This window comes from Pseudomonas sp. 22490 (assembly GCF_052044465.1).
In the GTDB taxonomy this organism is placed as follows: Bacteria; Pseudomonadota; Gammaproteobacteria; order Pseudomonadales; family Pseudomonadaceae; genus Pseudomonas; species Pseudomonas aeruginosa.
Window position 1 is genome coordinate 55,681 of record NZ_JBQENS010000002.1, and the last position, 107,542, is coordinate 163,222.

Genomic DNA, 107,542 nt, shown 5'->3' on the forward strand with positions numbered 1-107,542 from the left:
GGCGGCAGCGGGATGCCGGCCCAGGTCGCCTTCTTCCAGTAACGGTTCAGCGCGGCATGCACGCGCGGCTCCGGCCAACTGACGAAGGCGTCCTTGTACAGGCAGGTGACATCGTAGGTGACCGGGCCGTGCAGGGCGTCCTGGAAGTCGAGGACGCCCGGGTTGGGCTCGCTGAGCATCAGATTGCGCGGCATATAGTCCCGATGGACGAACACCCGCGGTTGCTCCAGCGCGCTGCGTACCAGCAGGTCGCAGATCCGTTTCCAGCGGGCCAGCGTCTCGCCCTCCAGCTCCACGCCGAGGTGGCGGGCCAGGTACCAGTCGGGGAACAGCTGCAGCTCGCGGCGCAGCACCGCTTCGTCGTAGGCAGGCAGGACACCGGCGACATCGACCTTCTGGAAGGCGATCAGCGCATCCAGGGCCGGTTCGAACAGCTCGTCGGCATTCCCGGGATGAAGCACGTCGAGGTAGGTCTGCCGGCCCAGGTCACTGAGCAGCAGGAAACCGTTCTCCAGATCCTGGGCGAGAATCCTCGGCACATGCACGCCGGCTCCGGCGAGCAGTCCGGCGACCTTGACGAACGGTCGGCAGTCTTCCTGGGGCGGCGGCGCGTCCATCACCACCAGGCTGCGGTCCCCTCCCTGCCAGCGGAAATAACGACGGAAGCTGGCGTCGCTACTGGCCGGGATCAGTTCGGCGGGGGGCACTTCCCCCCAACCTTCGGCAACGAACAACTCGGGCAAACAAGAGTCCAACCAGCGATTCAGCTGCTGGAAACGGGCATCATCAGACATTTACGGGGTTCTCCACGGCCCTAGCCGTTGCGCAGGTCATGCTTTATTATCCAGCATCTTGTGCGACACGCGTAGCGTGTCTCCGGCTCCAAGCTGTAGGGTCAGCTTGGGGGATTTCCGAGAGGAAATCGCACGCTTGGGTATCCATCCCCAGGAACCAAAACCCGCCCAGAAGTCCATTGCCTTCAAGGACTTGCCGCAGCGGCGGTGGCAACCCCAAGGTCGCCTAGCACTCGGAAGCGCGACTGCGAACCAGCTCTTTTCGGTTCTGGAGTGCATGCCCAATGGAGGGTGTTATGAATGAGATGAGCCAAGATACCTTCGGCATAATCATGCTCACCGGCTTGCTCCTCGTTTGTTTAGGGATGGCAGCCTGGGCGGATTGGCCGAGGATCAAAAGCCACCTCAAACGACCGCCTTCCAAGCACTAACCCCGGCCCTTGTGGCCTAACCCTTGCGGGAGAGAATCCCCGCTGGGGTTCCTCCTGCCTCAAAACAGGAGGAAATCTTCCCCGAGAGCACGCTGCACCCGCAGTACCTGCTCACATCAAACTGGAGACATGGGCGAAAGCTCTGTCTGTCATTGTCCAACCACACTCACCAGAGTGCGGGAGCGGACCCGTTGTGCGACCAACGGTAGCCTACGACGACGTGCATCGCTGGTAACGGCGTTGTGCGAAGCTCGTCCGACAACGTAGCCCCCTATCCAGGGTGCAGTCCTTCCGCGAGGCAGACTGCGGATACTCGGAGCAGTACCGGGTTGAGGCGCCAGGCTGGCTGGTATGGGCAACACATGTGAATCGCTGATAAACACCGTAAGGATAGCCATGCCAAAACTGCTGTCAGGCATGAACCAAAAGGTATGTGGTCGGTTATCTCCGTGGGATGTGGGGATACGTCGCCTTCAAGACCACCGGTGAAAAGGCGAGTCCTAACCCAGTCGTGTGACAGATAGGGAACGTGGTAAGCCCGTATCGCCGCCCTCCGGGCAGGGGAGCCGCAAGGCGAACTGTTGGCGGTGCGGGTATGGGATCGCAGAGAAAGCGAATGCCGGGTTGTAATGATCCGGATAGGGGTTGAAACATCACCCCACGGGAAACCGGGCAGACTTCTGCGTGGTCTTCCGTCGCAACAGCTCTGACAGAGACCGTCTCAATCAACCCAGGGCCAGCTTCCATCGGCCCTTAACAAACCTACCCTGGCGGGTGCCCCCACCCCGTCAGGGGCGGCGTGCACCTTCCGCTCGGGTAGTTCACTTGAGAGGAAAGCAGCATGAAAGAGCTCAGCCAACAGGCCGGGCCTGCGCTTTCCGGCGCTCCACAGCAATGGCACGACGTCGATTGGAGTCGTGTCCAGCGGAACGTCCGGGGAATGCAGGTGCGGATTGCGAAGGCTTGCCGGGAAGGCAAATGGCGCAGGGTGAAAGCCTTGCAACGGATGCTGACCCGCTCGAAGTCGGCCAGATACTTGGCCGTACGGAGAGTCACGGAAAATCAGGGGAGCCGCACGACGGGAGTCGATAAGCAACTCTGGGATACACCCAACGCGAAATGGGAAGCGGTTGGTCAGTTGAAGACGCGGGGATACAAGGCGCGGCCTCTACGGCGCGTCTTTATCCCGAAGTCGGATGGCCGGGAACGCCCTTTGGGTATCCCGACCATGACGGATAGAGCCATGCAGGCGCTATATCTGCTGGCGCTGTCTCCTGTCGCAGAAACCCGGGGCGATCCGAATAGCTACGGCTTCAGGATCGAACGCTCCACGGCGGACGCGATGGCGCAGTTGTTCGTATGCCTATCCAAACGAGCTTCCGCTCAATGGGTGCTGGACGCGGACATCGAAGGGTTCTTCGACAACATCAACCATGATTGGCTGATAAGGAATGTCCCCACGGATACACGAGTACTCCGGCAATGGTTAAAGGCCGGTGTTGTACACCGAGGGCAGTTGCACGCAACGGATGCAGGTACGCCACAAGGGGGGATCATCTCCCCAACCTTGGCAAATCTGGCGCTGGATGGGCTGGAATCACTCCTCAAGCAACATTTGGGGGTGACGAGGGCGAAGAGGCTGAAGATCAACGTGGTGCGTTACGCGGATGATTTCGTGATCACTGGCGCCTCCCCGGAGGTACTGGAAAACGAGGTCAAACCCTGGGTGGAGCAGTTCCTGGCGGTACGCGGGCTGCGGCTTTCTCCCAAGAAAACCCGCATCGTCCACATCGACGAAGGCTTCGACTTCCTTGGATGGAACTTCCGAAAGTACGACGGAACGTTGCTGATCAAACCGAGCAAGAAGAACGTCAAGGCGTTCTACGGCAAGATCAGGGAAGTGATCGACACCCACAAGACGAGTAAGCAAGAGGATTTGATCCGACTGCTGAATCCGATCCTGCGGGGGTGGGCACTTTACCATCAGCCAGTGGTGGCCAAACAGGCGTACAGCCGGATGGATAACAGGGCGTTTATTAAGCTCTGGCGCTGGGCAAAAAGGCGGCATCCAAACAAGTCCCTGGACTGGATACGGAAGAAGTATTTCCGACCGCAAGGGGAACGAGGATGGGTGTTCGCCACCACGGTTCTGGAAGCGAACGGATCAAAACGGGAGGTCGAGTTGTACCAACTTGCAGGTACACCGATCGAGCGGCACAAAAAGGTAAGTGGGGAATACAACCCCTACGACCCCCTCATGGAGGCAGCAGGCGAAAAACTGCGGATGGAACGGATGCTGAACAAGCTGAAGTACCGGAAGCAAATCGCCAGTCTATTCACCAGCCAAAATGGGTTATGCGCGCTCTGCAAACAGCCGATATCCAGGGAAACCGGGTGGCACGACCACCACATTATCTACCGTTCACAAGGCGGTGGAGACTCCCTGGAGAACCGGGTACTATTGCACCCCATTTGTCACCAACAGCTCCACGCACGTGGTCTGCACGTGAGCAAACTGGCCCCCTTGGGGGTTTTGGATAGGCCTGAGCCGTAAGCGCTGAAAGGTGCACGTACGGTTCTTAGGGGGGGATCAGCCAGTAATGGCTGGTTCCCACCCGACTTTCAGCCCATCGAGAGGCGTGCGGCCCACCGGGCCGATGGCGCGCAGGAAGCCCGGATTAACAAGATGGCAGTGAAATCCCTCGTGTTTCGAAGAAAGTTTCCCCTGCTGGTCACCGGCAGCCTGCTGGCTCTGCAGCCGGTCGCAGCATTGACTGTACAGGCCGCCGATCAGTTCGACTGCAAGGTATCGGCCACCGGCGGCTGGGATTGCTCCCCGCTGCAGAACGCCAATGCCAACCTGCCACCGCGCCCGGCGCATACCGCGACCTCGGTCAGCACCGCCGCGGCGGGCACCAGTGTATCCGGCAGCGGAGGCGAAACCGTCGAGGCAGAGCCGACCCAGCGCCTGGTCACCGAGTCCGGCGGTCGCGCGCTGAAGTCCCGCAGTGCGGACTACTCGCACCTCGACTGGATTCCTCGGGAAAAACTGACCGCCGCCCAGTTGGCGGAAATCGGCCCCTATTGCGGCGGCTCCTACATCGAGCCGGTGCGTCCGGGCATGGATGACGGCGCGCCCAGCGACGAGAGCCCGACCTACGTATCCGCCAAGGCTTCGCGCTACGAGCAGGAAAAACAGATCGCCACCCTCGCCGGTGACGTGGTCCTGCGCCAGGGCAGCATGCAGGTGGAAGGCGACGAGGCCAACCTGCACCAGCTGGAAAACCGCGGCGAACTGGTCGGCAACGTCAAGCTGCGCGACAAGGGCATGCTGGTGGTCGGCGACCACGCCCAGGTCCAGCTGGACAACGGCGAGGCCCAGGTCGACAACGCCGAGTACGTGATCCACAAGGCCCATGCCCGCGGCAGCGCGCTCTACGCCAAGCGCAGCGAGAACGCCATCATCATGCTCAAGGATGGCACCTACACCCGCTGCGAACCGAGCAGCAACGCCTGGACCCTGAAGGGCAACAACGTCAAGCTGAACCCGGCCACCGGCTTCGGCACCGCGACCAACGCGACCCTCCGGGTCAAAGATTTCCCGGTGTTCTACACCCCGTACATCTATTTCCCGATCGACGACCGCCGCCAGTCCGGCTTCCTGCCGCCGAGCTTCAGCAGCACCAGCGACACCGGCTTCACCCTGGTCACCCCGTACTACTTCAACCTGGCGCCGAACTACGACGCCACGCTGTACCCGCGCTACATGGCCAAGCGCGGCATGATGCTGGAAGGCGAGTTCCGCTACCTGACCCACAGCAGCGAAGGCACCGTCAACGCCGCCTACCTGAACGACAAGGACGATCACCGCGAGAACTTCCCGGACTACAGCAAGGACCGCTGGCTCTACGGCCTCAAGAACACCACCGGCCTCGATTCGCGCTGGCTGGCCGAGGTCGACTACACACGGATCAGCGATCCCTATTACTTCCAGGATCTGGATACTGACCTGGGTGTAGGCAGTACTACTTACGTCAACCAACGGGGCACTCTGACCTATCGCGGGGACACCTTTACTGGCCGCTTGAATGCGCAGGCGTACCAGTTGGCGACCACCACCGATGTAACGCCTTACGAGCGTCTGCCACAGATCACTTTCGATGGTTTCTTGCCTTACGAACCTGGCGGTGTGAAGTTCAACTACAGCACCGAGTTCGTCCGCTTCGACCGGGATTTGGACGATAATATTTACCTGAACGACGACGGCAGCGAGTGGGGCCGTCGCCCGGACGCCTATCTACAAGGCCTGGCACGCTCCACCGGCGACCGTGTACATCTCGAACCCGGCATGAGCCTACCGATGACCCGCAGTTGGGGTTACCTGACGCCGACCTTGAAGTACCTGTACACCAAATATGATTTGGATCTGGACAGCCAGGGCAAGCGCACTCTCACGACCTATGACGAGACCTTCGATAGCAGCCAAGATCGTTCATTGCCTCTGGTTAAGGTCGATAGCGGGCTGTACTTTGATCGCGACACCACCTTAGCCGGTACGCAATTCCGACAAACCCTGGAGCCAAGGGCGATGTATCTCTACGTTCCATACAAGGATCAGGAGAACATCCCGGTATTCGACACCAGTGAACCTTCGTTCAGCTACGACTCCCTATGGAGGGAAAACCGCTTCTCCGGTCGTGACCGTATCGGTGATGCCAATCAACTCTCTCTTGGTGTAACCACCCGTTTCATCGAATCCAATGGATTCGAACGTGCAAGTTTGAGTGCAGGGCAAATTTATTACTTCCGCGACCGTCGTGTTCAGCTTCCAGGTCTATCTGAAAAAGATCTGGCGCTCATGAGAAGCAAAAATCCCAATCTGGACCTGAAAGACCCGGATACAGATAGCTGGCGCTCTCCTTATGCCTTGATGGGCCAATATCGCTTCAATCGCGACTGGAGAGTCAGTTCCGACTTTAACTGGAACCCCAACACGAGCCGCACCGAGTCTGGCAGTGCGATGTTCCATTACCAGCCGGAAGACAATCCGAACAAGGTGGTCAACGCAGGCTATCGCTACCGCGAGGACTCCCGCCGCTTCAACAGCTCTACGGGCCGCTTCGAGTATGGCCGCGAGAACGACATCATCAAGCAGCATGATTTCTCCGTCATCTGGCCGCTGGTGCCGCAATGGTCCGTGCTCGCCCGCTGGCAGTACGACTACAACAAGAACCGGACCCTAGAGGCCTTCGGTGGCTTCGAATACGACAGCTGCTGCTGGAAGCTGCGTCTGATCAACCGCTACTGGCTGGACGTGGATGACGATGCCTTCCTCAACCAAAATGAAAAAGCCGACCGCGGCATCTTCCTGCAGATCGTCCTGAAGGGCCTCGGCGGCATCGTAGGCAACAAGACGGAAATGTTCCTCGACAAAGGCATCCAAGGTTATCGTCAACGTGAAGATCAAGCTATGTAACCGGCTGCGCCCCCTTGCATTGGGCGCAGCACTCCTTTGCTCCTTCGCGCATGCCGAAGTGGTACCACTGGACCGGGTCGTCGCCATCGTCGACAACGATGTGATCATGCAGAGCCAGCTCGACCAGCGCCTGCGTGAAGTGCACCAGACGCTGCTCAAGCGCGGCGCGCCGCTGCCGCCCGAGCACGTGCTGACCCAGCAGGTGCTGGAACGCCTGATCATCGAGAACATCCAGCAGCAGATCGGCGACCGCTCCGGCATCCGTATCTCCGACGAGGAGCTGAACCAGGCGATGGGCACCATCGCCCAGCGCAACGGCATGAGCCTGGAGCAGTTCCAGGCCGCCCTCACCCGCGACGGCCTGTCCTACGCCGACGCCCGCGAGCAAGTCCGTCGCGAGATGGTGATCAGCCGTGTGCGTCAGCGCCGGGTCGCCGAGCGCATCCAGGTCAGCGAGCAGGAGGTGAAGAACTTCCTTGCCTCGGACATGGGCAAGATCCAGCTTTCCGAAGAGTACCGCCTGGCCAATATCCTGATCCCGGTGCCGGAAGCCGCGTCCTCGGACGTGATCCAGGCCGCCGCAAGGCAGGCCCAGGAGCTCTACCAGCAGCTCAAGCAGGGCGCCGACTTCGGCCAACTGGCGATTTCCCGCTCGGCCGGCGACAACGCCCTGGAAGGCGGCGAGATCGGCTGGCGCAAGGCTGCCCAGTTGCCGCAGCCGTTCGACAGCATGATCGGCTCCCTGGCCGTCGGCGACGTCACCGAGCCTGTCCGCACCCCCGGCGGCTTCATCATCCTCAAGCTGGAAGAGAAGCGCGGCGGCAGCAAGATGGTCCGTGACGAGGTGCATGTCCGCCATATCCTGCTCAAGCCCAGCGAAATCCGCAGCGAAGCGGAGACCGAGAAGCTGGCGCAGAAGCTGTACGAGCGCATCCAGTCCGGGGAAGACTTCGGCGAACTGGCGAAGAGCTTCTCCGAAGATCCGGGTTCCGCCCTCAACGGCGGCGACCTGAACTGGATCGATCCGGAAGCCCTGGTGCCCGAGTTCCGTCAGGTGATGAACGATACCCCGCAGGGCGAGCTGTCCAAACCGTTCCGCTCGCAGTTCGGCTGGCACATCCTGCAGGTCCTCGGCCGTCGCGCCACCGACAGCAGCGAGAAGTTCCGCGAGCAGCAGGCGGTAAGCGTACTGCGCAACCGCAAGTATGACGAGGAACTGCAAGCCTGGCTGCGGCAGATCCGCGACGAGGCCTACGTGGAAATCAAGCAGTGAGCCTGCGCTTCGCGCTCACTCCCGGCGAGCCGGCAGGTATCGGACCCGATCTGTGCCTGCTGCTCACCCGCTCCGCCCAGCCCCACCCCCTGATCGCCATCGCCAGCCGCACGCTCCTGCAAGAGCGCGCCGGCCAACTGGGCCTGGCGATCGACCTCAAGGACGTTTCCCCGGCCGCCTGGCCAGAGCGACCGGCCAAGGCCGGCCAACTGTACATATGGGATACGCCCCTGGCCGCCCCGGTCCGGCCCGGGCAATTGGACCGAGCCAACGCCGCCTACGTCCTGGAAACCCTGACCCGCGCCGGCCAGGGCTGCCTCGACGGGCACTTCGCCGGGATGATCACCGCACCGGTGCACAAGGGCGTGATCAACGAAGCCGGCATCCCCTTTTCCGGCCATACCGAATTCCTCGCCGACCTCACCCACACCGCCCAGGTGGTGATGATGCTGGCCACTCGCGGCCTGCGCGTGGCCCTGGCGACCACCCACCTGCCGCTGCGCGAGGTCGCCGACGCCATTAGCGACGAGCGCCTGTCCCGGGTCGCGCGCATCCTCCACGCCGACCTGCGCGACAAGTTCGGCATCGCCCATCCGCGCATCCTGGTCTGCGGACTCAACCCGCACGCCGGCGAAGGCGGTCACCTGGGCCGGGAAGAGATCGAGGTGATCGAACCCTGCCTCGAGCGCCTGCGTGGCGAAGGCCTCGACCTGATCGGCCCGCTGCCGGCCGACACCCTGTTCACTCCCAAGCACCTGGAGCATTGCGACGCAGTGCTGGCGATGTACCACGACCAGGGTCTCCCCGTGCTCAAGTACAAGGGCTTCGGTGCCGCCGTGAACGTGACCCTCGGCCTGCCGATCATCCGCACCTCTGTCGACCACGGTACCGCGCTCGACCTGGCCGGAAGCGGCCGCATCGATAGCGGCAGCCTGCAGGTCGCCCTGGAAACCGCCTACCAGATGGCGGCCAGCCGCTGCTGACGGCGGTCGGCCATCGTTTAGCCCTGCCGGCCCGACGCTTCGCTGTTAAAATGGCGCCCTTTCGCATCCGCGCCTCCCGCCTTGGCCTGGGGCCCGCAGCCTGGAACCGTTTCCAATGTCCGAGCTTTACCAACACCGCGCGCGCAAGCGCTTCGGCCAGAACTTCCTGCACGATGCCGGGGTGATTCACCGCATCCTCCGTGCCATCCATGCCCGCGAGGGTCAGCGCCTGCTGGAGATCGGCCCGGGCCAGGGCGCCCTGACCGAGGGACTGCTGGGCAGCGGCGCACGCCTGGACGTGATCGAGCTCGACCAGGACCTGATCCCCCTGTTGAAGCTGAAATTCGGCCTCGAGTCGCGCTTCAGCCTGCACCAGGGCGACGCCCTCAAGTTCGATTTCGCCTCGCTGGTGGAGAGCGGCGAGAAGCTGCGAGTGGTCGGCAACCTGCCCTACAACATCTCCACGCCACTGATCTTCCATCTGCTGGAGTACGCGCCGGTGATCGAGGACATGCACTTCATGCTGCAAAAGGAAGTGGTGGAGCGCCTGGCGGCCACGCCGGGCGGCGGAGACTGGGGCCGGCTCTCGATCATGGTCCAGTATCACTGTCGGGTGGAGCACCTGTTCAACGTCGGCCCCGGCGCGTTCAACCCGCCGCCCAAGGTCGACTCGGCCATCGTCCGTCTCACCCCCTTCGCCGAGCCGCCCCATCCGGCACGCGATCCGAAACTGCTCGAGCGGGTGGTCCGCGAGGCCTTCAACCAGCGCCGCAAGACCCTGCGCAACACCCTCAAGCCTCTCCTGAGCGTCGAGGACATCGAGGCCGCAGAGGTCGATCCGACCCTCCGTCCCGAACAACTCGACCTGGCCGCATTCGTCCGCCTGGCCAACCGGCTGGCCGAGCTGCCAGGCAATCGTTAGTCTGATGAGACACTCGTCAGGAATCAGGCAAGCCGTATGAGCGATACCCAGCACCAGGTCAACGTCAGGGTCGACACCCGCTACCTTCCGGAACAGTCCGCCCCGGAGCAGAACCGTTTCGCCTTCGCCTACACGGTGACCATCGAGAACCAGGGCGAGGTTCCGGCCCAACTGCTGTCGCGCCACTGGATCATCACCGACGGCGACGGCCGTACCCAGGAAGTTCGCGGCGCCGGCGTGGTCGGCGAGCAACCGCTGATCGCCCCCGGCGCGCAACACACCTACACCAGCGGCACGGTGCTGGCGACCCGGGTCGGCAGCATGCGCGGCAGCTACCAGATGCTCGGCAGCGACGGAATCGCCTTCGACGCCGCGATCCCGGTGTTTCGCCTGGCCGTACCGGGAGCGCTGCACTGATGGCGGTCTACGCGGTAGGCGACCTGCAGGGTTGCCTGGATCCCCTGAAATGCCTGCTGGAGCGCGTCGCCTTCGACCCGGCCAAGGACCGCCTGTGGCTGGTCGGCGACCTGGTCAACCGCGGCCCGCAGTCCCTGGAGACGCTGCGCTTCCTCTATGCCATGCGCGAGTCGGTGGTCAGCGTCCTGGGCAACCACGACCTGCACCTGCTGGCGGTGGCGCACAAGTCCGAGCGCCTGAAGAAGTCCGACACGCTGCGGGAAATCCTCGAGGCGCCGGACCGCGAGCCACTGCTCGACTGGCTGCGTCGCCTGCCGCTGCTGCACTACGACGAACAACGCAAGGTCGCCCTGGTGCATGCCGGCATCCCCCCGCAGTGGAGCCTGGAAAAAGCCCGCCTGCGCGCAGCCGAGGTGGAGCAAGCATTGCGCGACGACCAGCGCCTGCCGCTGTTCCTCGACGGCATGTACGGCAACGAGCCGGCCAAGTGGGACAAGAAGCTGCATGGCATCGACCGCCTGAGGGTGATCACCAACTACTTCACCCGCATGCGTTTCTGCACCGAAGATGGCAAGCTCGACCTGAAGAGCAAGGAAGGCCTCGACACCGCGCCGCCCGGCTACGCCCCCTGGTTCAGCTTCCCTTCGCGCAAGACCCGCGGTGAGAAGATCATCTTCGGCCACTGGGCGGCCCTCGAAGGCCACTGCGACGAGCCCGGCCTGTTCGCCCTGGACACCGGCTGCGTCTGGGGCGCGCGGATGACCCTGTTGAACGTCGACAGCGGCGAACGCCTGAGCTGCGATTGCGCCGAACAGCGCGCGTCGGCCAGACCCGCCGCCACGCCCGCATGAATCCCCGGCGTCCGGTGGACGCCCTGTACACAGGTACCCCGACATGAGCGACACCTTCCAGCGCATCGCCCCCGAACAGGCCCGCCAGCTCCGCGAAAACGGCGCCCAGGTGGTCGACATCCGCGACCCGCAGAGCTTCGCTGTCGGCCACATCAGCGGCTCGCGGCACATCGACAACCACTCGGTGGCGGACTTCATCGCCGCCGCCGACCTCGACGCTCCGCTGGTGGTGGTCTGCTACCACGGTAACTCCAGCCAGAGCGCCGCCGCCTATTTCATCCAGCAGGGCTTCAGCGACGTCTACAGCCTCGACGGCGGCTTCGAGCTATGGCGCAGCGTCTATCCCGCGGATACCAGCAGCGGCGAAGCGGAGTAGGCCGCGCCGCTACCCCGCCAAAAAAACTGTAACTTCTCTCGCCTTTCTTCCTTTACTCCGTCCAGAACGAACTATTCTTTTCCTCAGGCCATCCAAAACAGGGGAGAGCCGGCACACCGGCTTCCGGGCCATCGGCTGTGACCGTTAGGAGCGCTGGCGGAAAGGGAAGCACCGTGCAGCGACGGAGTCTGGGGGATTCTCGCCGGCCTGGCTGGCGGCCCCCCCGCACCCGCACGACCGATCCCGCGCCGGCTCACTGCATCGAGCGAGGAGACGTCATGAGCATTTTCAGTCACTTCCAGGAACGCTTCGAAGCGACCCGCCAAGAGGAATATTCCCTCCAGGAATATCTCGACCTCTGCAAGCAAGACAAGACAGCCTATGCCTCCGCCGCCGAGCGCCTGCTGATGGCGATCGGCGAGCCGGAATTGCTGGACACCTCGGTGGACTCCAGGCTGTCGCGGATCTTCTCCAACAAGGTGATTCGCCGCTACCCGGCGTTCGCCGACTTCCACGGCATGGAGGAATGCATCGACCAGATCGTCGCGTTCTTCCGCCACGCGGCCCAGGGCCTGGAGGAGAAGAAGCAGATCCTTTACCTGCTCGGCCCGGTCGGCGGCGGTAAATCCTCCCTGGCGGAAAAACTCAAGCAACTGATGGAGAAGGTGCCCTTCTACGCGATCAAGGGCTCGCCGGTCTTCGAGTCGCCGCTGGGCTTGTTCAACCCCGACGAAGACGGCGCCATCCTCGAGGAGGACTACGGCATCCCGAGGCGCTACCTGCGCTCGATCATGTCGCCCTGGGCAACCAAGCGCCTCAACGAGTTCGGCGGCGACATCAGCCAGTTCCGCGTGGTCAAGCTGTACCCCTCGATCCTCAACCAGATCGCCATCGCCAAGACCGAGCCCGGCGACGAGAACAACCAGGACATATCCGCGCTGGTCGGCAAGGTCGACATCCGCAAGCTGGAGGAATACCCGCAGAACGACGCGGACGCCTACAGCTATTCGGGCGCCCTCTGCCGGGCCAACCAGGGCCTGATGGAATTCGTCGAGATGTTCAAGGCCCCGATCAAGGTCCTGCACCCGCTGCTGACCGCGACCCAGGAAGGCAACTACAACAGCACCGAAGGCCTCGGTGCCCTGCCCTACAGCGGCATCATTCTGGCTCACTCCAACGAGTCGGAATGGCACAGCTTCCGCAACAACAAGAACAACGAGGCCTTCATCGACCGCATCTACATCGTCAAGGTGCCGTACTGCCTGCGCGTGGCGGACGAGATCAAGATCTACGACAAGTTGCTGGTCAACAGCTCGCTGGCGCATGCCCACTGCGCGCCAGACACCCTGAAGATGCTCTCGCAGTTCTCCGTGCTGTCGAGGCTGAAAGAGCCGGAAAACTCGAATATCTACTCAAAGATGCGGGTATATGACGGCGAAAACCTGAAAGATACCGATCCCAAGGCCAAGTCGATCCAGGAATACCGCGACTCGGCCGGGGTCGACGAAGGCATGGCCGGGCTTTCCACCCGCTTCGCCTTCAAGATCCTCTCCAAGGTATTCAACTTCGACCCGCACGAGGTAGCGGCCAACCCGGTGCACCTGCTCTACGTCCTCGAACAGCAGATCGAGCAGGAACAGTTCCAGCCGGAAACCCGCGAGCGCTACCTGCGCTTCATCAAGGAATACCTGGCGCCGCGCTACGTCGAGTTCATCGGCAAGGAAATCCAGACCGCCTACCTGGAGTCCTACAGCGAATACGGTCAGAACATCTTCGACCGCTATGTGCTGTACGCCGACTTCTGGATCCAGGACCAGGAATACCGCGACCCGGAAACCGGCGAGATCCTCAACCGCGCCGCCCTCAACGAGGAACTGGAGAAGATCGAGAAACCCGCCGGCATCAGCAACCCGAAGGACTTCCGCAACGAGATCGTCAACTTCGTACTGCGCGCCCGCGCCGGCAACAACGGCAAGAACCCGAGCTGGCTGTCCTACGAGAAGCTGCGCGTAGTGATCGAGAAGAAGATGTTCTCCAACACCGAGGACCTGCTTCCGGTCATCAGCTTCAACGCCAAGGCCAGCAAGGAGGACCAGCAGAAGCACAACGACTTCGTCAAACGCATGGTCGAGCGCGGCTACACCGAGAAGCAGGTCCGCCTGCTGTCGGAATGGTACCTGCGGGTTCGCAAGTCGCAGTAGTCTGCCATCGGTACGGTCGCTGCGACCGTACCGGTCGCCGTCGCATTCGGACCTCGGCGCCTCCGCTCCGGCGGGGCGCCACAGGCCCTGAGGAGCATTCATGAGCTACGTCATCGACCGGCGTCTGAACGGCAAGAACAAGAGCACGGTGAACCGCCAGCGCTTCCTGAGGCGCTACCGTGAACACATCAAGAAGGCCGTCGAGGAGGCCGTCAGCCGGCGTTCCATTACCGACATGGAGCACGGCGAGCAGATCAGCATTCCCGGGCGCGATATCGACGAACCGGTGCTGCACCATGGCCGCGGCGGGCGGCAGACCGTCGTCCACCCCGGCAACAAGGAATTCACCGCCGGCGAGCACATCGCCCGCCCATCCGGCGGCGGGGGCGGCCGCGGCGGCGGCAAGGCCAGCAACAGCGGCGAAGGCATGGACGACTTCGTCTTCCAGATCACCCAGGAGGAATTCCTCGACTTCATGTTCGAGGACCTGGAGCTGCCCAACCTGGTCAAGCGCCACATCACCGGCACCGACACCTTCAAGACCGTCCGCGCCGGCATCAGCAACGACGGCAACCCGTCGCGCATCAACATCGTCCGCACCCTGCGCTCGGCCCATGCGCGGCGCATCGCGCTGTCCGGCGGCAGCCGGGCCAAGCTGCGCGCGGCGCTGAAGGAACTGGAGCGGATCAAGCGCGAAGAGCCGGACAACCTCGGCGATATCCAGGAACTCGAGCTGGAAATCGCCAAGCTCCGCGCGCGCATCGACCGGGTGCCGTTCCTCGATACCTTCGATCTCAAGTACAACCTGCTGGTCAAGCAGCCCAACCCCACCTCCAAGGCGGTGATGTTCTGCCTGATGGACGTCTCCGGCTCGATGACCCAGGCGACCAAGGACATCGCCAAGCGCTTCTTCATCCTGCTCTACCTGTTCCTCAAGCGGAACTACGAGAAGATCGAAGTGGTGTTCATCCGCCACCACACCAGCGCCCGCGAGGTCGACGAGGAGGAGTTCTTCTACTCCCGCGAGACCGGCGGCACCATCGTCTCCAGCGCGCTGAAGATGATGCAGGAGATCATGGCCGAGCGTTATCCGACCCATGAGTGGAACATCTACGCCGCCCAGGCCTCGGACGGCGACAACTGGAACGACGACTCGCCAGTGTGCCGGGACATCCTCCTCAAGCAGATCATGCCGTTCGTCCAGTACTACACCTACGTCGAGATCACCCCGCGCGAACACCAGGCCCTGTGGTTCGAGTACGAGCGCGTGCGCGAAGCCTTCGAAGACAGCTTCGCCCAGCAGCAGATCGTCTCGGCATCGGACATCTACCCGGTGTTCCGCGAGCTATTCCAGAGGAGGCTCGTCGCATGAGCAAGCGCCAGCCCATCGCCACCGGCTCGGAATGGACCTTCGAGCTGATCCAGCAGTACGACCGGGAAATCAGCAGGATCGCCGAACGCTATGCCCTGGATACCTATCCGAACCAGATCGAGGTGATCACCGCCGAGCAGATGATGGACGCCTACGCCTCGGTGGGCATGCCGATCGGCTATAACCACTGGTCCTACGGCAAGCACTTCCTCAGTACGGAAAAGAACTACAAGCGTGGCCAGATGGGCCTGGCCTACGAGATCGTGATCAACTCCGACCCCTGCATCGCCTACCTGATGGAGGAAAACACCCAGTGCATGCAGGCGCTGGTGATCGCCCACGCCTGCTACGGGCACAACAGTTTCTTCAAGGGCAACTACCTGTTCCGCACCTGGACCGATGCCAGTTCGATCATCGATTACCTGGTGTTCGCCAAGCAGTACATCATGCAGTGCGAGGAGCGCTACGGGATCGACGCGGTGGAAGACCTGCTCGACTCCTGCCACGCCCTGATGAACTACGGTGTCGACCGCTACAAGCGGCCCTACCCGATTTCCGCGGAAGAGGAGCGGCAGCGGCAGAAGGAGCGCGAGGAACTGATCCAGCGCCAGGTCAACGACCTCTGGCGGACCATCCCGCGCGTCGGCGGCAAGGACAAGGAACAATCCATGGCGCGCTATCCGAGCGAGCCGCAGGAGAACATCCTCTACTTCATCGAGAAGAACGCGCCGCTGCTGGAGCCCTGGCAGCGCGAGGTGATCCGCATCGTGCGCAAGATCGCCCAGTATTTCTACCCGCAACGCCAGACCCAGGTGATGAACGAAGGCTGGGCGACCTTCTGGCACTACACGCTGCTCAACGACCTCTACGACGAAGGCCTGGTCAACGACGGCTTCATGATGGAGTTCCTGCAATACCACACCAGCGTGGTCTACCAGCCGTCCTTCGACAGCCCCTACTACAGCGGCATCAACCCCTACGCCCTGGGCTTCGCCATGTACCGCGACATCCGCCGCATCTGCGAGGAACCTACCGACGAGGACCGCCGCTGGTTCCCGGATATCGCCGGCAGCGACTGGCTGGCCACGCTGAAGTTCGCCATGAAGAGCTTCAAGGACGAAAGCTTCATCCTGCAGTTCCTCTCGCCCAAGGTGATTCGCGACCTGAAGCTGTTCAGCATTCTCGACGACGACCAGAAGGACGACCTGCTGGTCGCGGCGATCCACGACGAAGCCGGCTACCGCACCATCCGCGAGACCCTGGCGGCGCAGTACAACCTCGGCAACCGCGAGCCGAACATCCAGATCTGGAACGTCGACCGTCGCGGCGACCGCTCGCTGACCCTGCGCCACCAGCAGTTCGACCGCCAGCCGCTGAGCGATTCCACCGCCGACGTGCTCAAGCACCTGCATCGCTTGTGGGGCTTCGATATCCACCTGGAGACCCTACAGGGCGACCAGCTCGTGCAGACCCACCACATGCCGCCCAAGGGCGCCAGCGAGGGCGAGGAAGGCTACCCGCGTTTGGACCTGATCATCCCGCCCATTTGATCGGTTGACGTCCGCCCCGACCGCCGGCCAGCATGCCGGCACGGTCGGGCCGCCCACAGCAGAACAAGAAGCCGGCCGTCCACGGGAGCCGCCATGCGCCTGTTCGCCATCGTCCTGCTCTGCCTCGTCCTGGCCACCTGCGCCAGCCACATCCCCAGCGCCCGGGTGACCCATCCGGCCAGCGCCGGACTGCCCGGCCTGCAAGGTTTCCAGTTGATGCCGCCGGAACAGGCGGTCGACGCCCTGCCCTACCGCAACCGCTATCCGCTGATAAACGCAGAGCTGCGCCAGGGACTGGCGACCCACGGCTACCACGAGAGCGCTACCCCGCAATTCCGCGTCTACTACTGGCTGGCGCTACGCGACGCACCGCTGGAATTCCGCCCCGACCTTCCGCCCACCTCCGGCATGGGGCCTTATCTGGCGATCCACAGCCTGCGCGACGAAACCGGGACATTGCGCGTGCGCCTGGTCGACCTGGAGGAGCGCGTTCTCTGGGAAGGTATGGTAAGCACCGGCCTCAGCCCCGCCAGGGCCAATCCGGAACAGCTCGAACTGGCGGTCGGCGCCCTGCTCCGGCTGCTTCCACGCGCCCGCTAGGACACCCTGGGGTAGACTTCCGCCTATCACGCGGAGGATTCCCATGCAGATTTACAAGGTCGGCGGCGCCGTGCGCGATCGCCTTCTCGGCCGTCCGGTCACCGATATCGACTGGGTGGTGGTCGGTGCCAGCAGCGACGAGATGCTCGCCCGCGGCTACCGCCCGGTGGGCGCCGACTTCCCGGTCTTCCTTCATCCGCAGAGCGGCGAGGAATACGCCCTGGCGCGCACCGAGCGAAAGAGCGGGCGCGGCTACGGCGGCTTCACCTTCCATGCCAGCCCCGAGGTGACCCTGGAGGAAGACCTGACTCGCCGTGACCTGACCATCAACGCCATGGCCGAGGACGAACAGGGCCGGGTAATAGACCCCTACGGCGGCCAGGCCGACCTCGAGGCGCGCCTGCTGCGTCACGTTTCCCCGGCGTTCGCCGAGGATCCCCTGCGGGTCCTGCGCGTAGCGCGCTTCGCCGCCCGCTACGCCGGCCTGGGCTTCCGGGTCGCCGCCGAAACCCTCGCCCTGATGCGCCAACTGGCGGAATCCGGCGAGTTGCAGGCGCTGACCCCGGAGCGCAGTTGGAAGGAAATTTCCCGAGCCCTGATGGAACCCAACCCCGAGGTCTTCATCCAGGTCCTGCACGACTGCGGCGCCCTGGCCGAACTGATCCCGGAAGTCGAGGCGCTATTCGGCGTACCGCAGCCGGCGGCCCACCATCCGGAAATCGATACCGGCGTCCATGTCCTGTCGGTATTGCAGCAATGCGCCCGCCACCGGCAGCCGCTCAGCGTACGCTGGGCCTGCCTGCTGCACGACCTGGGCAAGGGACTCACCAGCGAAGCGGACTGGCCCCGCCATATCGCCCACGAGGCCCGCGGCGTGCCGTTGATCGATGCGGTGAACCAGCGCTTCAGGGTGCCGCGCGACTGCCAGGAACTGGCGCGCCTGGTGGGCGAGTACCACACCCACGCCCATCGGGCGCTGGAGCTGCGCCCGAATACACTGCTGGAGCTGTTGCAGAGCTTCGACGTGTATCGCCGCCCGCAGCGTTTCGAGGAGTTCGTCGCCGCCAGCGAGATGGACGCGCGCGGCCGCCTCGGCCTGGAACAGCGGGACTATCCGCAGGCCGCCTACCTGCTCGGCGCGGCGCAGGCAGCGCGGGCAGTCAGCGTGAAGCCGCTGGTGGAAAAGGGCTTGAAGGGCGCGGAACTGGGCGAGGCGCTGAAGCGTGCGCGCCTCGCCGCACTCAAGGCCTACAAGGAAGAACGCGGAAAGGCCTGAAGCAGCGCTTCGGGAGTCAACGCCTGGCCACGCCATTCGAATGGCGCCGGCCAGAGCTTCTGCTGGATCCTCGTCTCGCGCCAGAGATCGCCCAGCGGCTGGCGGGCGACCGGATGCTCCAGGTTCGGCGCCAGCTCGGACAAGGGCCAGAGCACGAAAGCGTTCTTCAGCACTTCGGCGCGCGGCAGCACCAGGCCATCGAAATCGCCCACCAGGTCGCCGTAGAACAGCACGTCGATATCCAGCGGCAGCCCCTTGCGCTCTGGCGCATAGCGGCCATTGTCGGCCTCGATGTGCTTGAGTCGCAGGCTCAGTTCGGCCAGCGGCAGATCGGTGCGGGCAGACACCACCAGGTTGAAGAACGGCCCGCTCTTGATACCCACCGGCTCGCTCTCGAATACCGGCGAACAACGCAGGTCATGAAGGAAAGCGGCCAGCGCATCGAGGCCGGCATGCAGATGGCGCTCACGCTCGACATTGCTGCCGAGGCCGAGGTAGACCGGGATCAGCGACATCCGCGTTCGATCTCCACGCCAACGCCACGGGCCGCCGGCACCGCGCCGGGCTTGGTCACGCGGATGCGCAGCCAGGGAATGCCGCGCTCGCCCATCAGTACCTCGGCGAGGCGCTCGGCGAAGGTTTCCACCAACTGGAAATGCGATTCCCGGGCGAACTCCTGCACCCGCTCGGACAACGCGGCATAGTCCAGCGCCAGGGCGAGATCGTCGCCCGCGGCGGCCGGACGGTTGTCCCAGCCCAGGGTCAGGTCCAGGCGCAGGCACTGACGGATGCCGCGCTCCCAGTCGTACACGCCGATGACGGTATCGACCTCCAAGCCTTCGATAAAAACTCTGTCCACTTCGCTACCCGCTCCAAGGGATGCCACGACAAGCGTGCGCCGCCCCGTTAGAATCGAGGACATCCTCGTCCTCGGTGGAATCCATGGTCTGGCTACTGGCGATCCTCGCCTACCTGCTCGGTTCCCTCTCCTTCGCCGTCCTGCTCAGCCGCTGGTTCGGCACCCAGGACCCGCGCGCCAGCGGTTCCGGCAACCCCGGCGCGACCAACATGCTGCGCGTCGCCGGGAAGAAACTCGCCATCCTGACCCTGCTCGGCGACGTCGGCAAAGGCCTGCTGCCGGTGCTGGTCGCCCGCTGGCTGGGGCTCGGCGTGATGGAGGAGGCCTGGGTCGGCATCGCCGCCGTGATCGGCCACCTGTACCCGCTGTACTTCAACTTCCGCGGCGGCAAGGGTGTCGCCACCGCCGCGGGCATGCTCCTCGGCCTCTATCCGCCGGCCGTACTGCTGGCCGCGACGGCCTGGCTGCTGACCTTCAAGCTGTCGCGCACCAGCTCGCTCGCCTCGCTGGTGGCCACCCCGCTGACCCTGCCGTTGCTGGCCTGGCAGCAGCCCGGAGCGCTGCTGCCGATGACCGTGCTGACCGGCCTGATCGTCTGGCGGCACCGCGCCAACTTACGCGATCTGTTCGCCGGCCGCGAACGGCATTTCTAATCCATAAAAGGAAAAAACTTCATGCAGTCTGGCCCAGCTGCGTCATCGACACCTGCCTGACTGCGACCTGGCGGCCACTCAGACCGCCGGCAGCGACTCCATCGGCCAGCGCGGCTGGACGCTGATCGCCGGGCCGTCATGCTGGCCGGCGAGCAGGCGCTGGCAGCCGGCGTAGGCGATCATCGCGCCATTGTCGGTGCAGAAGCGCGGGCGGGCGTAGAACACCTGCCCCTTCATTTCGCCGAGCATCTTTTCCAGGCCGCTGCGCAGCGCCTGGTTGGCGCTGACGCCGCCGGCGATCACCAGGTTCTTCAGGCCGGTCTGCTTCAAGGCGCGACGGCACTTGATCAGCAGGGTCTCGACCACCGCGGTCTGGAACGCCAGGGCGATGTCGCAGCGGGTCTGCTCGCTGTCGTCGCCGGCCTCGACGCAACGCTGCCAGGTGTTCAGGGTAAAGGTCTTGAGCCCGCTGAAGCTGAAGTCCAGGCCGGGGCGATCGGTCATCGGCCGCGGGAACACGAAGCGGCCAGGAGTGCCGAGCTCCGCCAGGCGGGCGATTTCCGGACCGCCGGGATAGCCCAGGCCGATCAGCTTGGCGGTCTTGTCGAAGGCTTCGCCGGCGGCATCGTCCACCGATTCGCCAAGCAACTGGTAGCGACCGATGCCGTCCACCCGCACCAACTGGGTGTGACCGCCGGAAACCAGCAAGGCGACGAACGGGAACTGCGGTGGCTGCTCTTCCAGCATCGGCGCCAGCAGGTGCCCTTCCATGTGGTGCACGCCGACCGCCGGCACGCCCCAGGCGAAGGCCATCGCCTGGGCACAGGAAGCCCCCACCAGCAGGGCGCCGACCAGGCCGGGGCCGGCGGTATAGGCGATCGCGTCGATATCCGCCGGCGTGCAGCCGGACTCGTCGAGCACCTGGCGGATCAGCGGCAGCATGCGCTTGACGTGGTCGCGCGAGGCCAGCTCGGGCACGACGCCGCCGTAGACGCGATGGAGGTCGATCTGACTGAACAGCGCGTCGGCCAGCAGGCCGCGTTCGCTGTCGTAAAGGGCGACGCCGGTTTCGTCGCAGGACGTTTCTAGTCCCAGCACGCGCATGGGCTTGAGCCTTAGAGCTTGGCAAATACGAAGCCGCGCATGATAATCGGCGGCTTTGCGCCAGACCAGTGTTTTTCGATCGGAGGCTTTGCATTCCTCCGGCCGAACCGTTAATATCCGCAACCCTTGAAAACCGACGTATCCGCGCCACCTTGCCGGAGTACGTTCAACCCCCGGTAATCAGTGAAGGTACGACCTGGATGCCAGCCGTCAAAGTAAAAGAGAACGAACCCTTCGACGTAGCCCTGCGTCGTTTCAAGCGCTCCTGCGAAAAAGCAGGTGTACTGGCTGAAGTTCGCAGCCGCGAGTTCTACGAGAAGCCCACTGCCGAGCGCAAGCGCAAGGCCGCTGCCGCAGTGAAGCGCCACGCGAAGAAAGTACAGCGCGAACAGCGCCGTCGCGAGCGCCTGTACTGATCCACTCGACGCCCACGCGTCAGTGATCGTGCCTCAGCCCGGCCCCGGCCGGGCTTTCGGCTTTCCGCCATGAGCGAAATCAAATCCCGCCTCCTCGACGCCGTCAAGGTCGCCATGCGCGCCCAGGACAAGCCGCGGCTGACCACGTTGCGCCTGGCCCTCGCGGACATCAAGCGCGTCGAAGTCGACGAACGCATCGAGGTGGATGACGCCCGAGCCCTGCTGATCCTCGACCGGATGATCAAGCAGCGCCGCGACGCCCAGCGCCAGTTCAGCGACGCCGGCCGCCAGGACCTCGCCGAGGTCGAGGCTGCCGAGATCCTCGTGCTCCAGGACTTCATGCCCAAGCCCCTGGACGACCATGATATCGACGCCCTGATCGAGCGCAGCATCGTCGACAGCGGCGCCCAGGGTCCGCAGGACATGGGCAAGGCGATGAACCTGCTGCGACCGCAGGTCCAGGGTCGCGTCGACATGGCACAGGTCAGCCAGCGCCTGAAGGCGCGCCTCTCCTCCTGAAACACCGCGCCGGCCTGATCGGCCCGGCGATAATTGCTATGCTGCCGCTCTGCGCCCACGCGCCGTCGTTTTCGAGAACACCATGGCCGGCCTGATACCGCAAAGCTTCATCGATGACCTGCTGAACCGCACCGACATCGTCGAGGTGGTGAGTTCACGCATCCAGCTGAAGAAAACCGGCAAGAACTACAGCGCCTGCTGCCCGTTCCACAAGGAAAAGACTCCCTCGTTCACCGTCAGCCCGGACAAGCAGTTCTACTACTGCTTCGGCTGCGGCGCCGGCGGCAACGCGCTCGGCTTCGTCATGGACCACGACCAGCTGGAGTTCCCCCAGGCGGTCGAGGAACTGGCCAAGCGTGCTGGCATGGACGTGCCGCGCGAGGAACGCGGCGGACGCGGGCACACGCCGCGCCAGCCGACCGACTCGCCGCTCTACCCGCTACTCAGCGCCGCCGCCGAGTTCTACAAGCAGGCGCTGAAAAGCCACCCGGCGCGCAAGGCCGCGGTGAACTACCTGAAGGGCCGCGGCCTGACCGGCGAGATCGCCCGCGACTTCGGCCTCGGCTTCGCCCCGCCCGGCTGGGACAACCTGCTCAAGCACCTGGGTGGCGACAACCTGCAACTCAAGGCCATGCTCGACGCCGGCCTGCTGGTGGAGAACAGCGACACCGGCAAGCGCTACGACCGCTTCCGCGATCGCGTGATGTTCCCGATCCGCGACAGCCGCGGGCGGATCATCGCCTTCGGCGGCCGGGTGCTCGGCGACGACAAGCCGAAGTACCTGAACTCCCCGGAGACTCCGGTCTTCCACAAGGGCCAGGAACTCTACGGACTCTACGAGGCCCGGCAGAAGAATCGCGACCTCGACGAGATCATGGTGGTCGAGGGCTACATGGATGTCATCGCCCTGGCCCAGCAAGGCATCCGCAACGCGGTGGCGACCCTCGGCACGGCGACCAGCGAGGAACACATCAAGCGCCTGTTCCGCCTGGTACCGAGCATCCTGTTCTGTTTCGACGGCGACCAGGCCGGGCGCAAGGCGGCCTGGCGCGCCCTGGAGTCGGTGCTGCCGAACCTGCAGGACGGCAAGCGCGTGCGCTTCCTGTTCCTCCCCGAGGGCGAGGACCCGGACAGCCTGGTACGCGCCGAGGGCGAGGATGCCTTCCGCGCACGCATCACCCAGCAGGCCCAGCCGCTGGCGGAGTACTTCTTCCAGCAACTGATGCTGGAGGCCGACCCCGCCACCCTGGAAGGCAAGGCCCACCTGGCGACCCTCGCCGCGCCGCTGCTGGAGAAGATTCCCGGGAACAACCTGCGCCTGCTGATGCGACAACGTCTGTCGGAAATCACCGGCCTGTCCGGCGAAAACATCGGACAACTGGCGCACCACAGCCCGCCGCCGTCGTCCATGGACCACGGAGCGAGCGGCGCCTTGGACGGCGACGACTATTTCGCCGCCAGCGCCTACTACGAGAACGAGCCCTCCCATGCGCCGTTCGACGCTGCGCCAGGCTATGGCGAGGCGCAACCGCGCAAGAGCTGGAACAAGGACAAGAAGCCCTGGGACGGCAAGAAGTGGGATGGCAAGAAGAAGTGGGACAAAGGCGGCCGCGGCGACTTCAAGACGCCGCAACGAACGCCGGTCAGCGTGGAGTCCACCACCCTCAACGCCCTGCGCACCTTGCTGCATCATCCGCAGTTGGCCTTGAAGGTCGACGATGCGGGCACCCTCGCCAGGGAGCAGGATACCTACGCCCAGTTGCTGGTGTCCCTGCTGGAAGCCCTGCAGAAGAACCCGCGGCAGAGCTCGATGCAACTCATCGCGCGCTGGCACGGCACACCCCAGGGCCGCCTGCTGCAGGCCCTGGGCGAGAAGGAGTGGCTGATCGTCCAGGAGAACCTTGAAAAGCAGTTCTTCGACACCATTACTAAACTCTCCGAGAGCCAGCGTTTCGGCGAGCGGGAGGAGCGTTTACGCAGCGTCATGCAGAAGAGCTACAGTGAACTGACCGATGAAGAGAAAGCCTTGCTCAGAGAGCACTACAGTGTTGCCGCTTCATCGCCTTCCCAGAGCTGAACTGGCGCCTCAGCCCAGGCATCAGGTATAATCCTCTGCTTATTTTTTGCCCGCCAAGACCTTCAGTGGATAGGGTGTTATGTCCGGAAAAGCGCAACAGCAATCTCGTCTGAAAGAGTTGATCGCCCGAGGCCGTGAGCAGGGATACCTGACTTACGCGGAGGTCAACGACCACCTGCCGGAGGATATTTCCGATCCGGAACAGGTGGAAGACATCATCCGCATGATCAACGACATGGGGATCAACGTATTCGAGACAGCCCCGGATGCGGATGCCCTGTTGCTGGCCGAGGCGGATACCGACGAAGCCGCAGCGGAAGAAGCCGCAGCGGCCCTGGCCGCGGTGGAAAGCGACATCGGTCGCACCACCGACCCGGTGCGCATGTACATGCGTGAAATGGGTACCGTGGAACTGCTGACCCGCGAAGGCGAGATCGAAATCGCCAAGCGCATCGAGGAAGGCATCCGCGAAGTGATGAGCGCCATCGCCCAGTTCCCGGGCACGGTGGACAGCATCCTGGCCGACTACAATCGCATCGTCGCCGAAGGCGGTCGCCTCTCCGACGTCCTCAGCGGCTATATCGATCCCGATGACGGCAGCCTGCCCGCCGAAGAGGTGGAGCCGGTCAACCTGAAGGACGATTCCGCCGACTCGAAAGAGAAGGACGACGAGGAAGAAGAAAGCGACGACAGCAGCGACAGCGACGACGAAGGCGACGGCGGTCCGGATCCGGAAGAAGCCCGCCTGCGTTTCACCGCGGTCTCCGAGCAGCTCGACAAGGCCAAGAAGGCCCTGAAGAAGCACGGTCGCGGCAGCAAGCAGGCCACCGCCGAACTCACCGGCCTGGCCGAGCTGTTCATGCCGATCAAGCTGGTGCCCAAGCAGTTCGACGCCCTGGTCGCCCGCGTGCGCTCCGCCCTGGAAGGCGTGCGCGCCCAGGAACGCGCCATCATGCAGCTCTGCGTGCGTGACGCGCGCATGCCGCGTGCCGACTTCCTGCGCCTGTTCCCGAACCACGAGACCGACGAGAAGTGGGTCGACAGCGTCCTGAAGAGCAAGCCGAAGTACGCCGAGGCCATCGAGCGCCTGCGCGACGACATCCTGCGCAACCAGCAGAAGCTGGCGGCCCTGGAAAGCGAGGTCGAGCTGACCGTCGCCGAGATCAAGGAAATCAACCGCGCGATGTCGATCGGCGAAGCCAAGGCTCGCCGGGCGAAGAAGGAAATGGTCGAGGCCAACCTGCGCCTGGTGATTTCCATCGCCAAGAAGTACACCAACCGCGGCCTGCAATTCCTCGACCTGATCCAGGAAGGCAACATCGGCCTGATGAAGGCGGTGGACAAGTTCGAATACCGTCGCGGCTACAAGTTCTCCACCTACGCCACCTGGTGGATTCGCCAGGCGATCACCCGTTCGATCGCCGACCAGGCACGCACCATCCGCATCCCGGTGCACATGATCGAGACGATCAACAAGCTCAACCGCATCTCCCGCCAGATGCTCCAGGAAATGGGTCGCGAGCCCACCCCGGAAGAGCTTGGCGAGCGCATGGACATGCCTGAGGACAAGATCCGCAAGGTACTGAAGATCGCCAAAGAGCCGATCTCCATGGAAACCCCGATCGGTGACGACGAAGATTCGCACCTGGGCGATTTCATCGAGGACTCCACCATGCAGTCGCCGATCGAGATGGCGACCAGCGAGAGCCTCAAGGAATCCACCCGCGAAGTCCTCGCCGGCCTCACTGCCCGGGAAGCCAAGGTGCTGCGCATGCGCTTCGGCATCGACATGAACACCGACCACACCCTCGAGGAAGTCGGCAAGCAGTTCGATGTGACCCGCGAGCGGATCCGCCAGATCGAAGCCAAGGCGCTGCGCAAGCTGCGCCATCCGTCGCGAAGCGAGCACCTGCGCTCCTTCCTCGACGAGTGACGAACGAACCCCCGGCCTGAAAAACCGGGGGTTTTTCTTTGCCGCTTGCCCCGCCGCCCGGCGTCTACACTTCCGCTTATATTCCCGTCCACCGCGAGACCGCCTCATGCAGCGTCTGCAGGCCGTGCTTCTCCTGTGTCTGGCCTGCTGCTGGCCGGGGCTGGCCGGCGCCCTCACGCTCACGCCCGAGGAACGGGCCTGGCTGGCCGAGCACCCGAGCATCCGCCTGGGCATGGACACCTCCTGGCCGCCATTCGAATACCGCGACGAACAGGGCCGCTACCAGGGACTCGCCGCCGGCTACATCGGCCTGCTACAGGAACGCCTAAGCGTCAGCCTGACGCCTGTCGAACCGAAGACCTGGACGCAGGTCCTGGAGCAGGCCAAGGACGGTCGGCTGGACCTGCTGCCCGGCATCATGGCTACCCCGGAGCGCCAGGAGTACCTGAGCTTCACCCGGCCCTACCTGGATTTCCCGATCATCATCCTGGCACGCAAGAACGGCCCGATGCCGAAGCGCATCGACGAGCTCTACGGGCTCAAGGTCGCGGTGGTCGACCACTATGCTCCTCACGAACTGCTGATCGCCCAGCATCCCGACCTCACCCTGCTGCCGCTGCCTTCGGTAGCGGCAGCCCTGCAGGCGCTGGCCACCGGCCAGGCCGACGCCTTCGTCGGCGACTTCGCCTCCAGCGTATGGAACCTCCGCCAGCTCAAGCTCAACGGCCTGGAGATCAGCGGCGAGACGCCATACCGCTACCAACTGGCGATGGCCGTGCCGCGCGGACAACAGATCCTCGCCGGGATCGTCGACAAGGTCCTCGCCGACCTCAGCGCCGAGGAGATCGAGCGACTCCAGGCCCCCTGGGTCGGCGGCCTGCTCGACCGACGTCCGGCCTGGCGCGAGATGGCGACCTACGGTCTTCCCATCGTCCTGCTGATCCTGGTCTCGGTCGCCATACTGCTGGCCATGAACCGCCGCCTGCGCCGCGAGGTGAGTCGCCGGCGGCAATTGGAGCGCGAACTGCGCGACAGCGAACAGCACTACCGGGGACTGGTGGAAAGCCTGAATGCCATCGCCTGGGAAATGCGCCTCGAGGAGAACCGCTTCACCTACGTCTCGCCCCACGCCGAACGCCTGCTCGGCTATCCCCTCGGCGAATGGCTGCAGCCGGGCTTCTGGCAGCGGACCCTGCACCCCATGGACGCCGAGTACGCCATCCACTACTGCATGAGCGAAAGCCAGGCCGGACGCGACCACAGCTTCGACTACCGGATGCTCGCCGCCGACGGCCGGGTAGTCTGGATTCGCGATCTGGTCACCCCGATCACGCAAGGCCGGGACCTGCTCCTGCGCGGTCTGATGATCGACATCACCGAGGCCAAGCTCACCGAGCAGGCCATGCGCCTGTCCGAACAGAAGTTCGCTTCGGTGTTCCACCACTGCCCGGACATGGTGGTACTGGCCAACGGCGCCGACGGCCGCTTCCTCGCGGTGAACAGCACCTTCGAGCAGCAGATCGGCATCGCCGCCGACGACGCCATCGGCAAGACCGCCACCAAGCTGGGCATCTGGGCACTCCCCGGCCTGGGCCCGCAGGTCCTGGAAAAGCTCGGCCACGGCAACCTGACCAACCTCGAGGTGCCCCTGCGGCGCCGCAATGGCAGTACCTTCAGCGCGCTGCTCAGCGCCCAGCACGTGGCCCTCGACCAGACCCCGGCGCTGGTGGTGGTGATCCGCGACATCACCCACCTGGTGGAGACCCAGGAACTGCTGCGGATCTCCGAGGAGAAGTTCGCCAACGCCTTCCATGCCTACCCCGACGGTCTGCTGATCAGCCGCCTCGAAGACGGCACGCTGATCGACGTGAACGAAGGCTTCACCCGTCTCACCGGCTACCGCCGCGACGAGGTCATCTCCCGCTCCACGCTCGAACTCGGCCTGTGGGTCGACACCGAGGACCGCAAGCGCCTGATCTCGCTGGTACGCCACCACACCCTGACCCAGGGCTTCACCGCCCCTGTACGGGACCGCAACGGTGGCATCCGCCAGTGCGAGATGTCCGCCCACCGGATCAGCATCGATGGCGAGGACTGCGTGCTGACCATCGCCCGCGATATCACCGAGCGCCAGCTCATGCAGGAGAAGCTGCAGCAGGCCGCCACCGTCTTCGAAAGCACCGCCGAAGGCGTGATGATCACCGATACCCGCCAACGCATCACCGCGGTCAACCGCGCCTTCAGCGAGATCACCGGCTACAGCGAGCAGGAGGCGCTGGGACGCTCGCCCAGCCTGCTCTCCTCCGGACAACACGACTCCAGCTTCTACCTCGCCATGTGGAACCAGCTGGAGCGCGACGGGCACTGGCAGGGCGAGATCTGGAACCGACGCAAGACCGGCGAGCTGTACCCCGAATGGCTGACCATCAGCGCGGTACACAATCCGCAGGGCGAGATCACCCACTTCGTCGGCGTCTTCGCCGATATCTCCACCCTCAAGTACGCCCAGGCCCGGCTCGACTACCAGGCCCACCACGATCCGCTCACTGGCCTGCCCAATCGCCTGCTGTTCGAGAGCCGGCTCAATCACGCCCTCGACGAGGCCCGCGAAGAGAGTCGTCCCGGCGCCGTGCTGTTCATCGACCTGGACCGCTTCAAGCACATCAACGACAGCCTCGGCCATCCCATCGGCGACCTGCTGCTCAAGGCCATCGCCGAACGCCTGCGCGACCAGTTGCGCGACGTCGATACCGTGGCCCGCCTGGGGGGCGACGAATTCATCATCCTGCTCCCCGGCCTGCACCAGGAAAGCGACGCCGAGCACGTCGCGCGCAAGCTGCTGAATGCCTTCACCGCGCCGTTCCAGGCCGACGGTCATGAATTCTTCGTCAGCGCCAGCGTCGGCATCGCCCTGTTCCCCAAGGACGGCGACGACGCCCCGACCCTGGTGAAGAACGCCGACGCCGCCATGTACCGCGCCAAGTCGCGGGGCCGCAGCCGCATCGAGTACTACACCCGCGAACTGACCTACCTGGCCACCGAGCGCATGGCGCTGGAAACCGAACTGCGCCGCGCCCTCGAGCGCGACGAGTTGCAGCTCTACTACCAACCCAAGCTGAGCCTGGAGAGCGGCTTGCTGGTCGGCGCCGAGGCGCTGGTGCGCTGGTACCATCCGCTGTTCGGGGAGATTTCCCCGGAGCGCTTCATCCCCCTCGCCGAGGATTGCGGCCTGATCCTGCCCCTCGGCGACTGGGTGCTGGAACACGCCTGCCAGCAGATGGGCGAATGGCAAAAGCTGCACGCGCCGTTCGGCCCGCTGTCGGTCAACCTCGCCGGCGCCCAGCTCGGCCAGCCGCAACTGATCGAACGCCTCGAGCAATTGCTGGAGCAGTCCGGCCTGGAACCGTCGCGGCTGCAACTGGAAATCACCGAGAGCTTCATCATGAACCAGACCGAGGAGGCCCTCGCCGTCCTCCACGGGCTCAAGCGTCTCGGCGTACAGCTGGCGATCGACGACTTCGGCACCGGCTACTCCTCGCTCAGCTACCTCAAGCGCCTGCCGCTGGACATCCTGAAGATCGACAAGTCGTTCATCCGCGGCCTTCCCGACGATCCCCACGATGCCGCCATCACCCGCGCCATCATCGCCCTCGGCCGCAGCATGCAGCTCACGGTGATCGCCGAAGGCGTGGAAACCGAAGGTCAGCAGAGCTTCCTCACCCACGAAGGCTGCGAGCAGATCCAGGGCTTCGTCCTCAGTCCGCCGCTGCCCGCCGAGCTGTTCGCCAGCAAATTCCTCAAACCGCGCCAGCCGATTGGCGCTCCCCGAGAAGCGCCGGTATAATCCGCCGACCTTCTGGGGGCCTATAGCTCAGTCGGTTAGAGCAGAGGACTCATAATCCTTTGGTCCACGGTTCGAGTCCGTGTGGGCCCACCACCTTCAAAGCCGCGCACTGCGCGGCTTTTCTCTTTCCGGATATCTGCATTTGGTATTTCACAGAATACCAACGTCCACAAATCGTCCACAGCCTCACTCTAATTCGCCTCGCGCCCACGATGCCCATGCGGTAAAACCAAGGCTGCCAATACCGGCGAAAACGATATGGAGCAATCATGACTGAGGAAAATCAGAAACCAAGCTGGCACCCCGGGATGGTCGAAAGCCTAGCGGATCCAGTTTTTCACCGCATGGAGTGGAACGGTCGCACCACCGATTGGTTTCTCCAAGACCAAGTTAAGCTGGCCAACTCCCTCAACTTATCTATCAGCATTACGCTGTTCACCGCAGGAGGGATGATCACCGGGTATCTGATCGGTGCTGAGGAATATTTCAGGTTGTACGCCGAATCGTTCTCATCGGCCTTCACAGAAGAAGTGCGCGAAAACATCCGGGCAGGGATTGAAGCCAGAGGCAATACCCCCCCAACTCAAAACGAGAATGAGATAGAGCCTTCGCCACAGTTCCTGCACCTAAAGGGTGCCAAACTGTGTACTCCAGGCGGGCAAATCCCATCCGACCCAGGATTTCTCTGGAGAGGTACCATCGCCTCTATTTCAGGATTTGCACTAGGCTCGCTGTCCAGCTAATGACTGCAAACCCAGTGGCACAGCTGCTACTGGGTTTCGAGCGCCGGCGATATATGCAGACCGCGAATCGTCCACATCAGCGAACTCGGGTAAGGTATTTCCTTGTGACCCAGCCCTCAATCACATACCCGTCACGCTCGAACGATACTTCCAGCCAGTCACGATCATCACGACTCACAACGGCAACAACCAGCCCTTTGGGTAACTGAGTGATGATTTCTGACCTCATACCTGGCGCTGACCGAAGATTCACATTTTCTCGACTCACGATACGAACGTGCGACGCAGGCGCTCCACAGAGCCTCGTTCTGACGAATTTTCGAGTATCGGCAAGTGTGTCGCTGGGTGAAAGACGACTGTTGATATCGCATATCCCTTCCCGAAGATCATTCCAATGAATCCCCCCCTGGATCAGCGCATTGATCATCAAGATCAACACCCAAAGAATGAGGTTTGTGGGTAGAGCAGACCAAGGAGAAGGGCGCTGTACCTGGCCACCACGCGCCTCACCTACCAGAGCGGGAAGTGCCCCCGATGCCCACCCGCTTTGCACCTCGGGTGGCTCTTGGGGTAACCCGATATCGACACCTCGTCCTTGCAGTTCAGTCAGGATCGAACCAATGACACCGCCGGGCATTTCGGGTGTAGAGCGTGGAATATCCTGAAAAGCACGCGTGCCATCCAAATACTCCAGAGCAATAGAGCGCGTGCTGCCGCCGAGCAAAGATGAAAGCCCATCACTTTCAGCTTCATGAAGCATCCTACGGGCCTGTGCCACAAGGGAATCAGTCGCATCAATGTCGATGCCCCTGGCTGTTTCCCTTTCCTTGATCGCCTCTAGGAAGTCCTCCCATCGGAGCTTTGTGGACTTGGTTATGTAGTATTTCAGGGTTTTCTGCATGTCGAACGCTGGCCAGCGAGCCATTGCTAGATCAAATATCGCTCGGCTCTCTGCGCTCCATTTTTCCAAGCCACCTATGTCATCCACAACCACCCCCTGTGTGTGCCTACTGATGCCTAAGTTTTGCCAGCGGATTTAGATTAACCACATCAGCCAGGTGCCCCGGGCTGAAATGGGCGTACTTCTGCGTCATCGCCAGGGTGGTGTGCCCCAGTACGCGCTGCAGGGTCAGGATGTCGCCGCCGTTCATCATGTAGTGGCTAGCGAAGGTGTGGCGTAGAACGTGGGTTAGCTGGCCATCCGGAAGATCCAGCCCGATCTGTTCCACCACTTTGCGGAAAAAATTGTAGCCAGGCCGAAACGGCAGGGCGGCCTGCAGCGCTTCCTGCAGATCCTTGGTGATCGGCACGGATCTGTTTTTGCTGCTTTTCGTCTTGCTGTAGTGGATCAACCCACTGCGCACCTGGCGCGGCTGCAGTGCTTCCGCTTCGCCCCAGCGGGCACCAGTGGCCAGGCACACCTGGGCAATCAGCCCAGCATCGGATTCAGTGGCCGCCAGGGCCGTCAGCAGCGTGTCTATCTGGTCGCCCGACAGGTAAGCCATTTCGGCTTCGTCGAACTTCAACGCCCGCACCTTCTCCAGCGGGTTTTCCCCCGACCATTCGCCCAAGCGCTCTAGCTCATTGAACACCGCACGCAGGTAGGCCAGTTCGTGGTTCAGCATGTTGGCGCTGATCGGCTTCGGCTTATCGTCCGCTTTGCTGAGCCCGCGCCCGGGCTTCGCCCTGGTGTGCTTCCCCTCGGCCCGCTCTGCGCGGTAGGTGGCAAAGTGGTTTGCGGTGAACTTGAACACCTTCGGGTCGCCCATGCGCTTGGCCATGGCCAGCAGCAGCGCCAGACGTTGCTCGCCCGTTTTGAGGTTTTGCCCGTGCAGGGTGTACCAGCGCTCGATTAGCTCAGACAGCCGGCGCTCGTCCAGCTTGGGTTTCTTCTCGAACTCACCTTTTGCACCATCACCCATGGTGCGGTTGAGGAACACCTGGGCTTCGTTTTTGGTGCGGAACTTTCGGCGGATCCGTGGCCCGCTTCGACCTTCTGGCCTGCAGTCGACCAGCCATTTTCCGTCTGGCTGCTTTTCAATCGACACGGGATTACACCGGGCTGATCTGCCCGGCCTCCGGGGCGGTCTGGTCGGCCATCAGCCACAGGGTGTACTTGGTGAAAGTCGGGTGACTGGCGACCTTGGCCAGAGCCAGGCCACTGATATCAACCCGGCGGGCCAGCTCGTAGTTTTTCAGCGTGTCGAGGCTGAGCCCCACCAGCTCGGCCATCTGCGGCTGAGTCAGCTTTTCCCGATTGCGCATCAGGCGCAGCTTTTCGCCCAGTTTCATTGGCCGATCACCGGACTGATCTGGCCGCACTCCGGGGCCACTTCATCGGTGACCAGCCACAGCGCGTACTTCTTGAAGCGCGGGTGCATGGTGACTTTCAGCAGTTCAATGGAGCTGACCGACTTGCTGCGCGCGTATTCGTAGGCCTTCCACGTTTCCATTTTTACGCCGGTGATTTCGCAAATTTCTGCCTGCGTCAGGCGCTCTGTCAGGCGCACTTCCTTGAGCTTTTGTCCGAGTTCCATCTTGCCCCCTTGACTTTGTGTATGTTCATACATAGCCTGTGTATGTCGATACACATTAACGGCATATATACACACGGAGCTTAGCAAATGCAGATCACGATAGACACGCCCTACACCACAGTGCGCGAGCTTTCCCGCCGCTCCGGGCAGTCAGAACGCACCATCCGGAACGAGATCGAGAAAGGCCGGATCCTGATTCGTGAAAAGACCGAAGGCAGCAAGGAAGCCGTGCTGGTGAACATGATTCACCTGGCGATTGAGGCAGCAGAGCAGGCCGAGCGCGTCCGCGCCGAGCAGGGCAGCCGCAAGTCCGGCACGCGCTAAGGGGGCCGGCACATGCAATTCGAGGATATCTATCGTCTGGAAGTGGTCGCGGCCCTTGAGCACGACCACCAGCTGGACTTCAAGGACATTGGCGACAAGTACCTGCAGAAAGGGGTTTGCCCTGGCTGTGGTGAACGCACGCTGTACATCGCCCGCAAGCAGCCCTACCAGCTCAAGTGCAACCGGCTGAACGAATGCCAGTTCGAGGAAAAAACCCGCGAGCGCTACAGCTACCTGTTCGAGAACCTGAGCGAGCGTTTCCCGCGCACCGAGCTGAACCCCAACGCCACCGCCGACGCCTACCTGCAGCGCAACCGTGGCTTTGATATCAGCAAGCTGGCGGGCTGGTATGAGCAGGCCAAGCGCAGGGTAAAGCCCGGCGACTACATGGCCGACACCGTGCGCTTTCCGCTGTGCGACGGGTACTGGGAACGCATCATTGACGCCAAGGCCGTGGCCGATAATAGCGGCGACAAAGCCGGCATCAAGTTCGGCATGAGCTACAAGGGCAACGGCTGGACGCCGCCGGGCCAGACCATCGAAAAGAACGACCGGGTGTACATCGTGGAAGGCATCTTCCACGCCATTGCCCTGCACCTGGCCGGCTACAAGGTGATTGCCAGCATCAGCTGCAACAACTTCCCGTGGGCTCTGATCGAGGCCAACAAGGGCAAGCTGGTCACCTGGGTGATTGCCCTGGACGACGACAAGGCCGGGCGGTCGGTGATCCCGAAATACCTGACCATGATCCGCAGCATGAAGGAAATCGGCTGGGTGGCACTGGCCGGTGAACGCGACTGGGACGACGTGTACCGCGACGGCCAGCTGAACGACGAATTCATGGAAGAAGCCTGCTATCAGGGCCGCCTGTTCAGCGCCACCAGCGCGATGAAAAAGGCTTACCTGCTGTACACCAAAAAGCCCCGTGGCTTCTTTCTGGTGGAGTTCGGCAGCCGCTTGTTCTCCGCCCGCGTCAACCTGACCGAGCTGCAGAAGGATCTGGACGGTGACGACGTGGAAGGCCACCAGCCCGAGTTTGCCAAGCACACCACCATCACCCAGGTGGCCAACTGTGTGCCGAAGTTTGAGTACATCGAGAAGGACGCAACCACCAGCGAGCAGCGCTACTTCTTCCAGTTCAACTTCCCCAACGTCCGGCAAACCTGCAAGGAACCCCTGACACCAAGCGCCATCACCGACCCCCGCGGCTTCGCCAAGGCGATGTTCGAGCGCACCCCCGGCGGCATGTTTGAAGGCGGCGAGCGCGTGCTGACCATGCTGAAAAGTGAATGGTTCAAGGACGTGCGCACCGTTCGCACGCTGCCCTTTGTCGGCTATGACGATGTGAGCGGGGCCTACTGCTACCCCGGGTTCGGCTTCCACAAGGGCAACGAAGTGCTGGTGAACGACCACGGCTTTCTTGACGTGGGGGCCGACGGCTTGAAGACCTCAACCCGCAGCTACCCCGTGGTGCGCGGCAAGGACTTCGACCCCAGCTGGTTTGCCGACTTCCTGGCGGTGTTCTCGTTGAACGGCCTGGCCATGCTGGCCTGGTGGACGGGCACCCTGTTTGCCGAACAGATCCGCGCCAAGCATGCCAGCTGGCCCTTTATGGAACTGACCGGCGTGGCCGGATCCGGCAAGTCCACCCTGCTGCGTTTCCTGTGGCGCTTGGTCGGCCGCAAGGACGAGGAAGGCATTAAGCCCAGCGGCAGCGGTGCGAGCGCCATCGGCCTGCTGCGTGCCCTGGCCGGCGTCAGCAACCTTCCGGTGGTGCTGCTGGAGTCCGACAAGGAAACCATCGACGCCCACGGGCGGATCCTGACCGTGCAGTACAACTGGGACGAAATCAAACCCTTGTTCGACTACAAGGCCAAGCTGCGGGTGATGGGCGTCAAGAGCGCCAACAGCGACACCGAATCGCTGATTTTCCGGGGTGCGGTGTGCATTTCGCAGAACACCAGCGTGGACGGTTCTGAGGCCATCCTGACCCGCATCACCTACCTGCACATGACCCTGGAACACCACAGCGCGGATCTGAAACCCCTGGCCGACCGCCTGAAAGCCATGGAGGTGGAAGACCTGGCCGGCTACCTGCGCGCGGTGCTGAACCGTGAAAAGGAGTGGCTGCAGCACTACTTCGAGGCCTTCCGGACGTATGAGCAACGCTTTCAGGCCCTGGGTGGCGTCACCCACAGCCGCATCGTGCTGTGCCACGCCCAGGTGATGGCCGCCGCCAAGGCTACCCAGGCGCTGTTCCCTGGTTGGACTGACCGCAAGCTGGAAGAACTGGCCAGGCACATGGAAAGCCGCGCCCTGGAGCGTCAGCAGCGCTGCAGCGCCGAGCATCCGACCGCCGCCCAGTTCTGGCAGATCTACCACTACCTGAACGAACAGGTGGTGACGATCACCGACGCCGACGGCACCCGCGAAGAGATCCGCGAAACGCTGAACCACAGCACGGATCGAGACGTGATTGCCATCAACCTCAACCACTTCCAGCAGGTGTGCAAACAGGCAGGGCAGGAAGTGATCCCCAACGTGCTGCTGCAGCGCGCCCTGCGCCAGAGCCGCACCCACCCCTTTATCGAAAGTAGGAAGGCCCACTCGAAGATTGAGCGCCGGAGCATCAACTGCTGGCTGTTTAAGAGGAAAGCCTGAGCAGTGGAATTCGTGGGGGTTCACCGGGGCCTGTGTGGGTTTCAAGCGGTAAGGCTCTGTTTCTGTGTAATCCCTTCATCTGTCTGGAATATCTGGAAGGTTTATAGGTAACCCAATGAATACAAGCACTTACAGCTGCTCAGCAACTCTTATGCCACTGGAAGGCGTTGGAAGGTTTTTCCTTCCACCACCTTCCACCGACCTTCCACTTTTTGCTTTTTCGGCTGAATCCGCTGAAAGCCGCGCAGCACTAGGCGTCCAGAGCTTCCGCGCGGTGCCGACCTTCCACCACCTTCCACCCCAGGTGGAAGGCCGTGAAAAAAACCTGAGCCAGCAACCGCGCGGGCTCCAGCACATCACGACTACCGACCTTCCACTTATTCCAGACATGCAGGGGGACTTCCCGCCGCATTCCTTTTTTCGGGGGTGGCCATGGCCGAACTGAACCCCGACGACGAGCACCGCCGCGAGTGTCTGGCGCGCCACATGCTCCGCAACTGGACGTTCGACGAGATCCGCGACTGGCTGAAAAAGCCCAAGAGAACCGAGGCCTACCGCGAAGACATGCGGGCCAGGCTGAACCGACTGAAACAGGAGAACCGCAAGCGATGAACCACGAACTGAGCAACCTGATGGAAATCGAGAAACCCCGCACCGCACCGCAGTGCTGCCCGCTCGACGCCAGCAACCTGCGCCCCGCCATCGACTTTCCGCACTGGTGGCAGCGTGCTGCCGTACTGGTCGGCCTGCCGGCCTCCGCCGGCCTGGAGTCCGTGAGCGTGGTTGGCGCGGGCCTGCCGCTGCTGCTGAAACGGCTGTTCAGCCTTGACGATCTGTCGCGCCGCGCCCTGCTGGTGACCATGGCCTGCCTGGTCAATCCGGACAGCGCCGCCTGGCTTTGCCGCGAAACGGGCTTTCACTTCGGACAGCTGGCCGCCGGCCAGCTCGACGACGAGGTGTTCCAAGTGCTGGTCGGCCTGCTGGCCACCTTCCCCACCATCAAGAGCGAATGAGCCATGAACAAGAGCATCAGTGAACAGATCCGCGAGGCCAAGGCCTACCAGCAGCAACGCCAGGCCCTGATCACCACCGGCCTGCAGGCGCTGAATCGCCTGATCACCGTGGCGGTGCGCCCCACCGGCCAGGGCCGTGTGATCGGCCGCTTCCTGCTGGGCCTGTACAACGGGCCGGAATACCCCTTTGACCTGACCGAGCTGCGCGGCCTTGACCTGGCCAAGTTCGAGGACTGCCTGCGGGTGCTGATGATGGATTACAGCCCAGAGGTGGAGATTCACGAACGGGTGCCGAACGGCTTCGCCATCTGGGCCGAGCTGGTGGCCATGTGGGCACCGAAGGGGGCGCGGGCGTGATCGTCTACTTCTGCGCGAACGGCATCAGCTCCGAGATGGGGCTGCCGTCTATCTATCTGGAGAACGCCAGGGCCGAGGATCTGGCCGAGCTGGCCGCCGGCATGTTCTGGCGAGAGCGCCAGGGCGAAGCCCCGTCGCTGGTGACGCTGATCCACCTGCAGGACGTGGACGGCAAAGACCTGGGGATTTTCGAGGTTCGGCGCGATATGCGCCCGATATTCACCGCCACGGCACTGCCGGCGGCGTGAAGGAACGGCGTCGAGGAACGGCAATTCCCCGACGCCAACCACCACTTAGGAGATACGTGAATGCAAGCACAAACCCTTAGCAGCAGCGCGGTGAAGGCTACCACAACCGCCTTTATCGGCCGTGCCCTGATTGGCTACCAGCTGCAGCGCAGCCCCGCTGCGCGGATCCGCCTGGAGACTGCCGCCGACCTGGCACGCCACCTGGGCCAGTTGAGCGACGGCGACGCAGCAGTGATAGCCGAGCAGCTGGCAAAGCCTTGCCGCGACCAATCCACCCCCGTCAATGAGGTTTCCCATGGCTAACCGCTTTCTCCGTGGCTGCGGCGAGGATCTGAAACGCCTAGTCAGCTTCGCCCAGTCGGCTGGCTGGGCCGTGCAGCAGACCCGAAAATTGCACCTGAAATTCACCAAGCCAGGCCGCCAGCCGGTATTCACCAGTGGCACACCCAGCGACCGCCGCGCCTGGCTCAACGCCAAGTCGCAGCTGAGCCAGGCCGACAAGCTGGCAGGGGGTGCAGTGTGCTGATGCTGAACGGCCACGACGTGAGGGTGTGCGAGGCGCGGCTGCGCCAGGTACGTGCCCAACTGGCGGTGCCGTCGACCTTCGACATGGTGGAGGCCACCCAGGTGGTGGAGCTGTACACCAGCTTCGGGGTGGTGCAGGTGCCGCTGCCTGCCGGGGAGTTCATCGTGGGGATGGAGGATCCAGCCGGGGTGCGCCGCTTTGGGGTGGTGCGTTTCGAGGGGATTCCAGACGACGAAGGCTGGCACGTCGACTAGGTTTAGCGGCTAAATTTCGGGGCGCAAATGCGCCCCTTTTTTATTGCCGCAATTCAGATACTAAACCCAACATTAGGGTTTAATTGACACGATATTAAAACACTATATCGAATATATTCCTGATCACTTAATCAGGCTTCACGTCCCTACAACCCTTGCAAACCTTGAATTGTCCTTTTGTTCCTTTGTACTTATGTACTTAATAGAATAACTACGTACTTAGGTATTTTACCGTTCGTCATTTCGCTATTTCGTTAATTAGCGATTCAGATAAATTGACAACCCAACTTAGGAATTCAGGAAAACCCTAGAAGCCCCACCAAGCAAGGGCTGAAACCCTAAGTCAGGAAATGAAAACCTTTTATTCCCTCACATCTGGAACGAAACGCGAAAGATTAAAAAAGTGCTTGACCACACAAATTTTTAATAAGTACAGTTCGCCCCGGTCAAATCTGCCCAGCATGGAGTAAGCGGCAATGGACGAACAAAAAAACAGCGTTATAAACCCACGTGATGAAGTCGAGGAAGTGGCCCAAGTTATAAGTTTTCTTGGGCGCGTGATCGGCGCTGTTGCACTGGATGATTATGAGCGGGTGGGGGCGCAGGTGGTGGCCGAGTGGTCGGCCGAGCGGCTGCGGAATTGCTCCGCAGCGATGAGTCAGGCGGGCAGCGCGCCCAGTTGATCGAACAGCTGGCGCTGTTGTGCCGGCGGGAGTTGGCGGAGGCGGTCGAACAGCAACTGGTCGATGGCCCCCGCAGCAGGCCGAAGGGCATGCGAGTAGGTCAGATTCATCACGAAGGTGTGCCCACACTTGGGGTCAAGGCACTGGCAGTACAGCCGAGCAAATTCCACCGACAGTTCGTCGCGTGACCCGATCCTGGCTTTCCCCTGACATTCCTTGCAGTAGATCCGCAACGTTTCTCCCTCCCCCGAAGGTGTTCGTTCGGACACTATTCTGCCACAACATCTAGTGGCTAACTGCATCAGCGAACCCAACTCGTCGATCTTGGCGCAGCACGGCATTGACCTGTAGGAACAGCTGGCAGATCGGCCGAATCTCGTTGTTGGTGTACACCCTGTCGATCTTTTCGATATCGCCAAAGCCCCCGGCATTCTCCGGCATGATCCCGGCCAGGGCGGGATTCATGCGCCAGGCCGCGATCACGTCCGCCCGGGTGATGTTCTTCACCCGCTCGAATTCGTCTTTGGTGGCCACGTCGCCCACGGGGATGATCTGAATGGCTTTCTCGCCGCCGTTGGGGATGTTGACGAACATCGAGCGGAAATTGCCCACCCCTTTGCTCGCGCTGATCTGCGCTTTCAGGTCTTCCTCGTCGTCTTCGGATAGATCGGGATCGTTGGTGTAGAAGATGAACCCAGCGTGCGCGCCGTTGTTGTAGTAGCGACGGCGGAACAGGGTGGCGGACTCATTCAGCAGCAGCGAATGCAGGCCGCCCAGGTAGTCGGGCACGCCGTACACGTCCTGTTCCACGTCGTAGTCCATGACGTGTTCCACCTCGTCTTCGGCAAAGTGCAGTTCCTGCCCGTTGGGCAGCAGCATCACGAAGCCGCCACCCACTTTGCGCCGCATGTTGATTGCCGGCAGGTGCCGCAGCTCAAGCACCTGGCCGATGATGTTGCGCAGGCGCTGAAAGTACGCCTCACCGAACACCATAAAGTCGAGCGCTGCACGGCCCATGGTCTGCGCGCTGCAGCCGGCCGAGGGGATGAAGTCACGCAGCAGCAAGTTGCGCTTGAAGCGCGGAATGGTGCCGTGGTGTGCGTTGGCGCGCAGTAGCCTGGCCAGCCCGGTGCGCGACACCGGGGGCGTGTAAATGCGCCCGTCGTCGCTGGCGAACACGCCCAGGTACTCGCCCATGTTGCTGGCCAGTACCGATTCCGGAGCCCCGAACGTGAAGGCCCGCACGTGCTTGGATGGTTGCGCCTGATGTTGCTGCGTTTGCTCTGCCATGGCTGCCCTGTTCGAGTGTCGAGTAGCGGCTGCGACGCCGCTTGTTGGTGTTTAGGGGTTCGTGTGCCAGCGCGTGCATCACGGCCCAGGCCACGTCGGCGTGGCCGGTGGCATCGGTGCGTGACGCGCTGTAGGTGATCTGGCCGCTGGCCGTGGCCCCGCGCTTGATCGTGAGGAAGGCGGCCGCAATATCGTTCCAGCCGGCGTCCCATTCGATGCGGCTGCCCTGGATCGTGTCCTGTGCTTTCAGTACCAGCGTGTTTTTGGTTTCGAGGCTGTAGTGGATCGGCGTGGCGCGCGGGAAGAAGTCGCGCACCAGATCGAACACCCCATAGCCCACCCCGGTGATGTCGATCCCGATGTGCTGCACGTTGAAGCGCTCGCACAGCTTTTTGACCTGGGCGGCCTGGTAGGTGAACGAATGCCCCCGCCAGCTGTGCTTCTCCAGAATCCTGAACCGCGCCCCAGGCTCCAGTGGCGGGGCCACCACCACGCAGGTGGCATCGTCGCGGGTGCGGCTGGGATCGTAACCAAGCCACACCGGGCTGTTGCCGAAAGGCCGCTCTGCCTTCGGATCCGGATCGTAGTCAGCCCACAGGCTCTGGTCTGAGTAGCAGCGTTCGAGGTCGGCCAGGGTGAAGACGCTTTGCGTGCTGTCGATGAATTTGCACATGTACAGCTGGTCGAAGCGGTCTTCGTCGTTTTCGAGGCGCAGGCGGTCGATATCGAACAGATCACAGCCGCCGGCTGCCGCGTCTTCGATGGTGATTTTCTTGCGCCACTGGCCATCCGGACACAGCGCGCCCTTGTGAATGGCGGCCTCGCTCGGCCAGTCCTCCCCCAACTTTTTGCCGCGCTTGCTGTTGCGGAATTCCTCGCCCGTCCAGAACGGGTACGCCTGGTGGGTGACGGCGCTGGGGGTGGAAAAGTAGGTTTTGCGCCACTTCTTGTGCGAGGCCATGGCCCCGGCCAGGTTGTTCAGCTTCTCGAAGTCGCGGATCCAGAAATATTCGTCAATGTAGACGTGGCCATGGTGGCCCTGGGCGGTGCTGCTGTTGGTGGAGAGAAAACGCAGCTCGGCCCATGGCTTGCCGTCTTTGCTGAGCACGATGGGATTGCCGGTCAGCTGCAGGCCGAACCATTCAGCGGCAAAGGCGATGATGTAGCTGCGGAAAATCTCGGACTGGGCGCGGCTGGCAGACAGGAACATCTGGTTGTCACCGGTCAGCACCGCGTCCATGAATGCTTCGGCGGCGAAGTAGTAGGTCAGGCCCACCTGCCGGCTTTTCAGGATGTTGCGGATCCGCGCGGTAAGCGGGTTTTTCTTCGCCTCGAACAGCTCCAGCTGATAGCCGAACATCTTGCTGGTGAACTTCTCCAGAAAGTCCACTTCGCCCAGGCCGGTGACGTCGTTCTTCGGTTTCTTCTCCCGGCGCTGTTCGCCCCGCTCGCCCTTGTTACGGCGTCCACCGCGCTGCCCTTCGCCACCCTCGCCACGCTCTGGCTGCGCCTCGCTGACGGCCGGGTGGGCAGGCTTGGCGCTCTGTTTCAGCAGACGCTCGCGGATGGTGGTCAGGCGGTCGAGTTCGTCCAGCTCGCCTTTGGCCAGGGTGCCCTGCTTTTCCAGCAGCAGGGTGATGCGCCGGCTGACGGCGGTCACCGGTTCTTCGTCCGTCAGCATCTCGTCCCAACCGCCACGGGCGATCCAGTAGTAGACGATCCGGACGTTGGGCAGCTTGAGCTGGGCCTGAATTTCGCGCGGCTTGCAGCGGCGCAGGTACAGGCGCTTAGCGGTTTCTTTGACTTCGACTGAATAGGGCATGGGCCGCAGTCTATGCGGCAAAAAGGCCATGAACGCGGCCTGTTATTCCTGACCATTCCTATTTTTATCAGTTAGTTATAGATCAAAGTTAAAGCGTTTGTTTAGGTGCCGGGCGGTGCCTATGGTGGGGGCTACTGAGTCACCCCCGACCTGTCGCCACCATCAGCCGAGCAGCCAGAACAATGTCCCAGCCCCTGACCACCGGATGGATTCAAGTCGCTACCAGCGGTGCAACCATCGACGGCCGCACCATCGAAGCGCAGGACTTGCGCGATATGGCAGAAACCTATTCCACGGCGACCTATACCGCCGTGATCCGTTTCGAGCACATCCGTTATTTCGGCAACTTCGGCACTGTGGAAGCGCTCAAGGCCGAGGATCTGGACAACGGCAAAGTGGGGCTGTTTGCCCAGCTGCGCCCCAACGCCCGGCTGCTGGAGCTGAACAAGGAAGGCCAGGCGCTGTTCACCAGCGTGGAAATCACCCCGAACTATGACGGCAGCGGCAAGGCGTACATGAACGCCCTGGCCGTGACCGACGAACCCGCCAGCCTCGGCACTGAGCGCCTGCACTTCTCCCGCCGCAAGTCCAACCCCGACAACTTCTTTGCAGCCCCTGTGCGCCTTCCGGATCTGGACGAGAGCCTGGCCGAAGACGACGCCGAAAGCGCCGGGCGTGCCTTCTTCGCCAGCCTGGGGCGCTTGCTGCCGGGCTTCAACAAATCCCCCGCAACCCCCAAAGACGAGAGCACCCCAATGGATCCGAAAACCGTAGAGGCCTTCACGGCTGCGGTGGACAAGCTCGGCACCGTGGCTTCCAGCCTGGAAAAGAGCGCCACCACCTTTGCAGCCCAGCCGGCCGCCCCGGCCACCACGGCAGCCGCTGCGCCCGCTGCTGAGCCCGCCAAGGGCGAAGGCGAGCAAGCCCCGGCCGTCAGCGCTGAGCAGTTCGCCAAGCTGCAGGAAGGCCTGGAAGGCCTCACCAAGATGTTCAACACCGCGCTGAACCAAGGCCAGGGCAAAGACGTGCCGGCCACCACTGGCGCTCACGACAACCAAACCGAGGCCGTGTACTGATATGAGCCTGAGCAATGCAGCCCGCTTGAAATTCAGCGCCCTGGCCGTCGCCATCGCCGCCACCTATGGCGTGCAATCGGCCCGCGAGGAATTCAACGTCACGCCGTCCCTGGCGCAGACCCTGAACGAAAAAATCACCCACAGCTCGTCTTTCCTGCAGCGGATCAACGTGATCCCGGTCAGCGAGATCAAGGGCCAGAAGGTCATGCTGGGCCTGACTGGGCCCGTCACTGGCCGCACCAACACCAACACCAACGACCGCGTGCCGCGCAATGCGGCCAGCCTGGACGGCCAGGGCTATGAGCTGTTCGAGACGCACAGCGACGTTGCGCTGAAATTCGCCACCATCGACGCCTGGGCCAAGTTCCCGAACTTTCCGCAGCGTTATGCCGCCGCTGTTCAGAAACAGATCGGCCTCGACCGCATCATGATCGGCTGGAACGGCACCAGTGTGGCCGCCACCAGCGACCCGGTAGCCAACCCGCTGCTGCAGGACGTGAACAAGGGCTGGCTGCAGATTGCCCGCGAACAGGCCCCGGAACAGGTTCTGGCTGAGGGCACCAAGGTCGCCGGCAAGATCCAGATCGGCGCGACTGGCGACTACGCCAACCTCGACGCCCTGGTGCATGACGTGTCGCTGATGATCGAGGAAGAACACCGCGACGGTGGCGACCTGATTGCCATCATCGGCCGCGATCTGCTGGCCCATGACAAGGCCAAGCTGTACGCCAAGCAGGGCGACACCCCGACCGAAAAAGAGCGCGTGGAAATGGCCCAGGTGGTTGCCACCTACGGCGGCCTGCCGGCGTACACCTGCCCGTTCTTCCCGGCCAAGGGCGTGGTGGTTACCAGCTTCGACAACCTGTCGATCTACTTTCAGGACAGCAGCTGGCGTCGCCACATCAAGGAAAACCCGAACCGCTCGCAGACCGAGGACTTCAACGCCCGTAACGAAGGCTACGTGATCGAGCAGCTGGGCAAGTTCGCGGCTATCGAAGCCGCCGCCGTGGAGTTCGTATAACCATGATCAGCCCGGCACTTGCCCACAAGCAGCGCATGCTTGAGCAAGGCCGGTCTGCCAACCGCGCGGTGGCGTACAGCCCCGCAGCGGCCCTGGCAGGCCCGGCCAACGCGCAGAAACACCTGGCGCTGATGACTTCGGCCCTGGCCGAGGATCTGGCGCGGCTTTCCGATATGAATTCGATGGGCGACCGCCAGACCCTCAAGCGGGACGAGCTGCTGCCCAAGTACCTGGACTATGTGCAGCGCTACCGCGAGTCAGGCCTGAACCACCCGAATCAGGTGCTGATGCAGGTGCTGGTCTGGCTGTTCGACACCGAGCAGTTCGAGGCAGGCCTGGATCTGGCGCTGTTCGCCATCGAGCAAGGCCAGGAAATGCCCGCCCGCTTCAAGCGCGACGTGCCCACCTTTGTGGCTGACGCGCTGATCGACTGGGCCGAAGCCGAGCACAAGGCCAAGCGCAGCCCCGAGCCGTACCTGTCGCAGCTGATGCCGTACGTGGACGGCTACTGGGCCGAGATCACCGCCGAAGAAGGCACCCAGCTGCCGACGCCCTGGAAGCTGTTCGAGCGCATCCCGGCGCGCTTCCACAAGCTGCTGGGGATCCTCGCCATGGAAACCGAGCAGTGGGCGGACGCCATCGACCACTTCGAGCGAGCGACCGCGCTTTATCCGGAAATCGGCGTGAAAACCCGTTCGGACGATGCCGCCAAGGCCCTGCGCAAGCAGCAAGCCGAGCAGGCCAAGGCCGACGAAAACCCGACCACCTAACCGACTACCCCCCCCAGCGGGGGCCTGCCGAAGCCATGGCCCTGTGCCAATGCCTGAAAGCAGCCACCCCCGCCCCTATTCGATGGACGGCCAGCAATGAGCTTTTCCGGCAAACCCACCACCCTGGTGGAACGCGCAATTCCCAACGACGGGTTCTGGCCCGACCTTGGTGTGAGCGAGTTCCAGACCGGCTACCGCCTGCCGGCAGAGTACGTGGTGGATCTGCTGGCCGACGGGATCACCAACGCCATGGGCGAGGTGAACCGCGATCTGGCCAAGCGCAAAGCCGCCTGGCAGGCCGCAGGCATCGACACCGTGGCCACCGCGGATCCGCTGCTGCTGCAGGAACGCGCCTTCTACGTGGCCACCTACAAGCGCGCGGTGTACTGCCGCGCCAAGGCCTACCTGCTGCAGCAGTTCGCCACGGTGAACCGCCGCGCCGAAGCCGAGAACCTGGCCAAGGAAGCACCCGACACCCATGAAGGGTTCCTGGCTTTCAGCCAGCAAGCCGTGCGCCTGATTCAAGGCCGTGGCCGGATCACGGCGGTGCTGCTGTGAACAAGCTGCGCGCCCTCACTAGTTACCTGATCGAGCGCCGGCTAGTGCTGCCGGAACAGCTGGACAGCTGGGCCGAGCAGGTAACCCTGCCCCTGTACTGGAAGCACACCACCCAAGGCCTGCACATGGGTGACATGCGCTACCGCGCGGTGGTCGTGCTGGAACGCTTCACCGAACATCCCGGGCGCCTGATGGCCCTGGTGGGTTCCTGGCTGGAAGTGAACGACACCGGGCGCGAGGACGACGCGCTGCCGCCCCCCACTTTCGAGATTGACCAGCTCGACCCCGATACCGCCGACGTGGAGCTGCAGCTGGAATTCCTGGAACCCCAGCACCTGGCCGAAGATCCGGACGGCGAGATTGAAGCCTTCGGCAAGCGCTGGGCGTTCGTGCCGTTCGACCTGTGGATAGCCGACGACGGGAGGGTGACCGATGGCCACACCGACCGTTGACCTCGACGTGCGCGGCCTGCTGGACGCGCAGCAGACCCTGGATCTGCTGAAGCTGTCGCCCGCCAAGCGGCGCCGGCTACTGAACAACGTGGCCAAGCGCGTGCGCACCCGCAACCGCAAGCGCATCAGCGAGCAGCGCAACGTCGACGGCTCGGCGTTCGAGGCCCGCAAGGCAGGCGGCAAACGCAAGATGCTGCGCGGTCTGGGCAAGACCTTGCAGGTGGTCAGCCTGTCGGCCGACGAAGCAGTGCTGGGCTGGGGAAACCGCCTGGTGGCCCGCATTGCCGGCGACCACCAGCACGGCCGCCCGGAAACCATGAGCGCCGCGCGCATGCGCCGCCTGGGTAAGACCCCCGACTACAACGCACCGGCCAGCAAACAGCAGGCCCGCGCCCTGCTGAAAGAGGGTTACCGGATCCGCAACGGCAAGCGCTGGAAGCGCCCTTCCCAGGGCTGGATTCAGGCAAACCTCACCAGCGGCCGGGCCGGTTTGATCCTCGCCAAGCTGGCCGGCGAAACGAAGAAACCGCGCTGGCAGATCGAACTGCCGGCCCGCTCCGTCCTGGGCGCAGACACCCAGGACGTGCGCGAGATTACAAAAACCGTTCTGCAACAAACCCTCAACGCACCCCGATAGCGAGGCCTCGCATGGCTCAAGGCAAAGTCAGCGTCAATAACCTGAACCTGGGTCAAGGCCCGGTGACGGAGATCGAGCGCTTTTTCCTCATCATCGGCCCGGCGTCTAAAAACGTCGGCAAGCTGATCCCTTTGAACACCCAGAGCGATCTGGACAGCGAGCTGGGCATTCCTGCCAGCGACCTGAAAACCCAGATCACCGCCGCCCGCTTGAACGGTGGTGATCGCTGGGCCTGCATGGCGGCGCCGATTGCCGCCGACGGCAACTGGGCGGACGCCCTGGACAAAGCCCAGCGCGAAGGCGTGTCGGTGGAGGCTGTGGTGATCACCAAGCCGGTGGCCACGGCTGCCGAACTCACCGCCATGCACGACAAGGCGGTGGAGGTGAACAACCAGTACGGCCGCCGCGTGTTCTTCATCGCCGCGAGTGTTGGCATTGCCGCGGCCCAGGACTGGGCCGCCTACCTGACCGAGCAGCGCGCCCTTGTGGACGGGCTCGCCGCCCCGCGCGTGCTGGTAGTGCCGCAGCTGCATGGCAACGACCTGGGCGTGCTCGCTGGCCGCCTCGCCAATGCGGCCGTGAGCATCGCCGACAGCCCCATGCGTGTGGCCTCTGGCCCGGTGCTAGGCCTGGGTGCCACTCCGAAAGACTCGGCAGATATCCCCCTGCCGTCGGCCATCCTGTCGGAACTCGACAAAGCGCGTTTCTCGGTGCCGCAGACCTACCCGGATTATCCGGGCGTGTTCTGGGGTGACGGCAACATGCTGGACGCCGCTGGCTCCGACTTTCAGGTGGTGGAGTACCTGCGCATCACCGACAAGGCTGCCCGCCGCGTGCGGATCCTGCTGATCCAGCGCGTGGGCGACCGCAAGCTGAACAACACCCCCAACAGCATGGCCGCGAACAAATCGGCACTGATGCGCCCATTGCGTGAAATGTCGCGCTCGGTGCTGTTCGCCGGCCAGCAGTTCCCCGGCGATATCGAGCCACCGGCAGACGACGCCATCACCCTGGTGTGGCTGAGCAAAACCAAGGTCGACGCCTACATCAAGCTGCGCCCGTTCAACTGCCCCAAAGACCTGACCGCAAACATTGCCCTGGATCTTTCCCAGGACGACGAGGAGTAAACCCACATGGCCCGAATTGGCGGCATGAACTTCGACGTGAACCTGGGCGATATCCAGGTGCATATCGAGAAAGCAACCTTGGATATCACCGACAACACCGCAGTGGCGCAGACCGGCGGCGTACCCGATGGCCACGTGGATGGCGACGTGGGTGCCAGCGGTGAATTCGAGCTGGACAGCGTGAATTTTTCGCTACTGATCGAAGCCGCGCGCCGCGCCGGCAGCTTCCGCAAGCTGGAGCCGTTCGACACGGTGTTTTTCGCGAGGGCCGGCGACGACGAACTGCGGGTGGAGGCCTTCGGCTGCAAGCTGAAAGTGTCCAGCCTGCTGGATATCGACCCCAAGGGCGGCGAGAAAACCAAGCACAAAGTGCCGTTCGACGTTACCAGCCCGGACTTCATCCGCATCAACGGCGTGCCGTACCTCGACGCCAGCGAGATCGAGGGCCTGCGCTAATGGCTGACTGGGTAGACCGCGCGCTGGAACGCGAGGAACTGGAGCTGGAGCGCGCCCTAGCCGCCCAGCTTGCCAGCGCCAAGCCTGCCGGCCCGAGCCTGCCCGAATGCGCCGAATGCGGCGACGAGATCCCCGCCAAGCGCCAGGCGCTGGGTGGGGTGACCCGTTGCGTGCCATGCCAGACCACTTTCGAGAAAGGAACCCGCCGATGACCACCAGCCCCTGGCCGAATTTCAGCCTGGCCGAGCTGCGCTGCAAGTGCGGCCGCTGTAGCAGCACTGGCCGCGAGATGGACAGCGAATTTATGGAGCGACTGCAACGCCTGCGCAGTACCTACGGCAAGCCCATGCAGCTATCCAGCGCGTACCGCTGCCCCCGCCATCCCGTGGAGGCGAATAAAGCCGCCCCGGGCGAGCACTGCACAGGCAAGGCGGTGGACGTGGCCATTCGTGGCCCTGAGGCCCTGCGCCTGCTGCAGTTGGCCCTGGAGCTGGGGTTTACCCGCATCGGCGTGAGCCAGAAAGGTGCGGCGCGCTTCCTACACCTGGGCACGTCTGCCGATGGCCGCTTTCCATCCCCTGCGCTCTGGAGCTACTGACTGATGCCCTTTGAGAGCGATCTGGAACTGCGGCACCACGTTGGGCAGCAACAGTGGGAGGTGATCCGCCCGCTGTTCTACGTCACCAAGGCCCGCCGCCGGGTAATTGTCCCGGTTGGCTACCGCACCGACCTGGCCAGCGTGCCGCGCTTCGCCTGGCGCATCGTGCCGCGCGATCACGAAGACGCGCGCCGCCCAGCCGTGGTGCATGACTACATCTACACCGACCTGACGCACCTTTACACCAAAGCAGAGGCTGACCGGATTTTCTATGAAGCCCTGCTGGAGGAAGGCATGCACAAGCCCCTGGCTTGGCTCATGTGGTGCGCTGTTCGCATCGGCGGCCGCGGGAAATGGAGCAAGTAATGGAGCTATCCGCCACAGCCGTCAGCGTGCTGCTGATGCTGATCAACGCGGTGCTGACTGGCGTGGTGGGCTTTCAGGTTTACCTGTTCAAGCAAGTCAGCGCAGCGCGCCGCGAACACCTTGAATTCCGCATTGAAGTGGCTGAACGCTACGTGCGTGCGGAGTACATCGACAAGGCCATGGAGAAGCTGGAAGACCGGCTGGAACAGCGCCTGGAACACCTTTTCAACCAACCCCCGCAAAGGAAAAGAACATGACCGAACGCCGCGAAATCACCCTGGATCTGGCCGGGAAGGAATTCACCTTCAACCTGACCCCGCAGGACGTGACCAAGTACTTCAACGCCGTGACCCAGAACAACAAGGTGGCGCCGTCGAACAACCTGCTGACCACCACCGTGCAGCAGGATCAGCTCGCCACTCTGCGCCCGCTGCTGGCCAATCCGATGCTGACCATGAAGGTGGCCGGCGCGCTGCTGGAGGAATACGCCCCCGACGTTGAAGTGACCGTAAAAAAGCCCTCGCCCGCGCTGAACGACTGACCGAGGACGGCCTGGGCCAGCTTATGGCCCTGGTCGAGCGCTGGCTACCTGGCGCGGAGCCCACGGCGGACAACCTGGGCACCGCCAAGTGGCTGGAGGACGAACACTGGCGCCGCATGGAGATTGCCGTAGCAAACGGCATCGCCAAGGCCCTGAACGGCTAACCACTGACGACCCACTATGACCGCAGCCGCCACAAGCCAACTCGACTTTATCCTGCGCCTTGTCGATCAGGTGACTGCGCCTGCCGCAAAGGTCAGCAAGCAGCTGATGGACGTGGCCGAGGTCGGCAAAAACGGGTTCATGCAGATGGGCGCGGGGGTGGCCGGGGTGGTCGGTACCGCCTATGCCCTGCAGGAAGCCATGGCCCCGGCACTGGATCAGCAGCGGGCGCTGGGCGAAGTGAAGTCACTGGGCGTGGCCCAGGAAGCGCTGGACGAGCTCAACCGCAAGTCGCTGGAATTCTCGGTGGCCTACGGCGAGAACGCCCAGGCGTTCGTCCGTTCCGCCTACGACATTCAGAGCGCCATCGCGGGCCTCACCGGCAGCCAGCTGTCGGCATTCACCAACGCTTCCAACGTGCTGGCCAAGGCCACTAAGGCCGATGCAGCCACCGTGACCAGCTACGTGGGCACCATGTACGGGATCTTCAAGAACCAAGCCGACGCCATGGGCAAAGCGGAGTGGGTGGAGAACCTGGCAGGCCAGACGGCGCTGGCGGTGCAGATGTTCAAGACCACCGGCCAGCAGATGAGCGACGCATTCACCGCCGTGGGTGCAAACGCGACAGCCGCAGGCATTGGTTTGAGTGAACAGGTGGCAATCCTCGGCACCCTGCAGGCCACCATGGGTGGTGCCGAAGCCGGCACCAAGTACAAGGCGTTCCTGTCGGGTGTGGGGGCGGCCCAGGACAAGCTGGGGCTGTCGTTCACCGATAGCCAGGGGCGCATGCTGCCCATGCTGGACATTCTCGACAAGCTGAAAGGGAAGTTCGGCGACACCTTGACCGTGGCCGAATCCGACGAGCTGAAAAAGGCTTTCGGATCCGACGAGGCGGTGGGCCTGATCAAGCTGCTGATGGCCGACACCGCAGGCCTGGCCGGCAACATGGAGCAGCTGGGCAAGGTCAAGGGCATGGAGCAAGCCGAGAAAATGGCCCAAGCCATGGTCGACCCGTGGGAACGCTTCGGCAGTGCGGTGGAGTCCGTGCGCATCGCGTTCGGCCAGACCTTGCTGCCCGTACTGAACCCGCTGATGGAACGTCTGGCAGGCGGTGCCGCCACGCTGCAGCGCTGGGTGGTGATGTTCCCCAATATCGCCCGCTGGCTCGGTTACATCACCCTCGGCGTGCTGGGCCTGGTGGCAGCTGCAGCAGGCCTGACCATCCTCGGGGGGCTTATCACCGTACTGTCGGTGCTGGCTAGCCCTATCGCGCTGATCGTGGTCGGCGTAGTGGCCTTGGTGGCCGCCGTCGCCGCTGCGATTATCTGGTGGGACGAGCTAAAAGCCGCCTATGGCGACACGGGGTGGTTCCAAGCTCTGATGGCTGTCGTCAGCATCGGGGCGGCTCTGTTCAGCGTGCTGGGGGCGGTGCTGAAGCTCGTTTGGGTGGCGTTGCAGCAGATCTGGCACATGGGTGTGCAGCTGTTCGAGTGGTTCGCCTCGTTCGAGGGGGTGATTTCGACGGTGACTGCAGTCTGGAACGGCTTCCTGGGCGTTCTGAGCAACTACGGGCCGTTCACCTTCCTACGCAATGCGCTCGGTCAGTTGATCGGCATGCTGAACAAGATCCCCGGCGTGGAGATCGACACCAGCTTTGCGGATCTCCCCGACGCTCCAAAGGTGCCACAGCCACAAGGGGCGAGCCTACCCACCCCAAGCACGCCGGCCGTGGACAACGCGCTGGCACAAGCCATGCCGAAAGCGCCCATGCCGCTGATGTTGGCGCCGGCCCCGGCAGTCGAAGTGCCGGCGGCAGCGATCCCACGCGCACAGATTCCGGAAGCCCCCATGCCCGCCATGTTGGCGCCTGCCCCGGCAGTCGAAGTGCCAGCGGCAACGATCCCGCGCGAGCCGGTTCCGGCTCCACCAATGCCGGCCATGTTGGCGCCTGTCCAAACGGTCGAGGTAACAGCAGTAGCACCGCCACAGCCACCTGCCGCCGCGCCGATGCCGGCGACGCTGGCCCCTGTCCAAGCGGTGGAGGTAACGGCGGCACTACCACCACAGCCACCGGCACCAGTCGCCCCGATGCCGGCGATGCTGGCACCCGTTCCTGTGGTGGTAGAGCGGGCAGCAGCCATGCCACAGCAGGCTGAGCGCGGTCAGCATGCTCGCCAGTTGATCAATGACGCGATCCCCAGCCTTGCGCCTTCTCGGCCTTCTGCGGTGCCGCCAGGCGGCCTGCTGACCAGCATCCAGAACACCAACAGCCTGAACAAGGGCACCCACGTGGAGAAAGTCGAGATCCACACCAGCAAGCCTATGTCGCCGCTGGAGCTGGAAAGCATGCTGGAGATGAGCGCCGGATGACCCTCTACATCGATCTGCTGATCAGCGGCAACGACCTGGCGCTGGATCCGTCCCGCCAGCCGCGGCTGGTGGACGACCGCGCGAGCATCGCCCAGGACATCGCCCACATGATCCGCGAAAGCGGCCTGCTGGTGACCCTGGTCGCCGAGCGTGACCGCTTCCGTCAGCGCGACTGCATCCAACAGCTGGAACTGCTGGTGGAGGCCGACGAACGCCTGGTGCCAGGCACCGCCAAGATCATCGAGCAAGAGCCGGGGCTGTATCTAGTGACCGCGCACACTGTTGAATTCGGAGCCATTGAGGTGACCCTGTGACCGTAGATTTCAAGCAGGCGCTGAGCGACGCCGGCATTCCAACCACCGAAGCGGGGCTGCGCGCAGCCTGGGAAAGTGAGGTGGCCGCCCAGGGCAGTGCGCTGAGCAACACCAGCGCCTATTCGCCGTTCTGGCGCATCATCACCGCGCTGGTGACCAAGCCCGTGCTGTGGCTGCTGGAGTTCGTCAGCGGCACAGTGCTGCCGAACTTCTTCGTGAAGACAGCCACCGGCACCTGGCTGGACATGCTGGCCTGGGCGGTGAACGTCGAGCGCAAGGGCGCGACCAAAGCCCGGGGCCTGCTGCAATTCACCCGCCTGACGGCTGGCGAAGCCCTGGTGGTACCCGCCGGCACCGTGGTGCAGTCTGCCGCGATCAACGGCCACATCTACCGCCTGGTGACCACCGAGCCCGGCGTTTTCGCTGACGGCCTTCTGCAGCTGGATATCCCCGTGGAGGCAATGGAAACCGGCAGCGGCTACAACCTTGCGCCGGGGTACTACGCAATCCTGCCCGAGCCGGTGCAGGGCATCACCTACGTGGTGAACAGCGACGGCTGGCTGACTCTTCCGGGCTCGGATATTGAGCCAGACGAGCAACTGCGCTTGCGTGTGCGCAACCAGTTTTCAGCGGTCAACCAGTGGCACACCGACGCGGTTTACCGCGCACTGATCACCGCCTTCCCCGGGGTGCGCCCCGATGGTGTGTATTTCGAACATGGCGCCCCACGCGGGCCAGGTAGCGCGAACGCCTTTGTGCTGTTCGAGGCCGACGTGCCCGCCGCCACCTATCTGGAACAGATCAACGCGCACATCCGCGACCAAGGCAACCACGGCCACGGCGACGACCTGCAGGTGATGGTGATGCCGGAGACCCAGCACGCCATTCAGGTGGGGATCTGGCCGCGCTCAACCCTGACCGACGCGCAGCGCGCCAAGCTGCAGGATGAGGTCGCGCAGTTCATTCGCGCCGCCTTCCGCGAGAGCACCCTGCGCGACTTTCAGCCGACCCTGACCTATCCGCAGTCGCGGTTTTCATTCAGCCGCCTGGGCGAGGAACTGCACCAGCAGTTCCCCGGGATCGAGTCGCTGGACTTCACCAACGCCGACATTCTGGCCGAGCTGAACATTCCCCGGATCCAGAGCCTGGAGGTGGTGCTGCATGATTAAGCTCGAACTGCCCTTCTGGCTGGACGGCAAAGAACTGGCAAAGCTCAAGGCCGCCTCGCAGGCCTGGTGGGAAAGGGTGGAGGGCTGGCTGCGCTGGCCACTGATGCAGATGGATGCCGCCACCTGCCACCTGACTGTGCTCGATCTGCTGGCCTGGCAGCGCGATATAACCCGCTTCCGCAGTGAACCCGAAAGCCTGTACCGCCTGCGCGTGAAGTACGCCTTCATCAACGCGGTGGACGCCGGATCCGTCGCTGGCTTCAAGCGGATCATGCAGCGCCTCGGTGTGGGCTACATCGAGATCGAGGAACGCCTGCCCGACCGCGACTGGGACGTGGTGATGCTGCGCTTATCCGACTCCCAGCTGTCGCAAAACCCCGATTTGCTGCGCGTGCTGATTCAGCAGTACGGCCGCACCTGCCGCCGCTATGACTTCGTGACCATCACACCACTGCTCACCCGTGTGGCTGTGGTCGACTTCAACGACGACCAGCAGACGCTGGTCGCCAGCCTGTAGGAGAGCCCCATGGGTGCAAGCATTACCCTGGCAGGCGAAAGCCTGATTGCCCAGAAACACGTCGCCCAGGAAGGGCTGGACGTTGTGCGCTTCATTTTCGCCAACGTCCCCGGCCTCGATCACAGCGGCCCGGTGGATCGTGCGGCCGGCAAACCCCCGGCCAATCAGATCGTCTACACCGCGACCATCCCCGAGAATGGCGCCGGCTACGTGAATCCCAATCAGGTGGTCTACAGCGTGCAAGCTGGCTCCGACGTGGGCGACTGGGACTTTAACTGGATCGGCCTGGAAACCGCAGAGAACGTGCTGTTTGCCGTGTCCTACGTGCCCATCCAGCAGAAGCGCAAGAACATCCCGCCGCTGCAGATCGGCAACAACCTGACCCGCAACTTTCTGGTGGTGTTCGACGGCGCCCAGGCGCTGACCGGCCTCACCATTGACGCCAGCACCTGGCAGCACGACTTCACCGTGCGCCTGGCCGGCATCGACGAACGCCAGCGCCAGAGCAACCGCAACACCTACGGCCGGGCCTGTTTCTTCGGCAGTTCGCTGCAGTTGGAAAAAGTGGGCAGCGTGTACCAACTCAAGACGGGCACAGCCTTCGTGGAGGGCATCCGCGTGGAGCGCTCGGCGGTGCTGCCTATCGCGCCGCCGGCCCTGCCCACCACAGCCTGGCTGGACGTTGCCCTGCAGCGCGAGCTGAACGATGTGGTGGCCAGCTGGTCGGTGGTGTTCGGCGCCAACAAAGTGGATTACGTCGACAGTGCCGGCGCGCAGCACTATTGCGTGCCCCTGGCAGATATCCCCAGCACAGTCCAGATCACCGACCGCCGGCCCGTCGAACCCATCAACGGATCCCTGGTGGAGCACTTCGCGGCCAGGATTGGCGACTACGCCCAGCTGCGTGCCCGAGCGACCACCAAGGGCGACGTGGGCCTGGGCAACCTGCCGAACGCCAAGAGCGACGACACCGCAAGCAACGACAGCGAGGTGCTGGCCACCACCAAGCTGGTGTTTACCGCCAGGGCAGCGCTGCAGGCCGCCATCGACGCGATCATCAGTGGTGCCACCGTCGTCGGCAAGGCCGCCAAACTGGCCACCGCCCGCACCATCAACGGCGTGGCGTTCGACGGGTCGGCGAACATCACCATTGCCGACGGCACCAAGGAACCCGCCATTGCCGCCGGCACCGCCGCACAGTACTGGCGGGGCACCAAAGCATGGGCCGACTTGGCGACCGATATTCGCGCGGCGGTGCTCACCGGGCTTAGCACGGCGACCAGCACCGCCATCGTGGCCACCGACTCGGTGTTGGCCGCCTTCGGCAAGCTACAGGCCCAGGTCAACCAGAAGCTGGACGCAACGGCCAACGCGGTCAGCGCCGCCAAACTGGCGACCGCCCGTACCATATCCCTTACCGGGGACGTGACCGGCAGTGTCGCGTTCGACGGCTCCGGCAACGTCAGCATGGCGACCGCCGTCGCCGACGACAGCCACAACCACATCATCGGCAACGTGGACGGCCTGCAGGCGGCCCTGGATGCAAAGCTGGCCACTGCCGGCGGAACGGTTTCGGGCAACCTGACGGTGCATACAGGTGTGGATGGTGGCTATGGCACGAGCAACAGCAGTGGCGTGGGCTGGGGTGCCTGCATTTGGGGTATGGGGCCGGCTTATGACGGTACCGGCGCCAACAATACCTATGACGTGACCGGACACTACGGTGCGTCCTGGCTGCGTGCCTCGCATGGCGACGCCCACGCCAGCATTGGCGAAGGACTCTATGTCTTCCAGGCTGGTGTACTCAAAGGCGGGATTGGTTCGGCGGGCATCTATACGCCTGGGATCTTCTACGGCAACGGTTCGGGGCTGACTTCACTCAACGCCAGCAACTTAGCCAGCGGAACCATCCCAGACGCGCGGATCCCTGGCCTGGCCTGGTCGAAGATCACCAGCGGCAAACCGACCACCATCGGCGGCTACGGCATCAGCGATGCCTATGTGAAAACGGACTTTGCCGATCGTGTGATTTCCGCCGGTAACAACGCGAACGGCTACTACCGCGTCTGGGCCTCCGGACTTAAAGAAATGTTCCTGGGGGCCTTCGCTTTGACGGCGCCCAGCCTGACCCGGAACCTGCCCATCGCCCTTAGCTCGCTGATCGCTGCCAACGCCCGCGCCACAATTCTGGGCCCGAGCGGCTTCACCAGCACCCTTTCCGTAGAGTTCCTGAGCACGTCGCAGATCAGGATCCATTGCTCGCAAAACTGCAACGTGATGATTGCAATCACGGGGGATATGTAATGCGCTACTTCGACCGTTCGACCCGTACCGAAGCGCTTCCGGGCGTGCATCCGGTTGACTCCCCATCAGTTGTCGAACTGCCCAACGATCACCCGTTTTTCGCGGCCCTCGCACCTGGCTTCAAGGTCGACTTTGACGCCGAAGGCTTGCCGGTGATCGTGCCGCGCGAAGCGCCTACAGAGGCGCAACTGATCGGGCAGTACACCCAGGCCATCCAGGCGCACATGGACAGCCGCGCGCAGCTGTTCGGCTACGACGATATCAAGACCGCCGTCACCTACGCCGAAGAACCCAGCGTGCCCCGTTTCCAGGCCGAAGGGCAGGCGTTCCGCGCCTGGCGCTCGGCGTGCTGGGACTACTGCTACACCCTGCTGGCTGAGGTTAAAGTCGGACAGCGCGAACTCCCGGGCGTGGATCAGTTGGTGGCTGAACTCCCTGAACTGGATCTGCAGCATGGCTGACGTCTGGGCCCCGGTGACCATGCGCTGGCCAAGCCAGGCCACCCAGTGGCTAGGCGAGCTGACGGCCGCCAAGGATCTGGCCGGCGGCGAGCTGACCAGCACAGCGCTGCGCCTGACCGGCCTCGACGGGCTGGCCACAACTAACCCCGGGCCGGTCGGCGCTGCTGCGCAGGGTGCCATCGCCACCGGGCGTGCAGCCCTGGCCGGGCAACTCGGCCAGGCACCTGCCTGCCTAGTGGTGACCCCGTTCCAAAGTGGAGTCGGTAAGGGCTCCGGGCAGCAGCGCTATTTGTCCGCGCCGACCATGCTTCAGCACCTGGCCGGCAAGCTGGTGGACGACACCGACAGCGGGCGTCCGAGCGGGCCGCAGTACGCCCTTTCGCTGATGTTCCTGGCCACACGATTTGACGAACTGGCCGCCACCCTGGAGCGCTTCAACGCCTTGTTGCCCGTGCCGGATCTGGTGCGAGCCGAGCGCCGCGCGCGGCATCTGTCGCGCCTGGAAACGGAAAAGTGGGAGATCCCCAGCGCAGGCGCACTGCCCCGCTGGCAGGCCCTGCCCCTGGAGCGCTGCACCGTGACCAAGGCCGCCCGGCAGTCCATGGCGGGCCAGTTGGCTGTGCTCGAAGGTTACGCGGCCGACAGCTCGCCCTTGGGTGATCTGGCCGCCCTGGCGTCCCGCAAGGTCGCCCAACAGCAGGCCCGCGACCAGCAACTGACGAATCTGCAGGAGCTGCTGGCCGGCGGCAGCGAGGACACCAGCATGCGCGCCCGCCTGATCGGGCCGGGGGAACCCTTCCAACTGCGCACAGCCCTGCTGGAGGGCGCCGCCCCGGGTCATGAGTGGGTGCTGAGCGCTGGCGTGGTGCTGGTGGGTTCGCTCGACGGCCTGAGCTTTGTCCGTGAACTGGTGGGCCTATGACGTTGCTTCTGGATGGGCAGAAGGTGCGCGGCAAGGGCCTGAAAGTCACGGCGAACCTGCGCATTGAGTCCGACGATATGTCCGGGCAGACCAGCAACACCGATGCGGCGCACAAGGGCTTCAAGCCCAAGTCGCTCACTGTGTCGCTGATGATCCCCTACGTGAACCGCACCGACCTGGCGCAGCTGATGAGCTGGGCCGAGGCCACCGCCGCCGGCGGCCAGCGCCGCGTCTACCGCATCGTGAACGACACCGCCGAGGCCTTCGGCGTGCGGCAGGTGGAGTTCAGCGACAACCTGAGCGCCCGCGAGGATGACAGCCTGTTTGCCTGGCGGGTGCAATTCAGCCTGACCGAGAAGCTATCGACCGCCGAGCGCGTGGAAAAACGCCGGCCGGGGAACCCGGTCAAGCAGCAGTCGGCACCAGGCCAGCCAGTAACCGCGCCGGGCACCACCGGCACGGCGGCCACCGAGGGCACCGCGGCTGCGGCACAGCCGGCTGAACTGACCGGCTTCGAGGCCGTGCTGAAACGCCTGGACGAGTCGCTGGCATGAAACTGCACAAGGTGCTGACCATCGGCGGCAAGCCCTACCCACTGGTGCGCGACGAGGTGCGCCTGGATCTGCGCAGCCCCGGCCGGGCCAGCTTCACCATCAAGGCCGACGCCCAGGTGCGCGGCGTGGTGATGCTCGACATGGGCTACAACGAAAGCGCCCTGCAGCGGCACTTCATCGGGCACGTGGAGCGCAGCACCGCCGCCAATACCCAGCAGCAGGTGCTGTTCTGCCGCGAGCTGACCAGCGTGCTGGCCCTGCCGCTGCCGATGAACCTGCGCCATGTGGATCTGTGCGAAGTGCTGGCCGAGATCAGCACCCGCACCGGCCTGCGCTTCCGCGTGCCCGACAAGCCCTACGCCAAGGTGCGGGCGCCCTACTTCTACAGCCTGGCCAACGGTTACCAGGCCATGGACAGCCTCGCCCGGGTATTCAACATCCCCGACTTCATCTGGCAGCAGCAGGGCGACGGGGAAGTGTTCGTGGGCAGCTGGGCCGACAGCTTCTGGGGCGCCCGCGCCCCGCTGCTGCTGCCGGTGGAGCTGTTCGACAGCTACCAGGGCAACCAGAGCGCAACGGTGGCGGCCCTCCCGGGCCTGCGCCCCGGCGCGACGATCAACCAGGGCGAGCGGATCACGTCCGTAACTCTCGCCAGCACGCAGATGGCCATCCGATGGAAGACGCAATCCAACGCACCGTAGAACGCCGCTTTCCCGAACTGACCGGCGGCTATCACCTGCCCCGCTTCGGGCGAGTGGTAGCCGTACCTGACGCCCCGGCCTCGCATGCCTTGTGCGATGATTTCCGCCCGCGCTTCGGCGTGGACGTGGAAGTACTTCTGCCAGACGGCGAGCCTGATCCGGATCTGCCGCTACTCACCAGCCTAGCGCTGCCGGTGCCCATGGGCGGGCAGGAAGCCGGCATGTTCGGCTTCCCCGAGGAAGGCACCACGGTGGTGGTGTGCTTCGCCTACGGCCTACCCCACAAGCCTTACATCGCGCAGATCCTGCCGCACGGCCTGAGCCTACCGCGCGTACCGAAAGGGGATCTGGTGTGGCAGCACAGCGAGGCCTGCCAGCAGCGCGTGGACGCCGACGGCAACTGGCTGCGGCAGACAGACGGGCGGATCCGCGATCAGGCCGTGGAGCGCGAGGTGGAGGCCATGGACAACGCCGAGCGCTACCAGAGCAGCACCGTGGAGGTGGACGACCACAGCACCGAAACGGTGGGCGGCATCAAGAAAGTGGAAGCCATGGGCGCGCTCAAGCTGCTGTCGGGCGGATCCACCAGCCTGGCCGCTGTGGACGATCTGCACCAGGCCACTGGCCGCGACCTGAACCTAGTGGTGGGCCAGAAGCACAACGCCACGGTGGGCGGCGATATGCAGGAACGGATCGAGGGCATCCGCCGCAGCATTGCCCCACAGACCTGGCTTGGATCCGAAGGGGTGAATGTGCTGCAGGTGCTGTGCGATCTGATCGATCTAGTGCAGGCCATGAACACCCAGCTGGCAGCCCACACCCACGTGCCAGGGCCAACCCCAAGCCCCACCGACGCGGGGCAGTTCAACGCCAAGGCCGCCCAGGCCCTGCTGCTGGCGGGACAGCTGAAACCCATCACCGCATAAAGAAAAAGGGCGCTAATCAGCGCCCTTGTCATTCCTGCTATCGGCTTATGCCACCGACAATTCCCGCAGTGCCGCAGTGGCCAGAAAGCCAGAGCGGGAGGCATAGCGGTGATCTTTCTTCACCAAGTCATCAATCCGCTGCAGCAGATTTTCCGGCAGGGTGGCATTGAAGCGAACAGCTTTCCCCAGGTACGGGGTCACATCGAAATCAACTACAGCCCACACACCGCCGGCATAGTCGGGATTCCCCATATGCGCGTCTACTTCCTGCGCACGTGGGAGTGGATCACCATCAGCCACCAAGCCTTCAAAGTGAAGGGCCAGGGCTTCCTGTGCGTTTTCCAGAGCCTCCGAGACAGTGGCGCCTGCCGAGAAACAGCCCGGTACATCGGGCACAGTCACCCCATAGTCCGAATCAGCGTCTTTATGCAGTACGACTGGAAATTTCATTTCTTCAACCTCTAACGATTTAGCTAAGGGGCTGCTTATGCAGTCCCGGTCACACAACGGGTCGAACACTTGAGAGGTGTTGCCGGCCTCACTTGAGGCCGGCTTGTTTCAGTATGTTGTGCAGCGTTCCCTTTGGTATTTCTGACTTCGGGTGTGGAACTGTCACCCTGCCTGGTTTAGTTGGATGCTTGTACTGGTTGTGGCTGCCTTTCGTTTCTACCCAGTACCACCCATCCGCCTCAATCAGATCAATCACCTCTCTACTTCGCATCCGGCCCTCCTTTCTGCCTGTCGATGGTGTGTACTGTACACACCTGTAGTACTTAGATCAAGAATTTTATACACACAATACACACCCATGCCGACACCCGGGAAAATCCAATGCCGCCAAGAAACCGAGGAAAGGAACGCACTTTTCCCCCTCCCGCCGACGGGCCTTGCGTGAATTTTTTGTGCAAACCTGGGTGGTGGTGAAAGAGGGATGCCGGGCCAGCAGTGGTGCGGGCCTTGGCGGGTGATGGGTGTTTTCACGCTGTGAAAGGCTTTGCAAGGCCGTGCAAAACAGTACAGTCGAGAGTGTCCACATTGCGTCCACACCCTCCGGGAATATCAGCAGCATGACGCCGCATATATCCCATAAAGTATTGATATTGCTGGTTTTCTCCAGGCGGCATGCGCATTTAATTGGGGCTCATAATCCTTTGGTCCACGGTTCGAGTCCGTGTGGGCCCACCACCTTCAAAGCCGCGCACTGCGCGGCTTTGCGCTTTCTAGGGTAGTGGCCTCATAAACGACTCCATGGCCAAAAGGTACAAAGTCGGTACAGTACTGGTTAGCCAGTTTGCCTTTGGAGTCCTTATCTGATGGCAACAGTCGTCCCCCCTTCCCGTGGGCCGCAAAACGGATTGGCCGACCAACGAAAAAACCTTCCGCACCAAGCGCGACGCCGAAGACTGGGCACGCCGCACCGAAGACGAGATGGTACGCGGCGTGTACATCCAGCACTGCGGCTCCGAGCGCATGTGACCTGCCCCCATTTTGTAGCCCGAGAGCTACATGTCCCTGCATCAAATTTTATCGATGCCCAAGGGGTACGGCCGACCTCTGTCCACAAGGTTTTTGACGTGCTGAAACAGGCGCTTTAGCTGACTCAGTCACCCTGAACAGGCATGCTCATCAAGCTATCAACCCAGCTTGAGAATTAGACAGTGAGCCGAATAGTTGCCATTATCGGCTCACAAAATGAGCCGAATAGGCTCTCTAATCGGCTCATGAATATCCCTTATGAACGACCCACTCTGGATCTGGCAGCAGCCCGACTGGCCGCAGTTCAACTGGCAAGCCGAAGCGCTTGCACCACTGCTGCGCTCCTGTAGCCAGGCTCAGGGTCGTTTGTTAGGAATGCTCGGTGCTGTGGGGAGTGACACCGAAGTGCAGAGCAGCCTGGATGCCATGCTGCAGAACATCGTCACCTCTTCAGCCATTGAGGGAGAGCAACTGAATGTCGGTTCGGTGCGCTCATCACTGGCACGGCGACTGGGATTGCACGAAGAAGGTCGAACCACCTCTCGCTCCGAAGGCCTGGCGGAACTGCTGCTCGATGCCACCCACGCACATCAAGAGCCGCTAGACGAACAGCGACTGTTCACCTGGCATCGTTGGTTATTCCCCACCGATGAGCAACTGCTGACTCGACCGCTACACATCGGTGCACTGCGTGGCGAAGAGCCCATGCAGGTGGTTTCCGGTCGCATCGACCGCCCGACAGTCCATTTCGAAGCCCCTCCCCGCGCGGGGCTGGAAGCGCAACTGGCGGACTTTCTCGCCTGGTTCGAGAGCAGCCGCCGCGATGCCAGCCTCGATCCCTTTCTGCGCGCCGGCATCGCCCATTTCTGGTTCGTGACCCTGCATCCCTTCGACGACGGCAACGGTCGCCTCACCCGCGCTATCACCGATCTGGCATTGGCTCAGGGCGAGCAGCAAGCCATTCGCTTCTACGCCATGTCTGCGAGCATCCTCGACGACCGCGCCGGCTATTACCGCATCCTAGAAGCCAGTCAGAAAGGCGGGCTGGATATCACCAAGTGGCTGCAGTGGTTTCTCGAAACCTTGCTCAAGAGCCTGGAGCAAGCCCTTGCCCGTATAGACCGCGTGCTGGTCAAGGCGCGCTTCTGGCAGGCACATCGCAGCCAAACGCTATCGGCGGAGCAGATCAAAGTGCTTAACCGCCTGCTCGATGGCGGCGAAAGGGGGTTCGAGGAGGGCATCAGTGCGGCGCAATACCAAGCTGTGGCCAAGGTTTCCAAAGCCACCGCGACCCGCCACCTGAGCGACCTGCTGGAAAAGGGCTGCATCGAGCGACTGCCCGGCGGAGGGCGTAGCACCCGTTACCAGATAGCACGCTGAGCGCCTGCACCTGGCTCATCAGCCCTTGATGCGTCATCGCGCCATAGGACAATGGTCGCCTCTCCATTAAGCAGCTCGGCTCAAGGAAGAAAGTGGATTACAGCCCGATAGTCGCCCAGGTCTGGGGCATGCTGACCTGGTTTATCCCGGCAGCCCTGCTGATCGGCCTGCTCAAATCGCCTTGGGCCAAGGGGCAGATCGGTGAACTGCTGGTGCGCCTGTTCGCCCATTGGCAGCTGGACAGGCACACCTACCGCCGCCTGCACAACGTCACCCTGAACACGCCGGACGGCACGACACAGATCGACCACGTATTTTTCTCACCATACGGCATCTTCGTGCTGGAAACGGCAGGTTTCCAGCACCTGCCGATAGGTCTCTACCGTTGCACCGGCGAGCCGTGCTGCAGGTCACAGGCTTTGGTGTGAATCGCCCCCCACTGCGCGATCAATTGCAGGGTGTCGGCGGCAGCAGCGCAAGTTTCGGCGAAGGCGAACTGGCGCTGGCGGAGCGGAATCCGATGGACGTGGCGCTCTGCTCGCCGCCTGAGCGTGGGAAGGCACTTATCAGGCACTTCCGAAGGCACTACCGGACGATATCGATTCCATCGCCAACGCGGTAACTTCGAAGCACTTAAACCTTCATGAAACTGTAACTTCCAACTCGATCGACAGCTCTGGAAATACATCCTCGGTATTTTCCAAGACCCTAACCAAAGTCTGGATCGTTTCGTCACAGGAAACGCTGGAGCGCCTATTCCAGAGCGCTTCGAACAATCGGTAAAAATAAAATCCAAATAATCAGACGCAGTTCAAAAACAACCAGAACAGATAGTTTTTCCGCCTTTCCCAACATGCTCCTCTCGCCTTGACTCGTTCGATGCAGCGGATCGCCCATGCGTATTTCCGGCATTGTCCGAGGCCCATTCCCTGTTCGACGCGATACCCGGCGTACCCATAACAATATGCCGCCCTCCACGGGCCGATAGCGCCAGTTGTGAGCTTGTCCACCACTGCATTTCCCTCACTGCAAGGAGAGAACATGAGTCGCTCACCCATCCCTCGCCACCGAGCGTTGCTGGCCGGTTTCTGCCTGGCTGGCGCGCTGTCCGCCCAGGCGGCCACCCAGGAAGAAATCCTCGATGCGGCACTGGTCAGCGGGGATTCCTCGCAACTGACCGACAGCCACCTGGTCGCCCTGCGCCTGCAGCAGCAGGTCGAGCGCATCCGCCAGACCCGCACGCAGTTGCTCGACGGTCTCTACCAGAACCTCAGCCAAGCCTATGATCCTGGCGCCGCCAGCATGTGGGTCCTGCCGGCCAACCCGGACAATACCCTGCCCTTCCTCATCGGCGACAAGGGGCGCGTGCTCGCCAGCCTGAGCCTGGAGGCCGGCGGCCGCGGGCTGGCCTATGGCACCAACGTGCTCACCCAACTGAGCGGGGCCAATGCCGCCCACGCGCCGCTGCTGAAGCGGGCGGTGCAGTGGCTGGTGAACGGCGACCCGGGCGCGGCCACTGCGAAGGACTTCAAGGTCAGCGTGGTCGGGGTGGACAAGACCGCCACCCTCAACGGCCTGAAGAGCGCCGGCCTGCAACCGGCGGACGCCGCCTGCAACGCGCTGACCGACGCCAGTTGCGCCAGCACCAGCAAATTGCTGGTACTGGGCAACGGCGCCAGCGCCGCTAGCCTGAGCGCCACGGTGCGCGCACGGCTACAGGCCGGGCTGCCGATCCTCTTCGTGCACACCAATGGCTGGAACCAGAGCAGCACCGGCCAGCAGATCCTCGCCGGCCTGGGCCTGCAGGAAGGCCCCTACGGCGGCAACTACTGGGACAAGGACACGGTGCCATCCAGCCGCACCCGGACGCGTTCGGTCGAGTTGGGCGGCGCCTATGGCCAGGACCCGGCGCTGGTGCAGCAGATCGTCGACGGTAGCTGGCGCACGGACTACGACTGGTCGAAATGCACCTCCTACGTCGGTCGCACCACCTGCGACGACGTGCCGGGACTGAGCGACTTCAGCAAGCGCGTCGATGTATTGAAAGGCGCCCTCGACGCCTACAACCAGAAGGCGCAGAACCTCTTCGCCCTGCCCGGCACCACCTCGCTGCGGCTCTGGCTGCTGTGGGCCGACGCGGTGCGGCAGAACATCCGCTACCCGATGGACAAGGCCGCCGACACGGCGCGCTTCCAGGAAACCTTCGTCGCCGACGCCATCGTCGGCTACGTGCGCGAGGCCGGCGCGGCGCAGAAGGAACTGGGCAGCTACGCCGGCCAGCGCCAACAGTCGATGCCGGTATCGGGCTCGGAGGAAACCCTGACCCTCACCTTGCCGTCGGCCCAGGGCTTCACCGCCATCGGCCGCATGGCGGCGCCGGGCAAGCGCCTGAGCATTCGCATCGAAGACGCTGGCCAGGCCAGCCTGGCGGTCGGCCTGAACACCCAGCGCATCGGCTCGACGCGGCTGTGGAATACCCGCCAGTATGACCGCCCGCGCTTCCTCAAGAGCCCGGACATCAAGCTCCAGGCAAACCAGTCGGTGGCGCTGGTATCGCCCTACGGCGGCCTGTTGCAACTGGTCTACAGCGGCGCCACGCCGGGACAGACGGTAACCGTCAAGGTAACCGGCGCGGCCAGCCAGCCGTTCCTCGACATCCAGCCGGGCGAGGACAGCAGCCAGGCGATTGCCGACTTCATCCAGGCGCTGGACGCCGACAAGGCCGACTGGCTGGAGATGCGCAGCGGCTCGGTGGAGGTCCACGCCAAGGTGGAGAAGGTCCGTGGCTCGATCGACAAGGACTATGGCGGCGACGTCCAGCGCTTCATCCGTGAGTTGAACGAGGTGTTCATCGACGACGCCTACACCCTGGCCGGCTTCGCCATTCCCAACCAGGCGAAGACTCCGGCAATCCAGCAGGAATGCGCGGTGCGCGGCTGGGACTGCGACAGCGAGACCCTGCACAAGCTGCCCGGCACCCAGCACATCAACGTCGACCAGTACGCCCAGTGCGGCGGCGGTTGCAGCGGCAACCCCTACGACCAGACCTGGGGCCTGAACCCGCGTGGCTGGGGCGAAAGCCATGAGCTGGGCCACAACCTGCAAGTGAATCGACTGAAGGTCTACGGCGGGCGCTCGGGCGAAATCTCCAACCAGATATTCCCGTTGCACAAGGACTGGCGCGTGCTCCGCGAGTTCGGGCAGAACCTCGACGATACGCGGGTCAACTACCGCAACGCCTACAACCTGATCGTCGCCGGACGCGCCGAGGCCGATCCGCTGGCAGGCGTATACAAGCGCCTGTGGGAAGACCCGGGCACCTACGCGCTGAACGGCGAGCGAATGGCCTTCTATACCCAGTGGGTGCACTACTGGGCCGACCTGAAGAACGATCCGCTGCAGGGTTGGGATATCTGGACCCTGCTCTACCTGCACCAGCGCCAGGTGGACAAGTCCGACTGGGACGCCAACAAGGCCGCTCTCGGCTACGGCACCTACGCCCAGCGCCCGGGAAACAGCGGCGATGCCAGCAGCACGGACGGCAACGACAACCTGTTGCTCGGCCTGTCCTGGCTGACCCAGCGCGACCAGCGGCCAACCTTCGCGCTATGGGGCATCCGTACCTCGGCAGCGGCCCAGGCGCAGGTGGCGGCCTACGGTTTCGCCGAGCAGCCGGCGTTCTTCTATGCCAACAACCGGACCAACGAATACAGCACGGTGAAGCTTCTGGACATGAGCCAGGGGTCGCCGGCGTGGCCGTTTCCGTGAGTCGTAGCTGAGGGGGCTGGCGCGGGGTGATGCTTCTCGCTCCGCGCCGGTCCTCATGCCCCTCTCCCCGACGGGAGAGAGGGTCGGCCATGCCAGCGGGCAATGCCGTGCCAGGCTGGCAAGCCAAACTGTCGTTCAAGCTGAACGATCCTGCGCAATAATGAGCCCCTTCCACCAGCAAGGACCGCTCATGACCGACCGCCTTCCCTGCCGCGCCTGCGGCCATCTCATCCTCGCGACCACGGCGGCGAGGAACGACGGACTGTGCATGCCCTGCAAGGGCGGCTACCGGCAGAACATCGAGGATGGCAAGCGTTTCCACACGGAGCGACGGCGCTACCTGGCGAGTCCGCAGGCGCTGTACTGGAGCGCGCTGGTGAATCGCGTCTACGATGGCCGCGAGGGATTCGCCGGGCTGTCGCCGGCCGAACGGAGCTACTACGCAGTGAGCGTGCTCAGCGGCGAAGTGCACAACGGCGGCTTCGACCAGTACTTCGGCAACTCCTCCGGCGACCAGTACCAGGCGGCGCGCGCGGGTCTTCGCGAGTTGGAGGCGGAGGACGCCCTGGCCCTGCTGGAGCGAGCCGCCGCCCTGCTGTTCGGCGACGGTCCGGTGCCAGTCTCCCAGGCCGAACGCCAGTTGCGCATGCCGACCTGGGCCGATGAACCCGACCGCGACTGCGAAGCGGCCCTGGATGCGCTGGACACGCGCTTCTACGCCCTGGCCGACGCGCTGGGCGAACGCCTGCTGGCCCATGCCCGCCACCATGCATTGTTCGCCCTGGACGAGCCCGATGAAGCCTGAATTGGATGCCCTAGAGGCCTGGCTCGGACAACCGCTGCCGGCTGCCTTCGTCGCCGCTCTGGAGCAGCACGGCGGCCGCCTCGTCGAGCCGGACCTGCTGCTCTACGCCGCCGACGAGTTGCTGGAACGCAACCGGGCCTTCGAAACCTCTCTCTACTGCCCCGGTTACCTGGCCATAGGCGACGACAGCGGCGGCCGCGCCGTGGTGATGGCCCTGGACGACCACTGGCAGGCGCTGTTCCTGGTCGACCATGGCGCGATGACGCCGGACTGCTTCGAACCCCTGACACCCAGCCTGGAGGCCTGGCTGGAAGCCGGGCCCTGCCTGCCCGAATGACGGAGAAACGCCCATGATTCCTTTCGGCCTCAGCCCCGAACAATTCCGCGAGCGCTACCGCCGCGACCTGCAACGCGCCGCGCCGGGCGTGATCCAGCACCTGCGCGAGCTGCTCCGGCAACCCTTGGAGGAAGGACTGCGCGACGGCGAGATCCAACTGTTCCTCGGCGAGGACGGACGCGACGCAGCGGAAGCGTGGTTGTACCTGAATGGCGCCAGCAACCGGGTGGACGCCAGCGACCCGCGCCTGTTTCCCGGCAAGGCGCTGGACCTGGCGCTCGGCCTGGGACATGCCCCGGATTTCGACGAAGCCTATTTCGCCGACGGCTTCGGCGGCGTCGATCTGCTCGCCGATACGCTGCAAGCCTGGTTCGCCGAGTGCTGGTGGAAGGCCGGCGGCTGGGCCTGGCCGATCCCGCTATGGCTGCACGTACACGATGGCTTCGGCGACGGCCGTGGCATCGCCCTCACCGAACGCTGCTGAACAGGGAGACCACGCATGGAACTGATCCGCAACCTGGACGATGCGAACATGGGCGAAGTGTATTGGCGCCTGTACCGGCGCTACATCAGCCTGTTCATCGAGAACGAGGCCGACGACGCCTACGCCTGGCGCTGCGCCCGAGCCCTCGACGAACTGGATGACGCCGTGGTCGAGCGGCTTTGTGCCGCCAGCCTGCGCTACCGCGCCGCGCGCCTGGAGCGGCTGGGCGAGTCTGCGGAGGAAGTCGCGCCGGCGCGCGGGGTGCTGGAACGGATCGAACCGGGCGAGCTGATCGTGCCCGACCCGGAACAGGGCGACGAAGCGGTGATCCACCTGTCGCTGAACTGCGAATGGGACCGCGAACACGGTATGGAATGGATCGTCCGGGGCGGCGAGGTGCTCTATGTCGGCCCCTTCCACGGCGAAGACCCGTGGCGGGACTTCACCGTGAAGGAACCATGGAACTACGCCTGAGCAGGGGCCTCAACGCTTGGCGATGATGTACACCGCGTGGACGATGCCCGGGATGTAGCCGAGCAGGGTGAGCAGGATGTTCAGCCAGAAGGCGCCGCCGAAGCCGACTTGCAGGAACACGCCCAGCGGCGGCAGGAGGATGGCGATGAGGATGCGGATCAGGTCCATGAACGGAACTCCTTGGTCCAGGGTCGATACGGTGTCCGGCGCGTGAGCCGGCGTTTTTTCGCGTCACCCTATGACTGACTCCCGCCATTCGCGGAGGGTTCAACCGCAACGGTACTCGCCGCCTGTCACGCGCAGCGGTACGCTTGAGCCTACGCTCATGCGAGCGGACAACCCGCAAGGAACATCCATGTCCGACCTGCCCCCGCGTCCCGCCTTCTGGCCGTACCTGCCGGGCTACGCCCTGTTGCTGCTTTCGGTGCTGCTCTGCGCCAGCGGCAGCTACCGTTTCGTCACCCCGATGGCGCTCGCCGACGGCGTCGACCTGGTCTACCTCAGCCAGGGCCTGGCGCTGCTACCGCTGGGTACCGGGCTGGTCGGCCTGCTCGCGGCCTTCCTCCTGCATGTCCGCGGGCGCTGGCTCGGCGCGCTCCTGGCGCTGCTGCCGGCGGCGCTGATCTGCGCCTGGAACCTGTACAACTATGCCGCCCACGGCGACGAGGCGTTGTCGCCGAGTTTCGCCCAGTACACCCAGGCGCTGCTCGGCCTGCTGCTGCTCGGCGGCGTGCTGAGCCTGGTCGACCTGCTCCACGGCAGGCCCTCGACGCTGCTGCGCAAGGGCCTGCTGGGGCTGGGCTGGCTGGCCCTGGTGGCCTGGCTGGGGTTGCTGTTCTACCTGCAGCGCCTGTACGGCCTCACTTTTTGAACTGGTCGTAGGCTTCCAGCGCGCGCAGCGAATAGACATAGGCGGCGCCGGCATTCAGGGAGATGGCGGTAGCCAGGGTCTGGGCGATTTCCGCCTCGCTGGCGCCGGCCTTCAGCGCGGCCTCGGTGTGCACGCCGATGCAACCGTCGCAACGGGTGGTAATGGCCACGGCGATGGAGATCAGTTCGCGGGTCTTGGCATCCAGGGCGCCCTCGGCGCTGGCTTCCTCCAGCGCGCCATAGGCGGCGAGCATCTTCGGGTGTTGCTTGCCCAGGGCACCGAAGGCTTTTTTCACGGCGGGGACGAACTCGGTCCAGTTGTTCAGCATGGTGATATTCTCCGTTGCTTTCGCGCCGGGAGTGGCGCGTCGGGTTACCAGTCTCGACCAGTCTGGACCGCGCCGCCTGCCCATGCGTCTCTACTTTCGACCTGATCGGCTCATCCCATGGACCCACTCGACCGGCTCATCCAGCTCGCCAACCTGCAGGGCCGCCTCGACCAGCGCTGCCAGCTACAGGGCAGCTGGGCGCTGGAGCACCCGCAAGCGGTGCCCGGCGAGGCGACCTTCCATATCGTCATGGCCGGCACCTGCTATTGCGAATTCCTCGATGGCGGTCGCCTCGACCTGCATCCCGGCGACCTGATCCTGTTGCCACGCGGCACCCCGCACCTCCTGCGCAGCGACAGCCCGGCGCAACCCTGCGAACCCACCGTAGAGCACCGCGGCAGCATCCCGCTGTACCAGTTGAACGGCCCCGGCGAGGCCCTCGACATGCTTTGCGGCAGCTACCGCTATCACGCCGGCGCCAGCCTGTTCGGCGCGCTCCCCGAGCGCCTGCTGGTGCATATGGACGAGTCGACCCAGCAGCCCCTGCGCGCGCTGATCGGGTTGATGCGCGAGGAAGCCGAGAGCACCCGCAGCGGCGCCCGCTCGATCATCGACGCGCTGGCCACCGCGCTGTTCGCCCTGGCCCTGCGCGCCTACCTGGACCGCCAACCGCTGGGCGACGGCCTGTTCGGCCTGCTGGGCGACGCCCGCCTGGGACGAGCCCTGCGGGCCATGCTGGAACGCCCGGAGCATGCCTGGACCCTGGAACAGCTTGCCCAGCAGGCGGCGATGTCGCGGGCCAGTTTCGTCCGCGCCTTCTCCGCCCTCGGCGGGACCTCGCCGTGGAACCTGCTGACCCGCATCCGCATGGAGAAGGCTCGCGGCCTGCTGCGGCAAACGCAGAAGAGCCTGCTGGATATCGCCGCCGAGACCGGCTACCAGTCGGAGGCAGCGTTTTCCCGCAATTTCCGCCAGGCCTTCGGCGAATCGCCCGGCCGTTTCCGCCGCCAGGCCGACCCCGCTCGCTGAAAGCGCTACCGGCGCACATTTCGGCGATCCGCTGCTATGCAATGTGAATGATTTTCGCAACATCCTGTACGAATTCACTGACAGTACGGCTACACTGTGCTTTCCCGGCAAGGAGGCGCGGGGGTACTTGTCGCGGCACCCACTCTCCCGCTTTACCAGTACGCCCAGGAGGCAAACATGGAATGGTTTCTGAAATGCGTGAAGGAACACTACTTCGACTTCAACGGGCGTGCCCGTCGCAAGGAATACTGGATGTTCACCCTGGTGAACATCATCATCTCCGTCGCGCTGAGCGTCGTGCTCGGCCTGATCAGTGAAAAGCTCCTGCCGATCGCCAATCTCTACTCGCTCGCCGTGCTGCTGCCGGCCCTGGGCGTCACCGCCCGGCGTCTGCACGACATCAACAAGAGCGGCTGGTGGATGCTGATCGCGCTGATCCCGATCGTCGGCCTGTACCTGATCTACCTGCTGGCCAAGGACAGCGACGCCGGCCAGAACCAGTACGGCCAGAACCCGAAAGGCATCGCCTGATTCCTTCCCGCCGGGCCGCACGGCCCGGCGTTCTCCCTCTCCCTGTTTCCCTTCCCGCCCCTGACCGGGGTTAGAATGCCTCGCTCCCACTCCGGCGCCCTGCGCCAACGCCCGCAGCGAGGTAGCCCATGCCCCATCCCATCGACGCACTGATTTCCGACTGCGACGGCGTCCTGGTCGACAGCGAGGTCATCGCCGAGCGCGTGATGTACGAGGCGCTCAGCGCCTACGCGCCGCTGGAGGAGCTGCAGCGCCTGCTGGAAGGCACCTTCGGCCTGACCAGCCGCGACATCCTCGATCGCGTCGAGAAGCACTTCGGCCTGCGCATCCCCGACAGCTTCAACCGCGAGGTGCGCCAGCGCAGCGAGGAGATGGTCGCCCAGGTCCAACCCATTCCCGGCGCACGCGAGGCGCTGCTGGCCCTGGACCTGCCCGTCGCGGTGGCCTCCAACAGCCGCCGCCACAGCCTGGAGCGCTCGCTGGCGCGCGCCGGGCTCAGCGAACTGATCGGCGAACGCCTGGCCAGCGCCGATATGGTCGCCCTGCCCAAGCCCGCACCCGACGTCTACCTGCACGCCGCCAGCCTGCTCGGCGTCGCCCCCGAGCGTTGCCTGGTGGTGGAAGACAGCAGCACCGGCACCCGCGCGGCCCTCGCCGCGGGGATGCGGGTGATCGGCTTCGTCGGCGCCGGGCACATTCCCGCCGGGCACGCCCAGGTACTGCGCGAGCTGGGCGCCATCGCCATCGTCGAGCACATGCGCGAACTGCCGGAGACCGTGGCGCGCCTGCGCCGCGAGAGCCGAGTGACGCTGGGAACGCCGTAACCGGGCGTCAGAGACTCTTCCAGGTCAGGTACACCCGCAGGTCGAACTCCAGTTGGTGATAGTCCGGCAGCATGTACTGGCAGAGCTGGTAGAACGCCTTGTTGTGCTCGCTTTCCTTCAGGTGGGCGAGTTCGTGGACGACGATCATCCGCAGGAACTCCGGGGCGGCGTCCTTGAACAGGGAAGCCACGCGGATTTCCTTCTTCGCCTTGAGCTTGCCGCCCTGCACCCGCGAGATCGCGGTGTGCAGGCCGAGGGCACGCTGGACCACGTCGAGCTTGTTGTCGTAGAGCACCTTGTCCAGGCCCGGCGCGTTGCGCAGGTGTTCCTGCTTGAGGTTCATGGTGTAGGCGTACAGCGCCTTGTCGCTCTGCACATCGTGACGCCCCGGGTAGCGGCGCTCGAGGTACTCGCCCAGGCGGTTCTCGGCGATCAGCTGGCGGACCTGGTCCTGCAGCGATGCGGGATAGGCCTGGAGGTACTTGAGGGGGATCATGCACGGGTCCGGCGGTTCGCGGAAAACGCCCAGTGTACCGCGTCGGGAGCTCCGGCGGCCGACCGCCGCTTCGGGTAAGATGCGCGCCGTTTCCGATGAGCGGAGTGGGACAGTGGCAAGTACAGATGTGCTGATCGTTGGCGCCGGGGCGGCCGGGCTGATGTGTGCGATGACGGCGGCCGGACGCGGGCGCCGCGTGCGGGTGCTCGACCACGCCAACAAGGCCGGCAAGAAGATCCTCATGTCCGGCGGCGGGCGCTGCAATTTCACCAACCTGTACACCGAGCCGGCCAACTTCCTTTCGCGCAATCCGCACTTCTGCAAGTCGGCGCTGGCCCGCTACACCCAGTGGGACTTCATCGGCCTGGTGGCCAAGCACCAGGTGCCGTACCACGAGAAGAAACTCGGCCAGCTGTTCTGCGACAACAAGTCCAGCGACATCCTCGAGATGCTGCTGCGCGAATGCGCCGAGGCCGGAGCGGAAATCCTGCTGGACACCTCGATCGAAGAGATCGCCCGCGACGACGCCGGCTACCACCTGCGTACCAGCGCCGGCGAGATGCGCTGCGAGTCGCTGGTGATCGCCAGCGGCGGCCTGTCGATCCCGACCCTCGGCGCCAGCGGTTTCGGCTACCAGGTGGCGCGCCAGTTCGGCCACGAGGTGCTGCCGACCCGCGCCGGGCTGGTGCCGTTCACCATCACCGACCAGTTGAAGGAGCTGTGTGCCGAGCTTTCCGGCACCTCCGTGGATTGCCGGGTGAGCTGCAACGGCCAAGTGTTCCGCGAGAACCTGCTGTTCACCCATCGCGGCCTCAGCGGCCCGGCGATGTTGCAGATTTCCTCCTACTGGCAACCGGGCGATACCCTGGAAATCGACCTGCTGCCGGACCACGACGCCAGCGAATGGCTGGCGCAGCAACAGCGCGAGCGTCCCAACAGCGAGCTGAAGACCCTGCTCGCCGAGCTGCTCACCAAGAAGCTCGCCGGACTGCTGGCCGACCGCTGGTTCGTCTCCAAGCCGATGAAGCAGTACACCCCGACCGAACTGGCGGGTATCGCCGGGCAGCTTTCGGCCTGGCGGGTCACGCCCTCGGGCACCGAGGGCTACCGCACCGCGGAAGTGACCCTGGGCGGGGTGAGCACCGACGAAGTGTCGTCGAAGACCATGGAGTCGCAGCGCTCGCCGGGGCTGTATTTCGTCGGCGAAGTACTGGACGTCAGCGGCCACCTCGGCGGCTTCAACTTCCAGTGGGCCTGGGCCTCGGGTTATGCGGCGGGGCAGTACGCCTAGCGCGCCTCGGCCAGATAGGCCTCGGTGCGATAGGGCAGCGCTACCTGCTCCCTCCCCTTGAGCGCCGGATGGCTGGCGACCAGCTCGCGCAATTGCGCCGCCACGGCGTTCTTTTCCGTCTCCGGCAAGGCGGCGATGAAGCTCACCGAAAGGAAGCGCGAGACGATCACCTGCTCCGGCGGGCCGACATGCTCGTAGGCGAAGGTGGACAAGCGCAGCGGTCCGAAGGGCGCGCGCTCGAACGGCCGACGCCAGTCGCCCTTGTAGAAGCGCGGCGCGTCGCCTTCGTAGGGGGTGATGATGCGGGTGATCTCGGCGACCCAATCCAGCGACTCGTCACGCACGTTCCACACCAGCCCCAGCCTGCCTTCCGCCGTCAGCACGCGGCGCATTTCCTCCAGCGCCTCCACGGTGGCGAACCAATGGAAGGCCTGTGCGCACACCAGGGCGTCGGCGAAGCCGTTGGCCAGCGGAATCGACTGGGCGCTACCGGCCAGCGCCTGGACCTGCGGCAAGGCTTCGGCGAGCTGGGCGCGCATCGCATCCACCGGTTCCACCGCGACCACCCGCGCGCCGGTACGGGCCAGCAGGCGGGTGAACTTGCCGGTGCCGGCGCCGAGGTCCACCGCGACGGTCTGCGGACGCAGGCCAAGGGCATCGCGCAGCCAGTCGGAGAGCGCTTCCGGGTACTCGGGCCGGCCCTGGGCGTAACGCTGGGCCTCGGCGCTGAAACCTTGCTGGGCGGCGCTGTGTACGGACGACATGAGGGACCTCCTGGGCGGCAGGGAAAGCCCGAGGTATAGCACAGCGGTTTTCCTCCGAATTCCAGACGAACGGTTCAAAGCCTTGCGCAGCGTGGCTCGCAGCCATTGGTCAGGGGCTTCGTGGACCTCTCGGGGAAGAGGCTATTGTCGATCCGAAGGCCCACCCGACGACCAGGGTAAAAGCATCCCGGCACACGCCGGCGTCCCCCGCCACAACCAGGAGTCAGCCATGAGCAGCGAAGTCAGCGCCATCCGCCAATTGATCGAAGACTGGCGAGCCGCCGTCCGCGCCAGCGATGTTCCGCGCATCGTCTCGTACTACGCGGAGGACATCGTCGCCTTCGACGCCATCCTGCAATTGCAATTCAAGGGGCGCGACGCCTACCAGAAGCACTGGCAGGCCTGCACCGAGATGTGCAAAGGACCGATGACCTTCAATATCGCCGAACTGCAGATCCATGCCGACCCGCAGGTCGCCTTCGCCCACTACCTCTGCCACTGCGGCGGCACCGGCCCGGACGGCCAGCCGCACTCCTCGTGGATGCGGGTCAGCGCCGGCTACCGCAAGCACGGCGACGGCTGGAAGGTGATCCACGAGCATTTCTCGGCGCCGTTCGACATGGACGGCAAGGCGCTGTTCGACCTGCAGCCCTGACTCAGCGCCGCGCGGCGGTCGCCGCCGGGTCGACGCAGCGTTTCACTGCGCGAGGGCTGAGCAGCGAACAGGGCTTGCCGACCAGGTAGCTGCGGTAGACCTTCAGCAGCGTAGCCTGGCTGTAGCGGCAGCCCTTGCCGCTCTTGCGCAGGCAGGGGCTCTCGAACTCGAAGCGACCGTTGACCGGCTCGGCCAGCTGGATGCGCAACGCCGGCCAGGTGGAGCGTTGCGGCGCCGGCGGGGTTTCCAGTTGGCGCCCGTCGCGCACCACCAGTTCGCCGCCGGCCTCTGCATAGTCGAAGACGAACAGCAGGGTGCCCGAAGTCTTGGTCGTGCAGTCGCTGCGCGCCAGGCAATCCTGCGGGTCGGCGGGATCGCGCGCTACGCTCGGCGACGCGGCCTCCTCGACGTCGCGGGACGGCGCGTGCAGGCCAGCGCAACCGGCCAGCAGCAGGAACGGCAGGGTCAGGAACCAGCGGCGCATCGGATTTCCCCGGGGCGGATGTGCAAGAGCCCCGACCAGCGGGGCTCCCGTTCGAACGAAGGCGCTTAGTTGACCTTCGGATCCAGCTCGCCGCGAGCGTAGCGCTGGAACATGCCTTCCAGGGAGATCGGCTTGATCTTGGAAGCGTTGCCGGCGGTGCCGAAGGCTTCGTAGCGAGCGATGCAGATGTCGCGCATGGCCTCGACGGTCTTGGAGAAGTACTTGCGCGGGTCGAACTCGCTCGGGTTCTGCGCCAGGAAGCGGCGGATGGCACCGGTGGAGGCCAGGCGCAGGTCGGTGTCGATGTTCACCTTGCGCACGCCGTACTTGATGCCCTCGACGATTTCCTCGACCGGCACGCCGTAGGTCTCTTTGATCTCGCCGCCGTACTCGTTGATGATCGCCAGCCAGTCCTGCGGTACCGAGGAAGAGCCGTGCATCACCAGGTGGGTGTCCGGGATGCGCGCGTGGATTTCCTTGATGCGCTGGATCGACAGGGTGTCCCCGGTCGGCGGCTTGGTGAACTTGTAGGCGCCGTGGCTGGTGCCGATGGCGATGGCCAGGGCGTCGACCTTGGTCTTCTTCACGAAGTCGGCGGCTTCTTCCGGATCGGTCAGCAACTGGCTGTGGTCCAGCACGCCTTCCGCGCCGACGCCGTCTTCCTCGCCGGCCATGCCGGTTTCCAGGGAACCCAGGCAGCCCAGCTCGCCTTCCACGGACACGCCGCAGGCATGGGCGAACGCCACGGTCTGCTGGGTCACGCGGACGTTGTAGTCGTAGTCGGCAGGGGTCTTGCCGTCTTCACGCAGGGAGCCGTCCATCATCACCGAGCTGAAGCCCAGCTGGATGGAACGCTGGCAGACGTCGGGACTGGTGCCGTGATCCTGGTGCATGACCACCGGGATGTGCGGGAATTCTTCGATCGCGGCGAGGATCAGGTGGCGCAGGAAGGGCGCGCCGGCGTATTTGCGAGCACCGGCGGAAGCCTGGACGATCACGGGCGAATCGGTCTTGTCGGCCGCTTCCATGATGGCGCGCATCTGCTCGAGGTTGTTGACGTTGAAGGCCGGCACGCCGTAGCCGAATTCGGCGGCGTGATCCAGCATCTGGCGCATGCTGATGAGTGCCATGGTTCTCGTATCTCCCAATCGCGGGGTCGTTCAGTGATTCAGAAGCCTGCCGCAGGGGCAGGCCCGGTTCAAGTTCCTTGCGAGGAGCGGTCGCGGCGCCGCGCCCCTGCCGGCGCGACTCAGCGCGCCTTGCAACCGCGACCGATGAGGTCGTCGGTTTCGACCCAGTACACCAGGCCTTCGTCGTTCTCCAGGTGGAAGCCCAGGCGTCCGTCGCTATAGAAAGCGCCGACGGCCGCAGGTTCCTGCTCCAGGTGGTGGACCACGTCGTCCTCGTCCTTCAGGCGCAGGTCGACGATGTTCTTGCTGCCGTCGATATAGCGCCATTCGATCACCGCCTTGCTGTCGCAGGTCCAGCGGGTCCAGTCCTTGCCGCCCGGCTTGCCGGAGGAAGCGGAGCAGCCGGCCAGCAGCGCCGCGGCGGCGAAGCCGCCGAACAGGGCGATACGCGAGTAGTTCATGTCCATCCTCCATCCGTGCGGAACGCTCCGCCGCACCTCGCCGGGCCGCAAGCGGCCCGCGCGGCGGCCGGCTGGCCTTGCCTGTCACAGGAAAGGCGCAATGCTACTGCGTACGCTGGCGAATCCCCAGCCCTTTCCGTAGAAACTGGCAGAAAAGCACTACGGGCATTCCACCGGCTTTTGTCCGGCGGTCGGATCGCCGCTGCTCTGCTGCTCGACCCGCTGGCGGTTCTGCTCGGTCGGCACCATCACGTCCGGCGGACTGATCACCTCGCAGGTGCTCGGGCGTCGACCGCCATCGCCGCTACAGGCGGCCAGGCCCAGGCAGAACATCAGGAGTGGCAAGGTTACGGAACGCATGGGGCACCTCCTTTTTTCGTCGTCCTCAAAGGTGTGACCCCCGAGGACGGCGAATGGTTTGCCCCGTCTGCGTCAGCCCTTGGCGCGCTGCTCCAGGATTTCCACGGCCGGCAGGACCTTGCCCTCGACGAACTCGAGGAACGCGCCGCCACCGGTGGAAATATAGGAGATCCGCTCGGCGATGCCGTACTTGTCGATCGCCGCCAGGGTATCGCCGCCGCCGGCGATGGAGAACGCCGCGCTATCGGCGATGGCATTGGCCAGGGTACGGGTGCCCTCGCCGAACTGGTCGAACTCGAACACCCCGACCGGACCGTTCCACAGGATGGTCTTCGAGGTCTTCAGCAGCTCGGCGAACTGCGCGGCGGTCTGCGGGCCGATGTCGAGGATCATGTCGTCGTCGGCGACCTCGGCGATGGCCTTGACGGTCGCCACGGCGCTCTCGGCGAATTCCTTGGCCACCACCACGTCCACCGGCAGCGGCACCTTGACCTTGGCGGCGATGGCCTTGGCGGTCTCGACCAGGTCGGCCTCGTACAGCGACTTGCCGACCTTGTGTCCGGCCGCGGCGAGGAAGGTGTTGGCGATGCCGCCGCCGACGATCAGCTGGTCGCAGATGCCGGCCAGGCTGTTCAGCACGTCGAGCTTGGTGGAAACCTTGGAGCCGGCGACGATCGCCGCCATCGGCCGCGCCGGGTTGTCCAGCGCCTTGCCCAGCGCGTCCAGTTCGGCGGCCAGCAGCGGGCCGGCGGCGGCGACCTTGGCGAACCTGGCCACGCCGTGGGTCGACCCCTCGGCGCGGTGGGCGGTACCGAAGGCATCCATCACGAACACGTCGCACAGCGCGGCGTACTTCTGCGCCAGCTCGTCGGCGTTCTTCTTCTCGCCCTTGTTGAAGCGCACGTTCTCGAACAGCACCAGGTCGCCCGCCTTGACCTCGACGCCGTCGAGGTAGTCGGCCAGCAGCGGCACTTCGCGGCCCAGGGCCTTGGACAGGTACTCGGCCACCGGCTTCAGGCTGTTCTCGGCGGAGAACTCGCCCTCGGTCGGTCGGCCCAGGTGCGAGCAGACCATCACCGCCGCGCCCTTCTCCAGGGCCAGCTTGAGGGTCGGCAGGGCGGCCTTGATCCGTGCATCGCTCTGCACCTGGCCGTCCTTCACGGGCACGTTGAGGTCCTCGCGGATCAGCACGCGCTTACCTTTGAGGTCGAGGTCAGTCATCTTCAACACGGTCATGACAATCAGTCCTTGGGTACTTGTTGATCAGGCACGGCGGCGCGCAGGTAGTGTCCGGCGACGTCGAGCATACGGTTGGCGAATCCCCATTCGTTGTCGAACCAGGCCAGCAAGTTGACCAGGCGAGGCCCGGAAACGCGGGTCTGGCTGCCATCGACGATGGCCGAATGGGGGTCGTGGTTGAAATCGCAACTGGCGTGCGGCAGCTCGGTATAAGCCAGCAGTCCGCGCAGCGGGCCGCTTTCGGCAGCCTCGCGAAGCACCCGGTTGATCTCGGCGGCGGAGGTGTCGCGGGAAGTCTGCAGGGTGATGTCCAGCGCCGAGACGTTCACCGTGGGCACGCGTATGGCTTTGGCCTGGATGCGCCCGGCAAGTTCCGGCAACAGGCGTTCGATGCCGCGCGCCAGACCGGTGGACACCGGGATCACCGACTGGAACGCCGAACGGGTACGGCGCAGGTCCTCATGGTGGTAGGCGTCGATCACCGGCTGGTCGTTCATCGCCGAGTGGATGGTGGTGATCGACACGTATTCCAGGCCGATCGCCTCGTTCAGCAGCTTGAGCAGCGGCACCCCGCAATTGGTCGTGCAGGAGGCGTTGGAGACCAGCGTTTCGCGGCCGCTGAGGTCCTGCTGGTTGACCCCATAGACGATGGTGGCGTCGATGTCCGCCTCGCTCGCCATCGGCTGCGAGAACAGCACCCGCGGCGCGCCGGCGCGGAGGAAACGCTCGGCCTGGGCGCGGTTGGTGTACTGGCCGGAGCACTCCAGCACCAGGTCGACCCGCAGCGCCTGCCAGTCGATGGCCTCCGGAGTCGGGCTGCGCAGCACCTTCACGCAATCGCCGTTGATGTGCAGGCAGTCGCCGTCGACCTTCACTTCGCCGGGAAAGCGGCCATGGGTGGAGTCGAAGCGGGTCAGGTACTCGACGCTGGCCTGGTCGGCCAGGTCGTTCAGCGCGACGATCTCGAAGCCCAGTTGCTCCGGGCGCTCGTGCAGCGCGCGCAGGACGCAGCGGCCGATACGGCCATAGCCATTGAGCGCGACGCGAAAAGGCGGGGTGGACATCGGCAGGGATAGCTCCGGCAAGGGGCCAGTGAAAGGCGCCAATTATGCGGGGGATGGGCCCGCCTGGGAACCGTCCGCGACCCGCGCGGCGCGGCGTACGCCGCGGCGACGGCTCGCGTGCAGGCGCTGAAACGATTCATGCGACACCTGGCTGGCGCGACCGCGTTCCGTTGTGCAAGGCTCGCCCGCATCTACCGACCGCCAGGAGCGCCAGATGCCCCGCTTCGCCGCCAACCTCAGCATGCTCTACCCCCGCCACGACTTCCTCGAACGCTTCGCCGCCGCCGCGGCGGACGGCTTCGAGGGCGTGGAGTACCTGTTCCCCTATGCCTACCCTGCGGCCGAACTGAAGGCCCGGCTGGACGACCACGGCCTGCGCCAGGTGCTGTTCAATGCCGCACCCGGCGACTGGGACAAGGGCGAGCGCGGCCTGGCCAGCCTGCCGGGGCGCGAGGCCGAATTCCGCCGCGCCATCGCCCAGGCCATCGACTATGCCCAGGTCCTCGGCAACCGCCACATCCATGTCATGGCCGGACTGCTGCCGGCCGGCGCCGACCGCATCCGCCACCGCGAGACCTACCTCGACAACCTCGCCCATGCCGCCCGCGAGGCCGCCGGTGCCGGGCTGACGGTGCTCATAGAGCCGATCAACAACCGCGACATGCCGGGCTTCTTCCTCACCCGCCAGGACGACGCCCAGGCCATCTGCCGCGAGGTCGGCGCGGACAACCTGCAGGTACAGTTCGACTGCTACCACTGCCAGATCGTCGAGGGCGACCTGGCCACCACCCTGCGTCGCGACATCGGCAATATCGGCCACGTCCAGATCGCCGGGGTACCCGACCGCCACGAGCCGGATGACGACAACGAAGTGAACTACCCCTACCTGTTCGAGCTACTCGACCGGCTCGGCTACCAGGGCTGGATCGGCTGCGAGTACCGTCCGCGCGGCGACACCTCGGCAGGCCTGGAATGGCTGCGGCGCTGGCGCGCTACTCGACGCGACGGATGATCGGCTCCAGCGCGTCCAGACGCTCGCGGGCGGCCAGCCAGTCGCGCACTTCCGCGCACCACTGTTCTTCCTTCAGCACCGCGCGGGCACGGGTCAGCACTCGCGGCCAGGGACGGTCGTCGAACAGGCGCAGCAGCACCTGGTTGAGCTGTTCGCTATCCAGCGGCCGGCGTCCACGGCGCACCGGCGCGTCGACCCGCTGCGCCAGCGATTGCAGCACCCGTTCGCGCTGCGCCGTATCCACCGGCATCGGCTGCTCGTCGTAGGCACAGAGCACCAGGATCTCCGGCGCGACGTTCTCCAGCAGGCCGGCGCGCAGCCGGCAGTGGCCATCGAGGATCACGCAGGCATCCAGGCAGTTCAGGCGCAGCGCCAGCACCGGCGGCAGCTCGCCTTCGCGGGCCTTCTTGCGCCACCACTTGACCCGCCCCTCGTCATCCTCGACCCGGCGCAGGGCGATCAGGGCGTCGTTGTCGCGCCCCCACCAGTCGAGCCACTGCACCCAGTCGTCGTCGAGGACCTTCTCCAGGCTGTAGAAGCGCCAGTCCGGCAACAGTGCGTCGCGCCCGACGCTGCGGTAGCGCCAGCGTTCCAGCACCCGTTCGCGCGGATCGTGGCTCTGCGGTGGCTGCCAGGCGGGCACCTGCTCGGCGAGCGACAGGCGCAGCAACCAGCGCCCGGCCTCCAGGCAACTGCCCGGGCTGGTACGCAGGGTCTCGACGAAATAGCGGCTCCAGGCCTTGTAGCGGGCCTCGCCGCGCAGGCCGCGCAACGCTTCCAGGGTCGGCGAGTCGATGGGCGGCACGCTGGCCTGCGCCGGGCTCGCCGCGACCAGGCTCTTCACCAGCCAGATGCCATCGTGGTACGGCAACTGGGTGGCCCAGAGCAGCGGCTGATCGCCACGCATCAGGCGAATGCGGGCCTGGCCGCCGGATTGCAGATGAAGGAAAGAGGGCGCCCGATGGGCGCCCTCCACCTGGACCGCGAGGCCCAGCCATTCGCCATTGGCGGGGCTTTCGAGGTCCCGCCAGTAGAGCGTGTGCATCAGTCTTCCAGCAGCTCCTCGGCCACCGCCAGGACGTTGTCCAGGGTGAAGCCGAAGTGCTCGAACAGCGCCGGGGCCGGCGCCGACTCGCCGAAGCTGGTCATGCCGATGATGCGCCCGTCGAGACCGACGTACTTGTACCAGTAGTCGGCATGGGCGGCCTCGATGGCGATGCGCGCGCCGACTTCCACCGGCAGCACGGACTGCTTGTAGGACTCGTCCTGCTGCTCGTAGACGCTGGTGCATGGCATCGATACCACGCGGACCTTGCGGCCCTGCTCGCTGAGCTTGTCGTAGGCCTGCACGGCCAGGCCGACTTCCGAACCGGTGGCGATCAGGATCAGTTCCGGCTCGCCTTCGCAGTCCTTCAGCACGTAGCCGCCGCGGGCGATGTCGGCCACCTGGGCGACGTCGCGCGCCTGGTGCGGCAGGTTCTGGCGGGAGAAGATCAGCGCGGACGGACCGTCGGCGCGCTCGATGGCATGCTTCCAGGCCACCGCCGACTCGACCGCGTCGGCCGGGCGCCAGGTGTCCAGGTTCGGGGTCAGGCGCAGGCTGGCCAGTTGTTCGATCGGCTGGTGGGTCGGGCCGTCCTCGCCGAGGCCGATGGAGTCGTGGGTGAACACGTAGAGCACGCGCTGCTTCATCAATGCGGACATGCGCACGGCGTTGCGCGCGTATTCCATGAAGATCAGGAAGGTCGCACCGTAGGGAATGAAACCGCCGTGCAGGGCGACGCCATTCATGATCGCGCTCATGCCGAATTCGCGCACGCCGTAGAACACGTAGTTGCCGGCGGCGTCGTCGGCGCTGACGCCCTTGCAGCCCTTCCACAGGGTCAGGTTGGAGCCGGCCAGGTCGGCGGAACCGCCGAGCAGCTCCGGCAGCAACGGGCCGAAGGCGTTCAGCGCGTTCTGGCTGGCCTTGCGGCTGGCGATGGTCTCACCCTTGTTGGCAACATCGGCGACGTAGGCCGCGGCCTTCTCGGCGAAGTCGGCCGGCAGCTCGCCCTTCAGGCGGCGCAGCAATTCGGCGGCCAGTTCCGGATGGGCAGCCTGGTAGGCGGCGAAACGCTTGTTCCACTCGGCTTCCTGGGCGGCGCCGGATTCCTTGGCGTCCCACTCGGCGTAGATCTGCGCCGGGATCTCGAACGGAGCGTGCTCCCAGCCCAGCGCGGCGCGGGTCGCGGCGATCTCGTCGGCGCCCAGCGGCGCGCCGTGGCACTCTTCCTTGCCCTGCTTGTTCGGCGAGCCGAAACCGATCACGGTCTTGCAGCAGATCAGGGTCGGCTGGTCGCTCTTGCGCGCGGTATCGATGGCGGTCTTGATCTCGTCGGCGTCATGCCCGTCGACGTTGCGGATCACTTGCCAGCCATAGGCCTCGAAGCGCTTCGGGGTGTCGTCGGTGAACCAGCCGTGGACCTCGCCGTCGATGGAAATGCCGTTGTCGTCGTAGAAGGCGATCAGCTTGTTCAGGCGCAGGGTGCCGGCCAGCGAGGCGACCTCATGGGAAATGCCTTCCATCATGCAGCCGTCGCCGAGGAAGGCGTAGGTGTAGTGGTCGACCACCGCGTGGCCGTCGCGGTTGAACTGGGCGGCCAGGACCTTCTCCGCCAGCGCCATGCCCACCGCATTGGCGATGCCCTGGCCGAGCGGACCGGTGGTGGTCTCGACGCCGGCGGTGTAGCCGTACTCCGGGTGGCCCGGGGTGCGCGAGTTGAGCTGGCGGAAGTTCTTCAGGTCCTCGATGCCGAGGTCGTACCCGGTGAGGTGCAGCAGGGAGTAGATCAGCATCGAGCCGTGGCCGTTGGACAGCACGAAGCGGTCGCGGTTGGCCCACTGCGGGTTGCTCGGGTTGTGCTGCATGTAGTCGCGCCAGAGGACCTCGGCGATATCGGCCATGCCCATCGGGGCGCCCGGGTGGCCGCTGTTGGCTTTCTGCACGGCATCCATGCTCAGTGCACGGATGGCATTGGCTCGCTCACGACGGCTGGGCATCGCAATTCTCCTACGGGGGTTGCTGGTCGGAAGACCAGGAGTGAAAAAAAGGGCGCCATTTTCGCCCACCGAAGGCCCAAGGGGCAATGACAGATCGGCAGGGGGACAGTATGTCGCTGCCGACCGGTTTTGCCAGAAGCCTGGCGCAGCCGGATTGCAATTGCGCGACGGCCACCCGTCATCAATATCAAAAATTTTTGATACAGGCATTGCCGGGGTTCGGACCCGGTACTAGACTGCGCCTCCATGAGCCTTCGCGTGCCTTCGATACGACCAGACGACTACGACCCGCTCGCCGCGCTGTGCAAGGCGGCTGGCGACTCGCTGCGACTGAATGTGTTGCGCGCCCTGGCCAACGATTCGTTCGGCGTGCTGGAGCTGGCGCAGATCTTCGCCATCGGCCAGTCGGGCATGAGCCACCACCTCAAGGTGCTGGCCCAGGCCGGGCTGGTGGCGACGCGCCGCGAGGGCAACGCGATCTTCTACCGACGTTCGCTGCCCCTGGCCGAACGCACCGGCGGCGCGCTGCACGCGGCGCTGCTGGAGGAAGTGGACGAACGGGCGCTACCCGACGACGTGCGGGCGCGGATCGATGCCGTGCACGCCCAGCGCGCGGCGGTCAGCCAGGACTTCTTCGCCCGCGCGGCGGACAAGTTCCAGGCCCAGCAGGACCTGATCGCAGGACTGCCGCAATACCGTGAGAGCGTGTTGGCCTTGCTCGACGCACTGGCCTTCGCCCCCGGCGCCACGGCGCTGGAGGTCGGCCCGGGGGACGGCGGATTCCTGCCGGAACTCGCCAGGCGTTTCCGCCAGGTCACGGCGCTGGACAACAGCGCGGCGATGCTGGAACTGGCGCGCCAGCGCTGCAAGGAAGAAGGATTGGGCAACGTCCGCCTGGAATTGGCCGATGCCCTGCAGGACGCCGCCGAACCGGCCGATTGCGTGGTGCTGAACATGGTCCTGCACCACTTCGCCGCGCCGGCGGAGGCGCTGAAACAGTTGGCCCGCCTGGTCCATCCGGGCGGCAGCCTGCTGGTGACGGACTTGTGCCGGCACAACCAGGGCTGGGCCAGGGAGGCCTGCGGCGACCTCTGGTTGGGTTTCGAACAGGAGGACCTGGCCCAGTGGGCCGACGCCGCAGGGCTCACGCCCGGCGAGAGTCTTTACATTGGTTTACGCAATGGCTTCCAGATCCAGGTCCGGCACTTCGCCAGGGATGCATCCGAAAGCCGCCTCACCCACCGGTAATGTAGGAACCGATTGATGAGCGAATATTCCGTTTTCACCTCCGAGTCCGTGTCCGAAGGCCATCCGGACAAGATCGCGGACCAGATCTCCGACGCGGTGCTGGACGCCATCATCGCCAAGGACAAGTACGCTCGCGTGGCATGCGAAACCCTGGTCAAGACCGGCGTGGCGATCATCGCCGGTGAAGTCACCACCTCCGCCTGGGTCGACCTGGAAGAGCTGGTGCGCAAGGTCATCATCGACATCGGCTACGACAGCTCCGACGTCGGCTTCGATGGTGCCACCTGCGGCGTGCTGAACATCATCGGCAAGCAGTCGGTGGACATCAACCAGGGCGTCGACCGGGCCAAGCCGGAAGACCAGGGCGCCGGCGACCAGGGCCTGATGTTCGGCTACGCCAGTAACGAGACCGACGTGCTGATGCCGGCGCCGATCTGCTTCTCCCACCGCCTGGTCGAGCGCCAGGCCGAGGCGCGCAAGTCCGGCCTGCTGCCATGGCTGCGCCCGGACGCCAAGTCCCAGGTGACCTGCCGCTACGAAGGCGGCAAGGTGGTCGGCATCGATGCGGTGGTGCTGTCCACCCAGCACAACCCGGAAGTCTCCTATAACGACCTGCGCGACGGCGTGATGGAGCTGATCATCAAGCAGGTGCTGCCGGCCGAGCTGCTGCACAAGGACACCCAGTTCCACATCAACCCGACCGGCAACTTCGTGATCGGCGGCCCGGTCGGCGACTGCGGCCTGACCGGACGCAAGATCATCGTCGACTCCTACGGCGGCATGGCCCGCCACGGCGGCGGCGCGTTCTCCGGCAAGGACCCGTCCAAGGTCGACCGCTCCGCCGCCTACGCCGGCCGCTACGTGGCGAAGAACATCGTCGCCGCCGGCCTCGCCGAGCGTTGCGAGATCCAGGTTTCCTACGCCATCGGCGTGGCCCAGCCGACCTCGATCTCGATCAACACCTTCGGCACCGGCAAGGTCAGCGACGAGAAGATCGTGCAACTGGTCCGCGAGCACTTCGACCTGCGCCCGTACGCGATCACCAAGATGCTCGACCTGCTCCACCCGATGTACCAGCCGACCGCGGCCTACGGCCACTTCGGTCGTCATCCGTTCGAGCTGACCGTGGACGGCGATACCTTCACCGCGTTCACCTGGGAGAAGACCGACAAGGCCGCTCTCCTGCGCGACGCCGCCGGCCTCTGAGCGACCGCGCGATAAAAAGCCCCGCTTCGGCGGGGCTTTTTCGTTTCCGGCAGGCTCAGCGCATGCGGAAGGCTTCCTGGTGGAACAGCCGCAGCGGCATGCCCTGCCGGCGCAGATCGCGGCGCAGGCTGTCGGCCAGCCCCTGCGGACCGCAGAACCAGACGCTCGGCCAGCGTCCTTCGGCGCTCTTCAGCACGCCCAGTTGCGCCGCCTGCGGCTTGCCCTGCTCGTCGCTATAGCGGATGTGCAGGGTCACGCTGGGCAGGTGTTCGCAAAGCTCGCGCAAGCGCCCGGCGAACAGCGCTTCCTGGGAATTGCGCACGCAATAGTGCAGCTCCACCGATGGCGCGCTTTCCGGCGCGGCCTGCAGCGACTCCAGCCAGGCGATGAACGGCGTCACGCCGATCCCGGCGGCGACCCAGACCTGCCGCCCGGCCAGGCCACGGCGGAAGTCGAAGCAGCCGTATGGCCCCTCCACCTCGACCCTGGCGCCGACCTCCAGGTTGTCCTGCAGGCGCCGGGTGTAGTCGCCCAACGCCTTGATGCTGAAGCGCACCTCGCCGCAGCCGCGGTCGGCGCTGGCGATGGTGAACGGATGGGCACCCTCCAGGCGGTCGCAGGTGAGAAAGGCGAACTGCCCGGCCCTGTGCGACCAGTCGCCCTGCAGCCGGCAGGTCACCTCGAGCAGGCTTTCGCCGTGCCGCTCGACGGCGGTGACCACGCCCGCATGGCGACGCGTGCGACCGATCCGCCCGCTCAGAGACAACAGTGCGCAGGCCGAACCGAGCAGAGCGCAGGCCGCCACCAGCCAACCGGCCGGCTGGCTCCAGTAGCTGGCCGGGGCGAGCACCACGGAATGGAAGGCCAGTACCAGGTAGACCAGGGCCAACGCCTTGTGCACATAACGCCAGAGGTGATACGGGAAGCGCTGCCAGAGAGTGATCAGCAGCATCCCGCCGAGAATCCACGCCGACCATTCACCCAACTCCTTGGCCGAGCCACGGAAGACGTCGAGGAAGGTTTCCACCCGCGGGCCTTTCACCGGTTTGCCGACGATACCCGCCAGCCAGGGGCCGGCCAACTCCAGCAGGTAGTGCAACAGGCCGAGGACGATGGCCAGGATGCCCGCCCACTTGTGCAGGCGGTACATGCGGTCGAGCCCGTCCAGCGGCTTCTCCAGCCAGACCGGACGCACCGCCAGCAGCATGATCAACGACATCAGGGCGAAGGACGCTACCCCGGTAAGCAGGATCGCCTGCTTGCGCACCACCCAGATATCCAGGCTCGCCGGCGGATCGACGGCCAGCGTCAGGCCCCAGGCCGCCAGCGCGGCGGCGAGAACTCCCCATAACAGTTTCATTGGCACCACTCCCCGACAGAACGCGCGAATCGCTGGAATGAACCCTGCGCGTCCAGTCTTAATTGTCCCTTAACTTCATGGGGGAATTAGCGAGGCCAGCGAGGTTTTCCCGCACAGCCATGACCTGCGTCAATCGTTGTCGGCCTTCAACCCCGGGGTGGGCGGAGCTATGCTGGTCCGCCGCGCCTACCGCCGAGCCGTGCCATGAAGATCCGCCTGCTGTCCGACCTCCACCACGAACATTTCGACGGGCGACGCCAACTGCCAGAGGTCGAGGCCGACGTGGTGGTGCTGGCCGGCGATATCCACAGCCACCTGGAAGGCCTGCACTGGGCCCGCGAGACCTTCGCCGACAGCGAGATCGTCTACGTCGCCGGCAACCATGAGTTCTACTCCTCGGAAATGACCGACCTGACCCAGGCGATGCGCAATATCGCCCGGGCGCTGGATATCCACTTCCTGGAAAACGACGAAGCGCGGATCGGCCCGGCGCGCTTCCTCGGCGCCACCCTGTGGACCGACTTCCAGCTCTATGGCGCGGACGGCTATGCGCCCGCCCATGAGCTGGCCCTGCAATCGATGCCGGACTTCAGCTGCATCGACTGGTTCGGCGGCGACTTCACCCCCGAGCAGAGCATCGCCCTGCACCGAGCCTCGCGCGACTGGCTCGCCGAACAGTTGGCGCGGCCCCACGACGGCCCGACGCTGGTGGTCAGCCACCACGCGCCCAGTGCGCTGTCGATCCCGCCGCAGTTCGTCGGCAACCCGCTGTCGCCAGCCTTCGCTTCCAACCTCGACGAACTGGTGGCGCAGGCCGACTACTGGCTGCACGGTCACGTCCACGATGCCCTCGACTACCGCATCGGCCGGGCACGGGTGCTGGCCAATCCGGGCGGCTATCCCCACGAGAGAGGCGGGTTCCGTCCGGAATTCGTCTTCGAGGTCTGAGCCTCAGCGCGGCAACTGGCTGAAGAAGCGCCAGATTTCCGCTGGCGCGTCCAGTTCCGGGTCGCTCTTGCCGAGAATCCGCGGGAAGCGATAGTCCGGCTGCGCCAGCACGTGGCCGCCGCCATGCACGCTGAGCAGCTCCACCGGCGGATGGCCGTCTTCCTGCCAGCGCTGGCGCTCGGTCCAGACCGGGCCGGGACGGGTCAGCGGCGCCACGTCCGGCGGCGCGGCGATGCCGTTCAGGCCGGCCCACCAGCGTGCCGAGTCCAGGGTCGAGCGTACCGCGCCCCGGTCGCCGAAGCCGAACAGGCTGACCTTGCCGCCGAGATAGGGATTGATCGGATCGCGCGTGCCGTTGATCAGCAACGCCGCGGTCGGCCGCTCGACCGGCCGACAGGCATCGTTCTCCGTGGTCGGCAGGCTCGCCGCCACCGTTGCGATCGCCGCCGGCAACCCCGGTGCTTCGGCGGCCAGGCGGAAAGCCATCTGGCCGCCATTGGAGTAGCCGGCGACATATACCCGCTGCGGATCGACGCGGTATTCCTGGGCCAGCCGCGCCACCAGCGCGCGGAGGAAAGCCACGTCATCGACGTCACGCAGCCGCGCCGAATAGCTGGCGGCCTTGCGGCAATCGTTCCAGTGGCCCTCGAAGCCGTCCGGGTAGGCCACCAGGAAACCTTCTTGCGCCGCCAGCCGGTCGAAGCCGTAGCCGCTGATGCGGCGCATCTGCGCGCCGTCGCCCCGTGAGCCGTGCAGCACCACCAGCAACGGCGCTCCCTCGGACACGCCCGGCGGCACGTAGAGCAGGTAATGCCGGCGCAGGCCTGCGACCTTCAGACTCGAGTCCTCGCTGTGGCCGGCCAGCGCGGGGGGGCGCAGGGCCTCGTCCTGCAACCACCACCAGGCGCCGGCGAGCAGCGCCAGGACCAGCAGCAGGATAAGCGTGCGAACCAGGCGGATCAGCGTACGCATCGCGGTTCTCCCGTTCTCGGTGTCTTCGGACAACGTTAGGCCGGGTTGTGCCGGAATGCCCGAACCATGGCCCTTCTCCAGAGACCCCGGGGCGGCGTACTTTGCTCCCGGACAACCACAACCGTGCCGTTTGCTGGCACACTTGCGCCTTTGTCACGCCGGCTGCCGCCTGCCTCATCCGCCTGCCAGGACGCTCGGCCGAGCCGTCGTCCGGCAACCGCACCGGCCGTTCGATCAAGGAGCCAACCGATGTCCATTCGTCCTTCACTGCCGCTGGCCGGGCTGCTGCTCGCCGTCGCCCTGCCGCTCTCTGCCGCCCAGCCGGGCGCCGCCAAAGGCGCCCCACTCAGCGGTTGCGCCGCCAAGCAGGCCGCCATCGAGGCGAAGCTGGAAACGGCCCGCTCGTTCGCCAACGAAGGCCAGGTGGCCGGCTTGGAAAAGGCCCTCTCCGAGGTCAAGGAACACTGCACCGAAGCCGGCCTGCTGAGGGAAAACAAGCAGAAGGTGATCGACAGCGAGCGCGAGGTCAGCGAACGCGAGAAGGATTTGCGCAAGGCCATGGGCAAGGGCGATCCGGAGAAGATCGAGAAACGCAAGGCCAAGCTGGCCGAGGCCCGCGCCGAACTGGAAGAGGCCAAGAAAGGCCTGGAACAGGCCCAGGCGCAGTAGGACACCAGATACCGCCCTACGCCTCGCGCCTCCCACGCAAGGCGTATGACGCCCGGTCCGGCCTCAGAGCGCGCGGAATTTCTTGTGGCAGGCTTCGCAGGCGTCTTCCACCGCGGCGAAGTCCTTGCGCACGCCATCCGGGGTCGGCGTGGCCTGGCGGGTGTTGTCCTGAAGACGGTTCATCGCGTCGATGAAGACCTGGGTGGCGGCCTTGAACTCCTGCTGGCGCTGCCAGACCTCGTCCTTGGCGCGGGTGTCCTCGCCCTCCTCGCCGGCCTTGGGACTGGGGAAGTACTGCCAGGGCTGGTCGGCCAGTTGGTGCAACTTCGCCGATCCGGCGCGGAACTTCTCCGCGTCGAAGGGCAGGCGTCCGCGGAGCATCCCGCCCATGTCCTCGCTGGTCCGTAGCATTTCCTTGAAGATCGCCTGGCGCTTGGCCTCGGGCGAATTGGGATCCATACGGTGACAGCCGCTCAGGGCGACGCCGGCCAGCAGCACGACGAGCAGGGACTTCAGCTTCATGGCAAGGCTCTTTTTTCAGGGTCGATCACGGAAGCGGCGGATTATCCGCCGCCACCGCCGATTGATCCAGAGCCGCGCGCCCGCACTGCGGCCATAGGCCGCAGCGGGCTGCTCAGGCGGAAACCACGAAGAACGCGGCGATGAGCAGCATGCCGACGAACCAGACCAGCGAGCGCAACGGCCCCCAGTCGGCGAGGTAGCAGATGACGTAGAGCAGGCGACTGGTGATCCAGGCAATGGCCAGGCTATCCAGGGTCGCCTGCGAAGCGTTGCCGACCAGATGGGCGATGATCACCGCCGCGGCGAACGCCGGGGTCACTTCGAAAGCGTTCAACTGGGCGTTGTTGGCACGCCGGCGAAAGCCTTCGAGCGAACCGAGGAACGCCCGCGGGTCGGCGTTGGCCCGACCGCCGTAGCCCTCCCCGCCGAACTTGGCGATGGAGGTACAGACGTAAGGCAGGAAGATCGCGATCAGCACGCACCAGAAAGCGATGGTCATGGCAGTTCCTTGTAGTTGTGGAACTGCAACTCAAGCTGGCGCCGCTCGTTCTGTAAAGGCACAGCCCCTTCAGAGCTTCATCAGCAGCATTCCGGCCAGCACCAGGCCGCACGCCAGCAGGCGTGGCAGTCCGAACGGCTCGTTGAGGAAGCGCATGCCGAACAGCACCGCCAGCAGCACGCTGGTCTCGCGCAACGCTGCCGCTTCGGCGATCGACCCCAGCTGCATGGCCCACAGCACCAGGCCGTAGCTGGCCAACACGCAGACCCCGACCGCCAGGCCGAGCTTCCACTCCAGCGCCCAGAAGCGGGCGAAGGCGCGGGTTCGCGCGCCGACGGCGATCAGCGGGAACGGCAGGCCGGAAAGCAGCGTCAGCCAGACCAGGTAGTCAAGCGCCAACGGCCAGCGCTTCAAGGCGTTGCCGTCGCTCCAGGTGTAGCCGCCGATGCACAGGCCGATCAGCAGCACCACCGGCAGGGTCCGCCAGGGCAGCCGCGAACCGCCGCCGCCCCAGAGCAGGCAAAGCATGCCGAAGGGGATCAACAGGATGCCGAGGATCTGCCGGCCGCTGAGCTGCTCGCCGCCGAACGCCAGGGTCAGGCCCAGCACCACCAGCGGCGACAGCCCGCGCATCAGCGGATAGACCAGGCCCAGGTCGCCGACCTTGTAGGCCTCGATCAGCAGTACCCGGTAGAGCAGTTGCAGGACGGTGGCGCCGAGCAGCCAGGGCCAGACTTCGGCCGGCGGCAGGCTGACGAAGGGCAACAGCAGGATGGCGCAGAGCACGCCGACAACGTCCATGCAGGCGACCACCAGCAAGCGGTCGCTGCTGAACTTGACCAGGGTGTTCCAGGTGGCGTGGAGAACGGCGGCGCATAGCACCAGGCTGGTGGCTAGCATGACGGGCCTTATTGGTATAGACCAGGATAGTCTATCCCGGCGGAGGCTCCAAATGCTCGCCTCGTTGCGGCGTTTTTCCCTGAAAGCTCCTACGAAAGCGGAGAAACATGCAGCAGACATCGTTACGTCAAACGGCTTAATCTTCGGACAATCCTGATGGACTACCATCGGCCAGCGCCGCACAGTGCCGGCCCGGCCTCCCTTATCAACGACACAGGAATCCCTGCCTTGAGCGCTCTCCTCAAGCCCCTCGACAACCGCTTGTTCTGGCCCGCGGTCGCCATCGGCGGCCTGCTGATCCTCGCTTTCGTCCTCTACCTCCAGCACGTGCGCGGCTTCGCGCCCTGCTCGCTGTGCATCTTCATTCGCCTGGACGTGCTCGGCCTGGTGCTCGCCGGGATCGTCGGCAGCCTCGCCCCGCGTTCGCGGATCGCCGGCGGCATCGCCGCGCTGGGCATGCTCGCCGCCAGCCTGGGCGGGATCTACCACGCCTGGTCGCTGGTCGCGGAAGAGAAACTGGCTGCCCAGGGCATGGGCAGTTGCAAGATGTTCATGGGCTTCCCCGAATGGATACCGCTGGACACCTGGCTGCCGCAGGTCTTCCAGCCCGAGGGGCTGTGCGGCGAAGTGGTCTGGACCCTGCTCGGCCAGTCCATGGCGGTCTGGTCGCTGGCGCTGTTCGTGTTCTGCCTGCTGGCCCTGGCGGCCAAGCTGGCGTTCGGCCGCCGCACCGCCTGACAGCGCCGATATCCGTGCCGGCACAAGGAACGTGCTGGCCATTGGCTGGTCTACAATCGAGCTTTCTCAACCCGGATGAGTACCACCATGCCTCGATTCCTCAGAAATGCCCTCCTTCCCGTCCTCGCCCTGCTGCTCAGCGGCTGCGGCTACAACGCCATGCAGGCCGGCGACGAACAGGTGAAAGCCGCCTGGTCGGAAGTGCTCAACCAGTACCAGCGGCGCGCCGACCTGGTGCCCAACCTGGTCAGCACGGTGAAGGGCTATGCCTCCCATGAGGCGTCGGTCCTGACCCAGGTCACCGAGGCCCGGGCCAAGGTCGGCAGCGTGCAGCTGAACGCCGACCAACTGGACGACGAGCAGGCCGTGCAGCGCTTCCAAAAGGCCCAGGGCGAACTGAGCTCGGCGCTTTCGCGCCTGCTGGTAGTCACCGAGAACTACCCGCAACTGAAGGCCGACGGCCTGTTCAAGGACCTGCTGACCCAACTGGAAGGCACCGAGAACCGCATCGCCGTCGCTCGCGGCCGCTACGTCAAGTCGGTACAGGAATACAACGTGCTGCTGCGCCAGTTCCCCGGCGTGATCACCGCCAAGCTGTTCGGCTACAAGCCCAAGGCGAACTTCAGCGTGGAAAACGAAGCGGCCATCTCCACCGCGCCGAAAGTCGATTTCGGCAACCCGCAACCGGCGCAGTAAGCCATGCGCCGGCTGCTACTGGGCGCCGGGCTGCTGCTCGCCAGCCTGGTCGCCTGGGCCGATGTGCCACCGATACCCGCGCTGACGGCGCGGGTCACCGACCTCACCGCGACCCTTTCCGGCGACCAGCGCCAGCACCTGGAGCAACAGCTCGCCGCCCTGGAAGCCAAGAGCGGCGCGCAGCTCGCTGTGCTGCTGGTCCCGACCACCGGCGACGATTCCATCGAGGAGTACGCGGTGCGTACCTTCGAGAAATGGAAGCTGGGCCAGAAGAAGGTCGACGACGGCGTCCTGCTGCTGGTGGCGAAGAACGACCGCACCCTGCGCATCGAGGTCGGCTACGGCCTGGAAGGGGCCATCACCGACGTCCAGGCCGGGCGGATCATCAGCGAGCAGATCACGCCGCAGTTCCGCCAGGGCAACTTCTATGGCGGCATCCAGGCCGGCGTGGACAGCCTGGTGCAACTGATCGATGCCGAGAAGAACCCGGACAGCGCTACCGCCAGCGCTCCCGTCGACGCCTTGCCGGCGGTTCCCGAGGCCACGCCGCCGCGGGCCCTGCCGGCACCGGTCGACGAGGGTGAGGTGTATGACAGCGCCCCGCCGGAGCCGAAAAAGAAGAGCGGCCTGAGCGGACAGCTCTGGGGCAACCCGGTCTACCTCGGTGTCTATGTGGCGGTCCTGCTCGCCGTGGCCCTACTCGGACGCCTGCTGCCGTTGCAGTGGATGCGGCGGCGCAGCATCGGCCGCTTCCTGCTTTGCAGCGCGGCGGTCGCCGGCCTGGCCTGGCTGTTGAGCATGGGCCTGTGGCAGAACGTCGACCGCGCGGCGGACGACAGTCTCGGCGTACTGGCGCCGACCCTGTTCATCTACGCCCTGTTCCTGCTTCCCGGCGAAGTGCTGATGGCCATCCTCAGCGCCATCCTCAATAGTCGCGGCGGCGGTGGGGGAGGCGGCAGCGGCGGTGGCAGCATCTTCCGCGGTGGCGGCGGCTCCAGCGGCGGCGGCGGCGCCTCCGGACGCTGGTGACGAAAAGCCCGAGGCCTGTGCCTCGGGCTTTTTTCATCGGTCGGCGACGGTTCTCGCCGATGCCGGAAGTCTTCGCCGCTATCCGGCAAACGACCGGGTAACGCGCTTCGTCAGGCGTATACCCAGAGCACCCTGACCGGCGCCTGGCTGCGGTTGGCGTAGCGGCTGCGCATATGGCTGGGAATCTGGAAACCGTCGCCGGCCTGCAGGCGCAGCTCCTCGTCCTCCAGCCACAGGGTCAGCTCGCCTTCGAGCACGTAGCCGCCCTGCTCCGAGCTGTCCAGCAGGTCGCGCTCGCCGCTGTCGGCACCCGCTTCAAGGCAGGTTTCGAGCATGAAGAAGGCGCCGCCGAGACGCGGCGATACCAGGTTGTCGCTGGCGCCACGAGCGTAGGCCAGGGTCCGACGCTCGCCCGGGCGGGTCACCCAGGGCGAGGCCTGGATCTTCGGCGAGCAGAAAAAGTAGGTCGCCGGCACCCCGAGCACCTGGCTGATGGCGACCAGGTCGTCCACCGCCGGCCGCGAAAGGCCGCGCTCGACCTGGGAGACGAAGCCCACCGAACGGCGAATGCCGTCGGCCAGCGCCTGCAGGGTGATGCCCTTGCGCTTGCGCAATTCGCGCACCAGGCTGGCGATCTCCGCCAGGTCGTCGGCTACTTCGCTCATCTCGGCTCCGGGCCCTCTCAGAACAGGTCGCGCAAACGGTAATACGCTTTGCCCAGGGCTTCCAGCGGCGCGGCGAAGCGCTGGCCGCCGGGAAACTTCGGATTGCGCAGGCGCTGGTAGAGCGCCAGGGTCTCGTCGTCGCCGAGCAGCGCGTCGCTGACCGCCCTGGCCGCCGCCAGACTCGGCAGCACGCCGTGGCCGGAGTAGCCTTGCAGCCAGTAGCGGTTGCCCTGCCGGCCGATGTCCGGGGTACGCCGCATGCTGCAGTCGATATGCCCGCCCCAGGCATACTCCAGCGCCACCCCGCGCAACTGCGGGAACACCCTTTCGAGATAGGGCCGGGTGGCGGCGCGGATGTCGCTGGGCATGCCGCCCAGGTAGGTGCAGCCGCCGCCGAACAGCAGGCGGTGGTCCGGGGTCAGGCGGAAGTAGTCGAGGACGAACTGGTTGTCGGTCACGCAGCAGTTGCGCGGCAGCAACGACTTCGCCCGTTCCTCGCCGAGCGGCTCAGTGGCGACCTGATAGGTGCCCACCGGCAGCATCCGTTGCGACAGCTCGCTGTCCAGCCCGTCGATGTAGGCGTTGCAGGCCAGCACCAGCGCCGCGCAGCGGATCTCGCCGTGCTCGGTACGGACCCGGTAGCCGTCGCCCTCCTCGCGATAGTTCAGGGCCCGGGTCCGCTCGTGGATACGCCCGCCGGCGCGCTCGATGGCGGCGGCCAGGCCGAACGCCAGCTTGAGCGGATTCAGGTGTGCGGCGTGGGGGTCGTAGAGACCGGCAAGGTAGCGCTCGCTGGCGATCCATTCGGGCAACTCGTCCTTCGCCACGAAGCGTAGCCCCTCGTAGCCCCAGCGACGGTTGGCCTCGGCCTGCCAGTCGTAGAGCAGGCCGACCCGGCGCGGCAGGATCGCCGTCCATAGGTGACCGACCCGGTAGTCGCAGTCGAAGCCATGTCGCTGCGGCAACTCGCGCATCTCGCCGGCCGCCCAGAGCATGCCGTCCCAGAGACGGCGTGCGCCTTCGTAGCCGAGGTCGGCCTCCAGCGGCGGCAGGTCGCTGGACCAGCCGGGCAGCGCCTGCCCACCGTTGCGCCCGGAGGCCGCCCAGGCGATCCGGCTGGCTTCGATGACGCATACCTGGCGTCCGCCTTCGACCAGCCGCAGCGCCGTGTGCAAGCCGCTGAAACCGGCGCCGACCACCAGCACCTCGCAGTCGAGGTCACCCTCCAGGGCCTGGCGCGGCTGGATCAGTTCGGGATTGACGGCGGCGTAGTAAGTGCCGACATGCTCGTTGGATTGCAGGAACATCGCGACCTCCGTGAAATTATATTGGTTATTTTTCATGAAAAATAACACTTAAAATTTCACGAAACCAGTCCCGAGCATTCGCAAACGGCCGGCAGGATGCCGTCGCGCACCAGCAGAGGCAGAGGGGCAAATATTCGAAAGGAGGCGGGAAGCCCCCCGCCAGAGCGAAACTGGCGAGGGGAACAGACGTGCGGACAGCGCGGCTCGCGCCGCGGAGAAAAGGTGCACGACCACGGGCGGGGGCATGCCGGGCGTGCTGCGCCAGTGTCGGCGCCGACGGGAGCGGGCGACAGGTACGAATGCACCAGCCGCCCTGGTGCATTCGTACCCTCTTCGTTTATTTGCGCCCGTTGCCGTTGCGCGGCTCCGGCGCGAATCCGCGTTCGCGTGCCCAGACGATGGCCTCGCCACGGCTGTGGACATCGAGCTTGGCGTAGATGGTCGCCACGTGGTTGCGCACGGTGTTCGGCGCCAGGCCCAGTTCCTTGGCGATCTCCTTGTCCGCCAGGCCCTGGCAGATGAGGTCGAACACCTCGCGCTCGCGCGCAGTCAGGTCGGCCAGTTCGGCGCCGGTGCCCGGCGCGTTGGCGCGGCGAACGTTGGCGAGCTTTTCGATCAGGGTGCGGCTGAACCAGGAAGCGTCCTGCATCACCGTCTCGATGGCGTGCACCAGCTCCATTTCGGTGCGCCGCCGGTCGCTGATGTCCAGCAAGGCCACCAGCACGCAGTCCTGCTCGTTGAGGCTCACCGCCTCGGCCGAGACCAGGCAGTCCAGGCCGTTGCGATCCTTGTGCTGCAGGCGCAGCTGGACGTTGCGCACGCTGCCGCTCTGCGCCAGCAGCTCGCCCAGGCGCTCGGCGCCGCCGTCCTGCCACAGCCCGCAGGCGACGGTGGACTCGCCGAGCAGTTCCTCGGCCTGGTAGCCGAAGGTTTCGCTGAAGGCCTGGTTGATGTCCAGCACCTGCAGGTCGTCGCCGCACAGCACCAGGCTCGGCACCGGTGCCATGCGGAAGGCCTTGGCGAAGCGCTCCTCGCTCTTGCGCAGGGCCTCCTCGGCCTTCTTCCGCGGTTCGAGATCGGTGAAGGTGAAGAGCATGCAGGCCTCCTCGCCGACCTCTATCGGCTGCCCGGCGACCACCACGCACTTGCGTCCGCCCTCCGCCACCCGCAGGCTCGCCTCCATCTGCGGGATGGTCTCGCCGGCGCCCAGACGCTCCACCGCCAGTTCGCGGCGCTCGGCCTGGTCGAGTACGTCCAGCTCGTACACCGAACGGCCGATCACCTGGTCGCGGGCATAGCCGGTCATTTCCAGGAAACCGACATTGACCTTCACGTAGCGGTAGTCGCTGAGCCGGCAGATCACCGCCGGCGCCGGGTTGGCATTGAAGGTCTTCTCGAAGCGCTGCTCGGCGCTGGCCCACTCGGTGGCGTCGTGGAGGATCAGCACCAGGCAGTCGGGCTTGTCCTCGGGGGTGGTCAGCACCAACCCGCGCACGCGGTGCACCCAGCGGGTGTCCTCGTCGGCGGCGGGAAACACTTCCACCACCACGTCGCTGAAGCACTCGCCAGCCACCAGGCGCTCGGCCGGGTACTGCCCCTCCTGCAGCGGATGATTGTTGCGGTAGCGCAGGCGAAAGCGTTCGCGATACTCGCCGGTATCGGCGCCCAGGCCTTCCAGCGAATCGACGCCGTGCATCGCCAGGGCCGCCTCGTTGGCCCAGAGGATGCGCTGGTCCGGCTCGATCAGGATCACCCCTTCGGTAAGGCCGGCGATGATCTGCTGCAACTGGCGGCGGTCGGTCTGGGTACGCAGTACCTGGTCGTTCATGCTGTTCCTCTTGGATGGAGCGATTTTCCGGGGGCAGCAAGGATGCCCGCCCGCCCTGACCGCGCACGCGTGACGATTGCACTAGCGGTGCTAGTGCATTTGCATCGCGAAACGATAGCGGAGGCACCCCTACCCTGGCGATACAGGAAGCAATGTCCGGGCGGGAAGCCCAGACGCCGCGCCGGCCGGGAGGCTACGCCGCCCCTCGGTCCCGAGGTCGTCGACGCATCCACCCGACTCGCCCTGCACGAGAAGAAAGCCCCATCCCCTTGCATGAGCGACGCGATGAGCAAGAACAAGCACCCCGATCTCGGCGAGATCCAGCGCAGCCTGAACCAGGCGCTGGAAGGCTACGACTGCCAGTGCCGGATGCACTACGACGGCACCGTCAGTATCAATGTCGCCGCCCGAGAGCACGACGAAACCTTCACCTTCGTCGGCATCCAGCCCGGCGAGCTGGACAACCCCACCCGCCTGCACCTGTTCGCCGAAAGCCTGCGTCGCGACCTGGCACTACTGGAGCCCTGGTTGGGAAAGCACGCAGCCTAGAATAAAAAAAGCGCCCCACAGGACCAAAACGACGTCCGGAGGCGCATGCGAGGACAGAGGAATCTTTCTGGCGATCAGGCCCGGCGTGCGATCTCCGCCGGCCGATGCGCCAGGTAATCGAGCAACAGGAACAGCACCGGCGCCACCTCGCGGCAATGCGCGACACCCTGGCGGATCCTCCCGGCGCTCTGCACCGCCCCTTCCCGTTGCAGGTCCTGCGGGCAGGCATCGAGCAGCGCCTCGATGCTCTCCGCGGTGCTTTCCAGGTGACATTGCAGGCCGATAGCCTGCTCGTTCCAGATGAAGCCCTGGTTTGCGCAGGCAGCCGAACCATAGAGCGGCACGCTGCCGGCCGGCAGGTCGAAGGTCTCGCCGTGCCAGTGGAACGCCATCAGCCGTTCCGGCAGGCGCTCGCCCAGCGGCGAGCCCAGCGCCTGGCTGTACCTGTGCAGCGGCCACCAGCCGATCTCCGCCTGGCGTCCCGGGCGTACCGCAGCCCCCAGCGCCTGGGCCAGCAGCTGCGCGCCGAGGCAGATGCCGAGGACCTTCTTGCCGGCATCCAGCGCCGCGCGGATCAAACGCTTCTCCGCCACCAGCCAGGGATATTGCGCTTCGTCGTGGACGCTCATCGGCCCGCCCATCACCACCAGCAGGTCGAAGCTGTCCAGCGCAGGCAGGTGGGCGTCGGCGTAGAGGTAGCAGACGTGCTCGTGCTCGCAGTGGCGGCCGATCCAGTCGCCGATCCGCGCGCTGCCTTCGAAGGGAACGTGTTGCAATACCAGGGCGCGCATCAGGCCACCTCCTCGTGTCGGTTGGCGACCCGGGCCAGGGCCCGTTCCAGTCGCCGCAGCATTTCGTCGACGTTGGCCCGGCTCACCGTCAGCGCCGGGGAAAAACGCAGGCAGTGCGGCTGCGGCGCGTTGATCAGCAGGCCTTCGCCGAACGCCGCGCGAACCACCGCTGGCGCGCGCTGGCCGATCAGCGGCAGCCCCCAGAACAGTCCCTGGCCGCGCAGCGGACCATGCCCATAGCGACGCGCGACACGGGCCAGGCCATCGCGCAGGTGGGTGCCCTGCTCGCGCACCTGCTCCAGGAAACCCGGCTCCAGCACGGTATTCAGTACCGCCAGCCCGGCAGCGGTCATCAACGCGTTGCCGTGGTGGGTGCCAAGCTGGTCGCCCGGTTCGAAGCAGCAGGCGTTGCCACGCGCCAGCAGCGCCGACAGCGGCACCCCGGCGCCGAGGCCCTTGCCGAGGGTAACGATGTCGGCGCGTACCCCGTACAGTTCCTCCGCCAGCAGCGCGCCGCAGCGGCCGATGCCGGTCTGCACCTCGTCGAGGATCAACAGGACGCCACGCTGCCGGCACAGCCGCTCGATGCCACGCAGGTAGTCGAGGGTCGCCGGGATCACCCCGGCATCGCCCTGCACCGGCTCCAGCATCACCGCCACCGTCTCTTCGTCGATGGCCGCGGCCATCGCGTCGAGGTCGTTGAACGGCACCCTGGCGAAGCCTTCCAGGCCATGCTGCGCCGGCTTGCCACAAGCCGTCAGGGTGCCCGGGGTGCGTCCATGGATGCTGTTGACGGTGCTGACGATCCGTTGCGCGCCGCCGCGATGCAGGCGGCCCCACTTGCGCGCCAGGGCGATGGCCGCTTCGTTGGCCTCGGCGCCGCTGGTGAGGAAGTAGGCCTGGTCGCTGCCGGTCGCCAGGCACAGGCGCTGCGCCAATGCCAGCACCGGCCGGTTGAGCAGGCCGGGGCCGGCGCTGACCAGCTCCCGCGCCTGCCGGGCCAGGGCCTGGACCAGCACGCTGGGACTGTGGCCAAGGCAGTTCACCGCCAGGCCCTGGGTGAAGTCGAGGAAGGCACGTCCGTCGCTGTCCCACAGCCACGAGCCCTGGCCACGGACGAACACCTGTTCGGGCCGTTCCTGGGTGCGCATCAGGCGCAGGCTATCCAGCGTATCAGCCATCTTTCAGTTCCTCGGTCATGTACTCCACCGCCAGCAAGCGCACGCCCTGCGGCCCCTGTTCCAGCAGCCGGCGGCTTTCCCGGCGCGTTTCGATGCGCAGTTCGAAGCCGTCGCCGGCGGGGAAGCGCTGGCGCATCAGCTCGCGCACCTCGGCAAAGCGCGCGGCGCTCACCGTCATGCTGGCCAACAGCCGGCCGGACTGGCTCAGGGTGATCAGGTAGTCGCTCAAGAGGCATGCTCCCGGTAATCCGACGGTCCGCGCAGGCGCGGCCCCCAGTCTTCCACCACGCCGCTGGACAGGCGTTTCGCCGCTGTCTTGCGCCAACGCTGGGAGAGCGCGTCGCAGGCCATCATCTGGCGCAACCCGAGAGGCTCCAGGGGATCGCCGAAATACCACTGCAACAGGCGGGCGACGGTCAGTTCAGGGTAATGCCGCTGGACCAGCTTCAGCTCGTCCCCGGGAGTCACCATGCCGCTGCGCAGGACCCGATAGAACCAGCCGCAGCGGCCGCCGCTCTGCAATTCGTCGGGCAGCTCGGGAAGATTCCAGCGCTGGCCCTGGCGATAGCAGGGCGAACGCGGCTGGCTGACTTCCAGCAGGGCATCGCCCCAATGGAACTGGTCGCCGATGCAGACCTCGGCTTCGGTGATGCCGTAGGTCGAGATGTTCTCGCCGAACGCCGGCAGTTGCCAGCGGTTCAGCGGGTGGCGCTTGCGCCAGTAGCGGTAGTGCTCGGCGGGATAGTGATGAAGAGCGCGCTCGAGGCCGCCGTGGTGGCGGATGTCGGCCTGTTCGTCGCCGGGCAGGCCATCGTGGCCCAGCCAGAACTCCTGCTCGACCGGCAGCTTGTCGATCGCGCTGACCAATCCGCCCCAGGTTTCTTCGACTTTACCTATGAAAACACCGTTTACGACTATCTGCTCCATTGCTCCGCGACCACCCGATGTACCGCCAATGCAGCTAGACTAGTGCCTCACGCGGGACCCACTCCATTTCGATTTTCCAGTTTTATCGATAAGAACAGCTTATGGATTTTCGCCAACTCCGCTATTTCGTCGCGCTCTACGAGGAAGGCCACGTCGGCCGCGCCGCCGAACGCCTGGCCCTGTCGCAACCGGCCCTCTCGCAGCAGATCCGCCAGTTGGAGCAGAACCTCGACGTCTCGCTGTTCCAGCGCAGCGGCAAGCGCCTGCTGCCGACCGTCGCCGCCCACACCCTGTACAACCATGCGGTACCGCTGCTGGAGGGATTGGAAAGGGCCCGCGAGGCGATGCGCGTATTCCGCGGGCAGACCCCGCGCAGCCTGGCGATCGGCGTACTGCAGACGGTCAACGCCAGCCTGGTGCCGTACATGGTCGAACGCCTGCACGCCGCGCAGCCGCATCTGCGGGTGCAGATCTACGAACTGTCGGGAATCGACATCGAGCGGCGCCTGCTCACCGGCAACCTGGATATCGGCATCGGCTTCCTGCCGCCGCGCCAGCCGGGCCTGCACAGCGTCGAGCTGTACGAGGACGAATTGCAGCTGGTGATCCCCGAGGAACACCCGTTGAAGGAGTTCAGAAAGGTGTCCCTGGCCCAGGCCGCGGAGTTGCCGATGCTGCTGCTCGGCGAAGAGTTCCGCGCGCGCCAGATCTGGCAGGAGCAACTCGCCGCGATCGGCCGGCGGCCGCGGGTGCAGGCGGAACTGAACCACATGAGCGGGATTCTCGACAGCCTGCCGCAGACCCGCTTCGCCACCGTTCTACCGGGCAAGGCACGGCAGATGCACTCGAACCAGCGGCTGCTGTGGAAACCGCTCAGCGAACCGCGCATCCCGCTGAAGGTCGGCCTGGTCTACCGCGACGCGCAACGCCAGCACGCCAGCGTCGAGCTGCTGCGCTCGCTGCTGGAAGGCGTGGTCTGAGCGACGCGGTTTTCCTCGGGCAATAAAAAACCCCGCCTTTTGGGCGGGGTTTTGCAGACCTCTATCCTGACATCCGTGCTACGCCACCATCCATGGTGGATTCCCTGAGTTTCCGTATTGTCTTTGGCGCTTCCTGCGCAATGTCCTGACGGTTTGAAGATTACGCATCTCCGCGAGGGGGAGAAAGCAGCCAAAACCACCGCCGTTTGTAAGCCTTGGCTTACACGCTGTAATAGTTCCGCTCGCCGGACCGACGGCAACACCCAGCCGCCGGGAGCTTGCCGTGCGTCAAGATGATCTGCGCCGGGCCCACTACAGTGGCCAGTCCCCTCATCATCGCGAGCCTTCCCAGCATGGAATTCCAGCGCGTCCACCAGCAGTTGCTGCAAAGCCACCACCTGTTCGAACCGCTTTCTCCCGTCCAGCTCCAGGAACTGCTCGCCAGCAGCGACCTGGTCAACCTCGACAAGGGCGCCTACGTGTTCCGCCAGGGCGAGCCGGCGCACGCCTTCTACTACCTGATTTCCGGCTGCGTGAAGATCTACCGGCTGACCCCGGAAGGCCAGGAGAAGATTCTCGAAGTGACCAACGAACGCAACACCTTCGCCGAGGCGATGATGTTCATGGACACCCCGAACTACGTGGCCACCGCCCAGGCCGTGGTGCCCAGCCAGCTGTTCCGTTTCTCCAACAAGGCCTACCTGCGCCAGTTGCAGGACAACACCCCGTTGGCCCTGGCCCTGCTGGCCAAGCTCAGCACCCGCCTGCACCAGCGCATCGACGAGATCGAGACGCTTTCCCTGAAGAACGCCACCCACCGCGTGGTGCGCTACCTGCTGACCCTCGCCGCCCACGCGCCGGGGGAGAACTGCCGGGTGGAAATCCCGGTGGCCAAGCAACTGGTGGCCGGTCACCTGTCGATCCAGCCGGAAACCTTCTCGCGAATCATGCACCGCCTCGGCGACGAGGGCATCATCCACCTCGACGGCCGCGAAATCAGCATCCTCGACCGCGAACGCCTGGAGTGCTTCGAGTGAACAGCGCCGCCGCTTGATCGCGGTCAAGCGCGCCACGGCCCGTCCGCCGGCAAGCTGGCGGGGTCGAGCCCGCGAGAACGCCCATGCGCCAATGCCTGTATTGCCTCCATGAAACCGAAGGCGCGGAAAGCGCCTGCGAACAGTGCGGCATGCCGCTGCCCAGCGCTTCCCAGCACCAGCTCCAGGGTCGCCGGCAGCGGCGCTTCGCCTGGTTCTGCGTCGGGCTGGCGCTGTTCTGCCTGGGCATGATGCTCTGGTTGCCGCGCGATGCTCCCTGAGGCATCTCAGCGGCGCAGGCGCCGATAGAGCTGGAGCAGGCGCTCGGGCAACTGCCCGGCGCGCTCGACCAGCGCGAAGCCGTCGGCGCCGAACAGGTAGGGCAGGTAGTCCGCCGCCTCCTTGTCGATGGTGATGCAGAAGGGCACCAGTCCCTGGCTGCGCGCCTCGATCACCGCCTGGCGGGTGTCCTCGATGCCGTAGCGGCCCTCGTAGCGGTCCAGGTCGTTGGGCTTGCCGTCGCTCAACAGCAACAGCAGGCGACGCTTCTGCGGCTGCCCGCCGAGCACCTGGCTGGCCCGGCGGATCGCCGCGCCCATCCGCGTGTAGTAGCCCGGCGAGAGCGCCAGCACGCGACCGCGGACCTCGCCGCCGTAGCCTTCGTCGAAGTCCTTCAGCACCTGCCAGCGCACCTGCTGCCGGCGCACCGAGGAAAACCCGTACAGCGCGAAGGGGTCGCCCAGCGCCTGCAACGCCTCGCCGAACAGCAGCAGGCTGTCGACGATGCTGTCGATCACTCGCCGCTGGTCGTCGAGGTAGGCTTCGGTGGACATCGACAGGTCCGCCAGCAACAGGCAGGCGAGGTCGCGCCGGCGCGGCCGCTGTTCGAGGAACAGGCCTGGCTGGGTGGAACCGCCGCGGCGCCGCTCGACCTGGAAGTCGAGCCAGGCATCGAGGTCGATCTCGTCGCCTTGCGGCTGCTGGCGCAGGCGTTGGCGGCCGTCGCGCAGGCAGGCGAACTGGCGGCGCAGATGCAGCGCGGTCTTCTCCAGGTGCGCCGGCAGGCTGGCGCTGGTCGCGCCGCGCGGCCGCATCGGTTGCAGCAGCACGTGGTCGCTCAGCAGGCGCTGCTGCCGATAGTCCCACTCGGGCAGCTTCAGCCCGGGGCCGAGCGGCAGGTCATCGTAGTCGGCGGCCGGCAGGTCGAGATCCAGGCGCAGGCCGCCGCCCTTCTGCGTGCGCTGGCGCGACAGCGACAGGTAGTCGAGGTCTTCGGCGACGCGCGCGCCGTCCGGGTCGTCCTCGTCGTCGCTACAGCGGTCCAGGGCCAGGTGCTCCGACCAACTGAGCAGGCTTTCCAGGCGGAACAGCAGCAGGTTGCGCTCGCTGTCGCGCTCCTCGACGCGCTCGGCGCGCTTGCGCGCTCCGCTGCGGGCGACCTGGCGCTTGCCGGCGCCGGCGGCCGCTTCCTCGCCGTCCTCCGGGCTGGCGGAAGGCGTCCAGCGCTCGCCGGGATACAGCCACAGCGGCACCGGCCAGGGCGCCCGCTCGACTCGCGGGAAGCGCTCGACGCTGCCCGGCTCGGCAAGCGCGCGGCGCAGGGCGATTTCCAGTTCGGCGTCTGCCGCCGGGCAATCGTCCAGCGACGGGCGCTGGCGCAGATGCGCGGCGACCAGCCGGGCGTAGCGCGGGCGCAGCGCCGGATAGGCATCGAGCAACTGCCGCGCCCAGCGCTGGTTGTCCTGGGCCCAGTGCCGCAGCGGCCCGGCGCTGGCCGCCAGCAGCGCCAGCCAGCGATACAGTTCGCGGTTCAGCTCGGCCTGCGGATAGACCGCGAGGGATTCCGGCAGGCGCAGGCTGTCGCCGTTGAACCAGGACACCGGGGCCTGCTCGCAGGTCCCGGCGACCCGCTGCAACCAGGTGCGGCTTAGCAGCAGGCGGCGCGCCGGGGTCGCCTCGAGGGCTACCCCCGGTGCGCCGCCGAGCGCCCGGAAGAGCATGCCGAGCGGACGCCGCATGCTCTCCAGGGTCACCCGCGCCGCCTCGAACTCGCCGCTGGCATGGCGGGTGATGAAGCGGTGCCAGTGGGCGCCGACCCATTCCTCCAGCTCGACGGCGAAGGCCATCTCAGGCGGCCGCCTTGCCGCGCCGGAAGCTCAGCAGGTAGGCGACCAGGCCGATGAGGAACACCACCCCGGCGCCTTCGCGCAGCCAGTAGAAGATCGCCAGCTGGTCCTGGGTGGCCATGAAGGTCATCGCCGCGCCGTCCGCCGGCATCCGTTGCAGCCAGACCTGCAGCACCCCGGCCGCGGAGAGGAACAGGGTGATGAACACCATCGCCACGGTCATCAGCCAGAAGCCCCACATCTCCAGGACCTGCGAGCGGTTGTCCATCGCCTCGCCGATCCCGCGCAGGCGCGGCATGGCGTAGGAGATGATGGTCATCACGATCATCGCGTAGGCGCCATAGAAGGCCATGTGGCCGTGGGCGGCGGTGAGCTGGGTGCCGTGGGTGTAGTAGTTGACCGGCGCCAGGGTATGCATGAAGCCCCACACTCCCGCGCCGAGGAAGGCCATCACCGTGGTGCCCATGGCCCACAGCGCGACCGCGCGGTTCGGATAGTCGCGGCGGCGGCGGTTGATGGTGTTGAAGGCGAACAGCACCATGGCGAAGAACGGCAGCGGCTCCAGCGCCGAGAATACCGAGCCGAGCCACAGCCAGTAGCCGGGCACGCCGATCCAGAAGTAGTGGTGGCCGGTGCCGATGATGCCGCTGATCAGCGCCATGGCGATGATCACGT

Annotated in this window: 119 protein-coding genes, 1 tRNA gene and 1 pseudogene (2 of these 121 running past the window's edge); 81 read left to right on the forward strand and 40 right to left on the reverse strand. The window is 64.9% G+C overall.

Annotation, left to right across the window (positions count from 1 at the left end):
- On the reverse strand, positions 1-794 hold the 5' portion of the coding sequence (locus tag ACTJJX_RS02315; RefSeq protein WP_003099554.1) for an aminoglycoside phosphotransferase family protein. Its footprint begins 223 nt before the window's first position; 794 of the gene's 1,017 nt are visible here — the first part of the coding sequence; the start codon lies at positions 792-794; the stop codon falls past the left edge of the window.
- Between the two features lie 1,272 nt (positions 795-2,066).
- Here ACTJJX_RS02315 and ltrA point away from each other — a divergent pair.
- The 13 genes from ltrA to ACTJJX_RS02380 all read left to right on the forward strand — a co-directional run bounded on the left by ltrA (position 2,067) and on the right by ACTJJX_RS02380 (position 18,522).
- Positions 2,067-3,779, forward strand: a complete 1,713-nt coding sequence (gene ltrA, locus ACTJJX_RS02320) for a group II intron reverse transcriptase/maturase (protein WP_003109031.1) — start codon at positions 2,067-2,069, stop codon at positions 3,777-3,779.
- Positions 3,780-3,911: 132 nt separating this feature from the next.
- Entirely contained in the window at positions 3,912-6,701 is a 2,790-nt protein-coding gene (lptD, locus tag ACTJJX_RS02325; protein WP_016852409.1) for an LPS-assembly protein LptD, read from the forward strand.
- Positions 6,682-7,974 (forward strand): peptidylprolyl isomerase, encoded by a 1,293-nt coding sequence (locus tag ACTJJX_RS02330; RefSeq protein ID WP_003109024.1) that lies wholly within the window; start codon positions 6,682-6,684, stop codon positions 7,972-7,974. Before lptD ends, ACTJJX_RS02330 begins: the two co-directional genes overlap by 20 nt.
- Complete coding sequence (gene pdxA / locus ACTJJX_RS02335; RefSeq protein ID WP_003459378.1) at positions 7,971-8,957, forward strand: 4-hydroxythreonine-4-phosphate dehydrogenase PdxA; 987 nt, start codon at positions 7,971-7,973, stop codon at positions 8,955-8,957. The genes ACTJJX_RS02330 and pdxA overlap by 4 nt, the downstream gene beginning before the upstream one ends.
- A gap of 115 nt (positions 8,958-9,072) precedes the next feature.
- Positions 9,073-9,879 carry a 16S rRNA (adenine(1518)-N(6)/adenine(1519)-N(6))-dimethyltransferase RsmA gene (rsmA, locus tag ACTJJX_RS02340; protein ID WP_003161932.1) on the forward strand — a complete coding sequence of 269 codons (807 nt, stop codon included), beginning with the start codon at positions 9,073-9,075 and terminating at the stop codon, positions 9,877-9,879.
- 36 nt (positions 9,880-9,915) lie between these two features.
- Entirely contained in the window at positions 9,916-10,296 is a 381-nt protein-coding gene (apaG, locus tag ACTJJX_RS02345; RefSeq protein ID WP_003085085.1) for a Co2+/Mg2+ efflux protein ApaG, read from the forward strand.
- On the forward strand, positions 10,296-11,147 hold the full coding sequence (locus ACTJJX_RS02350) for a symmetrical bis(5'-nucleosyl)-tetraphosphatase (protein ID WP_003121837.1): 852 nt from the start codon (positions 10,296-10,298) through the stop codon (positions 11,145-11,147). The genes apaG and ACTJJX_RS02350 overlap by 1 nt, the downstream gene beginning before the upstream one ends.
- A 43-nt stretch (positions 11,148-11,190) precedes the next feature.
- Positions 11,191-11,523, forward strand: a complete 333-nt coding sequence (glpE, locus tag ACTJJX_RS02355; protein WP_003099577.1) for a thiosulfate sulfurtransferase GlpE — start codon at positions 11,191-11,193, stop codon at positions 11,521-11,523.
- A 278-nt stretch (positions 11,524-11,801) separates the two neighbouring features.
- The gene (locus ACTJJX_RS02360; protein WP_003085078.1) at positions 11,802-13,724 is read left to right on the forward strand and encodes a PrkA family serine protein kinase; all 1,923 of its coding nucleotides are present in this window, start codon (positions 11,802-11,804) and stop codon (positions 13,722-13,724) included.
- Positions 13,725-13,824: 100 nt separating this feature from the next.
- The gene (locus ACTJJX_RS02365) at positions 13,825-15,096 is read left to right on the forward strand and encodes a YeaH/YhbH family protein (protein ID WP_003099579.1); all 1,272 of its coding nucleotides are present in this window, start codon (positions 13,825-13,827) and stop codon (positions 15,094-15,096) included.
- On the forward strand, positions 15,093-16,646 hold the full coding sequence (locus tag ACTJJX_RS02370) for a SpoVR family protein (RefSeq protein ID WP_003099581.1): 1,554 nt from the start codon (positions 15,093-15,095) through the stop codon (positions 16,644-16,646). The genes ACTJJX_RS02365 and ACTJJX_RS02370 overlap by 4 nt, the downstream gene beginning before the upstream one ends.
- A gap of 93 nt (positions 16,647-16,739) precedes the next feature.
- The gene (locus ACTJJX_RS02375; protein ID WP_016252919.1) at positions 16,740-17,246 is read left to right on the forward strand and encodes a DUF4136 domain-containing protein; all 507 of its coding nucleotides are present in this window, start codon (positions 16,740-16,742) and stop codon (positions 17,244-17,246) included.
- Positions 17,247-17,289: 43 nt separating this feature from the next.
- Positions 17,290-18,522: a multifunctional CCA addition/repair protein gene (locus tag ACTJJX_RS02380; protein WP_003099584.1), complete on the forward strand. Its 1,233-nt coding sequence runs from the start codon at positions 17,290-17,292 to the stop codon at positions 18,520-18,522.
- Here the strand turns inward: ACTJJX_RS02380 and folK are convergent.
- Positions 18,495-19,037, reverse strand: a complete 543-nt coding sequence (folK, locus tag ACTJJX_RS02385) for a 2-amino-4-hydroxy-6-hydroxymethyldihydropteridine diphosphokinase (RefSeq protein ID WP_003099585.1) — start codon at positions 19,035-19,037, stop codon at positions 18,495-18,497. The two genes, ACTJJX_RS02380 and folK, sit on opposite strands and share 28 nt — an antisense overlap.
- Complete coding sequence (gene folB, locus ACTJJX_RS02390; RefSeq protein WP_003099587.1) at positions 19,028-19,381, reverse strand: dihydroneopterin aldolase; 354 nt, start codon at positions 19,379-19,381, stop codon at positions 19,028-19,030. The genes folK and folB overlap by 10 nt, the downstream gene beginning before the upstream one ends.
- 83 nt (positions 19,382-19,464) lie before the next feature.
- On the opposite strand from folB, the gene plsY reads away from it, so the two are divergent.
- Positions 19,465-20,034, forward strand: coding sequence for a glycerol-3-phosphate 1-O-acyltransferase PlsY (plsY, locus tag ACTJJX_RS02395; protein ID WP_016852408.1), 570 nt, complete (start codon positions 19,465-19,467; stop codon positions 20,032-20,034).
- A 78-nt stretch (positions 20,035-20,112) separates the two neighbouring features.
- On the opposite strand, the gene tsaD is transcribed toward plsY, so the two are convergent.
- Entirely contained in the window at positions 20,113-21,138 is a 1,026-nt protein-coding gene (gene tsaD, locus ACTJJX_RS02400) for a tRNA (adenosine(37)-N6)-threonylcarbamoyltransferase complex transferase subunit TsaD (RefSeq protein ID WP_009875776.1), read from the reverse strand.
- Positions 21,139-21,338: 200 nt separating this feature from the next.
- Here tsaD and rpsU point away from each other — a divergent pair, with 200 nt between their 5' ends.
- The 7 genes from rpsU to ACTJJX_RS02435 all read left to right on the forward strand — a co-directional run bounded on the left by rpsU (position 21,339) and on the right by ACTJJX_RS02435 (position 30,670).
- Positions 21,339-21,554, forward strand: coding sequence for a 30S ribosomal protein S21 (gene rpsU, locus ACTJJX_RS02405; protein ID WP_003085057.1), 216 nt, complete (start codon positions 21,339-21,341; stop codon positions 21,552-21,554).
- Positions 21,555-21,623: 69 nt separating this feature from the next.
- On the forward strand, positions 21,624-22,073 hold the full coding sequence (locus ACTJJX_RS02410) for a GatB/YqeY domain-containing protein (RefSeq protein ID WP_016852407.1): 450 nt from the start codon (positions 21,624-21,626) through the stop codon (positions 22,071-22,073).
- Positions 22,074-22,155: 82 nt separating this feature from the next.
- Positions 22,156-24,150, forward strand: coding sequence for a DNA primase (gene dnaG / locus ACTJJX_RS02415; RefSeq protein WP_003118894.1), 1,995 nt, complete (start codon positions 22,156-22,158; stop codon positions 24,148-24,150).
- 79 nt (positions 24,151-24,229) lie between these two features.
- The gene (gene rpoD, locus ACTJJX_RS02420) at positions 24,230-26,083 is read left to right on the forward strand and encodes an RNA polymerase sigma factor RpoD (protein ID WP_003085035.1); all 1,854 of its coding nucleotides are present in this window, start codon (positions 24,230-24,232) and stop codon (positions 26,081-26,083) included.
- A 106-nt stretch (positions 26,084-26,189) separates the two neighbouring features.
- Positions 26,190-29,927, forward strand: a complete 3,738-nt coding sequence (locus ACTJJX_RS02425; protein ID WP_016852406.1) for an EAL domain-containing protein — start codon at positions 26,190-26,192, stop codon at positions 29,925-29,927.
- A 16-nt stretch (positions 29,928-29,943) separates the two neighbouring features.
- A tRNA-Ile gene (locus ACTJJX_RS02430) sits at positions 29,944-30,020 on the forward strand.
- Positions 30,021-30,196: 176 nt separating this feature from the next.
- Positions 30,197-30,670 (forward strand): hypothetical protein, encoded by a 474-nt coding sequence (locus tag ACTJJX_RS02435; RefSeq protein ID WP_440781863.1) that lies wholly within the window; start codon positions 30,197-30,199, stop codon positions 30,668-30,670.
- Positions 30,671-30,746: 76 nt separating this feature from the next.
- On the opposite strand, the gene ACTJJX_RS02440 is transcribed toward ACTJJX_RS02435, so the two are convergent.
- The 4 genes from ACTJJX_RS02440 to ACTJJX_RS02455 form a co-directional block, all read right to left on the reverse strand.
- Entirely contained in the window at positions 30,747-31,571 is an 825-nt protein-coding gene (locus tag ACTJJX_RS02440) for an SH3 domain-containing protein (protein ID WP_440781864.1), read from the reverse strand.
- A gap of 106 nt (positions 31,572-31,677) precedes the next feature.
- Positions 31,678-32,718, reverse strand: coding sequence for a phage integrase (locus ACTJJX_RS02445; protein WP_440781865.1), 1,041 nt, complete (start codon positions 32,716-32,718; stop codon positions 31,678-31,680).
- Positions 32,719-32,722: 4 nt separating this feature from the next.
- On the reverse strand, positions 32,723-32,962 hold the full coding sequence (locus tag ACTJJX_RS02450; protein ID WP_440781866.1) for a helix-turn-helix domain-containing protein: 240 nt from the start codon (positions 32,960-32,962) through the stop codon (positions 32,723-32,725).
- A complete protein-coding gene (locus tag ACTJJX_RS02455) occupies positions 32,959-33,207 on the reverse strand; it encodes a helix-turn-helix domain-containing protein (protein WP_219806763.1) in 249 nt (82 codons plus the stop codon). Before ACTJJX_RS02455 ends, ACTJJX_RS02450 begins: the two co-directional genes overlap by 4 nt.
- 87 nt (positions 33,208-33,294) lie before the next feature.
- Here ACTJJX_RS02455 and ACTJJX_RS02460 point away from each other — a divergent pair, with 87 nt between their 5' ends.
- The 10 genes from ACTJJX_RS02460 to ACTJJX_RS02505 all read left to right on the forward strand — a co-directional run bounded on the left by ACTJJX_RS02460 (position 33,295) and on the right by ACTJJX_RS02505 (position 39,273).
- Positions 33,295-33,531 carry a hypothetical protein gene (locus ACTJJX_RS02460; RefSeq protein ID WP_311163996.1) on the forward strand — a complete coding sequence of 79 codons (237 nt, stop codon included), beginning with the start codon at positions 33,295-33,297 and terminating at the stop codon, positions 33,529-33,531.
- Positions 33,532-33,543: 12 nt separating this feature from the next.
- Positions 33,544-36,192, forward strand: coding sequence for a toprim domain-containing protein (locus ACTJJX_RS02465; RefSeq protein WP_440781867.1), 2,649 nt, complete (start codon positions 33,544-33,546; stop codon positions 36,190-36,192).
- A gap of 432 nt (positions 36,193-36,624) precedes the next feature.
- A complete protein-coding gene (locus ACTJJX_RS02470; RefSeq protein ID WP_145132911.1) occupies positions 36,625-36,804 on the forward strand; it encodes a hypothetical protein in 180 nt (59 codons plus the stop codon).
- A complete protein-coding gene (locus ACTJJX_RS02475) occupies positions 36,801-37,205 on the forward strand; it encodes a hypothetical protein (protein WP_440781868.1) in 405 nt (134 codons plus the stop codon). The genes ACTJJX_RS02470 and ACTJJX_RS02475 overlap by 4 nt, the downstream gene beginning before the upstream one ends.
- Positions 37,206-37,208: 3 nt before the next feature.
- Positions 37,209-37,562 (forward strand): DUF7673 family protein, encoded by a 354-nt coding sequence (locus ACTJJX_RS02480; RefSeq protein WP_440781869.1) that lies wholly within the window; start codon positions 37,209-37,211, stop codon positions 37,560-37,562.
- Complete coding sequence (locus tag ACTJJX_RS02485; protein ID WP_440781870.1) at positions 37,559-37,810, forward strand: hypothetical protein; 252 nt, start codon at positions 37,559-37,561, stop codon at positions 37,808-37,810. Before ACTJJX_RS02480 ends, ACTJJX_RS02485 begins: the two co-directional genes overlap by 4 nt.
- Before the next feature lie 60 nt (positions 37,811-37,870).
- Complete coding sequence (locus ACTJJX_RS02490) at positions 37,871-38,113, forward strand: hypothetical protein (protein WP_440781871.1); 243 nt, start codon at positions 37,871-37,873, stop codon at positions 38,111-38,113.
- Positions 38,106-38,336: a type II toxin-antitoxin system HicA family toxin gene (locus tag ACTJJX_RS02495; protein ID WP_440781872.1), complete on the forward strand. Its 231-nt coding sequence runs from the start codon at positions 38,106-38,108 to the stop codon at positions 38,334-38,336. The genes ACTJJX_RS02490 and ACTJJX_RS02495 overlap by 8 nt, the downstream gene beginning before the upstream one ends.
- A complete protein-coding gene (locus ACTJJX_RS02500) occupies positions 38,330-38,590 on the forward strand; it encodes a hypothetical protein (protein WP_440781873.1) in 261 nt (86 codons plus the stop codon). The genes ACTJJX_RS02495 and ACTJJX_RS02500 overlap by 7 nt, the downstream gene beginning before the upstream one ends.
- Positions 38,591-39,066: 476 nt before the next feature.
- The gene (locus ACTJJX_RS02505) at positions 39,067-39,273 is read left to right on the forward strand and encodes a hypothetical protein (RefSeq protein WP_440781874.1); all 207 of its coding nucleotides are present in this window, start codon (positions 39,067-39,069) and stop codon (positions 39,271-39,273) included.
- Here the strand turns inward: ACTJJX_RS02505 and ACTJJX_RS02510 are convergent.
- The 3 genes from ACTJJX_RS02510 to ACTJJX_RS02520 are packed head-to-tail and all read right to left on the reverse strand — an operon-like array spanning position 39,249 to position 42,385.
- Positions 39,249-39,506, reverse strand: a complete 258-nt coding sequence (locus ACTJJX_RS02510) for an ogr/Delta-like zinc finger family protein (RefSeq protein ID WP_087835764.1) — start codon at positions 39,504-39,506, stop codon at positions 39,249-39,251. The genes ACTJJX_RS02505 and ACTJJX_RS02510 overlap by 25 nt on opposite strands.
- 52 nt (positions 39,507-39,558) lie before the next feature.
- Positions 39,559-40,413, reverse strand: a complete 855-nt coding sequence (locus tag ACTJJX_RS02515; protein ID WP_440781892.1) for a phage portal protein — start codon at positions 40,411-40,413, stop codon at positions 39,559-39,561.
- Positions 40,325-42,385: a terminase large subunit domain-containing protein gene (locus ACTJJX_RS02520; RefSeq protein WP_440781875.1), complete on the reverse strand. Its 2,061-nt coding sequence runs from the start codon at positions 42,383-42,385 to the stop codon at positions 40,325-40,327. The genes ACTJJX_RS02515 and ACTJJX_RS02520 overlap by 89 nt, the downstream gene beginning before the upstream one ends.
- A gap of 182 nt (positions 42,386-42,567) precedes the next feature.
- Here ACTJJX_RS02520 and ACTJJX_RS02525 point away from each other — a divergent pair, with 182 nt between their 5' ends.
- The 24 genes from ACTJJX_RS02525 (at position 42,568) to ACTJJX_RS02640 (ending at position 60,387) form a co-directional block, all read left to right on the forward strand.
- Positions 42,568-43,461 (forward strand): GPO family capsid scaffolding protein, encoded by an 894-nt coding sequence (locus ACTJJX_RS02525; RefSeq protein ID WP_440781876.1) that lies wholly within the window; start codon positions 42,568-42,570, stop codon positions 43,459-43,461.
- Between the two features lies 1 nt (position 43,462).
- Positions 43,463-44,482 carry a phage major capsid protein, P2 family gene (locus tag ACTJJX_RS02530; protein ID WP_440781877.1) on the forward strand — a complete coding sequence of 340 codons (1,020 nt, stop codon included), beginning with the start codon at positions 43,463-43,465 and terminating at the stop codon, positions 44,480-44,482.
- A 5-nt stretch (positions 44,483-44,487) separates the two neighbouring features.
- A complete protein-coding gene (gene gpM, locus ACTJJX_RS02535) occupies positions 44,488-45,252 on the forward strand; it encodes a phage terminase small subunit (protein ID WP_440781893.1) in 765 nt (254 codons plus the stop codon).
- Between the two features lie 96 nt (positions 45,253-45,348).
- On the forward strand, positions 45,349-45,810 hold the full coding sequence (locus ACTJJX_RS02540; RefSeq protein ID WP_343437708.1) for a head completion/stabilization protein: 462 nt from the start codon (positions 45,349-45,351) through the stop codon (positions 45,808-45,810).
- Positions 45,807-46,262 (forward strand): phage tail protein, encoded by a 456-nt coding sequence (locus tag ACTJJX_RS02545; protein WP_440781878.1) that lies wholly within the window; start codon positions 45,807-45,809, stop codon positions 46,260-46,262. The genes ACTJJX_RS02540 and ACTJJX_RS02545 overlap by 4 nt, the downstream gene beginning before the upstream one ends.
- The gene (locus tag ACTJJX_RS02550; RefSeq protein WP_440781879.1) at positions 46,243-46,899 is read left to right on the forward strand and encodes a phage virion morphogenesis protein; all 657 of its coding nucleotides are present in this window, start codon (positions 46,243-46,245) and stop codon (positions 46,897-46,899) included. Before ACTJJX_RS02545 ends, ACTJJX_RS02550 begins: the two co-directional genes overlap by 20 nt.
- An 11-nt stretch (positions 46,900-46,910) precedes the next feature.
- Positions 46,911-48,026 (forward strand): DUF2586 domain-containing protein, encoded by a 1,116-nt coding sequence (locus tag ACTJJX_RS02555; RefSeq protein WP_343437705.1) that lies wholly within the window; start codon positions 46,911-46,913, stop codon positions 48,024-48,026.
- A 6-nt stretch (positions 48,027-48,032) separates the two neighbouring features.
- Positions 48,033-48,482, forward strand: coding sequence for a phage protein (locus ACTJJX_RS02560; RefSeq protein ID WP_219806744.1), 450 nt, complete (start codon positions 48,033-48,035; stop codon positions 48,480-48,482).
- Positions 48,482-48,694 carry a TraR/DksA C4-type zinc finger protein gene (locus ACTJJX_RS02565; RefSeq protein WP_087835754.1) on the forward strand — a complete coding sequence of 71 codons (213 nt, stop codon included), beginning with the start codon at positions 48,482-48,484 and terminating at the stop codon, positions 48,692-48,694. The genes ACTJJX_RS02560 and ACTJJX_RS02565 overlap by 1 nt, the downstream gene beginning before the upstream one ends.
- Positions 48,691-49,080, forward strand: coding sequence for a D-Ala-D-Ala carboxypeptidase family metallohydrolase (locus ACTJJX_RS02570; RefSeq protein ID WP_343437704.1), 390 nt, complete (start codon positions 48,691-48,693; stop codon positions 49,078-49,080). Before ACTJJX_RS02565 ends, ACTJJX_RS02570 begins: the two co-directional genes overlap by 4 nt.
- A 3-nt stretch (positions 49,081-49,083) precedes the next feature.
- Positions 49,084-49,446, forward strand: a complete 363-nt coding sequence (locus ACTJJX_RS02575; RefSeq protein WP_343437703.1) for a DUF1353 domain-containing protein — start codon at positions 49,084-49,086, stop codon at positions 49,444-49,446.
- A complete protein-coding gene (locus ACTJJX_RS02580; protein WP_343437702.1) occupies positions 49,446-49,703 on the forward strand; it encodes a hypothetical protein in 258 nt (85 codons plus the stop codon). Before ACTJJX_RS02575 ends, ACTJJX_RS02580 begins: the two co-directional genes overlap by 1 nt.
- Complete coding sequence (locus tag ACTJJX_RS02585; protein WP_440781880.1) at positions 49,700-49,987, forward strand: putative phage tail assembly chaperone; 288 nt, start codon at positions 49,700-49,702, stop codon at positions 49,985-49,987. Before ACTJJX_RS02580 ends, ACTJJX_RS02585 begins: the two co-directional genes overlap by 4 nt.
- Before the next feature lie 23 nt (positions 49,988-50,010).
- On the forward strand, positions 50,011-50,151 hold the full coding sequence (locus tag ACTJJX_RS02590) for a DUF6890 family protein (protein ID WP_263062592.1): 141 nt from the start codon (positions 50,011-50,013) through the stop codon (positions 50,149-50,151).
- Positions 50,152-50,167: 16 nt separating this feature from the next.
- The gene (locus ACTJJX_RS02595) at positions 50,168-52,519 is read left to right on the forward strand and encodes a phage tail tape measure protein (protein ID WP_440781881.1); all 2,352 of its coding nucleotides are present in this window, start codon (positions 50,168-50,170) and stop codon (positions 52,517-52,519) included.
- Complete coding sequence (locus tag ACTJJX_RS02600; protein WP_440781882.1) at positions 52,516-52,833, forward strand: DUF2590 family protein; 318 nt, start codon at positions 52,516-52,518, stop codon at positions 52,831-52,833. The genes ACTJJX_RS02595 and ACTJJX_RS02600 overlap by 4 nt, the downstream gene beginning before the upstream one ends.
- On the forward strand, positions 52,830-54,002 hold the full coding sequence (locus tag ACTJJX_RS02605) for a baseplate J/gp47 family protein (protein ID WP_343437698.1): 1,173 nt from the start codon (positions 52,830-52,832) through the stop codon (positions 54,000-54,002). Before ACTJJX_RS02600 ends, ACTJJX_RS02605 begins: the two co-directional genes overlap by 4 nt.
- Positions 53,995-54,519: a phage tail protein gene (locus ACTJJX_RS02610; protein WP_440781883.1), complete on the forward strand. Its 525-nt coding sequence runs from the start codon at positions 53,995-53,997 to the stop codon at positions 54,517-54,519. Before ACTJJX_RS02605 ends, ACTJJX_RS02610 begins: the two co-directional genes overlap by 8 nt.
- 9 nt (positions 54,520-54,528) lie before the next feature.
- The gene (locus ACTJJX_RS02615) at positions 54,529-56,823 is read left to right on the forward strand and encodes a phage tail-collar fiber domain-containing protein (RefSeq protein ID WP_440781884.1); all 2,295 of its coding nucleotides are present in this window, start codon (positions 54,529-54,531) and stop codon (positions 56,821-56,823) included.
- A complete protein-coding gene (locus ACTJJX_RS02620) occupies positions 56,823-57,284 on the forward strand; it encodes a hypothetical protein (protein WP_440781885.1) in 462 nt (153 codons plus the stop codon). Before ACTJJX_RS02615 ends, ACTJJX_RS02620 begins: the two co-directional genes overlap by 1 nt.
- A complete protein-coding gene (locus tag ACTJJX_RS02625) occupies positions 57,277-58,206 on the forward strand; it encodes a hypothetical protein (RefSeq protein WP_440781886.1) in 930 nt (309 codons plus the stop codon). Before ACTJJX_RS02620 ends, ACTJJX_RS02625 begins: the two co-directional genes overlap by 8 nt.
- Positions 58,203-58,760, forward strand: a complete 558-nt coding sequence (locus ACTJJX_RS02630; RefSeq protein WP_440781887.1) for a DNA-binding protein — start codon at positions 58,203-58,205, stop codon at positions 58,758-58,760. The genes ACTJJX_RS02625 and ACTJJX_RS02630 overlap by 4 nt, the downstream gene beginning before the upstream one ends.
- Positions 58,757-59,461 carry a hypothetical protein gene (locus tag ACTJJX_RS02635; protein ID WP_440781888.1) on the forward strand — a complete coding sequence of 235 codons (705 nt, stop codon included), beginning with the start codon at positions 58,757-58,759 and terminating at the stop codon, positions 59,459-59,461. The genes ACTJJX_RS02630 and ACTJJX_RS02635 overlap by 4 nt, the downstream gene beginning before the upstream one ends.
- Complete coding sequence (locus ACTJJX_RS02640; protein ID WP_440781889.1) at positions 59,434-60,387, forward strand: hypothetical protein; 954 nt, start codon at positions 59,434-59,436, stop codon at positions 60,385-60,387. Before ACTJJX_RS02635 ends, ACTJJX_RS02640 begins: the two co-directional genes overlap by 28 nt.
- 45 nt (positions 60,388-60,432) lie before the next feature.
- Here ACTJJX_RS02640 and ACTJJX_RS02645 read toward each other — a convergent pair whose 3' ends face one another.
- A complete protein-coding gene (locus ACTJJX_RS02645) occupies positions 60,433-60,837 on the reverse strand; it encodes a type II toxin-antitoxin system HicB family antitoxin (RefSeq protein ID WP_440781890.1) in 405 nt (134 codons plus the stop codon).
- Positions 60,838-60,925: 88 nt separating this feature from the next.
- Entirely contained in the window at positions 60,926-61,108 is a 183-nt protein-coding gene (locus ACTJJX_RS02650; protein ID WP_440781891.1) for a type II toxin-antitoxin system HicA family toxin, read from the reverse strand.
- A gap of 617 nt (positions 61,109-61,725) precedes the next feature.
- Between ACTJJX_RS02650 and ACTJJX_RS02655 the strand changes: the two are divergent.
- The 3 genes and pseudogenes from ACTJJX_RS02655 to ACTJJX_RS02665 all read left to right on the forward strand — a co-directional run.
- Positions 61,726-61,860 (forward strand): annotated as a pseudogene (locus ACTJJX_RS02655) (integrase); the annotation flags it as partial.
- A 261-nt stretch (positions 61,861-62,121) separates the two neighbouring features.
- The gene (locus ACTJJX_RS02660) at positions 62,122-63,243 is read left to right on the forward strand and encodes a Fic family protein (protein ID WP_016852405.1); all 1,122 of its coding nucleotides are present in this window, start codon (positions 62,122-62,124) and stop codon (positions 63,241-63,243) included.
- Between the two features lie 92 nt (positions 63,244-63,335).
- Positions 63,336-63,671: a nuclease-related domain-containing protein gene (locus ACTJJX_RS02665; RefSeq protein ID WP_016852404.1), complete on the forward strand. Its 336-nt coding sequence runs from the start codon at positions 63,336-63,338 to the stop codon at positions 63,669-63,671.
- 325 nt (positions 63,672-63,996) lie between these two features.
- On the opposite strand, the gene ACTJJX_RS02670 is transcribed toward ACTJJX_RS02665, so the two are convergent.
- Entirely contained in the window at positions 63,997-64,140 is a 144-nt protein-coding gene (locus tag ACTJJX_RS02670) for a hypothetical protein (RefSeq protein WP_003085001.1), read from the reverse strand.
- A 99-nt stretch (positions 64,141-64,239) separates the two neighbouring features.
- Between ACTJJX_RS02670 and impA the strand changes: the two genes are divergently transcribed.
- The 5 genes from impA (at position 64,240) to ACTJJX_RS02695 (ending at position 69,111) form a co-directional block, all read left to right on the forward strand.
- On the forward strand, positions 64,240-67,011 hold the full coding sequence (gene impA, locus ACTJJX_RS02675) for an ImpA family metalloprotease (RefSeq protein ID WP_016852403.1): 2,772 nt from the start codon (positions 64,240-64,242) through the stop codon (positions 67,009-67,011).
- A gap of 190 nt (positions 67,012-67,201) precedes the next feature.
- Positions 67,202-67,816, forward strand: coding sequence for a DMP19 family protein (locus ACTJJX_RS02680; RefSeq protein ID WP_016852402.1), 615 nt, complete (start codon positions 67,202-67,204; stop codon positions 67,814-67,816).
- Positions 67,806-68,153: an SMI1/KNR4 family protein gene (locus ACTJJX_RS02685; RefSeq protein ID WP_009875770.1), complete on the forward strand. Its 348-nt coding sequence runs from the start codon at positions 67,806-67,808 to the stop codon at positions 68,151-68,153. Before ACTJJX_RS02680 ends, ACTJJX_RS02685 begins: the two co-directional genes overlap by 11 nt.
- Before the next feature lie 13 nt (positions 68,154-68,166).
- Positions 68,167-68,637, forward strand: coding sequence for a hypothetical protein (locus tag ACTJJX_RS02690; protein ID WP_003084993.1), 471 nt, complete (start codon positions 68,167-68,169; stop codon positions 68,635-68,637).
- A gap of 15 nt (positions 68,638-68,652) precedes the next feature.
- On the forward strand, positions 68,653-69,111 hold the full coding sequence (locus ACTJJX_RS02695) for a DUF6985 domain-containing protein (protein WP_003084991.1): 459 nt from the start codon (positions 68,653-68,655) through the stop codon (positions 69,109-69,111).
- Positions 69,112-69,120: 9 nt separating this feature from the next.
- On the opposite strand, the gene ACTJJX_RS02700 is transcribed toward ACTJJX_RS02695, so the two are convergent.
- Positions 69,121-69,279, reverse strand: coding sequence for a YqaE/Pmp3 family membrane protein (locus ACTJJX_RS02700; RefSeq protein ID WP_003084988.1), 159 nt, complete (start codon positions 69,277-69,279; stop codon positions 69,121-69,123).
- A 187-nt stretch (positions 69,280-69,466) separates the two neighbouring features.
- Here ACTJJX_RS02700 and ACTJJX_RS02705 point away from each other — a divergent pair, with 187 nt between their 5' ends.
- Positions 69,467-69,982: a hypothetical protein gene (locus tag ACTJJX_RS02705; protein WP_003160856.1), complete on the forward strand. Its 516-nt coding sequence runs from the start codon at positions 69,467-69,469 to the stop codon at positions 69,980-69,982.
- On the opposite strand, the gene ACTJJX_RS02710 is transcribed toward ACTJJX_RS02705, so the two are convergent.
- Positions 69,972-70,310, reverse strand: coding sequence for a carboxymuconolactone decarboxylase family protein (locus ACTJJX_RS02710; RefSeq protein ID WP_003084980.1), 339 nt, complete (start codon positions 70,308-70,310; stop codon positions 69,972-69,974). The two genes, ACTJJX_RS02705 and ACTJJX_RS02710, sit on opposite strands and share 11 nt — an antisense overlap.
- Before the next feature lie 117 nt (positions 70,311-70,427).
- Here ACTJJX_RS02710 and ACTJJX_RS02715 point away from each other — a divergent pair, with 117 nt between their 5' ends.
- From ACTJJX_RS02715 to ACTJJX_RS02725, 3 genes are all read left to right on the forward strand, one after another.
- The gene (locus ACTJJX_RS02715; protein ID WP_003117946.1) at positions 70,428-71,339 is read left to right on the forward strand and encodes an AraC family transcriptional regulator; all 912 of its coding nucleotides are present in this window, start codon (positions 70,428-70,430) and stop codon (positions 71,337-71,339) included.
- A gap of 177 nt (positions 71,340-71,516) precedes the next feature.
- Positions 71,517-71,870, forward strand: coding sequence for a DUF805 domain-containing protein (locus ACTJJX_RS02720; protein ID WP_003084974.1), 354 nt, complete (start codon positions 71,517-71,519; stop codon positions 71,868-71,870).
- Between the two features lie 128 nt (positions 71,871-71,998).
- Entirely contained in the window at positions 71,999-72,694 is a 696-nt protein-coding gene (locus tag ACTJJX_RS02725; protein WP_016852401.1) for an HAD family hydrolase, read from the forward strand.
- 7 nt (positions 72,695-72,701) lie between these two features.
- Here the strand turns inward: ACTJJX_RS02725 and ACTJJX_RS02730 are convergent, their stop codons facing one another.
- A complete protein-coding gene (locus ACTJJX_RS02730) occupies positions 72,702-73,190 on the reverse strand; it encodes a M48 metallopeptidase family protein (RefSeq protein WP_003084971.1) in 489 nt (162 codons plus the stop codon).
- Between the two features lie 112 nt (positions 73,191-73,302).
- Between ACTJJX_RS02730 and ACTJJX_RS02735 the strand changes: the two genes are divergently transcribed.
- On the forward strand, positions 73,303-74,481 hold the full coding sequence (locus ACTJJX_RS02735; protein ID WP_003118882.1) for an NAD(P)/FAD-dependent oxidoreductase: 1,179 nt from the start codon (positions 73,303-73,305) through the stop codon (positions 74,479-74,481).
- Here ACTJJX_RS02735 and ACTJJX_RS02740 read toward each other — a convergent pair.
- Positions 74,478-75,245, reverse strand: coding sequence for a class I SAM-dependent methyltransferase (locus tag ACTJJX_RS02740; RefSeq protein ID WP_003101607.1), 768 nt, complete (start codon positions 75,243-75,245; stop codon positions 74,478-74,480). The two genes, ACTJJX_RS02735 and ACTJJX_RS02740, sit on opposite strands and share 4 nt — an antisense overlap.
- Before the next feature lie 229 nt (positions 75,246-75,474).
- Here ACTJJX_RS02740 and ACTJJX_RS02745 point away from each other — a divergent pair, with 229 nt between their 5' ends.
- Entirely contained in the window at positions 75,475-75,900 is a 426-nt protein-coding gene (locus ACTJJX_RS02745) for a YybH family protein (RefSeq protein ID WP_016852400.1), read from the forward strand.
- A gap of 1 nt (position 75,901) precedes the next feature.
- Here the strand turns inward: ACTJJX_RS02745 and ACTJJX_RS02750 are convergent, their stop codons facing one another.
- The 6 genes from ACTJJX_RS02750 to epd form a co-directional block, all read right to left on the reverse strand.
- Positions 75,902-76,384, reverse strand: a complete 483-nt coding sequence (locus ACTJJX_RS02750) for a hypothetical protein (RefSeq protein ID WP_016852399.1) — start codon at positions 76,382-76,384, stop codon at positions 75,902-75,904.
- 65 nt (positions 76,385-76,449) lie between these two features.
- Entirely contained in the window at positions 76,450-77,514 is a 1,065-nt protein-coding gene (fba, locus tag ACTJJX_RS02755) for a class II fructose-bisphosphate aldolase (RefSeq protein ID WP_003084964.1), read from the reverse strand.
- A 119-nt stretch (positions 77,515-77,633) separates the two neighbouring features.
- On the reverse strand, positions 77,634-77,975 hold the full coding sequence (locus ACTJJX_RS02760) for an MliC family protein (RefSeq protein ID WP_003113229.1): 342 nt from the start codon (positions 77,973-77,975) through the stop codon (positions 77,634-77,636).
- 159 nt (positions 77,976-78,134) lie between these two features.
- The gene (locus tag ACTJJX_RS02765; protein ID WP_003084961.1) at positions 78,135-78,335 is read right to left on the reverse strand and encodes a hypothetical protein; all 201 of its coding nucleotides are present in this window, start codon (positions 78,333-78,335) and stop codon (positions 78,135-78,137) included.
- 72 nt (positions 78,336-78,407) lie between these two features.
- Positions 78,408-79,571, reverse strand: coding sequence for a phosphoglycerate kinase (locus tag ACTJJX_RS02770; protein ID WP_003101603.1), 1,164 nt, complete (start codon positions 79,569-79,571; stop codon positions 78,408-78,410).
- 5 nt (positions 79,572-79,576) lie between these two features.
- Positions 79,577-80,638, reverse strand: a complete 1,062-nt coding sequence (epd, locus tag ACTJJX_RS02775; RefSeq protein ID WP_003084958.1) for an erythrose-4-phosphate dehydrogenase — start codon at positions 80,636-80,638, stop codon at positions 79,577-79,579.
- 214 nt (positions 80,639-80,852) lie between these two features.
- Between epd and otnI the strand changes: the two genes are divergently transcribed.
- Positions 80,853-81,650, forward strand: coding sequence for a 2-oxo-tetronate isomerase (gene otnI / locus ACTJJX_RS02780; protein ID WP_003113230.1), 798 nt, complete (start codon positions 80,853-80,855; stop codon positions 81,648-81,650).
- Here otnI and ACTJJX_RS02785 read toward each other — a convergent pair.
- A complete protein-coding gene (locus ACTJJX_RS02785) occupies positions 81,631-82,695 on the reverse strand; it encodes a hypothetical protein (RefSeq protein ID WP_003101600.1) in 1,065 nt (354 codons plus the stop codon). The two genes, otnI and ACTJJX_RS02785, sit on opposite strands and share 20 nt — an antisense overlap.
- Entirely contained in the window at positions 82,695-84,692 is a 1,998-nt protein-coding gene (gene tkt / locus ACTJJX_RS02790; protein ID WP_003101598.1) for a transketolase, read from the reverse strand. Before tkt ends, ACTJJX_RS02785 begins: the two co-directional genes overlap by 1 nt.
- A 246-nt stretch (positions 84,693-84,938) precedes the next feature.
- Between tkt and ACTJJX_RS02795 the strand changes: the two genes are divergently transcribed.
- Together ACTJJX_RS02795 and metK are read left to right on the forward strand one after the other, a co-directional pair.
- Positions 84,939-85,940 carry an ArsR/SmtB family transcription factor gene (locus ACTJJX_RS02795; protein ID WP_003113231.1) on the forward strand — a complete coding sequence of 334 codons (1,002 nt, stop codon included), beginning with the start codon at positions 84,939-84,941 and terminating at the stop codon, positions 85,938-85,940.
- A gap of 15 nt (positions 85,941-85,955) precedes the next feature.
- On the forward strand, positions 85,956-87,146 hold the full coding sequence (metK, locus tag ACTJJX_RS02800; protein ID WP_003084948.1) for a methionine adenosyltransferase: 1,191 nt from the start codon (positions 85,956-85,958) through the stop codon (positions 87,144-87,146).
- A 55-nt stretch (positions 87,147-87,201) separates the two neighbouring features.
- On the opposite strand, the gene ACTJJX_RS02805 is transcribed toward metK, so the two are convergent.
- Positions 87,202-88,506, reverse strand: coding sequence for a ferredoxin reductase family protein (locus tag ACTJJX_RS02805; protein ID WP_003142758.1), 1,305 nt, complete (start codon positions 88,504-88,506; stop codon positions 87,202-87,204).
- A 204-nt stretch (positions 88,507-88,710) separates the two neighbouring features.
- On the opposite strand from ACTJJX_RS02805, the gene ACTJJX_RS02810 reads away from it, so the two are divergent.
- The gene (locus ACTJJX_RS02810) at positions 88,711-89,454 is read left to right on the forward strand and encodes a metallophosphoesterase (RefSeq protein WP_016852398.1); all 744 of its coding nucleotides are present in this window, start codon (positions 88,711-88,713) and stop codon (positions 89,452-89,454) included.
- 3 nt (positions 89,455-89,457) lie between these two features.
- Here ACTJJX_RS02810 and ACTJJX_RS02815 read toward each other — a convergent pair whose 3' ends face one another.
- A complete protein-coding gene (locus ACTJJX_RS02815) occupies positions 89,458-90,426 on the reverse strand; it encodes an alpha/beta hydrolase family esterase (RefSeq protein ID WP_003084939.1) in 969 nt (322 codons plus the stop codon).
- Positions 90,427-90,675: 249 nt separating this feature from the next.
- On the opposite strand from ACTJJX_RS02815, the gene ACTJJX_RS02820 reads away from it, so the two are divergent.
- Complete coding sequence (locus ACTJJX_RS02820; protein ID WP_003101589.1) at positions 90,676-91,095, forward strand: DUF1090 domain-containing protein; 420 nt, start codon at positions 90,676-90,678, stop codon at positions 91,093-91,095.
- Between the two features lie 63 nt (positions 91,096-91,158).
- On the opposite strand, the gene ACTJJX_RS02825 is transcribed toward ACTJJX_RS02820, so the two are convergent.
- The 3 genes from ACTJJX_RS02825 to ACTJJX_RS02835 form a co-directional block, all read right to left on the reverse strand.
- Positions 91,159-91,617 (reverse strand): c-type cytochrome, encoded by a 459-nt coding sequence (locus tag ACTJJX_RS02825; protein WP_003110213.1) that lies wholly within the window; start codon positions 91,615-91,617, stop codon positions 91,159-91,161.
- Positions 91,618-91,729: 112 nt separating this feature from the next.
- Positions 91,730-92,116 (reverse strand): MAPEG family protein, encoded by a 387-nt coding sequence (locus ACTJJX_RS02830; RefSeq protein WP_003101585.1) that lies wholly within the window; start codon positions 92,114-92,116, stop codon positions 91,730-91,732.
- Between the two features lie 69 nt (positions 92,117-92,185).
- A complete protein-coding gene (locus ACTJJX_RS02835) occupies positions 92,186-93,016 on the reverse strand; it encodes a DMT family transporter (RefSeq protein WP_003101583.1) in 831 nt (276 codons plus the stop codon).
- 228 nt (positions 93,017-93,244) lie between these two features.
- Between ACTJJX_RS02835 and ACTJJX_RS02840 the strand changes: the two genes are divergently transcribed.
- From ACTJJX_RS02840 to ACTJJX_RS02850, 3 genes are all read left to right on the forward strand, one after another.
- Positions 93,245-93,754, forward strand: a complete 510-nt coding sequence (locus ACTJJX_RS02840) for a disulfide bond formation protein B (protein WP_003101580.1) — start codon at positions 93,245-93,247, stop codon at positions 93,752-93,754.
- Between the two features lie 87 nt (positions 93,755-93,841).
- Positions 93,842-94,450 carry a LemA family protein gene (locus tag ACTJJX_RS02845; protein ID WP_003084923.1) on the forward strand — a complete coding sequence of 203 codons (609 nt, stop codon included), beginning with the start codon at positions 93,842-93,844 and terminating at the stop codon, positions 94,448-94,450.
- 3 nt (positions 94,451-94,453) lie between these two features.
- Positions 94,454-95,479, forward strand: coding sequence for a TPM domain-containing protein (locus ACTJJX_RS02850; protein ID WP_003121802.1), 1,026 nt, complete (start codon positions 94,454-94,456; stop codon positions 95,477-95,479).
- A 110-nt stretch (positions 95,480-95,589) separates the two neighbouring features.
- On the opposite strand, the gene ACTJJX_RS02855 is transcribed toward ACTJJX_RS02850, so the two are convergent.
- The 3 genes from ACTJJX_RS02855 to ACTJJX_RS02865 form a co-directional block, all read right to left on the reverse strand.
- Entirely contained in the window at positions 95,590-96,144 is a 555-nt protein-coding gene (locus ACTJJX_RS02855; protein WP_003101576.1) for a helix-turn-helix domain-containing protein, read from the reverse strand.
- A 17-nt stretch (positions 96,145-96,161) separates the two neighbouring features.
- Positions 96,162-97,451: an NAD(P)/FAD-dependent oxidoreductase gene (locus tag ACTJJX_RS02860; protein WP_003101571.1), complete on the reverse strand. Its 1,290-nt coding sequence runs from the start codon at positions 97,449-97,451 to the stop codon at positions 96,162-96,164.
- A 337-nt stretch (positions 97,452-97,788) separates the two neighbouring features.
- The gene (locus ACTJJX_RS02865) at positions 97,789-99,279 is read right to left on the reverse strand and encodes a helix-turn-helix transcriptional regulator (protein WP_003121801.1); all 1,491 of its coding nucleotides are present in this window, start codon (positions 99,277-99,279) and stop codon (positions 97,789-97,791) included.
- 285 nt (positions 99,280-99,564) lie between these two features.
- Here ACTJJX_RS02865 and ACTJJX_RS02870 point away from each other — a divergent pair, with 285 nt between their 5' ends.
- The gene (locus tag ACTJJX_RS02870; RefSeq protein WP_003084903.1) at positions 99,565-99,828 is read left to right on the forward strand and encodes a hypothetical protein; all 264 of its coding nucleotides are present in this window, start codon (positions 99,565-99,567) and stop codon (positions 99,826-99,828) included.
- Positions 99,829-99,902: 74 nt separating this feature from the next.
- On the opposite strand, the gene ACTJJX_RS02875 is transcribed toward ACTJJX_RS02870, so the two are convergent.
- From ACTJJX_RS02875 to ACTJJX_RS02890, 4 genes are read right to left on the reverse strand one after another with little or no spacing between them, the layout of a single operon-like run.
- On the reverse strand, positions 99,903-100,619 hold the full coding sequence (locus ACTJJX_RS02875; protein ID WP_003084901.1) for a type 1 glutamine amidotransferase: 717 nt from the start codon (positions 100,617-100,619) through the stop codon (positions 99,903-99,905).
- The gene (locus ACTJJX_RS02880) at positions 100,619-101,800 is read right to left on the reverse strand and encodes an aspartate aminotransferase family protein (protein WP_003110211.1); all 1,182 of its coding nucleotides are present in this window, start codon (positions 101,798-101,800) and stop codon (positions 100,619-100,621) included. Before ACTJJX_RS02880 ends, ACTJJX_RS02875 begins: the two co-directional genes overlap by 1 nt.
- Positions 101,793-102,029 (reverse strand): hypothetical protein, encoded by a 237-nt coding sequence (locus tag ACTJJX_RS02885; RefSeq protein WP_003101561.1) that lies wholly within the window; start codon positions 102,027-102,029, stop codon positions 101,793-101,795. Before ACTJJX_RS02885 ends, ACTJJX_RS02880 begins: the two co-directional genes overlap by 8 nt.
- Positions 102,026-102,727 carry an MOSC domain-containing protein gene (locus tag ACTJJX_RS02890; protein WP_003084895.1) on the reverse strand — a complete coding sequence of 234 codons (702 nt, stop codon included), beginning with the start codon at positions 102,725-102,727 and terminating at the stop codon, positions 102,026-102,028. The genes ACTJJX_RS02885 and ACTJJX_RS02890 overlap by 4 nt, the downstream gene beginning before the upstream one ends.
- 101 nt (positions 102,728-102,828) lie before the next feature.
- On the opposite strand from ACTJJX_RS02890, the gene ACTJJX_RS02895 reads away from it, so the two are divergent.
- The 3 genes from ACTJJX_RS02895 to ACTJJX_RS02905 all read left to right on the forward strand — a co-directional run bounded on the left by ACTJJX_RS02895 (position 102,829) and on the right by ACTJJX_RS02905 (position 105,022).
- Positions 102,829-103,707 carry a LysR family transcriptional regulator gene (locus ACTJJX_RS02895; RefSeq protein WP_003084893.1) on the forward strand — a complete coding sequence of 293 codons (879 nt, stop codon included), beginning with the start codon at positions 102,829-102,831 and terminating at the stop codon, positions 103,705-103,707.
- Positions 103,708-104,060: 353 nt separating this feature from the next.
- The gene (gene dnr / locus ACTJJX_RS02900) at positions 104,061-104,744 is read left to right on the forward strand and encodes a transcriptional regulator Dnr (RefSeq protein ID WP_003113234.1); all 684 of its coding nucleotides are present in this window, start codon (positions 104,061-104,063) and stop codon (positions 104,742-104,744) included.
- An 83-nt stretch (positions 104,745-104,827) separates the two neighbouring features.
- Positions 104,828-105,022: a hypothetical protein gene (locus ACTJJX_RS02905; protein ID WP_003113235.1), complete on the forward strand. Its 195-nt coding sequence runs from the start codon at positions 104,828-104,830 to the stop codon at positions 105,020-105,022.
- Positions 105,023-105,028: 6 nt separating this feature from the next.
- On the opposite strand, the gene ACTJJX_RS02910 is transcribed toward ACTJJX_RS02905, so the two are convergent.
- Together ACTJJX_RS02910 and norB are read right to left on the reverse strand one after the other, a co-directional pair.
- The gene (locus ACTJJX_RS02910; protein ID WP_016263893.1) at positions 105,029-106,867 is read right to left on the reverse strand and encodes a nitric oxide reductase activation protein NorD; all 1,839 of its coding nucleotides are present in this window, start codon (positions 106,865-106,867) and stop codon (positions 105,029-105,031) included.
- Position 106,868: 1 nt separating this feature from the next.
- Positions 106,869-107,542, reverse strand: the end of a protein-coding gene (gene norB / locus ACTJJX_RS02915; protein WP_003084883.1) for a nitric-oxide reductase subunit NorB. It continues 724 nt past the right edge of the window; the window shows 674 of its 1,398 coding nt (coding positions 725-1,398); the start codon falls outside the window, past its right edge; its stop codon occupies positions 106,869-106,871.

Bases quoted from the DNA above. Each gene is read 5' to 3' on its own strand.
- ltrA (WP_003109031.1), top strand. From the start codon at position 2,067: ATGAAAGAGCTCAGCCAACAGGCCGGGCCTGCGCTTTCCGGCGCTCCA.
- lptD (WP_016852409.1), top strand. From the start codon at position 3,912: ATGGCAGTGAAATCCCTCGTGTTTCGAAGAAAGTTTCCCCTGCTGGTC.
- rsmA (WP_003161932.1), top strand. From the start codon at position 9,073: ATGTCCGAGCTTTACCAACACCGCGCGCGCAAGCGCTTCGGCCAGAAC.
- apaG (WP_003085085.1), top strand. From the start codon at position 9,916: ATGAGCGATACCCAGCACCAGGTCAACGTCAGGGTCGACACCCGCTAC.
- ACTJJX_RS02350 (WP_003121837.1), top strand. From the start codon at position 10,296: ATGGCGGTCTACGCGGTAGGCGACCTGCAGGGTTGCCTGGATCCCCTG.
- glpE (WP_003099577.1), top strand. From the start codon at position 11,191: ATGAGCGACACCTTCCAGCGCATCGCCCCCGAACAGGCCCGCCAGCTC.
- ACTJJX_RS02360 (WP_003085078.1), top strand. From the start codon at position 11,802: ATGAGCATTTTCAGTCACTTCCAGGAACGCTTCGAAGCGACCCGCCAA.
- ACTJJX_RS02365 (WP_003099579.1), top strand. From the start codon at position 13,825: ATGAGCTACGTCATCGACCGGCGTCTGAACGGCAAGAACAAGAGCACG.
- ACTJJX_RS02370 (WP_003099581.1), top strand. From the start codon at position 15,093: ATGAGCAAGCGCCAGCCCATCGCCACCGGCTCGGAATGGACCTTCGAG.
- ACTJJX_RS02375 (WP_016252919.1), top strand. From the start codon at position 16,740: ATGCGCCTGTTCGCCATCGTCCTGCTCTGCCTCGTCCTGGCCACCTGC.
- ACTJJX_RS02380 (WP_003099584.1), top strand. From the start codon at position 17,290: ATGCAGATTTACAAGGTCGGCGGCGCCGTGCGCGATCGCCTTCTCGGC.
- folK (WP_003099585.1), bottom strand. From the start codon at position 19,037: ATGTCGCTGATCCCGGTCTACCTCGGCCTCGGCAGCAATGTCGAGCGT.
- plsY (WP_016852408.1), top strand. From the start codon at position 19,465: ATGGTCTGGCTACTGGCGATCCTCGCCTACCTGCTCGGTTCCCTCTCC.
- tsaD (WP_009875776.1), bottom strand. From the start codon at position 21,138: ATGCGCGTGCTGGGACTAGAAACGTCCTGCGACGAAACCGGCGTCGCC.
- rpsU (WP_003085057.1), top strand. From the start codon at position 21,339: ATGCCAGCCGTCAAAGTAAAAGAGAACGAACCCTTCGACGTAGCCCTG.
- ACTJJX_RS02410 (WP_016852407.1), top strand. From the start codon at position 21,624: ATGAGCGAAATCAAATCCCGCCTCCTCGACGCCGTCAAGGTCGCCATG.
- dnaG (WP_003118894.1), top strand. From the start codon at position 22,156: ATGGCCGGCCTGATACCGCAAAGCTTCATCGATGACCTGCTGAACCGC.
- rpoD (WP_003085035.1), top strand. From the start codon at position 24,230: ATGTCCGGAAAAGCGCAACAGCAATCTCGTCTGAAAGAGTTGATCGCC.
- ACTJJX_RS02425 (WP_016852406.1), top strand. From the start codon at position 26,190: ATGCAGCGTCTGCAGGCCGTGCTTCTCCTGTGTCTGGCCTGCTGCTGG.
- ACTJJX_RS02435 (WP_440781863.1), top strand. From the start codon at position 30,197: ATGACTGAGGAAAATCAGAAACCAAGCTGGCACCCCGGGATGGTCGAA.
- ACTJJX_RS02440 (WP_440781864.1), bottom strand. From the start codon at position 31,571: ATGCAGAAAACCCTGAAATACTACATAACCAAGTCCACAAAGCTCCGA.
- ACTJJX_RS02450 (WP_440781866.1), bottom strand. From the start codon at position 32,962: ATGAAACTGGGCGAAAAGCTGCGCCTGATGCGCAATCGGGAAAAGCTG.
- ACTJJX_RS02455 (WP_219806763.1), bottom strand. From the start codon at position 33,207: ATGGAACTCGGACAAAAGCTCAAGGAAGTGCGCCTGACAGAGCGCCTG.
- ACTJJX_RS02460 (WP_311163996.1), top strand. From the start codon at position 33,295: ATGCAGATCACGATAGACACGCCCTACACCACAGTGCGCGAGCTTTCC.
- ACTJJX_RS02465 (WP_440781867.1), top strand. From the start codon at position 33,544: ATGCAATTCGAGGATATCTATCGTCTGGAAGTGGTCGCGGCCCTTGAG.
- ACTJJX_RS02470 (WP_145132911.1), top strand. From the start codon at position 36,625: ATGGCCGAACTGAACCCCGACGACGAGCACCGCCGCGAGTGTCTGGCG.
- ACTJJX_RS02475 (WP_440781868.1), top strand. From the start codon at position 36,801: ATGAACCACGAACTGAGCAACCTGATGGAAATCGAGAAACCCCGCACC.
- ACTJJX_RS02480 (WP_440781869.1), top strand. From the start codon at position 37,209: ATGAACAAGAGCATCAGTGAACAGATCCGCGAGGCCAAGGCCTACCAG.
- ACTJJX_RS02490 (WP_440781871.1), top strand. From the start codon at position 37,871: ATGCAAGCACAAACCCTTAGCAGCAGCGCGGTGAAGGCTACCACAACC.
- ACTJJX_RS02495 (WP_440781872.1), top strand. From the start codon at position 38,106: ATGGCTAACCGCTTTCTCCGTGGCTGCGGCGAGGATCTGAAACGCCTA.
- ACTJJX_RS02505 (WP_440781874.1), top strand. From the start codon at position 39,067: ATGGACGAACAAAAAAACAGCGTTATAAACCCACGTGATGAAGTCGAG.
- ACTJJX_RS02520 (WP_440781875.1), bottom strand. From the start codon at position 42,385: ATGCCCTATTCAGTCGAAGTCAAAGAAACCGCTAAGCGCCTGTACCTG.
- ACTJJX_RS02525 (WP_440781876.1), top strand. From the start codon at position 42,568: ATGTCCCAGCCCCTGACCACCGGATGGATTCAAGTCGCTACCAGCGGT.
- ACTJJX_RS02530 (WP_440781877.1), top strand. From the start codon at position 43,463: ATGAGCCTGAGCAATGCAGCCCGCTTGAAATTCAGCGCCCTGGCCGTC.
- ACTJJX_RS02540 (WP_343437708.1), top strand. From the start codon at position 45,349: ATGAGCTTTTCCGGCAAACCCACCACCCTGGTGGAACGCGCAATTCCC.
- ACTJJX_RS02550 (WP_440781879.1), top strand. From the start codon at position 46,243: ATGGCCACACCGACCGTTGACCTCGACGTGCGCGGCCTGCTGGACGCG.
- ACTJJX_RS02555 (WP_343437705.1), top strand. From the start codon at position 46,911: ATGGCTCAAGGCAAAGTCAGCGTCAATAACCTGAACCTGGGTCAAGGC.
- ACTJJX_RS02560 (WP_219806744.1), top strand. From the start codon at position 48,033: ATGGCCCGAATTGGCGGCATGAACTTCGACGTGAACCTGGGCGATATC.
- ACTJJX_RS02565 (WP_087835754.1), top strand. From the start codon at position 48,482: ATGGCTGACTGGGTAGACCGCGCGCTGGAACGCGAGGAACTGGAGCTG.
- ACTJJX_RS02570 (WP_343437704.1), top strand. From the start codon at position 48,691: ATGACCACCAGCCCCTGGCCGAATTTCAGCCTGGCCGAGCTGCGCTGC.
- ACTJJX_RS02575 (WP_343437703.1), top strand. From the start codon at position 49,084: ATGCCCTTTGAGAGCGATCTGGAACTGCGGCACCACGTTGGGCAGCAA.
- ACTJJX_RS02580 (WP_343437702.1), top strand. From the start codon at position 49,446: ATGGAGCTATCCGCCACAGCCGTCAGCGTGCTGCTGATGCTGATCAAC.
- ACTJJX_RS02585 (WP_440781880.1), top strand. From the start codon at position 49,700: ATGACCGAACGCCGCGAAATCACCCTGGATCTGGCCGGGAAGGAATTC.
- ACTJJX_RS02590 (WP_263062592.1), top strand. From the start codon at position 50,011: ATGGCCCTGGTCGAGCGCTGGCTACCTGGCGCGGAGCCCACGGCGGAC.
- ACTJJX_RS02595 (WP_440781881.1), top strand. From the start codon at position 50,168: ATGACCGCAGCCGCCACAAGCCAACTCGACTTTATCCTGCGCCTTGTC.
- ACTJJX_RS02600 (WP_440781882.1), top strand. From the start codon at position 52,516: ATGACCCTCTACATCGATCTGCTGATCAGCGGCAACGACCTGGCGCTG.
- ACTJJX_RS02610 (WP_440781883.1), top strand. From the start codon at position 53,995: ATGATTAAGCTCGAACTGCCCTTCTGGCTGGACGGCAAAGAACTGGCA.
- ACTJJX_RS02615 (WP_440781884.1), top strand. From the start codon at position 54,529: ATGGGTGCAAGCATTACCCTGGCAGGCGAAAGCCTGATTGCCCAGAAA.
- ACTJJX_RS02620 (WP_440781885.1), top strand. From the start codon at position 56,823: ATGCGCTACTTCGACCGTTCGACCCGTACCGAAGCGCTTCCGGGCGTG.
- ACTJJX_RS02625 (WP_440781886.1), top strand. From the start codon at position 57,277: ATGGCTGACGTCTGGGCCCCGGTGACCATGCGCTGGCCAAGCCAGGCC.
- ACTJJX_RS02630 (WP_440781887.1), top strand. From the start codon at position 58,203: ATGACGTTGCTTCTGGATGGGCAGAAGGTGCGCGGCAAGGGCCTGAAA.
- ACTJJX_RS02635 (WP_440781888.1), top strand. From the start codon at position 58,757: ATGAAACTGCACAAGGTGCTGACCATCGGCGGCAAGCCCTACCCACTG.
- ACTJJX_RS02640 (WP_440781889.1), top strand. From the start codon at position 59,434: ATGGAAGACGCAATCCAACGCACCGTAGAACGCCGCTTTCCCGAACTG.
- ACTJJX_RS02645 (WP_440781890.1), bottom strand. From the start codon at position 60,837: ATGAAATTTCCAGTCGTACTGCATAAAGACGCTGATTCGGACTATGGG.
- ACTJJX_RS02650 (WP_440781891.1), bottom strand. From the start codon at position 61,108: ATGCGAAGTAGAGAGGTGATTGATCTGATTGAGGCGGATGGGTGGTAC.
- ACTJJX_RS02660 (WP_016852405.1), top strand. From the start codon at position 62,122: ATGAACGACCCACTCTGGATCTGGCAGCAGCCCGACTGGCCGCAGTTC.
- ACTJJX_RS02670 (WP_003085001.1), bottom strand. From the start codon at position 64,140: ATGGGCGATCCGCTGCATCGAACGAGTCAAGGCGAGAGGAGCATGTTG.
- ACTJJX_RS02680 (WP_016852402.1), top strand. From the start codon at position 67,202: ATGACCGACCGCCTTCCCTGCCGCGCCTGCGGCCATCTCATCCTCGCG.
- ACTJJX_RS02685 (WP_009875770.1), top strand. From the start codon at position 67,806: ATGAAGCCTGAATTGGATGCCCTAGAGGCCTGGCTCGGACAACCGCTG.
- ACTJJX_RS02690 (WP_003084993.1), top strand. From the start codon at position 68,167: ATGATTCCTTTCGGCCTCAGCCCCGAACAATTCCGCGAGCGCTACCGC.
- ACTJJX_RS02695 (WP_003084991.1), top strand. From the start codon at position 68,653: ATGGAACTGATCCGCAACCTGGACGATGCGAACATGGGCGAAGTGTAT.
- ACTJJX_RS02700 (WP_003084988.1), bottom strand. From the start codon at position 69,279: ATGGACCTGATCCGCATCCTCATCGCCATCCTCCTGCCGCCGCTGGGC.
- ACTJJX_RS02705 (WP_003160856.1), top strand. From the start codon at position 69,467: ATGTCCGACCTGCCCCCGCGTCCCGCCTTCTGGCCGTACCTGCCGGGC.
- ACTJJX_RS02710 (WP_003084980.1), bottom strand. From the start codon at position 70,310: ATGCTGAACAACTGGACCGAGTTCGTCCCCGCCGTGAAAAAAGCCTTC.
- ACTJJX_RS02715 (WP_003117946.1), top strand. From the start codon at position 70,428: ATGGACCCACTCGACCGGCTCATCCAGCTCGCCAACCTGCAGGGCCGC.
- ACTJJX_RS02720 (WP_003084974.1), top strand. From the start codon at position 71,517: ATGGAATGGTTTCTGAAATGCGTGAAGGAACACTACTTCGACTTCAAC.
- ACTJJX_RS02725 (WP_016852401.1), top strand. From the start codon at position 71,999: ATGCCCCATCCCATCGACGCACTGATTTCCGACTGCGACGGCGTCCTG.
- ACTJJX_RS02730 (WP_003084971.1), bottom strand. From the start codon at position 73,190: ATGATCCCCCTCAAGTACCTCCAGGCCTATCCCGCATCGCTGCAGGAC.
- ACTJJX_RS02740 (WP_003101607.1), bottom strand. From the start codon at position 75,245: ATGTCGTCCGTACACAGCGCCGCCCAGCAAGGTTTCAGCGCCGAGGCC.
- ACTJJX_RS02745 (WP_016852400.1), top strand. From the start codon at position 75,475: ATGAGCAGCGAAGTCAGCGCCATCCGCCAATTGATCGAAGACTGGCGA.
- ACTJJX_RS02750 (WP_016852399.1), bottom strand. From the start codon at position 76,384: ATGCGCCGCTGGTTCCTGACCCTGCCGTTCCTGCTGCTGGCCGGTTGC.
- fba (WP_003084964.1), bottom strand. From the start codon at position 77,514: ATGGCACTCATCAGCATGCGCCAGATGCTGGATCACGCCGCCGAATTC.
- ACTJJX_RS02760 (WP_003113229.1), bottom strand. From the start codon at position 77,975: ATGAACTACTCGCGTATCGCCCTGTTCGGCGGCTTCGCCGCCGCGGCG.
- ACTJJX_RS02765 (WP_003084961.1), bottom strand. From the start codon at position 78,335: ATGCGTTCCGTAACCTTGCCACTCCTGATGTTCTGCCTGGGCCTGGCC.
- ACTJJX_RS02770 (WP_003101603.1), bottom strand. From the start codon at position 79,571: ATGACCGTGTTGAAGATGACTGACCTCGACCTCAAAGGTAAGCGCGTG.
- epd (WP_003084958.1), bottom strand. From the start codon at position 80,638: ATGTCCACCCCGCCTTTTCGCGTCGCGCTCAATGGCTATGGCCGTATC.
- otnI (WP_003113230.1), top strand. From the start codon at position 80,853: ATGCCCCGCTTCGCCGCCAACCTCAGCATGCTCTACCCCCGCCACGAC.
- ACTJJX_RS02785 (WP_003101600.1), bottom strand. From the start codon at position 82,695: ATGCACACGCTCTACTGGCGGGACCTCGAAAGCCCCGCCAATGGCGAA.
- tkt (WP_003101598.1), bottom strand. From the start codon at position 84,692: ATGCCCAGCCGTCGTGAGCGAGCCAATGCCATCCGTGCACTGAGCATG.
- ACTJJX_RS02795 (WP_003113231.1), top strand. From the start codon at position 84,939: ATGAGCCTTCGCGTGCCTTCGATACGACCAGACGACTACGACCCGCTC.
- metK (WP_003084948.1), top strand. From the start codon at position 85,956: ATGAGCGAATATTCCGTTTTCACCTCCGAGTCCGTGTCCGAAGGCCAT.
- ACTJJX_RS02805 (WP_003142758.1), bottom strand. From the start codon at position 88,506: ATGAAACTGTTATGGGGAGTTCTCGCCGCCGCGCTGGCGGCCTGGGGC.
- ACTJJX_RS02810 (WP_016852398.1), top strand. From the start codon at position 88,711: ATGAAGATCCGCCTGCTGTCCGACCTCCACCACGAACATTTCGACGGG.
- ACTJJX_RS02815 (WP_003084939.1), bottom strand. From the start codon at position 90,426: ATGCGTACGCTGATCCGCCTGGTTCGCACGCTTATCCTGCTGCTGGTC.
- ACTJJX_RS02820 (WP_003101589.1), top strand. From the start codon at position 90,676: ATGTCCATTCGTCCTTCACTGCCGCTGGCCGGGCTGCTGCTCGCCGTC.
- ACTJJX_RS02825 (WP_003110213.1), bottom strand. From the start codon at position 91,617: ATGAAGCTGAAGTCCCTGCTCGTCGTGCTGCTGGCCGGCGTCGCCCTG.
- ACTJJX_RS02830 (WP_003101585.1), bottom strand. From the start codon at position 92,116: ATGACCATCGCTTTCTGGTGCGTGCTGATCGCGATCTTCCTGCCTTAC.
- ACTJJX_RS02835 (WP_003101583.1), bottom strand. From the start codon at position 93,016: ATGCTAGCCACCAGCCTGGTGCTATGCGCCGCCGTTCTCCACGCCACC.
- ACTJJX_RS02845 (WP_003084923.1), top strand. From the start codon at position 93,842: ATGCCTCGATTCCTCAGAAATGCCCTCCTTCCCGTCCTCGCCCTGCTG.
- ACTJJX_RS02850 (WP_003121802.1), top strand. From the start codon at position 94,454: ATGCGCCGGCTGCTACTGGGCGCCGGGCTGCTGCTCGCCAGCCTGGTC.
- ACTJJX_RS02855 (WP_003101576.1), bottom strand. From the start codon at position 96,144: ATGAGCGAAGTAGCCGACGACCTGGCGGAGATCGCCAGCCTGGTGCGC.
- ACTJJX_RS02860 (WP_003101571.1), bottom strand. From the start codon at position 97,451: ATGTTCCTGCAATCCAACGAGCATGTCGGCACTTACTACGCCGCCGTC.
- ACTJJX_RS02865 (WP_003121801.1), bottom strand. From the start codon at position 99,279: ATGAACGACCAGGTACTGCGTACCCAGACCGACCGCCGCCAGTTGCAG.
- ACTJJX_RS02870 (WP_003084903.1), top strand. From the start codon at position 99,565: ATGAGCAAGAACAAGCACCCCGATCTCGGCGAGATCCAGCGCAGCCTG.
- ACTJJX_RS02875 (WP_003084901.1), bottom strand. From the start codon at position 100,619: ATGCGCGCCCTGGTATTGCAACACGTTCCCTTCGAAGGCAGCGCGCGG.
- ACTJJX_RS02880 (WP_003110211.1), bottom strand. From the start codon at position 101,800: ATGGCTGATACGCTGGATAGCCTGCGCCTGATGCGCACCCAGGAACGG.
- ACTJJX_RS02890 (WP_003084895.1), bottom strand. From the start codon at position 102,727: ATGGAGCAGATAGTCGTAAACGGTGTTTTCATAGGTAAAGTCGAAGAA.
- ACTJJX_RS02895 (WP_003084893.1), top strand. From the start codon at position 102,829: ATGGATTTTCGCCAACTCCGCTATTTCGTCGCGCTCTACGAGGAAGGC.
- dnr (WP_003113234.1), top strand. From the start codon at position 104,061: ATGGAATTCCAGCGCGTCCACCAGCAGTTGCTGCAAAGCCACCACCTG.
- ACTJJX_RS02905 (WP_003113235.1), top strand. From the start codon at position 104,828: ATGCGCCAATGCCTGTATTGCCTCCATGAAACCGAAGGCGCGGAAAGC.
- ACTJJX_RS02910 (WP_016263893.1), bottom strand. From the start codon at position 106,867: ATGGCCTTCGCCGTCGAGCTGGAGGAATGGGTCGGCGCCCACTGGCAC.